This window comes from Agrobacterium sp. A3-95 (assembly GCF_053521785.1).
Genome location: NZ_JBNWDR010000013.1, coordinates 1 through 83,450, shown reverse-complemented (window position 1 = coordinate 83,450; position 83,450 = coordinate 1). Strand labels below are relative to the sequence as shown.

At 57.4% G+C, this 83,450-nt stretch carries 67 protein-coding genes, 12 pseudogenes and 1 other annotated feature; of the genes and pseudogenes, 50 read left to right on the top strand and 29 right to left on the bottom strand.

Annotation, left to right across the window (positions count from 1 at the left end; all coding sequences use genetic code 11):
• Window positions 1-1,690: 1,690 nt before the first annotated feature.
• The 3 genes and pseudogenes from ACQZ5Y_RS26180 to ACQZ5Y_RS26170 all read right to left on the bottom strand — a co-directional run.
• Window positions 1,691-1,819 (bottom strand): annotated as a pseudogene (locus tag ACQZ5Y_RS26180) (type IV secretory system conjugative DNA transfer family protein); the annotation flags it as partial.
• 54 nt (window positions 1,820-1,873) lie between these two features.
• Window positions 1,874-2,182: a mobilization protein gene (locus tag ACQZ5Y_RS26175; RefSeq protein ID WP_174051251.1), complete on the bottom strand. Its 309-nt coding sequence runs from the start codon at window positions 2,180-2,182 to the stop codon at window positions 1,874-1,876.
• Between the two features lie 183 nt (window positions 2,183-2,365).
• On the bottom strand, window positions 2,366-3,292 hold the full coding sequence (locus ACQZ5Y_RS26170; protein WP_174026750.1) for a nucleotidyltransferase and HEPN domain-containing protein: 927 nt from the start codon (window positions 3,290-3,292) through the stop codon (window positions 2,366-2,368).
• 714 nt (window positions 3,293-4,006) lie between these two features.
• Between ACQZ5Y_RS26170 and traA the strand changes: the two genes are divergently transcribed.
• The 4 genes from traA (at window position 4,007) to ACQZ5Y_RS26150 (ending at window position 12,079) form a co-directional block, all read left to right on the top strand.
• A complete protein-coding gene (gene traA / locus ACQZ5Y_RS26165; RefSeq protein ID WP_174051249.1) occupies window positions 4,007-7,762 on the top strand; it encodes a Ti-type conjugative transfer relaxase TraA in 3,756 nt (1,251 codons plus the stop codon).
• Window positions 7,763-8,058: 296 nt separating this feature from the next.
• A complete protein-coding gene (locus tag ACQZ5Y_RS26160; protein ID WP_333704746.1) occupies window positions 8,059-8,541 on the top strand; it encodes an MgtC/SapB family protein in 483 nt (160 codons plus the stop codon).
• A 313-nt stretch (window positions 8,542-8,854) separates the two neighbouring features.
• The gene (locus tag ACQZ5Y_RS26155) at window positions 8,855-9,952 is read left to right on the top strand and encodes a hypothetical protein (RefSeq protein WP_236763078.1); all 1,098 of its coding nucleotides are present in this window, start codon (window positions 8,855-8,857) and stop codon (window positions 9,950-9,952) included.
• 141 nt (window positions 9,953-10,093) lie between these two features.
• A complete protein-coding gene (locus tag ACQZ5Y_RS26150) occupies window positions 10,094-12,079 on the top strand; it encodes a DKNYY domain-containing protein (RefSeq protein WP_174051245.1) in 1,986 nt (661 codons plus the stop codon).
• Between the two features lie 40 nt (window positions 12,080-12,119).
• Here the strand turns inward: ACQZ5Y_RS26150 and ACQZ5Y_RS26145 are convergent, their stop codons facing one another.
• The 14 genes from ACQZ5Y_RS26145 to tssH all read right to left on the bottom strand — a co-directional run bounded on the left by ACQZ5Y_RS26145 (window position 12,120) and on the right by tssH (window position 24,992).
• Window positions 12,120-12,920 carry a hypothetical protein gene (locus tag ACQZ5Y_RS26145; protein WP_336509984.1) on the bottom strand — a complete coding sequence of 267 codons (801 nt, stop codon included), beginning with the start codon at window positions 12,918-12,920 and terminating at the stop codon, window positions 12,120-12,122.
• A 349-nt stretch (window positions 12,921-13,269) separates the two neighbouring features.
• A complete protein-coding gene (locus ACQZ5Y_RS26140; RefSeq protein ID WP_174051241.1) occupies window positions 13,270-13,656 on the bottom strand; it encodes a hypothetical protein in 387 nt (128 codons plus the stop codon).
• Window positions 13,657-14,026: 370 nt separating this feature from the next.
• Window positions 14,027-14,476: a hypothetical protein gene (locus ACQZ5Y_RS26135; protein ID WP_111796477.1), complete on the bottom strand. Its 450-nt coding sequence runs from the start codon at window positions 14,474-14,476 to the stop codon at window positions 14,027-14,029.
• A 2-nt stretch (window positions 14,477-14,478) separates the two neighbouring features.
• Window positions 14,479-15,027 carry a hypothetical protein gene (locus tag ACQZ5Y_RS26130; RefSeq protein ID WP_013760978.1) on the bottom strand — a complete coding sequence of 183 codons (549 nt, stop codon included), beginning with the start codon at window positions 15,025-15,027 and terminating at the stop codon, window positions 14,479-14,481.
• Complete coding sequence (locus tag ACQZ5Y_RS26125; protein ID WP_448782469.1) at window positions 15,024-16,361, bottom strand: hypothetical protein; 1,338 nt, start codon at window positions 16,359-16,361, stop codon at window positions 15,024-15,026. The genes ACQZ5Y_RS26130 and ACQZ5Y_RS26125 overlap by 4 nt, the downstream gene beginning before the upstream one ends.
• Window positions 16,243-16,509, bottom strand: a complete 267-nt coding sequence (locus ACQZ5Y_RS26120; protein ID WP_236763084.1) for a PAAR domain-containing protein — start codon at window positions 16,507-16,509, stop codon at window positions 16,243-16,245. The genes ACQZ5Y_RS26125 and ACQZ5Y_RS26120 overlap by 119 nt, the downstream gene beginning before the upstream one ends.
• A 127-nt stretch (window positions 16,510-16,636) precedes the next feature.
• Complete coding sequence (locus ACQZ5Y_RS26115; RefSeq protein WP_112154279.1) at window positions 16,637-17,170, bottom strand: hypothetical protein; 534 nt, start codon at window positions 17,168-17,170, stop codon at window positions 16,637-16,639.
• 6 nt (window positions 17,171-17,176) lie between these two features.
• Window positions 17,177-18,142: a hypothetical protein gene (locus tag ACQZ5Y_RS26110; protein WP_236763077.1), complete on the bottom strand. Its 966-nt coding sequence runs from the start codon at window positions 18,140-18,142 to the stop codon at window positions 17,177-17,179.
• Entirely contained in the window at window positions 18,139-18,603 is a 465-nt protein-coding gene (locus ACQZ5Y_RS26105) for a hypothetical protein (RefSeq protein WP_019566791.1), read from the bottom strand. Before ACQZ5Y_RS26105 ends, ACQZ5Y_RS26110 begins: the two co-directional genes overlap by 4 nt.
• A gap of 8 nt (window positions 18,604-18,611) precedes the next feature.
• A complete protein-coding gene (tssI, locus tag ACQZ5Y_RS26100) occupies window positions 18,612-20,765 on the bottom strand; it encodes a type VI secretion system tip protein TssI/VgrG (RefSeq protein ID WP_174051237.1) in 2,154 nt (717 codons plus the stop codon).
• Window positions 20,766-20,778: 13 nt separating this feature from the next.
• Complete coding sequence (locus ACQZ5Y_RS26095; RefSeq protein WP_013760985.1) at window positions 20,779-21,279, bottom strand: type VI secretion system amidase effector protein Tae4; 501 nt, start codon at window positions 21,277-21,279, stop codon at window positions 20,779-20,781.
• 11 nt (window positions 21,280-21,290) lie between these two features.
• A complete protein-coding gene (locus tag ACQZ5Y_RS26090; protein WP_013760986.1) occupies window positions 21,291-21,680 on the bottom strand; it encodes a Rap1a/Tai family immunity protein in 390 nt (129 codons plus the stop codon).
• 108 nt (window positions 21,681-21,788) lie between these two features.
• Window positions 21,789-22,265 (bottom strand): Hcp family type VI secretion system effector, encoded by a 477-nt coding sequence (locus ACQZ5Y_RS26085; RefSeq protein ID WP_004431488.1) that lies wholly within the window; start codon window positions 22,263-22,265, stop codon window positions 21,789-21,791.
• 57 nt (window positions 22,266-22,322) lie between these two features.
• The gene (gene tssH / locus ACQZ5Y_RS26080; RefSeq protein WP_174051235.1) at window positions 22,323-24,992 is read right to left on the bottom strand and encodes a type VI secretion system ATPase TssH; all 2,670 of its coding nucleotides are present in this window, start codon (window positions 24,990-24,992) and stop codon (window positions 22,323-22,325) included.
• A 220-nt stretch (window positions 24,993-25,212) separates the two neighbouring features.
• On the opposite strand from tssH, the gene tssA reads away from it, so the two are divergent.
• The 14 genes from tssA (at window position 25,213) to ACQZ5Y_RS26010 (ending at window position 43,877) form a co-directional block, all read left to right on the top strand.
• Window positions 25,213-26,268 carry a type VI secretion system protein TssA gene (gene tssA / locus ACQZ5Y_RS26075; protein WP_174026760.1) on the top strand — a complete coding sequence of 352 codons (1,056 nt, stop codon included), beginning with the start codon at window positions 25,213-25,215 and terminating at the stop codon, window positions 26,266-26,268.
• A 65-nt stretch (window positions 26,269-26,333) separates the two neighbouring features.
• Window positions 26,334-26,843 carry a type VI secretion system contractile sheath small subunit gene (tssB, locus tag ACQZ5Y_RS26070; protein WP_013760989.1) on the top strand — a complete coding sequence of 170 codons (510 nt, stop codon included), beginning with the start codon at window positions 26,334-26,336 and terminating at the stop codon, window positions 26,841-26,843.
• A 96-nt stretch (window positions 26,844-26,939) separates the two neighbouring features.
• Window positions 26,940-28,421, top strand: a complete 1,482-nt coding sequence (tssC, locus tag ACQZ5Y_RS26065; protein WP_174051233.1) for a type VI secretion system contractile sheath large subunit — start codon at window positions 26,940-26,942, stop codon at window positions 28,419-28,421.
• A gap of 55 nt (window positions 28,422-28,476) precedes the next feature.
• The gene (gene tssC / locus ACQZ5Y_RS26060; RefSeq protein WP_174051231.1) at window positions 28,477-29,871 is read left to right on the top strand and encodes a type VI secretion system contractile sheath large subunit; all 1,395 of its coding nucleotides are present in this window, start codon (window positions 28,477-28,479) and stop codon (window positions 29,869-29,871) included.
• On the top strand, window positions 29,868-30,689 hold the full coding sequence (locus ACQZ5Y_RS26055) for a type VI secretion system accessory protein TagJ (protein WP_111788431.1): 822 nt from the start codon (window positions 29,868-29,870) through the stop codon (window positions 30,687-30,689). The genes tssC (ACQZ5Y_RS26060) and ACQZ5Y_RS26055 overlap by 4 nt, the downstream gene beginning before the upstream one ends.
• The gene (gene tssE / locus ACQZ5Y_RS26050; RefSeq protein WP_127966611.1) at window positions 30,682-31,191 is read left to right on the top strand and encodes a type VI secretion system baseplate subunit TssE; all 510 of its coding nucleotides are present in this window, start codon (window positions 30,682-30,684) and stop codon (window positions 31,189-31,191) included. The genes ACQZ5Y_RS26055 and tssE overlap by 8 nt, the downstream gene beginning before the upstream one ends.
• Complete coding sequence (tssF, locus tag ACQZ5Y_RS26045; protein WP_174051229.1) at window positions 31,184-32,965, top strand: type VI secretion system baseplate subunit TssF; 1,782 nt, start codon at window positions 31,184-31,186, stop codon at window positions 32,963-32,965. Before tssE ends, tssF begins: the two co-directional genes overlap by 8 nt.
• 9 nt (window positions 32,966-32,974) lie before the next feature.
• Window positions 32,975-33,979 (top strand): type VI secretion system baseplate subunit TssG, encoded by a 1,005-nt coding sequence (gene tssG / locus ACQZ5Y_RS26040; protein ID WP_013760994.1) that lies wholly within the window; start codon window positions 32,975-32,977, stop codon window positions 33,977-33,979.
• Between the two features lie 6 nt (window positions 33,980-33,985).
• Entirely contained in the window at window positions 33,986-35,191 is a 1,206-nt protein-coding gene (locus tag ACQZ5Y_RS26035; RefSeq protein WP_162723633.1) for a type VI secretion system-associated FHA domain protein, read from the top strand.
• The gene (tssK, locus tag ACQZ5Y_RS26030) at window positions 35,181-36,521 is read left to right on the top strand and encodes a type VI secretion system baseplate subunit TssK (RefSeq protein WP_174051256.1); all 1,341 of its coding nucleotides are present in this window, start codon (window positions 35,181-35,183) and stop codon (window positions 36,519-36,521) included. Before ACQZ5Y_RS26035 ends, tssK begins: the two co-directional genes overlap by 11 nt.
• The gene (gene tssL / locus ACQZ5Y_RS26025; protein WP_111802162.1) at window positions 36,518-38,029 is read left to right on the top strand and encodes a type VI secretion system protein TssL, long form; all 1,512 of its coding nucleotides are present in this window, start codon (window positions 36,518-36,520) and stop codon (window positions 38,027-38,029) included. The genes tssK and tssL overlap by 4 nt, the downstream gene beginning before the upstream one ends.
• Complete coding sequence (tssM, locus tag ACQZ5Y_RS26020) at window positions 38,026-41,505, top strand: type VI secretion system membrane subunit TssM (protein WP_111802163.1); 3,480 nt, start codon at window positions 38,026-38,028, stop codon at window positions 41,503-41,505. Before tssL ends, tssM begins: the two co-directional genes overlap by 4 nt.
• 82 nt (window positions 41,506-41,587) lie before the next feature.
• Entirely contained in the window at window positions 41,588-43,000 is a 1,413-nt protein-coding gene (gene tagF, locus ACQZ5Y_RS26015; RefSeq protein ID WP_111802164.1) for a type VI secretion system-associated protein TagF, read from the top strand.
• Window positions 42,990-43,877 (top strand): protein kinase domain-containing protein, encoded by an 888-nt coding sequence (locus ACQZ5Y_RS26010; RefSeq protein WP_174051227.1) that lies wholly within the window; start codon window positions 42,990-42,992, stop codon window positions 43,875-43,877. The genes tagF and ACQZ5Y_RS26010 overlap by 11 nt, the downstream gene beginning before the upstream one ends.
• Before the next feature lie 11 nt (window positions 43,878-43,888).
• Here the strand turns inward: ACQZ5Y_RS26010 and ACQZ5Y_RS26005 are convergent, their stop codons facing one another.
• The 3 genes and pseudogenes from ACQZ5Y_RS26005 to ACQZ5Y_RS25995 all read right to left on the bottom strand — a co-directional run bounded on the left by ACQZ5Y_RS26005 (window position 43,889) and on the right by ACQZ5Y_RS25995 (window position 46,944).
• Window positions 43,889-45,025 carry a polysaccharide biosynthesis/export family protein gene (locus ACQZ5Y_RS26005; RefSeq protein WP_013761001.1) on the bottom strand — a complete coding sequence of 379 codons (1,137 nt, stop codon included), beginning with the start codon at window positions 45,023-45,025 and terminating at the stop codon, window positions 43,889-43,891.
• A gap of 572 nt (window positions 45,026-45,597) precedes the next feature.
• Window positions 45,598-46,171 (bottom strand): annotated as a pseudogene (locus ACQZ5Y_RS26000) (SRPBCC domain-containing protein); the annotation flags it as partial.
• Between the two features lie 305 nt (window positions 46,172-46,476).
• Window positions 46,477-46,944 (bottom strand): Lrp/AsnC family transcriptional regulator, encoded by a 468-nt coding sequence (locus ACQZ5Y_RS25995; protein ID WP_111802165.1) that lies wholly within the window; start codon window positions 46,942-46,944, stop codon window positions 46,477-46,479.
• A gap of 120 nt (window positions 46,945-47,064) precedes the next feature.
• Here ACQZ5Y_RS25995 and ACQZ5Y_RS25990 point away from each other — a divergent pair, with 120 nt between their 5' ends.
• The 14 genes from ACQZ5Y_RS25990 (at window position 47,065) to ACQZ5Y_RS25925 (ending at window position 60,742) form a co-directional block, all read left to right on the top strand.
• Complete coding sequence (locus ACQZ5Y_RS25990) at window positions 47,065-48,543, top strand: NAD-dependent succinate-semialdehyde dehydrogenase (protein ID WP_013761005.1); 1,479 nt, start codon at window positions 47,065-47,067, stop codon at window positions 48,541-48,543.
• A gap of 14 nt (window positions 48,544-48,557) precedes the next feature.
• Window positions 48,558-49,961 carry an aspartate aminotransferase family protein gene (locus ACQZ5Y_RS25985; RefSeq protein ID WP_174051225.1) on the top strand — a complete coding sequence of 468 codons (1,404 nt, stop codon included), beginning with the start codon at window positions 48,558-48,560 and terminating at the stop codon, window positions 49,959-49,961.
• Between the two features lie 159 nt (window positions 49,962-50,120).
• Window positions 50,121-51,569, top strand: a complete 1,449-nt coding sequence (ehuR, locus tag ACQZ5Y_RS25980; protein WP_111796491.1) for a MocR-like ectoine utilization transcription factor EhuR — start codon at window positions 50,121-50,123, stop codon at window positions 51,567-51,569.
• A 68-nt stretch (window positions 51,570-51,637) separates the two neighbouring features.
• Window positions 51,638-52,657 carry a hydroxyectoine utilization dehydratase EutB gene (eutB, locus tag ACQZ5Y_RS25975; RefSeq protein WP_162633796.1) on the top strand — a complete coding sequence of 340 codons (1,020 nt, stop codon included), beginning with the start codon at window positions 51,638-51,640 and terminating at the stop codon, window positions 52,655-52,657.
• Complete coding sequence (gene eutC, locus ACQZ5Y_RS25970; protein ID WP_111802167.1) at window positions 52,654-53,667, top strand: ectoine utilization protein EutC; 1,014 nt, start codon at window positions 52,654-52,656, stop codon at window positions 53,665-53,667. The genes eutB and eutC overlap by 4 nt, the downstream gene beginning before the upstream one ends.
• Window positions 53,664-54,842 carry an ectoine hydrolase DoeA gene (gene doeA / locus ACQZ5Y_RS25965; protein WP_174051220.1) on the top strand — a complete coding sequence of 393 codons (1,179 nt, stop codon included), beginning with the start codon at window positions 53,664-53,666 and terminating at the stop codon, window positions 54,840-54,842. Before eutC ends, doeA begins: the two co-directional genes overlap by 4 nt.
• 3 nt (window positions 54,843-54,845) lie before the next feature.
• Complete coding sequence (gene doeB / locus ACQZ5Y_RS25960) at window positions 54,846-55,859, top strand: N(2)-acetyl-L-2,4-diaminobutanoate deacetylase DoeB (protein ID WP_111802169.1); 1,014 nt, start codon at window positions 54,846-54,848, stop codon at window positions 55,857-55,859.
• A gap of 60 nt (window positions 55,860-55,919) precedes the next feature.
• Window positions 55,920-56,771, top strand: coding sequence for an ectoine/hydroxyectoine ABC transporter substrate-binding protein EhuB (ehuB, locus tag ACQZ5Y_RS25955; protein WP_004431450.1), 852 nt, complete (start codon window positions 55,920-55,922; stop codon window positions 56,769-56,771).
• A gap of 60 nt (window positions 56,772-56,831) precedes the next feature.
• The gene (gene ehuC / locus ACQZ5Y_RS25950) at window positions 56,832-57,497 is read left to right on the top strand and encodes an ectoine/hydroxyectoine ABC transporter permease subunit EhuC (protein ID WP_035200466.1); all 666 of its coding nucleotides are present in this window, start codon (window positions 56,832-56,834) and stop codon (window positions 57,495-57,497) included.
• Between the two features lie 12 nt (window positions 57,498-57,509).
• Window positions 57,510-58,202: an ectoine/hydroxyectoine ABC transporter permease subunit EhuD gene (ehuD, locus tag ACQZ5Y_RS25945; RefSeq protein WP_174051218.1), complete on the top strand. Its 693-nt coding sequence runs from the start codon at window positions 57,510-57,512 to the stop codon at window positions 58,200-58,202.
• Window positions 58,199-58,978, top strand: a complete 780-nt coding sequence (gene ehuA / locus ACQZ5Y_RS25940) for an ectoine/hydroxyectoine ABC transporter ATP-binding protein EhuA (RefSeq protein WP_013761013.1) — start codon at window positions 58,199-58,201, stop codon at window positions 58,976-58,978. The genes ehuD and ehuA overlap by 4 nt, the downstream gene beginning before the upstream one ends.
• A gap of 224 nt (window positions 58,979-59,202) precedes the next feature.
• On the top strand, window positions 59,203-59,499 hold the full coding sequence (locus ACQZ5Y_RS25935) for a toxin-antitoxin system TumE family protein (RefSeq protein ID WP_336509985.1): 297 nt from the start codon (window positions 59,203-59,205) through the stop codon (window positions 59,497-59,499).
• Window positions 59,496-59,867, top strand: a complete 372-nt coding sequence (locus tag ACQZ5Y_RS25930) for an HVO_A0114 family putative DNA-binding protein (protein ID WP_111802171.1) — start codon at window positions 59,496-59,498, stop codon at window positions 59,865-59,867. Before ACQZ5Y_RS25935 ends, ACQZ5Y_RS25930 begins: the two co-directional genes overlap by 4 nt.
• A 389-nt stretch (window positions 59,868-60,256) precedes the next feature.
• Window positions 60,257-60,742 carry a cupin gene (locus ACQZ5Y_RS25925; protein WP_111802173.1) on the top strand — a complete coding sequence of 162 codons (486 nt, stop codon included), beginning with the start codon at window positions 60,257-60,259 and terminating at the stop codon, window positions 60,740-60,742.
• Window positions 60,743-60,811: 69 nt separating this feature from the next.
• On the opposite strand, the gene ACQZ5Y_RS25920 is transcribed toward ACQZ5Y_RS25925, so the two are convergent.
• Window positions 60,812-61,408 carry a TetR/AcrR family transcriptional regulator gene (locus tag ACQZ5Y_RS25920; protein ID WP_174051214.1) on the bottom strand — a complete coding sequence of 199 codons (597 nt, stop codon included), beginning with the start codon at window positions 61,406-61,408 and terminating at the stop codon, window positions 60,812-60,814.
• An 81-nt stretch (window positions 61,409-61,489) separates the two neighbouring features.
• Here ACQZ5Y_RS25920 and bdcA point away from each other — a divergent pair, with 81 nt between their 5' ends.
• Window positions 61,490-62,197, top strand: a complete 708-nt coding sequence (bdcA, locus tag ACQZ5Y_RS25915; RefSeq protein ID WP_211380946.1) for an SDR family oxidoreductase — start codon at window positions 61,490-61,492, stop codon at window positions 62,195-62,197.
• A 127-nt stretch (window positions 62,198-62,324) separates the two neighbouring features.
• Here the strand turns inward: bdcA and ACQZ5Y_RS25910 are convergent, their stop codons facing one another.
• Both ACQZ5Y_RS25910 and ACQZ5Y_RS25905 read right to left on the bottom strand, forming a co-directional pair.
• Complete coding sequence (locus ACQZ5Y_RS25910) at window positions 62,325-63,029, bottom strand: anti-sigma factor (protein ID WP_111802176.1); 705 nt, start codon at window positions 63,027-63,029, stop codon at window positions 62,325-62,327.
• The gene (locus tag ACQZ5Y_RS25905; protein WP_174051254.1) at window positions 63,026-63,571 is read right to left on the bottom strand and encodes a sigma-70 family RNA polymerase sigma factor; all 546 of its coding nucleotides are present in this window, start codon (window positions 63,569-63,571) and stop codon (window positions 63,026-63,028) included. The genes ACQZ5Y_RS25910 and ACQZ5Y_RS25905 overlap by 4 nt, the downstream gene beginning before the upstream one ends.
• Window positions 63,572-63,775: 204 nt before the next feature.
• On the opposite strand from ACQZ5Y_RS25905, the gene ACQZ5Y_RS25900 reads away from it, so the two are divergent.
• Window positions 63,776-64,564 (top strand): DUF4394 domain-containing protein, encoded by a 789-nt coding sequence (locus ACQZ5Y_RS25900; protein WP_174051210.1) that lies wholly within the window; start codon window positions 63,776-63,778, stop codon window positions 64,562-64,564.
• 159 nt (window positions 64,565-64,723) lie between these two features.
• Here the strand turns inward: ACQZ5Y_RS25900 and ACQZ5Y_RS25895 are convergent, their stop codons facing one another.
• Entirely contained in the window at window positions 64,724-66,412 is a 1,689-nt protein-coding gene (locus tag ACQZ5Y_RS25895; protein ID WP_111802192.1) for a class I SAM-dependent methyltransferase, read from the bottom strand.
• A 201-nt stretch (window positions 66,413-66,613) separates the two neighbouring features.
• Between ACQZ5Y_RS25895 and ACQZ5Y_RS25890 the strand changes: the two are divergent.
• From ACQZ5Y_RS25890 to ACQZ5Y_RS25845, 10 genes and pseudogenes are all read left to right on the top strand, one after another.
• Window positions 66,614-66,847 (top strand): annotated as a pseudogene (locus ACQZ5Y_RS25890) (transposase); the annotation flags it as partial.
• Between the two features lie 565 nt (window positions 66,848-67,412).
• Entirely contained in the window at window positions 67,413-67,847 is a 435-nt protein-coding gene (locus ACQZ5Y_RS25885) for a hypothetical protein (RefSeq protein WP_162633792.1), read from the top strand.
• Window positions 67,844-68,257, top strand: a complete 414-nt coding sequence (locus tag ACQZ5Y_RS25880; protein ID WP_162633791.1) for a transposase — start codon at window positions 67,844-67,846, stop codon at window positions 68,255-68,257. The genes ACQZ5Y_RS25885 and ACQZ5Y_RS25880 overlap by 4 nt, the downstream gene beginning before the upstream one ends.
• Window positions 68,175-68,657, top strand: a pseudogene (locus tag ACQZ5Y_RS25875) (IS110 family transposase); the annotation flags it as partial. The gene ACQZ5Y_RS25880 and the pseudogene ACQZ5Y_RS25875, both read left to right, overlap by 83 nt.
• Before the next feature lie 99 nt (window positions 68,658-68,756).
• Window positions 68,757-69,038 (top strand): annotated as a pseudogene (locus ACQZ5Y_RS25870) (IS3 family transposase); the annotation flags it as partial.
• Window positions 69,039-69,550: 512 nt separating this feature from the next.
• Entirely contained in the window at window positions 69,551-71,395 is a 1,845-nt protein-coding gene (locus ACQZ5Y_RS25865) for a flagellin N-terminal helical domain-containing protein (protein ID WP_174051208.1), read from the top strand.
• Between the two features lie 244 nt (window positions 71,396-71,639).
• Window positions 71,640-72,026 carry an IS66-like element accessory protein TnpA gene (tnpA, locus tag ACQZ5Y_RS25860; protein WP_174027120.1) on the top strand — a complete coding sequence of 129 codons (387 nt, stop codon included), beginning with the start codon at window positions 71,640-71,642 and terminating at the stop codon, window positions 72,024-72,026.
• A complete protein-coding gene (gene tnpB / locus ACQZ5Y_RS25855; protein WP_174027119.1) occupies window positions 72,023-72,376 on the top strand; it encodes an IS66 family insertion sequence element accessory protein TnpB in 354 nt (117 codons plus the stop codon). The genes tnpA and tnpB overlap by 4 nt, the downstream gene beginning before the upstream one ends.
• A 68-nt stretch (window positions 72,377-72,444) precedes the next feature.
• Window positions 72,445-73,989, top strand: a complete 1,545-nt coding sequence (gene tnpC / locus ACQZ5Y_RS25850; protein WP_174027118.1) for an IS66 family transposase — start codon at window positions 72,445-72,447, stop codon at window positions 73,987-73,989.
• Between the two features lie 147 nt (window positions 73,990-74,136).
• Window positions 74,137-74,733, top strand: coding sequence for a nucleotidyltransferase domain-containing protein (locus tag ACQZ5Y_RS25845; RefSeq protein WP_174027117.1), 597 nt, complete (start codon window positions 74,137-74,139; stop codon window positions 74,731-74,733).
• Between the two features lie 163 nt (window positions 74,734-74,896).
• Here the strand turns inward: ACQZ5Y_RS25845 and ACQZ5Y_RS25840 are convergent.
• A pseudogene (locus ACQZ5Y_RS25840) lies at window positions 74,897-75,400 on the bottom strand (IS5 family transposase); the annotation flags it as partial.
• 52 nt (window positions 75,401-75,452) lie between these two features.
• On the opposite strand from ACQZ5Y_RS25840, the pseudogene ACQZ5Y_RS25835 reads away from it, so the two are divergent.
• Window positions 75,453-76,681: pseudogene (locus ACQZ5Y_RS25835) on the top strand (IS3 family transposase).
• Window positions 75,734-75,850, top strand: a sequence feature (AL1L pseudoknot). (Overlaps the previous pseudogene by 117 nt.)
• A gap of 40 nt (window positions 76,682-76,721) precedes the next feature.
• On the opposite strand, the pseudogene ACQZ5Y_RS25830 reads toward ACQZ5Y_RS25835, so the two are convergent.
• A pseudogene (locus ACQZ5Y_RS25830) lies at window positions 76,722-76,954 on the bottom strand (transposase); the annotation flags it as partial.
• A gap of 92 nt (window positions 76,955-77,046) precedes the next feature.
• A pseudogene (locus ACQZ5Y_RS25825) lies at window positions 77,047-77,229 on the bottom strand (CPCC family cysteine-rich protein); the annotation flags it as partial.
• Window positions 77,230-77,896: 667 nt separating this feature from the next.
• On the opposite strand from ACQZ5Y_RS25825, the gene ACQZ5Y_RS25820 reads away from it, so the two are divergent.
• The 3 genes and pseudogenes from ACQZ5Y_RS25820 to istA (ACQZ5Y_RS25810) all read left to right on the top strand — a co-directional run.
• Complete coding sequence (locus ACQZ5Y_RS25820) at window positions 77,897-78,550, top strand: class I SAM-dependent methyltransferase (protein WP_111802181.1); 654 nt, start codon at window positions 77,897-77,899, stop codon at window positions 78,548-78,550.
• A gap of 185 nt (window positions 78,551-78,735) precedes the next feature.
• A complete protein-coding gene (locus ACQZ5Y_RS25815; RefSeq protein ID WP_111802182.1) occupies window positions 78,736-79,077 on the top strand; it encodes a DUF982 domain-containing protein in 342 nt (113 codons plus the stop codon).
• Between the two features lie 122 nt (window positions 79,078-79,199).
• Window positions 79,200-79,736 (top strand): annotated as a pseudogene (istA, locus tag ACQZ5Y_RS25810) (IS21 family transposase); the annotation flags it as partial.
• A gap of 142 nt (window positions 79,737-79,878) precedes the next feature.
• Here the strand turns inward: istA (ACQZ5Y_RS25810) and istB are convergent.
• Together istB and istA (ACQZ5Y_RS25800) are read right to left on the bottom strand one after the other, a co-directional pair.
• On the bottom strand, window positions 79,879-80,613 hold the full coding sequence (gene istB / locus ACQZ5Y_RS25805) for an IS21-like element helper ATPase IstB (RefSeq protein WP_062610304.1): 735 nt from the start codon (window positions 80,611-80,613) through the stop codon (window positions 79,879-79,881).
• Window positions 80,546-82,112 (bottom strand): annotated as a pseudogene (gene istA, locus ACQZ5Y_RS25800) (IS21 family transposase). Before istA (ACQZ5Y_RS25800) ends, istB begins: the two are co-directional and overlap by 68 nt.
• A gap of 120 nt (window positions 82,113-82,232) precedes the next feature.
• On the opposite strand from istA (ACQZ5Y_RS25800), the pseudogene ACQZ5Y_RS25795 reads away from it, so the two are divergent.
• Window positions 82,233-83,213 (top strand): annotated as a pseudogene (locus tag ACQZ5Y_RS25795) (IS21/IS408/IS1162 family transposase); the annotation flags it as partial.
• Window positions 83,203-83,450 (top strand): ATP-binding protein (locus ACQZ5Y_RS25790; RefSeq protein WP_236763074.1); only part of this gene is annotated, 248 nt, incomplete at its 3' end. The pseudogene ACQZ5Y_RS25795 and the gene ACQZ5Y_RS25790, both read left to right, overlap by 11 nt.

The following is an 83,450-nucleotide window of genomic DNA, read 5'->3' as shown; positions in this document are numbered from 1 at the left end:
GGAAAACAACAAGCAGTCAGCTCATCAACATGATTTCTTTAGAACGAAAGACTTCGTCGCCAGCAGCGCCGCCGCCCTCGTTCAGTGAGCGGACTTATAGAGAGCAGCTTGCGCTTACGTCAATGGGCAAAAAAAGAAAATCCTTGAAAAAAAACGGGCGCCAAAATTCCGTAAAATAATCAACACTTTGGCGGCGTCGACGCCGTGTGGACAGATATTTCCAGAATTACGATGGCATTTTTAGTAGTCCGCTTTCACCATACAGAGTCTTACGCCTGCTCAAATTGTCGAATAGAGCTTACTACGGCGGTGGTTGGGTCGCGCCAAGAGTGCAAGCTTGATCGCCGAGACATTTCGAGTGAGTGCTATCCTTGAGGATAGCCAATTCCAAACAGCAGAATGGAAATGCTCGAAATGTCTGATGCTTCTTGGGTAGATTGGTTTCCTCTCGTCTTTCCCGGCCAAGATCATAGTGCTCGGCATAGGCATGTATCATGCGATCAAGTGGCATCACGATCGGGCGAAGAAAGATAGCGAGACCAAAGGGCACTGAGCGTGCCCCTGCTGTCCGTCGCTCAAGCCCGCATTGCGTTGCTGGCTGAAGGCGACGAGAGCGGCAAGCAGTTGCAGCGCCTCCCCGGCGAATTATCAGCCTCATAACTGTCGCGGAACAACGGGCGAACTATGTGAGAACATCCGCGCCAATTGATCTACATTAGGTTTTTCCCAATGAGAGCATTGGCTTACCTCTATCAAAAGCCGCTCCAGATAGCTGGAAGCGGCATGCTTGATGAAATAAATAGAATACGAGTAGCCAATATTCGGGAAAGTATTTGAGCTAGAAAAACGTTGCTCGTTCCCATGAAACGTGGAGATCAATCGAGACTTTCACTCAATTTGTCAATTAGCTCTCAAGGATATGCTTAATCTGTAAGCCTCCGCCCATGGCGTCAACGACAGTGCGCCAGCCGTTCGGTTCGCCTTTCCGATTGGGTCCCAGGTCGCTATCGCCTCGTAGAGCGGAGGTCGATCCAGATTTTAAGCGTCAAAACACCTGTTTGCAGGTATACCCAGATAGATTATCAGCCCAAAAAGTGTCATGCCCGGGGTGTCACAAGCGCCAGGAGGCCCACAGCTCATGTGGGAGCTTACGGCATAGTAAATGAGATACGCAATCGATCCAGAACCCGCTATGTCGTAACACACCGCTCCGGTTCCAAAGTCGCGTTATTCCGGATTTAAGATATCATAAGTAATTCTTTAAATTTGAACTAATTGATTATGGATCATATGCGATCCTAAAACTATCGGCTGTCTCGCCTAGAACGACAGAACCGTGAATAGAGCAGTCCGGAATAGCTCCGGCCTGTTTCGCCCATCCCGATCCGGGCCGCGCCAACGATTCAGCGGACGCATTCATGGTCGTTGTCGTTGAAAACACGCAGCACGCCTCCACTTTTATTCCTTCACAGCAAGACGCACGCCCGTCCTGCCGCTCACTTCGGCACTATGAGGAGCGCGTTCCCGTCAGGACAGGCTGGATCACCGCGTACCATATTGCGTTGCAGTGGACGCCCGTTCTCGGGGCTTGCCGAGCCATATCCACTTCCCACTACGGTCAAGATAGCACGAGGGCCGCGCGTACAATGGTGTGACGGGTTGCCCAACCGCCTTCTGGACACGCTTCCCGTCAGACTGGATCGAACATCTCCCTGAATTCCGGATCGGCAAAGTAGGCAAGCTTTTCAGCGAAAATTGGTCGTTGCCCGGCCAGGAACAGCAATTGTCCGTGCGCCGGCAGATTGCGCACCTCATCAGGGCGCGGCGGCTCGCATCATGTTCTTGAATGCGTCCCGAGAAAGTCGCAACCGGTTCATGGAGCGCCCTGCCCGCTGTCGCCATTCTCTGCTGTGCCCGTCAGTCCTTGTCCGATCAGATCGGCAAACAGCGCCTTGTCACTGTCGCGTGTCAGAAAACCCGGCAGTTCGCGGCGCAGCCAGTCATCGAGCTGCTGCTTAAACTCCTGATCATCCGAAGTTTCCAGGTGATGTAGAACGAGCGACCCGATCAGGACCTTGCGGCGCATATCGTTGTTGCGCTCGGTTTTCGAGAGACGGGCCTTGAGGGCCGAACGTTGCGCATCCAGTTCAGCCAGGCGCTGTTCGATGGTTTTCCTTGCCATGATTATTCCTTTCGATTGCGGTCGCACCGGAACTGCCGCTGTTGACCACGGCTTCGTTCCTGGAAGACAGACCAGTTTCTATGAGGAGATCGACTAGCGATTGAAGTGTAGGTTGGACCCTGTGGTTCATGACGCTGCGGTGGCTGCTACCTGAGCTCAGGATTGTTGTGTCACCGGTGAAGCTCAGTCGCTGGATTTTGCGGCTTGTCCCGCGGCCTGTTTGAGCTTTTCGATGTGCTCGCGGCAGAGAGTCTCGACCAGCTTATGAAGTTCCGCGGTGCGCTCCTGAAGCCAGGTGATCGCCTCTTCGGAAACCTCGAAACGCTTCGAATAGCGTGCCTTGACGTAGGCCTCATTCAGGATGTTGTACCACGTGGTAAATCGCTGACGATCGCGTGGCCAGATGTCGATCAAACGGTGATCACGACCCTCGGAAAGTCCACGTAGGAATTTGAGATTGTGCGACGCTGGGGAATAGTTTGTCAGTGTCAGAAGGTAGCAGTTGTAGGCGCTCTCCACTGCCTGATGGAGATTGAAGGCGGATAGGTGTAGGTTACCTTTCCCAACGAGATATTTTGCTACATCAGCGAAATCTCGCGCATCCGGGAAGTGCCGCAGAAAATGATCTTCTGCCACCCTGAGTGCATCGGCAGGGCTGAGCGGTTTCGCTTCAGCCAGCGGCCGATCGTCGAATTCGTAAAGAACAACACCTTCGCGGGCGAGGTCGACGAAGAAGTACTGGCCGTCATTTAGAAAATTGCTGATCTCGCGAGCGCCATGCACGATGAGACCGATAGGTGTCTCAATTTCCTTGTCCCACATCAGCCGGTCTGTTGTCTTGTCCCAGTATTTGGGCTCGGCAAGTTCCTTGTTGCTGACGATGACAAGAATATCGAAATCCGAGCGATAGCCTTTCGACGTATGCGGTTCATCCACCCAGGTGCCACGCGCGTAAGAACCGAACAGAATGATTTTGAAAATCCGCCCGTCTTTCTTGGCGTCAGACTTCGAGCGCTCCACCAGATCAGCAAACTCTTCCTGAATAATTCCGACGACACGCGCGAGCTCGCGTTGCTTACGTTCTGGCAAATGTTCAAGGCTGGTCTTCATGTCTGCTCCGCTTATCGACGGTGTCCTGTATGGGCCATTCCAGAGGCCTTTGAAACTCCGATTTTGGTAGCCACCAGGCGAATGTCTGTCTTCTCGGACGATGCACATTCGATCTTGCGGTAACCGGCTCTGATTTGTGCAAATGGTATTGGAATGCCGACGCTCCTCAATAGCGAACATTCAATGGTACTTTATCTCAGGTTGTATCTCTATTTCCGGTTTTTTCCAATCGCAGGTACTCCGGGTGCCATACCGTGGCCGAATGAGCGCAGTGTTGAGGTTCTGAAGGACCGCACTGCAGCAAGAGTCGCGCCAGCCCTGCCCTCACGTCGGCTCACTGCCGCAGTCCCTCACGATGACCGCATTGCCCGTTTCGCTCCAGCTGCTCCAGCACAAACCATTCGAGCAACATCTTGCCACGCGTTGACTGCGCCCGCTCCTGTTTATCGAGCCGCGCCTGCAATGTCTTCCTCCACTCCTCCCTTCTCCCCGATCAGTCGTGCGATCGACCTGCGCCTATCGCCCTCCCCGGAATGATGCGTTTGCATGCCTATTCAAACACGAGCAATTGCCACTTGGCGACTACTACTTTTAGTAGTCGAAATGCCCGTTCGATGTTGCTAGCGTCGCCACCGGTAAACAGACAAGGGCGCACTTACGACTTGCGGCGCGTTTGAGCGTTTGGTCTCCCCGTTTGCGTATCGGAGATTTCGTTTGGCGATTTATCATCTCAGCACCAAACCTGTCTCGCGGTCATCTGGCCGCAGCGCTGTCGCATCCGCCGCCTACCGTTGCGCGGTTCTTCTCGTCAATCAACGCGATGGCCTTGTGCATGACTTCACCCGCAAAGAGGGTGTCGAGCACAGTGAGATCGTGCTGCCGCAAGGCGTGTCTGCCGACTGGGCTTTGGATCGCTCGAAATTGTGGAATGCTGCCGAGTTTGCAGAAAAGCGCAAGGACGCCCGCGTGGCCCGCGAATTCGAAATCGCGCTTCCGCATGAGCTTTCGACAGAAGGGCGACTGAAGGCTGCACAAGCCTTTGCCCAGGATCTGGCAAACCGCTATGGCGCGGCCGTGGATTTTGCAATCCATTCGCCGAGTGAGCATGGTGATATCAGGAACTACCATGCGCATGTGCTGATGACGACGCGACAGGTTGGCAAAGCCGGCCTTGGCGAGAAGACCTGTCTTGAGCACAAGAACGCACGGCTGTTGGCAAACGGCATGGCGACAACCGACATGCAGCTTCGCGATATCCGGCAGTCATGGGAAGGCATCGCCAACCGTGAGCTCCAACGCGAAGGCCTGGATGTTCGCATCGATCATCGCTCGCATGAGGAGCGCGGTCTTGAGTTATCGCCGACCGAACATATGGGCGTGCATGCGTCGCAGATGCGCCAGCAAGGAATGGCCGTCGAGCGCGGGCGGCTGGATGACGAGGCAGCACGGCAAAATGCCGAACTGATCCGCCAAAAACCTGAACAGGTTCTGACGCTGATCAGCCATGAGAAGAGCGTGTTCGATCGACACGATATCGCCAAAACCTTGCATCGCTACATCAACGATGACGCACAGACATTCCAGAACGCCTTTGCGGCTGTCATGGCATCACCAGCGCTCGTGGCGCTTCAGCCTGAGCGCACCGATGCCGAGACAGGCGAAGTGTCCAATGCGCGCTATTCGACGCGGGAGATGATCGACCTGGAACTCGCAATCGCGCGATCGGCGGAACGGTTGCATCAGGCGCATTCCCATCTGGTCGACCCTCGCCATGTCGAGCGTGCGATGGAGAGGCAGGATAACGCTCTTCGGAGAAGCTCCGGCGGACCGTCGGCTGCGAGCGATCCGTCAGCGGGATTGTCGGACGAACAGCGTCAGGCGATCGCGCATATTACAGGTCCAGAACGCATCGCCGCTGTGGTCGGGTTTGCCGGTGCTGGAAAGTCCACCATGCTGGCAGCGGCTCGCGAGGCGTGGGAGGCGCAAGGCTATCAGGTCCATGGTGCGGCACTTGCCGGAAAGGCTGCCGAGGCTCTTGAGGAAAGTTCCGGCATAGAGAGCCGCACCCTGGCGTCATGGTCTTACAGCTGGGACCATGGCCGGGATCTGATCGGTCGCAGTGACGTGTTTGTCATTGACGAGGCCGGCATGGTCGGGAGCCGGCAGCTTGCCCGGTTCATCGGAGAAGCGGAAGAGCGCGGCGCAAAGATCGTTCTTGTCGGCGACCATGAGCAGCTGCAGGCAATCGGGGCCGGTGCACCCTTCAGGGCGATTGCCGAGCAGATCGGCCATGTCGAACTCTCCGACATCCGCCGCCAGCGCCATGATTGGCAGAGACAGGCGTCGGTTGCCTTTGCGACCCACAAGACGGCCGAGGGGCTCGCCGCCTACCGCGATCACGGCGACATCCACTTTGCAGAAAGCCGCGACAAGGCGATGGCGCAGATCGTGCGTGATTTTCTTGCAGATAGTGAGAAGGCTACCGACGGCACCCGGGTTGCCATGGCGCATCGCCGAGCCGACGTGCGAGCCCTTAATGCCGCCATCCGCTCCGAGCTTCAGAACAGACAAAAGCTGGAGCGTGGCCTGGGGCTGAGCGACGGTACGGACCATGGAGACCGTGGGAATGGTGAGTACCGTGTAGGTGGTGAGGATGTTGGAGAACGCGTGTTCCAGACCAACAACGGCAAGCGCGCCTTCGCCGCCGGTGACCGGATCATCTTCCTCGAAAACAACCGCGACCTCGGCGTCAAAAACGGCATGCTTGGCACGGTCGAGCATGTGGAGTCGGGCAAGATCATCGCCCGGCTCGATGGTCGAGGTGGCGACAGTGTCAGCATTCCGACAGACAGCTACCAGGCGATCGACCACGGTTACGCGACAACGATCCATAAAAATCAGGGGGCGACAGTCGATCGCGCCTTTGTGCTGGCGTCGAGTACCATGGATCGGCATCTGACCTATGTTGCCATGACCAGGCACCGCGACAGCGTGCAGCTCTATGCAAACAGCCAGGAGTTCGCCAGGGCGGGCCGGCTGGTTGATCACGGCGTTGCACCCTACGAGCATCATCGCCAGGCGCGAGAAAACTATTTTGTGACGCTGGAGAACGACAAGGGCGATCAGCGCACGGTGTGGGGCGTCGATCTCAAGCGGGCCATGCGAGATGCATCGGCAAAGATAGGGGACAGGATTGCCCTCCGGCATGAAGGCGCCACGCCTGTTACGCTTCCGGATGGCACCCAGGCCGAGCGCAATGCATGGCGTGTCGTCAAGGGTGACGCTTTGGCGCACCAGCAGCTGACAAGCCGTCTGTCGCGTTCCGGCGCGAAGGAAACCACGCTGGATTACATCAGCGACTTTGCCGAGCGGCGCGGGATCGTAAGCGATAGATGGATCGTAAACGGCCAAGGGATCGGGCAAGAGTTTGGTGTCAGAAGCGAGATCGAACTTGCGTCCGGACGGGATGAGCGTCAAGAGGTCTTGTCCCGTGCGGCCCATCTGCAACGGGAGCAGCAGGACCGGCCATCAGAGCGTCAGCAGGTTTACGAGGAACGTGCCGGCGATCTGGCCGGCCCTGTTCACCGCGAAGATCAGCACAGGGCTGAGGACAACAAAGGCTATCGCCGCATTCGGTGGTCCGACGTCATGTCGCAAGACGGCGCCATCCCTGCCCCAGAAGCTGCCGGCCAGCGATCGTCGCTGGAACCCGGTAAGCAAGCTCCGCTTGTGCCAGCCATCACCCGACACCAACGCAGCATCGAAGAGGTGGCCCGGGAAAAAGCGATGTCAGTCATCGATCACAGATTTGATACGGTGGAATCTCTCGCGCGGTACGTGTTCCGTGATCCGGTCGAGGTCGCGGCGAGACTGCGCACCGCGATGACCGAGAAGGAAGGCAACGGCAAGATCATGGCAAAGGCCATGGCCGGGCAACCCGAGCGGTTCGGGGAGCTGCGCGGCAAGTCGGGTCTGTTCGGAAACAACAAGGAGCGGAAAGAGGCACTACGATACGCCAGGTCTTTGTCTGCCCATATTGGCTACGTCTCCGAGGCATGGGAGCGCCGGCTTGGCGAAGAGCGTCAGAGCGAACAATGGCAGCGTCAGCAGCGTGACGTCATCGAGATCCCTGGCCTCACGCCGCGTAGCGCCGAGATGATTGCCAAGGTGGAGAAGACGCCGTTGGAGAAGCGGAGCCAGTTTATCTCAGAACTGCGATCGTCACCTGAGGGGCAAGCCGCGCTTGATGAGGCCAGGCTGGTGGCCGAAGCGCTCACGCGGCGGTTTGGTAGTTCTGATCCTCGCAGGTTCGCCGAAGAGCTAGCGGCACGCCCGGAACTCGCAAAGCAGGCCGAGCACATTCAGATGACCGCCCGTATCGTGAACCGAACGCGCATGGCCGAGCTTAGCCATGACCACGCACTCGGACGGCAGCTTAACCGGTCGCAGGGGCTTGGATTGAGCCGATAGTATGCGCCGACGACAACATTGGCGTCTTTTAATCGGTCACCCCTAAAAGTGAGCCGCCCTTCCAAATTTCCTAGGCGTCCCGATGCACCTATCCCCGTTAAGCGCTCGAGACGGCTTCCCTCAGCAGTTCATCAGGACTGAATCAAACAAGCCGAGCTGTCCGGCGAAACGGGGTACACTCCAGCCTGCCTACAGAGGGCCCCCGAAATTGGGTCACACGAAGCCCAAGTAGCCCAGCGGCCTGCGCCCTGCCCGCCATCCTCGAAGTTAACGAGGATATCCGCACGGGCGGCCAGGTGGTGACGGGGATAGGCTTCCTTGGCGCAGGACTAATTATGCGCGACGGCCTCAACATTCGCGGGTTGAGCACGTCGGCGACAATATGGGCTACGGGAGCGATCGGCGTCCTCGCGGGTTGTGGAGAAATTTTCGAGGCTGCTGAGGCAACGCTTCTGATCTTGCTGATCAACATAACCTCCCCCAGAGCTGTTCTGCTCATCAAGCGCTTTGTTCCACAACACCCAGTCGAGTCACAACGTCGTAGGGTTGAGGTCCGCACGACCACGGAAAGCGAAACCGAGGTCCGGTCGAGTTTGATGAGCCAAACGCGTGACGATCAACTAGCAGTCACATCACTCGCACGCCGCGTCAATTCACTGGATAGGAACATCACCATTGATGTCACTATTTCAGGTGATGACGTTAACGACGAAGTCATGAGCGTTCTTGTGCAACCTCTTAGCTTGCCGCCAAACATTCTTTACTGCACCTTCACGTAGTTTGGAGACGCCACGGCCGGTTCAACGACAACGCCATAGCCGCCATGTTCGCGCACACGAACATCACATTCCCTTGACATCTGTTCTCGGAGATTTTTGAGAGCTGTCACGATTTCGGCCGTCTGGCGCTTTTTCCAATGACGTTTCCATGAGAGTCTTCACCAGTCTAAACTCAGAGGTTGTGTCGCCGTACTTTTCATTGCACGGCTAGGCAGAATTATAATTTTTGATGTTGACCGGGGAGCGGATGGTACACGGAGAGAAATGCCGGTCTTTTGCATGTGTGCTTGTCGCAACTTCGGTCGCCGTTACGATGTTCGCCGGAACCGGTTTTGCACAGGATAACGATAGTGCCGTTCAAAATGCCGTACCGGTGATGAGAAAATTCGATTTCTCAGCGCCAGCCCTCAATCTTGAAGGGACGCTTTCCCCAAATGCTACGGCCGAAACCGTACCAATGAGTCCGACGGAGCCTGGCACAATCGGTAATGTGAAAGTCATCGGAAAAATAACTTCAGATTCGTCCAGTCCGAAAATCGAGACGACCTTTATCGGGTACAATCTGCAGGCGCCATCGGCAGCGTTCCGGATCTGCACTTACCAGGCAGACACTGCTGGATACACAACGCGCGTCTCAAAAGTTGCATCGGACCTGACAGAAGCTATGCTTCTGGGCACCAAGGATCAGAGCGGCGAACCACATAGCGCCCTTATCAGCTATTGCTTCTCTCGCGGGAAGCAGGCGCTGGGCATAAATTTCGTTGCAGATGTCAGCAACGCGGCGAATGCTGACGCGGCTTATGATCTGGTAGTTCGGGCTGACAAGTATGCCGTTGCGTTCATTGACAGCCTCTCATGGGAAAATGGAGAAGAATCAAGCTTTGGGGAGGATCTGCAATCGGTTCCTGTTCGGATAGGCAACGAGCGGATCGCACTCCGCATCCCGGACCAGTGGGAAATACCGATCAACGATTTTCATGGCGCTTTGCCGGCCGAGTTGCACATGATCCGGCGCAAGGGCGGAAGAGATGTTGGCCTGATATGGCTGCTCGTTCAGGACATGAAGGAAAAACCGGACCTGGAAATGGCCGGAGCCACGATCGTGAGGGATTACTTTGTCAGGCAGACACCTGATGCCCGGCCACCCGCACTGATATCGAGTGAGGAAGACAGTCTGCTTGCAAAACAGGGAATCCCCGCACGCACCTTCCGGTTTTCAGTAACAGACAAAAAAGGTCAGGACAGCGGCGATATAGATGCGACAGTCATATGGCGGAATGGGCGCCTGCATGTACTCACCCTTTGGTCAGCGTGGCCCTCCGCCGCCGATAACAGCAACTTCTTTTCCCGTCTTCCAGCTCTTACTGTCTACGATATCGTGCGACAAGCCATGGTAACAACGCAGCAATAAGGTACGGGGCAGATAAAAAACCAAAGCGAACAAAATGAATAAAAACATCAAACTAGGGTATTTTCTTAAAGTAAAAAAAGCCTGTTTCCTTCTGGTGTTTTGAGCCGCAAAAAATGGCGGAAGATAGACAGGTAAACTGGCTTGGAACCACGGCTGGCATTGACACCACAGATCGGAGCGGACTTGGGCGGAACTAAGCTGATTGAACTTTTCCCACTACCCTATGCCCATTGGTATGCGGCCACTCTTTTTGCCGAGGCCGGATATGCTGCGTCACAGATATTCGAGCGTCTCAACATAGATCCCGCGCGCTGGCAACGGTTCCGAGAGCGCTACAGCCAACTTCATTACGCCAATACAAGTTGGGTTACGGCCGCGTTCAGGCGGGACGGACTTCCCGAACCCGAACAGGATCGGGCGCTTTTCCAGCGTCTGACGGGGAATGACGGCATCGGCCTACCGGTAACAGAACCCTTCAGCATGCGCACAGAGCTTGCGGCATTGCGGCGGGCAGTCGAAGCTAATCCTCGTATCGGCCCCTTCGCCAATGTCGACTGGGTCGCGCATTACATCGGAGAAAGACGATTCCCGACCATCCGCTATATCCACAATGGCCATCAGGTCTATGTGGACGGCGCACCAATCCGCGACCGCAAGGGCGTCCCGTTGTCCGGGGTCGACCCCTTCACCTTTCGACAGCTTGGTGACCGCTGGTTTTGCGACGATAGACATGTCTACGGCCAGGGCGAGACACCAACGAAGCTTTTCTGGTTCTCAGCGCGCGGCGCCGATCCGGACAGCTTCACCGTTCTGAACCAACGTTATGGTGTCGACAAGGCCGCCGGTTATTACATTACCAACTTGCGCCTTCCCACCGAGGAGCCGGGTACATTCGGGATCGTCAGCTATTATTACGGCAGCGGCCAGAAACCGGGCATCCGTATCGAAGAGAGTCACTACGCAAAGGACAGTCGCAAAGTCTATGCTTACGGGGTCGCGATTGAAGGCGCGGATCCGGCCAGTTTCCATTCCATCGGCGACGAAGGCAGATATTTCGCTGACAGGAAGCATGTCTATTGGGAGAAGAGCCTGATTCCCGACGCGGACCGAGAGAGTTTTGTCTGCGCATCAGAAGCTGGTCAGTATCGCGCTTATGACAGCGAGCGGCCGTACTATGCAGGGCAACCTCAATCAGTTTCGGCAGAATTTGAGTCTTGGAGCGGCTATTTCGAGAACCATCCCGAGATTGCCGACAGTTGGTGGCACCGGGAAAAGGCACGCCGTGCGGTAAGCGCGTCTGTGGGGAATGAGCCAGTACCGATCGGCGGTCTCTATTACAGCGATGGACGCAGGATTCTGGTTAGGCCACAGCGTCCGCAGGAAGCCGAATGGGTCTCACTCGATCATTTCGACCACGACAGCTTCCGACACATCGTTGATGTGTTCGGAGAGGATCGGCACGGCCTGCGCTACTTCTTGCCCGGCCTCGAACATTACGGGATGGAGCCCATTAAGAAAGCCGATCCCGCGAGCTTCGGAAAGCTCGACGGCCCATGGTTCAAAGACAAGCAGCAGGCCTATTACATCGACAGTACAGCACCTTTACCAGAGCTTGCTGTCGTCAAAATCGACATGGCGAGCTTCGAGGTTTTGGGCGGCGCCTATGCTCGTGACGCAAAAGGGCTGATCGTGGAAGGTGTGCGCAAGCGCGGCATCGACAATCCCGCAGCGGTGGAATCGCTCGGCTATTCCTTTGCACGGATGGGCGATACCCTGCTTTATCGCGGGAAGCCCATCAACCGGCCCGGCAAGGTCAATCCCGCCACAGCGCGTGGTGTCAACGATCAGCTTCTGATTGATGCGAACGGCGAGATGCTGTTCGGAGGCAGTTATCGCAAAAAGATTCCTGGAATCGATCCAGCCATTCTGCATTTCCTCAACCGTGTATTCGCAGTTGACGCACGGCATGTTTATGCGATGACCGATACAGGACTGCTGCTCATTGAGGATATTGAACCGGGCGAAGTCGAGCTGGCCGGCCTCTACTCGATCCGGGTGGGTGACACACAGCTCCACGTTTCCGGTGGCATCGTAAGGCGGTTACGACCCGAAGATACAAGTGGATGAGTAATGCCTGAGATCAAAGCTCCCGGCGAGGCTGGGTGCGTCAGTAGTGACGAGCGGCGTGCGGAGGTGCCAGGGCGGTGAAACCTGCGCCGTTGAAGTCATGCAGGCGCGAGGAAAACTCAATAGGCATGACATCACCGGATCGGAAGTCGCTTTTTGCCAGCCTATAGAGGCACCCGCCGCGTGCAAACACCAGATCGCCGCCATCCCAGTCTGCCCAATCCGTTTCCGGAAGGTCGACAAGCAATGTTCCGTCCCGGTCATACACGCGGTAGTCCAGTCCGTACCACGCCTTTTGACTGCGACCGATCGAATGAAGAACCATCTGAAGGCGCCGGCCGTTTGCACCCGGTTTTTGCAGGACACGCGGCTTATTGAAGCTGTAAAAGGTCGAGGCGTTCAGGCCATTGGTTTGCCCCTCACCGGCGTCGATCACACGCCAACCGTCACGCGCAAGTATGTAGCCGCTGATGGGCTCGTCCTCTCCACGTCCCGACAATATACCGCACGGGTCCACTTGCATGCCTCGCTTCAATCGAAAACCTGGAGCGAGCGAGACGCGGTTATCGTCAAACGGATGGTTGAGAAGCAATTTGTTCTCGTCCTCGAAAACACCGCCTCCTCCCCACGCGTCTCCTTTTGGCCAAAGCGTCAGTGCGGTGAAGAATGGCGGCTTCGATATGGCCGTCCAGCTCGCGTAGGGCGGGCGATTTGTGGCCGCGAAGTAGACCAGAAGTTCTCCGGACGGAGAAAGATCGCAGCGTCTCTCGTAGACCCGTCCCTTCAACCATTGACCATGTTCAAAAGTGTCGGTGCGCAAGTCCCAGCGAATGAGCTGCACCAGCCGGCTCGGGCCGCGCCGAAATATCACTCCTGTTCTCGCTGACCGGGCCAGGATCGCATACAGCCTCGGTGCAAGTGCCTTCCGAGAAGGATCTACAGTCTGCTTGCCTTTCTCTACAGCCACCTGAGCAACTTTCTTCCGGCACTATCTGATGCCGTCATGTAGGACGTCACATGACAGTTTATCCCTGTGTCCGCATCGAGCTTGCGAAATTCCATCTCTCATCTCTCCGAAATACCGCGCCACATCATTGTCAGATACTGGACGAAAAAATCGAAATTGCGTAGTTTTAAACAACAATTGCGTCCATCAACGCGACTTGACACTTCGTCTCCCACGTTTTGATTCACACCCGGATACGTCGCCGTTTCAACCGATCGCACAGGAGAAACGCTTGCTGATACTTGAGATCGTCATTTTTTCTGCGGCTCTTATCGCGGTTGGCCTTCTGGCTGTGCAACAGATTATCGCGCAGGTTCGGGAGTATAATTTCTACAAGAAGAATGGTGGTGATTTTTCTGTCGACAGCAACATGGATCACGTCAAACTTGACAGATCCATGCACTACAACGACCTCCGCCTCACGAACTGGCAGCGATTTTATCTCTTCCGCCCAGCCTGCATCGCGATGCTCGTCTTTGTTTGGGCTATGATGGTAGTCTCTTTGCTTTAACTGAAACGCCAGGCTTAGGTTGCCCTTGGCATTGCTCGTCGACCAGACTGGTTTCGGCAAGCCCCCTGCAGCACCTCACCGGTGCCAAGACAATGCGATTTTGTTCGGCAAGCGGTCGGAGGCAATGGCGATCTTAGTCATTCGGTTTAGGCCGAGGTTTAAATTTGACGTGCCTGCGTATAGCGCTGCGATTGAGTGTGGACATGCGGGCTGTTCAAAGCCACCTCGACGTTAAGCGGATACAAATGCCTCTTCTGGCTGCGCAAATCCGCAAGATGCGCTTAAACGCTGAACTCGAGGTCCAAATCGTTGACCTTCGCGATCGCATTCGTTCCGCTCTTCGTGTAGACGACCTAGGTGCCGGCCAGCGAATACATTCCCAGACCCTTCCCGCACACCCGTGATCAGTCCTCAGTGGGGTCGTCCGCCATTACCCGATCGTATAGTTCGATGCTACGCCGCGAAGATGTGTGACCGTCGCTTGCGACAAAACACCACTGCCCAGATAATCAGCAAAGCTGAATGAGAATATGTCACTTCGTTCTATCGCCTTGACCAGATTGGTATCACCAAAGACAACGAGGTATTCGTGATCCTCCGGCGCCCAGATCCAGAGATCATGACCTGAAAAATGGATCAGAAGGCCATAAGGCGAATTTTCAAACAGTGCATCAAGCACCAACCCGACCGGTTGCGGTGCAAAATGGCGCGGAGGCTGACCGAACTCGTAAGCAGCGAAATCAATCTCGTTACTACCGATACGCGCGGCGACGAGAGCGATTTCCTCCTCGCTTGGAAATTCGGGGTAAATCCTCGCCGCGAAATTTCTGTTTCGAATGGCCTGATGATCCAGCGTGCAATCTTTTCCAATGAAGTCCATAATTAAACCCCAGGTCCGTCATTATAGCGTATCTCGGTCTGACGACCGTTTGGCCTACGTATTTGCAACGTCGGACGACCGTCAGAGCTTCCCGGACGGACGGTAACCTTGCTGCCGTCTTCCAGTTCCCCCGTGCGGCCCGGCCCGTATTGTGTTTCGATACCTTTCTCCTTGCCCGGTTTCAAGGAATCGAAGTCGCGTTCGGCTTCCGCCATACCGCCATCCTTTTCGCCGTGTTTTGTCTTGCCCTTTGTCTGTTGACTGACGCCCGCTTCATCCTCCAGTTCCTCTTGCCGCTTCTTCTGTTCTTCCGCCTTTGCCGAATCGCAGTTCCCAGTGCAGCTTCCCGCCTCGCCATCGGCGGGTTCGGAATGGCTCTCATTGTACATCTTGTAGAGTTCGTAACCTTCATAGGCCAGCATGGCGAGGCCGATTGCTGCACCAACTGGCCCAAGAAAACCGAGCGCGGCGCGGGCACCGAGCCTCGTTGCCACGCCCGCAGCCGCACGGCCAAGCAGAACCTCCCCGCCAGCAGCAGCCACGGCAGTCATGCATCCCCCCGTTCTTTCGCCGCATTCGCCATCAGCCGCATCATTTCATCCAGTCGAGCGTCAGGGTTGCGGCCTCTGAGGTTCTGGCGAATATCAGGTGCTTCGATGAAGCGCCCGTTGCTTGCGCTCATAAGGTAGGTCCACTGAAAGAATCCGCGCTCGGTTTTCAATCCGTAAATTCGTGCCTGTGTTTCATATCGTTCCATGAACATGAGCGCTTCGCGCTCGTCCATGCCTTGTAGCAAGTGCGGCGCGGACCTTTGAAAGGCCGTCACTCGGCGGCGACGCGCGGCGAGCATTCGCGATGCACTGATGACCTCGATATTCTCAGCAGTCAGGCGCAACATGCCGCCCTGCGCGACGACATCAACCGGTCGATGAGCGCGCTTGATGTTCCCACCCCATGCCTCGGCCGGAGCGAAGTAGATTTCTTCGGCCGGGCCCATAAGGCGCACCACCTGTTCCGGCGAAAGCGCCGGCAACACCTGCATCATGACATTCGGGTCGGCATGGCGGAAAACAACAATTTCGCTACGACCCCGCGCCTCTTCAAGATCAAGGGCAAACGATGCCCCTTCTTGCGCATCGCCGGCCGCCAAGGAGATATCACCGGCTTCTCCAGAAACCGAACCGCTCAATCCTGCGAGCGCGTCTCGCTCAAGCGGCAGAAAGATACGGTTAATACCACGAAGATGCCTGTAGATTGTTTCCTCAGAAAGGCCGCGATCACCGACCCAGAATACCACAGCCGGCCTGTCTGCGATAAGCTTGAGCAGGGCCTCTATTCTGCTCTTTACCCGCCCAGGCAAATCGATCTCGTCGGCTGGCATCAAGCCGCCGCCACTTTCATCACCATTGGCGACTGCTTTCGCCATGTCATTCGACAGTTTCGCTGCCTGCGCCTGCAGTTCCTCGTCGCTTGGCTCCGCCGTCTCGACCAAGCTATCCGGCGCACTTGAGGCCGGCGGCGAAAGACTAAGTGAAACGAGCCACGGCCCGCCGAGCACAATTGCCGAATTGGAACCCGCCGACCGATAGAGCGGCCTGTGGCACAAACCAGCCGCCGAAAGATCCGCTGTTAGGTTACCGAAGAGAGCTCCGTCCAGCACCGCATAGATTCGCCTGTCGCAACTGTCCGCAATCCGGGAGAGGCGTTTCAGATAAACCTGACCGACCGCTGGCACCTCCGCTCCGCCGTTAAGCTGGCTCTGCATCTTATCCTCGAACCGTTGGAACGGACCGCGCGGCCATGCTTGCCTGGCACGAGGTTGCATCACTGCCGCCCTTTGGCTCACGGTCGCCGATGTAGACGTCGGTCGAACCGGTTTGCGCATTGCCGCCACAGTCAATCGCATCGCCTACTCGACCGGCCCGCTTGCCGTTGATGAAGACGGTGGATGCTCCAGCCGCCAGAGCCCGCGGATGTAAGGGCTTCGGGCAGGACGGGCAGCCATGCGGCAAATAGGCATCCCCGACGCGCATCAGCGGCCGACCATTCACATAGACATTATTACTACCCCCGGTCGCCGGTGTGGGTGGAAAATGGCAGGAATGGGATGAACCTATATCGGCACGGCGATGAGCTTTGGGCATCGGCTATATCCCCTTTTCAGCGCGCCTGAAGCATGGCGCGTGTCAGTAACCCAAGCCGTGCTCCCTGCGGCGGGACAAACGATCCAGGGAGCCATTCGGGCTTCGAGGCCAAGGCAAGAGCAACAGCAAAATCGTCATCCTCGGTGCGCAGAAGCGCACTCAGATCTACAGGAACAATAGCGGGATTGAGCATAAGCGCAGCAAAATCGCTGCCGATTTCAGGGTCGATCTTCCAATGCAAACTTTTGCCGCGTCCTGCGACCTCGGAAAAGGTCACATCCCCCTGACACCAGGACAGAGCGGAGCAGCCCAGCGGTGTCCAGCCTTGGCCATCGCACAGCATTCTCCATCTGTCGGCCGAGAATTGTGATAGATTTGCCAACAGCTCATGTTGGGTTCTTATAGCTTTCAGCGCGATGTCACGGCTTGAGCCACCCGCATTGAGCATGCGTACATAGGTATTTTTCCACTGACGCTCGGTGGAATGGAGCTCTAGCCAAATTCCCGCCGGCGTAGATCCGTCGTCAAATTTCACTGGCTTTGATAACATCCGGCCTCACCTCCCCTCATAGAATATATGTTGCTTGTCCATAGGCACCCAAGGCATGAACGGGTTACTGTCAGGGGAACGCGCACCCGAATAGAATTTCTCGGTCATTTCTACCGACCTCTGCAGTGCATAGCCGGAATCAGGGAAACCGTATTTAGAGGGATTGACCTGCATGTCCCTAGTGATCGAGTTGATGATACGGTCCTGTTCCGCGATACGATCAAGCTGCTTTTGATAGGTATATTCTTCCGACTTCCATTCACGGAAATATGGATGAACGTTGTAGGCTTGGAATGGGTATTCCTCGCGTTTTGACCGGGACAACTCGTTCCAGAGCGAGTACCATTTTTTAACTCGCCAAAAGCCCATCATGGAACCCAGGGACGCGCCAACCAGGGTGGCTTCGGTCTTGACATTGAGGGCCGTCGCCCCTTTGAAAAGATTGCGGGCGTCGGCAAGATAATATGTCCCGACCCCTATTGCCGCATCAACAGAAGCCCCTGAGACCCACCCCATGGTGTAATCCAGATCGTTGATACAAAACGGTTTGAGAGCGCTCATTCCGTTCTGTTGCGCAGCAAGAAAACGGTAAATTTTTTCAGCGGAATCATACTGGTCTCCCGCTGTCGGGATGTCCGATATGTCCTTTGCGGTTTTCATATCCTCTATCGTCTTGAGTTGTTCGGAAGCCCCGCCGCCCTGACCGATCCTCATCGACTGCCCGCCGCCGCGTTCAACGCGCTTGGCGGCATTGGACATGCCGTAACCTGCTGACAGGCCGGCCCCGTAGAACGAGGCGACACAGGCGCACAAGTTCTCCCGGCCGAACAACAGAAAGGTGTGCGCACCAAGAATCAGAGATGCGCCACTGTCATAACCAATCAGCCATGACTGGGATTTGGTATGTGCCAATCCAGCCCAGGAGTCGGGAGTTTTCAGGTCGTTGCCATAGGGAAATGCGCTGTCGCTCATTGCTCCGCCTGACCGTATTTGAATGGCACATAGGGTACGAATGGTTTCGACGGATCGAAGTTCTGCTGTCCCGGATAAAGAAGGCAATAGAGCTTCTGTTTGTAAACGACCGCCAGTGGATAACACGCGTCCTTCTTGGCCATGCCGCCCGCGCCACATTGCTGGAGCCCCTCGAGAACCTCCATCGCTCGGCACTTTTCTTCCCTACAGTCGTAGTCCCTGATGTCCTCATAACCTTTAGAATAGAAAATGCGCGTTTTCGTATAGCTGTCTAACGGCCCAAGAACGGCCGCAAGCCCTGCATAGGCTCGGTCAACATCCTGCTTCTCTCCGATGTTGAAGGTGGATGGCGTATCCGATGTGAAGGCGAATTTGGCCGGATCGGTTTCGCATTCAATTGCGAAGGAAAAAGAGCTGGAGGCCATAAGGATCACACATGCCGGGGCCAGGATTCTCGTCATATTGCTTCTCAATTCAAATCTATCCTTCCGCCATTGACGACAACACGCTGTTCGCCATTGATCTCGATCTCTTCAAAGTCGAGAAAGAGCTTCGTACCGCTCAGCGTGACAGTTCCATCCTCATGCATCAAAACATTGGCCTTTCCGCAAGTCAGGTGCAATTCGCCCCCGCTATGTACGGTCGCGCTGTTTTGCGCAGACAGCGACATTGTGTCGTTGCTCATGAGATTGACACGCGTTCCTGCGTTGACGCTGTAGGACATACCGACATTGGTAGCCATTCCGGCCCCCACGTTGACGGCTTTGAACACACCCACGCTCTCAGTATTGTTCTTCTCGACGATGACGGACATATTGCCCTCGCCAGGATTGAGAAGCCCTGGAAAACCGAGGTTCTTTGCAACGTCGCCAATCCCGCTCACAAGCGAATTCAGCACCGAATTCACGACCCTTCCTATCCCGCTCGGCCCAACTGTAACCATCATATTGCCACCAACAACCTCGTGGTGGTTGTTGCGCACCTCTATCGATTTATTGTGGCCAACCGACTGGACCCAGTTATTATCAATCCGTTCGCTGTGATTGTTTCGGATTTTTTCATTGCGGTCTTTCTGGGCGTGAATGTAAATTTCCTCGCGGCCATTCTCGTCTTCGAAAGTCAGTTCGTTGAAGCCCGAACCTTTGTGCGTGTTAGTCCGGAACGTGCTCTTGGTTTTGTTGGCAGGCAGCTCATAAGGCACTGTCTGACGCGCATTCGGCACCACGCCGGTGACCAGGGGCCGGTCCGGATCGCCATCCACAAAAGCAACCATCACTTCCATGCCGATGCGCGGGATGATCTGGCCGCCCCAAGTGGAGCCCGCCCAGTTCTGCGCAACCCGCACCCAGCACGTATCCGTACCATCCTTCTTTGCCTTGCGATCCCAAGGGAACCACAGCTTGATGCGGCCATACTGATCCGGGTGGATTTCCTCACCCTCCGGGCCAGCGACGATCGCCACCTGGGTGCCTTCGATGCGCGGGCGTTTTGTTGACCGATGGGGCGTCAGCGGCACGCGGGCCGGAATTGCCTCGAAGTGATTGCGATATTCCGGTTCGTTGCTGTTTGTCTCATAGGAGAGATCAACGATGCTGTGGCTTGCCCTGATGATCACATGCTCTTCATAGGCATGTTCGGGATGGGCGACCTCGTAAGGCGTAAAGCGACGGCCGGGTTCGAGAATGCGTGAGGTGGACGATCCGAATACCCGGTCGTGATCGGCCTCGATCGCCTGGGTGCGCAGTTTCTGCGCCCGTTCCGCTTCTTCCACCGTCTTGATGCGGGCCGGATATTCGTAGAGCTCGCGCTTCGTCGCGTCCGGCATTTGCACCAGAGACGGCGTCATCGTGCCAGGCACAATGCCCGGCGTCTCGAAATTCCAGTCCGCGCCCGCCCGCTGGCCGGAGACATAGGAGAACCGCCGCGCCCAGTCATTGATGTGGTTGCGGTCCGACGAGCCCTGCGCCAGCCGCACCGTTCCCTCCCCCTGGGCAGCCGGAGACGGCCCGAGCCAGCCGCTGGCGCTATCGGCAACATGCAGCTTATGGGAACCGTCCTCGTGGCTGAACCAGTAGAACAGGCCATCCTCTTCGAAACGGCGGGTGAGATAATCCAGATCGGTCTCGTTAAACTGTACGCTGTAGTGCTGTGCAGGCGGCGGCGAAATGATGCCTGACGTATCGGGTGCAGGAATGCCGTGTTCTGAAAACAGCGTCTCGACTATATCCACTGCCGTCTTGTCCATCCAGATACGGCAGTCGGAACGCCGTGACAGCAACCACATCTGCGGCCGGATAGTCATGGCGTAAGAGCGCAAACCACGCGTGATTGGTGGGCCTTCGTGCAGCTCCGTTACCAGGCCGTTAAACGGACGGCGGACGCCGCCGCCCTCACCCTCGCCCTGGCTGATTTCGACCGAAACATCGACCAGCCGCCCGATCAATTCCTCGGGCTTTACCGCTTCCTTTTTGGCACGCACCGTCAGGTGAATGTCAAAGAGCTGCGACACGCCTTCCTCGACTGTCAAACGCTCCGGCAGAAGCTGATCCTCGCCAAGGGGCGACTTGACCTTGAGGACGCGGCTTGCCTGAACGAAATCAGAAAGTGACGACTGGTCGTCCATGGAACACTCCTAATCAGGACCCGCGGCTGGACTGGAGTGGCCAGAACCAGATCGTTTCCGAATTGTAGTAGCAGGCCGACGCGCATTGGGTGGCCTCTGAGCCACCCCGCACGAGATCGATATGGCCGCCTCCGGTGTAACCAGGGATATTGTTGAACGCCACAACACCGTTGCGGGCACCGATGCCATTACGCGCTGTCGCGGGGGTAAACGGTTCGGGCTCGCCTAGATAGCTCGTCCGTTTCACCAGATTTGCGAGGCGGCGCATGTTCACCTCAATGCCCTTGCCCGCATATGGACCTTTCTGGATGCGATGCGAGGCTGGCACGATGTTGATCCCCGATTTCACGAAAGCGATGCTGACGCGGATGGCACAGGTATTGTGGTAGTTCGGGTTACCGATAAAATCATCCCAGCCTATTTCCGTGAAAAGATCACGCTGGCTGACATAGTTCGGGTGCGACGGGTCGCTGCTCGGATAATTCTTATAAAGAGTGTCAAAGTTAACGCGCATGGTTCGTCCCACTAGTTACTTTTCTGCTCACAGGGAAAGGAGACCTTGAGCGCCTCCCGCACGAGAGTGGCTGCCTGTTCATCCAGTTTTTCCGCAGGAAGATCGCCGAGATAGGTGTAGATCCGGTCGTTGAGTTCATGGGGCGCCACGGCGCCTGCACCACACCAGTCCGATCCGCTCGTCAGATCGGCCACGCCAGCGATATAGGCGCTTGATTTTGCAACGGAAACCAGCCGCCGCATTTCCGGATCGGACACCTCCGGGGCAAGCTTACCCTCGATGGCCTGCTTGAGTTCGGCACCAGAGAATATCCATGTCCGCTCCGCCGCACCGACCGGCGAAAGACCGGAAGATGCCAGAACAACCGGCACGGAAACAAAAAACGCATATAGGGAGCGCATCAAAAAACCACCTAGACCAAACTCGACGTGAAACATCACGACGTGAGCTGCAAAACTGCATTGAAAACGTTCCGGTGCCGGCAACGCCGGCACCGGGTCGCGTCACGATCAGGCAGCCTTCGTCGTCGCCAGATCGTAGGAGGCGATCATCGGAGACTGCGGCGAGTTGTTGTCGTCGAACGGCGTGTACTTCACTTCCATCTTCGTGAAGTTGAGCTTGACGGTTTCCACCGGACGGTCACCGCTGGAATCCACCGAGTAGCTGGCGATAAGCGTGTTTGTCAGCAGATACTCGATATAGGTGTTGCCGGGATTACCCGTGGTCACCAGATGAATGGTTGCGAGCTTGCCGGTCCGGCCGGCGCAGGCTTCCTGGAAAAGCTTGGTGGAAGAAGAATCGCTAACCTTGGTCAGAATGACTTCCGAAATGGTCGGTTCGGATGCCTCGCGGTTTGCAGCAGAACCAGCAGAGGTGTTCATGTTGCGGGCCACGTTCCAGTGAATGGCTTCAATATCCATCCACTTGCGATGTTCTTCATGGGTGGCGTCGCCCTGGATACCGTCAATCTGCAGATAAATTGGCATGCTGTAAGCTCCTGTAGCTAAAATGACCTCTTGCTCCGAGGCCGAGTTACCCTTCGTTTAATGCCGCATGCGTCGGGTAGCCCCATCCGACGCGGCAACTTTATCCACCCCAACCTCTTCGGTTACGGCGAATTCATCTGCTTCCCCAGCCTCTTCGGCACGAATGCCGAACCCGTTTTCACCAAAATCGACAACAATGTTCCCGACACGCTCTCCCGCGATTACCTTTTCGAGGAAAAAGCTGGAAAGAGGCGGCAGGAGGTCCTTGCCGATCATGATTTCAATGGCGCGTGCGCCAATCTCACTTGCACCGGCGCGCGCCACCAGGGCATCTCGCGCCACATTGGACAGGGTCAGGCCGGTGCCATATGTTGCGAACACACGTTCCCTGATCTTGCCAATCTGCATATCCACGATCCTTGCAAGCGCCTCCGTACCAAGCGGCATGAAGGGAAGAATGATCGTGCGCCCGAGGAACGCGGGCTTGAACTGTTTGGTAAGCTCCGGCATCAGAAGCGCTTCCAGCGCTTCGCCTTCCGGCATCGTGTCGGGATCGGCCGACAGCGCCGAGAGCAACTCCGAGCCTGTATTGGCCGTCATGAAGATAGTGGTGTTCTTGAAATCCACGTCGCGGCCTTCGCCATCACGCAACACGCCCTTGTCAAACACCTGATAGAAAATGTCCTGGACGCCGGGGTGAGCCTTGTCGATCTCATCCAAGAGCAGAACGCCGAACGGCCGACGGCGCACCGCTTCAGTCAACACGCCGCCTTCGCCGAAACCGACATAGCCGGGCGGCGAACCGAGAAGCAGCGAAACCTTATGCTCTTCCTTGAACTCCGACATGTTGATCGTCGTCAGATGGCTGTTGCCGCCGTAGAGCATATCGGCGAGCGACAGCGCGGTTTCGGTCTTTCCTGTTCCGGACATGCCAACAAGGAAAAAAACGGCCGGCGGGCGGCGCGGATCGGATAATCCGGCCCGCGCAGTGCGCATGGCATCGGCAATCCGTGCAATTGCAGCATCCTGCCCCACCACCCGCTGCCGCATACGCGCATCGAGTGTCCGGGCACTTTCGATCTGGTCCGCCAGAAGTTTGCCAAGTGGAATTCCGGTCCATCGCGAAACGACGGCGGCGATCGCCTCACGATCAACGACCGTCGGGACAAGTCTCTCGGCATTTGCCGGTTTTGCCTCAACCGCAGGCCGCAGGGGAGAGACATTGGAAACATCGCCTTCAACCGGCTGCTCTTCGCTTAGCTCAGCCATCTCCGCGTCGTAACGGCTGCGCAGGTCATCGATCCCACTCTCAAGCTTTTCGACTTCGCCCCGTATCGACTGGATACGGCTGTCAATCTCGCCATCCTGCGGTTCACGCAGAAGCCAGTTCAACTCATCGGTGAGAAGGCGCCGCTCGCTTTCCATAGCGCGCAGCCGCTCCGGCTCGGTCTGCCGTGCCAGTGAGACGGCAGCCGCGGCCGTATCGAGAAGGCTGACGGCCTTGTCCGGCAACTGCCGCGCGGGCATGTAGCGTGCGGATAATTGCACCGCGGCCACGACCGCCTCGTCACGAACGACAACGTTGTGATGGCTGACGAAGCTGTCAGCGACACCGCGCAACATACGTATGGCGGTCGTCTCATCCGGCTCGCGCACATGTACAGGCTGGAAACGACGGGTCAGCGCCGCATCCTTTTCGAAATACTTCTTGTATTCGCTCCAGGTCGTCGCCGCGACGGTGCGCACTTCACCCCGCGCCAGAGCGGGCTTGAGAATATTGGCCGCATCGCCCTGCCCGGCCGCACCACCCGCACCAACGAGACCGTGGGCCTCATCGATAAACAGGATGACCGGTTCGGTAGAACGTTTGACCGCATCGATTACGCCATGAAGGCGGCGCTCAAACTCACCCTTAACGCCGGCACCGGCCTGAAGTAGCGAAATATCGAGGTTCAGCAGGCGGACATTGCGCAACTTTTCCGGAACGTTGCCAGACGTGATTTCCAGCGCCAGCGCCTCGGCAACCGCCGTTTTGCCAACCCCCGCCTCACCTACCAGGATGGGATTGTTCTGTCGGCGGCGCGTTAGAATATCAACGAGCTGGCGTAACTCATCATCGCGGCCGATAACAGGATCAACCTTGCCGTTGCGGGCATCTGCGGTCATGTCCTGGGTGTAAAGGCGCAAGAAATCATTCTGGCCTGCAGACTGTCCTGTCCCTGCCTGCCCTGAGCCTGCCAGCGCGGAAGGAACATCCACGCCTGCGCCATTTTCAGTCGAGTTGCGAAGACGCTCAAGCGCGGTGCGATCCATCGCCTTGAGAGAAGGAAATGCCGAGCGGACGAAAGAGCGAAGTGAGGTTTCCTCATCCATCGCCAACAGAAGATCGCAAAGCGTAACACGGTCGCGGCCAGCCTCCAGCGATGCGAGAATCCATGCCTCCCGGGCTGCCGTGAGGATGTTCTGGGAGAGCGACAATGCCTCTCCGTCGCCGATGATGGACTCCTCCAGACTGCGGCTGATTTCAGCCTGCAATACCGGAAGTGGAATTTTTAATTCCTCGAATGTTTTCGCATAGATGCCGGAGTCCACAACCGCAAGCAGCCAATGCGGGATATCCACGTATCTGTGCCCCATGCGCACCGCAACAGAAGCCGCAGCTTCAAGGGTAACACGCAGGTCTGGCTCAAGCGCTCCAACAAGGCGGTTGAGATCGATATGCGACATGCAATGAGCCTCCTGCCCGGGTTCATTCCACAACGTGACGTGGAGTAAATATGATGATGAAACCAACTTGTCCACCCCGAAGTTGATTTTTTGTCAGATGAGATTATCCACTAGACGCCACAATTTAGACACATTTAGAATAAGTCTGTCTTATGAATAGCCTTACGTAAGGGAAGTAACTACAAAAAATCCATTACTATTTCTCGGAGATAGACTGCCATTGAACGCGCCGAACGTTAAAACAGATGTAGAATTTCTGAATGACTGCGGAGAAAATATCCGGGTTAACGCAAGAACGCGTGAAATATACTATAGAATTAAGGATGAAAGAAACCAAGCTCGTACAGAAGAGCGCGCCGCTTCTCCGCAGGATAACCTGAAAATATCCAGTAGCTGGGATAATGTCAGCAATCTTGGATTGCAGATTATATATTCCGAAAGCAAGGATGTTGAAATATTGGCGTGGCTTGCGGAAGCATCGCTGCGCCTGCGCGGCTTTCATGGTTTGCGCGAAATCTACGACCTCGGCAAAGAGCTGTTTTACAACCACTGGGACTCGCTGCGGTCAATCAGCGACGATAATGACGAAGAAAAATTTGCACCTTTAGCGGGATTGAACGGTGTCGGCAGCGAAGGAACGCTTGTTCAGCCTTTGCGCCTCGCCTCATTGATCCCAGGCGGCAAATTTGGCGAACACAGCCTATGGGACTATCAACTCGCGCAGCGCCCAAATGAGAGCAAACGTCGCGAAGAGCTATATCGGCTTGCGTCTGAAACTGGCGTTGCCGCCATGTCATCCCAGTTGGCAGAGGTGACTGCGTGCCTCTCCTCGTTTGATGCCATCATGGCCATCCTTGCCGAGCGCTGCGGGCAATCCGCACCACCGAGTTCCCATATCCGCAACACGCTGGTCGAAGCAGCGTCTGCAATTCGCTCGCTCGGCGGGCGTGACCAGGAGCCGGCATCCGTCGAACAGGAACCTGTGGGCATCAGCGGTTCAGACGAGAGCGGGCCGGCGGCCGCGCGGCCCGCCGTGACCGCACCGGAAGGCATATTATCGCGCGACGAAGCATTTGAAACTCTTCTCTCGGTTGCGCGTTACTTCCGCCGTACCGAGCCGCATTCACCGATCTCCCTTGCCATAGAGACACTGGTGCGCAGGGGACGCATGGATTTTTCGGAACTGCTGGCCGAGCTTTTGCCGGAAGCCCAGGTTCGCAACGCAGTCTTAACCGCCGCCGGCATCAAGCCAAGCGGAGAGAGCAACGGAAAATAGAAAGCGCGGAGCGCGACGCCGCTCCGTAACAGTCGTCTGTGCCAAGGGGCACCAAGGAGGTTGAAATGGCAAGTGTACATGAGAAGCTGGAGCGTGTTCGCAAACCACGCGTTCACATCAAATACGAAGTCGAAACCGAAGGCGCGATGGTAGTCAAGGAACTGCCTTTCGTGGTCGGTGTGCTCGGTGATTTCTCCGGCAATCCCACCCAGCCGCTCAAGCCGTTCGGGGAGCGTAAATTCGTTCAGATCGACCGCGACAATTTCGACGAAGTCATGCGGCGCATGACGCCCGGCCTCAATATTTCCGTTGCCAATACGCTGCAAAAGGATGGCACGGACATGCAGGTCAACCTGAAGTTCGAAAGTATGGATGATTTCGAACCCGGCGCTGTCGTGCAGCAGGTTCCGGCGCTCAAGGCGCTTTTGGATGCCCGCAACGAACTGCGCGACCTTCTTTCCAAGGCCGACCGTTCGGAAGATCTGGAGCGGATGCTGGAGGATATTCTGCAAAACAAGACCGACCTCGCAACGCTGGTTTCCGAACTCAAGGAAAAGAACGGCGCGAACGAATAATCGCCTGTGTGGAGGAAAATCTCCTCGAACGGCCCCGCTTGGGGCTTCTAACTGTTCAAGCGGCATTTTCAAAGCCGCATGTGGAAGGACTGAAACATGAGCGCTGAGAGCCTGCTGAAAAATGAAGCACAGGCAACGACCGCCGAAGATCAGGGACTGCTGTCCAAGGTGGTTGCCGCTACCCGTCAAACCGAACCGGACCGCGCGCAGAACCTCCTGCGTACGCTGACCGATCAAGCACTGAAGGGGACGGTAAAATATGATCGCAACCTCACCGTCACCCTTAACCACGCGATCGCGGAGCTGGACCGCACGATTTCCGAACAGCTCGCCGCTATCATGCAGGCGCCCGAATTCACCAAGCTTGAGGGCACCTGGCGCGGGTTGAACTATCTCGTCAAGAACTCCGAAACGAGCGTCAACCTCAAGATCCGCGTCATGAATGCCGGCAAGCGTGAACTGGCCCGCGATCTCGAAAAAGCCGTCGAATTCGATCAGTCCCGCCTCTTCAAGGCGATCTATGAAGACGAATTCGGCACCCCCGGCGGCGAACCGCTCGGCGCCATTATCGGCGATTACGAATTCGACAATTCCTTCGATGACGTCCAGCTGCTGCAAGGCGTCTCATCGATCGCGGCGGCAGCCTTCGCGCCATTCATCTCTGCTGCCAGCCCGCACATGTTCGGTTTCGAGGACTATCGCGATCTCGCCCGTCCGCGCGATCTGGAAAAGATTTTCGACACGGTCGAATATGCCAAGTGGCGCAGCTTCCGCGAAAGTGACGATTCCCGTTTCGTCACGCTCGCTCTTCCGCGTGTGCTGGCGCGTATGCCCTACGGCCCGAAAACCAACCCGATCGATGACTTCGCCTATGACGAAACCAAGGGTGCGGTGAATGGTGACCTTGAGCATGACGAATATTGCTGGATGAACGCCGCATACGTGATGGGCACCAAGCTGACCGATGCCTTCGCAAAAAGCGGCTGGTGTACGGCTATCCGAGGGGCTGAAAACGGCGGCAAGGTGGAAAACCTGCCCATGCATGTCTTCTCCAGCGATGACGGCGACCTGGATCTGAAATGCCCGACCGAAGTCGGCATTACCGACCGCCGCGACGCCGAACTCGGCAAACTCGGCTTTTTGCCGCTGTGCCACTATAAGAACACGGACTATGCGGTGTTCTTCGGCGCCCAGACCGCGCACAAGCCGAAGCTGTACGACAAGCCGGAAGCAACGGCCAACGCCGCCGTTTCGGCACGTCTGCCCTACATCATGGCCACGTCGCGTTTCGCGCATTATCTCAAGGTCATGGGGCGCGACAAGATCGGCTCCTTCATGGAAGCGTCCGATTGCGAAGTCTGGCTCAATCGCTGGATCGCCAACTACGTCAACGCCAATGACGAGGCGGGTGAGGAAAGCCGCGCCAAATATCCGCTGCGCGATGCCAAGGTGACCGTGCAGGAAGTGCCCGGCAAACCCGGCGCCTACAATGCGGTCGCATGGATGCGGCCCTGGTTGCAGATGGAAGAACTGACGACCTCGCTGCGCATGGTCGCCCGTATTCCGTCGAAGAACTGAGCCTGGTGCGGGGTGCTCAGCCACCCCGGCCCCGTTCATCATCCGGAGCACACTCATGGCGCATCAGTCGTTCACGGACGCCCGTATTTTCGCCGACCAGCTCATCGCCCTCATCGACGATGCGCTGACCGGCCAGGTGAACGCTATTCTCCACCATCCCGATTTTCAGGCGATGGAGGCGAGATGGCGCGGGCTTGCCATGGTCGTGCGCGAGGCGGGCCGCAGCACGGACGTGAAGGTGAAACTGCTGAACGCCAGCTGGCGCGACCTTGCCCGCAACACCGAACGCGCCACCGACTTCGACCAGAGCCATCTTTTCGAGGTCGTCTATAACCGCGAATTTGGCATGCCGGGCGGCGAACCGGTCGGCCTTCTGATCGGTGACTACGCCTTTTCCCCTGATGATCTTGATGGTGCCGATTCCATCACAACGCTGTCACAGATCGGCATGGTGGCTGCGGCCGCCTTCTGCCCTTTCGTAGCGGCGGCTTCGCCCTCCACCGTTGGGCTGCAGGACTTTTCGGAGCTCAGCCGGGTCCATGACTTTTCCTGGCTGAAACAGGAGAAATCGCGGCTGCGGTGGAATGCGCTTCGCGCACGCGACGATTCACGCTTCGTAGGCCTTGTCGCACCGCGCGTTTTGCTACGTTCTCCCTACAGGCCCTATGCGCGCGGGCGGGATGACGGATTTCCATTCCGCGAGCATGTGGCGGAAAGCGGCGAGACCCTGCTGTGGGGCAACGCCGCCTTTGCCTTCGCAACGGTTGTGGTGCGCAATTTCGTCGATTCCGGCTGGTTTGCGGATCTGCGCGGTGTGACACAGGACGCCGTGGATGGCGGCATGCTCTCTGCCCGACAATTGCCACCGCTTGATCTCGGCATCGAGAGTAACGGCCTGTCCGCCCAGCCGCCCGTGGAAGTGCAACTGACGACTGGGCAGGAACAGCAAATTTCCGATCTGGGCATCGTACCCGTCTCCACAACCTATCTTTCCGGCATGGCGATCTTCAACGCCAACCAATCCCTGCATGCACCCGGCCATTACTCCACCGAAGCGGCGAGGCAGAACGCCCGCCTCGCTGCCATGCTGCAATATGTGCTGTGTGCCTCCCGGTTCTCGCATTACCTCAAGGTCATCATGCGCGATGACATCGGCCAGCTCAGCGATGCCACGACCATCGAGCGTAAACTGGAAAGCTGGCTTTCCTCCTATACGCTCGGCAACGACGATGCGGAGGCGGCGTTGCGCACGCGCTATCCGCTGCGCTCTGCAGGGATCAATGTCTTCGAGGTTCCCGGCAAGCCCGGAACATTCTCATGTACCGTCCGCCTTCAGCCGCATTTCCAGCTCGATGACGTCTCCACGAGCTTCCACCTCATTGCCGAAACCATGATGCCGGCCACCGCCGCATCCCGGCCTTCGGCCGAGCCGCAAAGGATATCCGCATGACGCTGCGCGACGAAATTTCCCGCCTCCTGGACGACAACCAGCTGCAAGACGCAATCGGGCTCGCGCGGGACCATGTGAAAACCAGGCCGACCGACAAGGATGGCCGCCATTTCTACATCGATCTGCTGGTCCTCGCCGGCGACTATGAAAAGGCCGATGCGCAATGCAATCTGGCCGCAACATTCTCACCGCAGGACAGCGTCGGTTTTTCCCTCTTCCGCCACCAGCTGCGCGCGATGGCCGCACGCAATGCGTGGTTTGAAAGCGGCGCCGTACCGGATTTCCCCGGCGGCCCCTCCGAACTTGACCAATTGGCCATCCGGGCGAACATTGCCGCGCGGAGCGGCGATGTCGAGGGCGCGAAAGACGCGTTGAATGAACTCGACGAAAAACGCGGCAATGTGCCAATCGGCCACGACGGCAAGAGCGCCGGCGACATCCGCGATCTGGACGATCGGGTTCCGCATGCGCTGGAAGTCCTGACCAATGGCGGCCGTTATCTCTGGATCGATTACGGACGCATCGAGAGCCTCAGCATCGACCCCATGAGCCGCCCGCGCGACCTCGCTTTTCGCGGCGCCGAACTGACGTTACGCGACGGGGCAGTCGCATCCGTGCTGCTTCCGGCGATCTATCACGGTTCGGGCGACGATGTCGGTCTCCTCCTCGGTCGGGAAACGCACTGGAGTGAGGGTGAACCACTGATAACGGGTCTTGGCCAACGCTGCCTGCTGATTGGCGACGATGTTGTGCCGTTCCACGAAATCGGCGCGCTTTCCGCCCTGTCCGACGAAGAAAGGCAGATCGCCCGTGGTTGATCCGCTGGAGCAATATCGCGCACGGCAAAGGACGCTGTCGCGCTCGGTTCTGGACCGGCTGCTCGATGACGCGCCAGATGCGGAAACGGATATGCTCGTCAGCCTGAAGGATCAGGCCCGCGAGATGCGCGAGGTGATCCGCCGCGACCTCGAGGCATTGCTCAATACTCGCCGCAACCCGGCCGGCCCGCCGGCTGCGTTTAAGGAACTGTCCGATGCCCTCGTAAGCTACGGCGTGGACGGCATTCTTTCAGCCAATCTGGTGACGGATGCCTCCAAGGCGCGACTCGCTCGCAGCATCGAGCGGCGGATTTCCCTGTTCGAAACACGCCTTGCCGACGTGCATGTGACGATCCTGAAAAACCGCACGGATGGTGACCGGGCGCTTCGCATGCGCATACAGGCAAGCTTCCGCCTACAGGAAGGCATGCCGCCGATCAGCTTTGAATCCCGAATCGATCCTTCCACGCAGCAATTCCTGGTGGAGGCGACGAATGGCTGAAGGCTTCCTCGAAAAGTACAATGACGAGCTTTTTGCGCTGCGAAAGCGCGCATCTCGTTTCGCGGCGGCGTTTCCGAAGATCGCGGGCAGGCTGCGGATGACGGGCGACGTTGCCGACGATCCGCATGTCGAGCGTCTGATCCAGAGTTTCGCCTATTCCGCCGCCCGGGTGCGCCAGAAGCTGGATGACGAATTCCCCGAACTGTCGGACAGTCTGCTGGAAACGCTCTATCCGCATTATCTTGCCCCGATCCCTTCGATGAGCGTCGTGCAATTCGCTCCGAGCCCGGCGCTGGCAACCGTGCAGACGCTTCCCCGCCACAGCGAAATTCTCGCCGAACCGGTTGGCGGCGAAAGCTGCCGTTTCCGCACCACGCAGGACGTCGAGATCGTTCCACTGGAGATCGCAGCCGCCACGCTCACCGGTCAGCCGATCGACGCCCCTTTTTCGGCGTCCTTTGCCGGCACGGCCGCCTGTTTGAGGCTTTCGCTGCGCAGCACGGCCCCGCGCGGCGGTACTTTCCCGGAAATGGGACTGACGAAACTCCAGATTTTCCTGTCCGCCGCGTGGCAGCAGGCGACAGCGCTTTACGAGCTTTTGACCAACCATTGCGTCGGCATGGCGCTTGCGCGTCACGCCGAGGACAAGGAAGCCGTTTTCCTGCCCGCCGGAAATCTTACGCCGTCCGGGTACTCTCGCGATCAAGCCATGCTGCCATATCCAGCCAACAGTTTTGATGGATACCGGCTTCTCACCGAATTCTTCGCGCTGCCGCAGAAATTTCTATTTCTCGACATTGACGGGCTGCAGAAATGGGGCGGCGGCGACTGCGAGCTATACATCTATCTGGATGCGGCGGACACGCGGCTTGAGCGCATGGTGTCGGTCAGAGATTTTGTGTTGAACGCCTCACCGGTGATCAACCTGTTCAAACAAAGTTGCGAACCGCTCAGTCTTGATGGTACGCGGACGGAATACAGGTTGCTGCCGGATGCACGGCGGCAGCGGACGCGCGAGATCTATGCTGTTGAAAACGTTCAACTGACCAGCCGTTCCGGACAGACCGAGAAGACGTCTCCGTTTTTTGGTCGCACACAGCGCAATAATGGCGCAAACGTTTATTGGCAGATACAGCGCCGGTTCGATGATGACGGCTCTTCCGATACGGACATCGCCTTCGTGGATCAGAAGCGCGGCCCGCTTGGGCCGCTCGACATGGTGGCAAGCATCGATACACTTTGCCTCAACCGCGAACTGCCAAGCCAGCTTCCCTTTGGCGGCGGGCACCCATTCCTGCAGCTTTCTACCGGCAACGAGGCGGTGAAATCCATCCATGCACTGATGCCTCCGACGGAGGCGATCCGCGTCAACGAGCGTTCGGCACGCGAGTGGCGGCTGATCTCACATCTTCTCCTCAACCATCTCTCGCTCAGCGACAACGGCGGTGCACCGCTGAAGGACATTCTGTCACTGTATTCCTTCAGGGACAGCCCGGAAACCCGACAGATCGTGGAGGCGATCAGCCATGTCGAGGCGCAGAATTCTCATGCCCGGATTGGCTCGGCCATGGTACCGGGAACAGATATCACGGTGGAGTTTGACCCGGCACTGATCGCGCGACCTGCCGCATTTGTTTTCGCCGGCGTCCTCAACCATTTCTTCGGGCTCTACACCTCGATCAACAGTTTCACGCGACTGACGGCGACGATGCGAGGCCACTCCAAACCGATTGCCCGCTGGCCAGCCCGCGCGGCCGACCGGCCGCTGCTTTAGGAGACGGGTATGGAACAGCAGACGCCAACCATCAAAGACAGACAGGCGGCGCTTCTCAGCAACGATCCCGGCCGTTTTGACCCTGCAACCGCGTTTCGCGTCGCCCAGTTCGTTTCGGCGGATGACGGGATCGTCATCGGCGCCCATGGTGGAATACAGCCGACACCGCTTGCAGTCAGCGGTTTCAGCCGCAAGCGCGGTCATGCCGAACTGAAATCAGCTTTCGCGCCCATCGTCGGCCCGCTTGGTTCGCTACCGCCGGCATACGGCGAACTGCTGCAACGGGAAGAACGCAATCGTTCGGGCGCGCTGGCCAGCTTCTTCAACCTTTTTGCGGCAAGGTTCAGCGAGCTGTTTGTATCCGCGACGGAAAAATACCGTCTTGCAAGGGGTTTGCGCTGGTCGGCCGATCAGAGGGACAACGGTTTCCGCAAAACACTGCTCGCCCTCATCGGGTTCCGCACTGCCGGTCTGGTCGAGAAAGCAGGCGTGAGCGAAGACGCGCTCCTGCGTTTCAGCGGTCTTCTGGCCGGCCGCAACCGCAATGTTTCGGCCCTGACATCAATGCTTTGCGAATTCACGGGACTTCCGGTCCATATCGAACAGTTTCGCCGGCGTTGGGTGGCTTTACCGCTTCACGAACAAAGCCAGCTGGGGCAGGCATCAGGACTGAGGCTAGGACAGAACTCGACAGCGGGAAGCGCTGTCGAAGATATGAGCGGCGGCTTCCGGGTCGTGATCGGCCCTGTCGCATATGCGGATTACCTTGCCCTCACGCCCGGTTCGAAACGGCTTGCGGAAATATTTTCTCTGACACGCCTGTTCGTCGGAAGCGCATTGCACTTCGATGTGCAGGTGATCCTGAAAAAGGAGGACATTCCCTTTTGCCGCCTCGGCCAGTCCGATGCTCCCGCCCGTCTCGGCTGGAACAGCTGGGCTCGCGTGGCACCCGCCCAACAAGACAGCGCTGACGCTGTGGTGACCGAGCGGGAAGGCTCGGCGATTTCCGCGTGAGGGGGCATGGATATGAAGCTTGCACTCAAGGACACACGCAATATCGGAGCAGCAAGAGCCAGTCAGTGGACCTTCGAGCGCGGCCGCCGCGTCATTGGCCGTTCGCGGGAATGCGACTGGCAGATCGACGACAATGAGCGGCGCGTTTCCAAGCTGCACTGTACACTCAACCGCGATGGCGAAGGCTTCACGATAATGGACCAGAGCGCGAATGGCACGCTGGTCGATGGCCGCCTGCTGCTCGAAGGCGAAAGCGCACGTCTCCGCGACGGTTCGCAAATCAACATTGGCGGGCAGGTTTTTCAGGTCGCCATCAGCGGCGATGCCGAACTGGATTTTTCCGACCCCGACGCATCCCTGCGAATGAGCGACGAGCCGCTGACCATTTCGGCGATCCTTGCGGACATCGCCCCGAACGGCCGTTCGGCCGGCGGCATGATGGGCAACACTGCCTCTGTCGACGACTGGTCCGAAACATGGCGCGAGGGCGCCAAACGGAAGGCGAAATCCATTTCGCGAAATGTCGAGATCGGCTGGAGCGAACCGCCCGCGGCGTATGGAATAAGTGCCATTCTTCCTGATAACTGGGATGAGGAGCCGGTTGCAAGCAGCGAGCACGAACATACCGACGCGCTAAACACGCCCGTAATGATCTCTCGTCCGGTTTCGGCCGCCGGTGGCGAAGATTTCGACAGTGTTTTCCCGGAGACGGAAGAAGACTTACGAGCGGAGAACGCACCGGCTGCAGGCGTTTCTACCGCGCAGGAGATTGGCGATCTTCTGACTACGCTGGAGCAGGAAAGCGCCGATTGTCTGGCCGTTCTCGAACTCGAGAGCGAGCGCGCTGGCCAAGGTTCGTCAGCCTCCTTGAGCGAGCGGATGGAAAGGCTCATCCGCCAGCAGCGGCAGCTTGCCTACGCGCTTGAAACCCTGATCCATGTTTGCACGCAAAGGCTCGAGCCGAGGCTTATCGAGGCGTCTGTCGACGCCGGCAGCGATTTCCGGGCAAAGATCGGCCGCCGGGACTGGCAGGGGCTAATCACCAAAACAGACTATTGGTCCGCCTACAAAAAGCAATTCGAAGAAAACGGCCGTCCATTGCCGGTCAGGCAGTTCCTGCAGCGCGCAGCGCGTGGTGAAGCCGCGCCGGGACGGCAGACTGACGCGGCCACAGCCGATGCCAAGGGGGTAAATGACCACGATGAGACATGAGAACCGTGTAGCCTGGAGCGAGGGCATGTTTCTTCGCGTCCAGCATTTTCAGCAGTCCGACCGTTGGACCGAACGCCTGGTGCGCAACACCACACGCAACCTTTCGCCCTATCCGTGGGGCGTCGCCGAGATCGGGGTCGATCGCGGCGCCTTGTCGATAGGGCAATTCGCTCTGTCGAACCTGCGCGGCATTCTTCCAGATGGAACGCCCTTCGAGGCGCCTGAAGATTCCGACCTGCCGCCACCGCTCGATCTCGATGAAAGCGTCAAGAATGCCATCATTTATCTTGCCCTGCCGGCTCGGCAACCGGGCAAGGCCGACATGTCCGCCAGCGGCCACAATGACACCAACAATGTGCGTTTCACCGCATCCACCTATGAAGTCTCCGATACCAATATAGAGACGGATTTCGTGGCCCCGATTGATGTCGGCCGCCTGAGCCTGAAGTTCCTCAAGACCGGTGACGATCTTTCAGGTTATGACCTCATCGGGCTGGCGCGGGTGATCGAAGTCCGCTCCGACCGTGCGGTCATTCTTGATCCTGATTTCATCCCGCCAAGCCTCAGCTGCGCGGCTGCGCCCCGTCTCAACGAATTGCTGACGGAGCTTCTGGGGATTGTGCGCCACCGCGCCCAGGCGATCGCCGAACGCATCGGTGACCCGACGATCCGTGGAACGGCGGAAGTGGGCGATTATTTCCTGCTGCAGATCCTGAACCGGGCCGATCCGCTACTGGCGCATCGCTGTGCCAACGCTACGCGTTTTCATCCCATCCGCTTTTACGAAGACTGCATCCAGCTTGCCGGCGAGCTCGCCACCTTCACCACGGATAGAAAGCGGGCGACAGATTTCCCGCCCTATCGACACGACGATCTGAAAGCCACCTTCGGCGCTGTGTTTGATGATCTGCGTACCTCGCTGTCTGCGGTTCTAGAACAGGCGGCCGTCGCAATCGAACTGGTGGAACGCCGTCATGGCGTCCGCGTCGGCACTATCCACGACCGCACGCTTTTGCGCGACGCCGGCTTCGTGCTTGCCGTGCGGGCGGATATGGCTGCCGAGGATATTCGCCGCCGCCTGCCGGCACAGATCAAGGTCGGTCCGGTGGAACGGATTTCCGAACTGGTTAATGTGGCACTGCCTGGTATTCCCGTGAGGTCCCTGCCGGTTCTGCCGCGGCAACTACCCTATCGATCCGGCACCGTTTATTTCGAGATCGACACGCAGTCGCCGCTCTGGAAACGGCTCGATACTTCAGGGGCGATTGCCCTGCATCTGGCGGGAGAATTTCCCGGGCTTGAAATGGAAATGTGGGCATTACGCGAATGAGCACGGAAAACCCCTCTTCCTGGCAAGACTTGCCAACGGTGGTCGAGATCACCGAGGAAAGTCGCCGGCGCAACCAGAACGCCCGCAACATGGCGGCAATCCTGGAGGACATCGTCGAGACCGACGAGCCGGCAGGGCCCAGCAGGGCAAAGGCGACTGCCATGCCGGTCGAACAGCTGCTGACCGGTTTCCACTTCGGCGGCGAGGAGGTTCCGACACTTGTGCAATCGGCAGCTCCCCTTCTCAACCTCGCACATCTGCTGCGCTTCAGCGATGCCGAGCCGGATCCCGACCAGCTTCGCCGCGCCTGCGTTGAAGCAATTACACGCTATGAACGCGACCTCGCCTCCGCCCGCATCAGCCCCGAGCGGGCAAGGGCTGCGCATTATGTCGTCTGCGCGACGGTCGATGACGTCGTTCTCAGCAAGCCTTGGGGTGTGCGGGCAGGCTGGGCGCGCTCCGGGCTCGTTTCCACGTTCCACAATGACGTCACTGGCGGCGACCGGGTTTTCGACATTCTCGACCATTTCCACCAGTCGCCTGGCGCCAACAAGGATCTGCTGCTTCTGATCTATCTGTGCTTGTCGCTGGCTTTCGAGGGACGAACCCGCGTTTCACCGAAAGGAGCGCTCGAGCTTTCACGCATCCGCGACAGCCTCTACAAAACGCTGATCGGCCAATATGGCGCCTTCGAACGGGAGCTTTCTCCGCATTGGAAAGGCGTCGATGCCCGACATACGCCATTGCGCGCGATGGCGGCGCTCTGGACCCTGCTGTCGCTGATGGCGCTCGCCTTCGCGCTCGGTTATCTCTTCTTCACGCTGTCGCTCAACAGCGCATCCGATGTCACCTTCGAAAGACTTGCTCATCTGCCGCCGAACGAAACACCGAGCGTGTTGATCGCAAGCCCTCCTGCACCAACGCCGCCGCCAATTGAAGTGGAAACTCCCCGCGTCGTTGATCCACCCAAAATCGTGGAGCCGAGACAACCCTCCCGGCTTGAAAAGCTGATGGCCTTCCTGCAGCCAGAAGTCGACAGGAAGCTCGTGACCCTTGCGGATGTGAACGGGCGGCTGCGGGTTCGCATCAACAATTCGGGCCTGTTCACGACAGGCAGCGCCGATGTCAGCCCGCAGTTCCGCGATCTCATCCAGCGTATCGGCGGCGCGCTTGCGGCTGAGAAATTTCGTGCGGTGGTCATCGGTTATACCGACACCGTGCCGATCAAGACGGTGGAGTTTCCATCGAACTGGCACCTTTCCGAGGCGCGCGCCAAGGCCGTTGGAGACATTCTTTCCCAATTCACCGGCCCTGAAGCAATCCTGACCGAAGGCCGGGCCGACAGCGACCCGATCGCCGACAACAAGACGGAAGAAGGCCGTCAGATAAACCGCAGAACAGAAATCATGGTCCTGACCAATCCCGATGAAAAACTGAGCGATGCCGGCATTCTCTCGCCGCCCATACAGAACAGCCCGGGACAGCAGCCGGGAGAGACCCAGCCATGAATCCATTGAGCTATTTTTATACGATCCGCTCCTATGTAGAGAGCTATGCGGCCCTCGTCGGACGACGTTTCCTGTCGCTTTTATGGGTGATAGCGCTCTGCGTCGTCATCTGGTTCTACGGCTATCTGATTGCGCTCGGCGATTTCAAGCCGCTTGGAACGGTGCAGGCCCGGCTCATCGCCATCGGCATCATCGTCGCCATCTGGCTGGTCTACATCGTCGTCACGATCTACCGCGGACGCAAGCAGGACAAGGAACTCGTCGACAGTATCGAGCGCGAGGCGCTGGCCAATCGGCAGGCGGAAATCGGCGAAATCCAGACACGCCTGAAGGAAGCGCTCGCTCTCTTGCGACGCGTCACGAAAAAGCGCTTCGGTTATATTTACGACCTGCCCTGGTATGTGATCTTCGGCGCCCCCGGTTCCGGCAAGACGACGGCACTCACCAATTCCGGCCTGCAATTTCCGCTTGGCGATGCGCTCGGCGAAAATGCGGTGAAGGGCATTGGCGGCACGCGCAACTGCAACTGGTGGTTCGCCGATGAGGCGATCCTGATAGACACCGCCGGCCGCTATACCACGCAGGACGATCTCGACGGATCCTCAAAGGCCGGCTGGGAAGGTTTTCTCAGCCTCCTGAGGCGATATCGCCGTTCGCAGCCGATCAACGGCGCATTGGTTACCCTCTCCATCCCCGATCTGCTCAACCGTGATCCCGAAGAACAGCGGCAGGAACTGCGCTCCATCCGTCAGCGGCTTTCGGAACTCGACGAATATCTGCGCGCTCGGGTCCCGGTCTATATCGTTCTGACGAAGGCCGACTTGCTGCATGGTTTCGTGGAGTTTTTCGACGGTTTCAACAAAACCGATCGCCAGCAGGTTTGGGGCGCAACCTTCAAGCTGGATGAGAGCTACTCCGCCGAGAACCTGCCGCAGCGCCTGGCGGAAGAATTCGAGCTGCTGCAGCAGCGGGTCGATGCCATGCTGATCGAACGCCTGCAGCAGGAACAGAATGCGGAGATACGCGGACGCATCTTCCGTTTTCCGGCCGAGCTGGCGCGGCTGAAAGACCGGCTGCACGAAGCCCTTGCCGAGCTTTGCGCAAGTTCGCCGCTCATTGAGGCGCCGCTTCTGCGCGGCGTTTATCTCGCGTCGGGAACGCAGCCGGAAACGGAAAGATCTCCCGCATCCCCCAGAACCCGCCGGAGCTACTTCCTCTCGCGGCTGTTCAAGGACGTCATCTTCCCCGAAGCTGCACTGGTGATGCGCGACAAACGCCTTTCCGGGCGGCAATTGCTGGTGCGGCGCATTGCCTATGGCGCATCCGCCGCCGCGGTCGCCATTGTCTTTACTGGCTGGATTTTCACCTATTTCGCCAATACACAGGCGCTCGCCGAAGCGGATCGCAAACTTGGCGCTTATGAGCAACTCGTTCAGGGAATTCCCGTACGAGACGTCGCAGATGCCGATTTCCTGCGCATCCTCCCCGCGCTCGACAATCTGCGCGATGCCAATTCCGGCTTTGCCCGCGAACGCATGTGGAATGTCAGCTTCGGTCTCGATCAGGAAGACAAGATTGCCGGGCGCCAGCGTGATGCCTATCAGCGCGCGCTCAACGCCCTGCTGCTGCCGCGCATGATCGTGCAGCTGCAAAAGCAGCTTAAGGACGAGAAGGATGTCACCCGCACATTCAATTCGCTGAAACTCTATGGAATGCTGGGCGGGATGGGTGCACTGGACCGCGATTTCCTGACCGTGCAGACGCATCAGATGTTCGCATCGCTTTACCCTGGTGATGGAAGGGCTGCGGTGCGAGAAGCGCTGGACCAGCACGCAAAGGCGCTGGCCAACGGCGTGCTTGCACCGATCGAGCTCGATGCGCGGCTCATCGCTACCGCCCGCGAAACGATCCGCGATCAAGCGATTAGCACACGCGCCTACGATATTCTCGCCGGTCTTCCGCAGGTGCGCGAATTGATGGAATGGACACCCGCGGCGGCTTTCGGTCCTCTTGGAGAGCGTGCTTTCGAGCGTCGCAGCAAAGCGCCTATGGCGGAGGGCATAGAGGGCCTCTTCACTGCGGACGGATATCACCGTGTCGTCATTCCGCAAGTCGCTCATGCCGCCCGCATCGCACTTTCCGAAGGCTGGGTGCGTGGTTCTGATGATGCCATCAAGGGCGCGACTGTGGAGCAGGTGGCGCAGGCCACGCTACAAATCTATTTCGACCGTTTTGAGAAAAAATGGGTTGATATGCTGGCCGACCTTCGGGTCAAACCGTCCCAGACCCTCGGCGACGCAGTGGAAACGACCCGCGCGCTTGCCAATGAGCGCAATATCGTGATGGAGGCTGCCAGATCGATCGCGAAGGCGACCGATCTCCGCCCCGGAGCAAACCCCGCCACCCTCGCCTCCGCTGCGGAAGGCGACGCAACCACAGCCGTTCTGGCGGCCTCGGTGAATGCGTCCGATCCCTATGCGAGACTGCGCGACATGCTGGCGACTAAAGACGCAGCCACAACGGGCGAGCAGGCCAATGGCGACAAGACCGGTGGTTCGCCATCGGAACAGTTGCTCGCGCATTTCAAGCTGCTGAACGAACAGCTTGCCCGCTCGGCAACAACCTCCGATGAAGTCGCCAAGGTGTTCGACGTGGACAGCCAGCTCACCAAGGCCAATCAGGACCTGCTGCAGCAGGCCCGCGAACTGCCGGCACCGCTCGACGTCTGGGTGGCAGGCGTGGCAGCGGATGTCGGCTCGCTCGCGGTGAAGTCCGCTCGCAGCCGCATTGCCGAACTCTGGGCATCAGATTCAGCCTCCCTGTGCTCTTCGATCGTCACCGGTCGTTATCCCTTCGACCGGACTTCCGCGCGCGATGTCGCCATTGCGGATTTCACGCGTCTCTTCGGGCCGGCAGGGGTTTTCCAGAGTTTCTTCAAACAGCGCATGGAACCGTTTGTCGACAAGACGACGACCCCATGGAGCTGGAAGGGTACCTTTGGCGCGGCCGGCCTTCCCAGCAGCGCCGTCGCCCAGTTCGAAAATGCCGACAAGATCTCGCGCGCCTTTTTCCCGAATGGTAGCGAAACGCCGGCGGTTTCGATCAATGTCAAACCCGTCTCCCTTACCAATGCATCCAGCGCGGTAATGCTGGAGATTGAGGGCGAGCGGGTCGTTTATTATCATGGTCCGGTCCAGGCGAAATCGATCACCTGGCCCTCGCGCGAAAACACGGCAAGCCTGTCGCGCATCGCCTTCCAGCCCGGCGGCTGGCAGCAGGCCAAAACCGAAAATGGCGACTGGTCGCCCTTCCGGCTGTTTGACGGTGCCGATATCGAGAACCAGTCGGATGATCTGCTGAGGGTGCGGTTTGAGAATGGCGGACAGGCTGCCGAATTCGATATTCAGTTCGGCTCGGTTCTCAATCCGTTCAAGCTGGATGCAATTGCCAGCTTCGCCTGCCCCGCGCAGTTCTAGTGACGGACCGGAATGCTGATGTTTCAAAGGAGGGGATTAGAATGAAGGCAGGCACGATAAAGACAGCGGGTCATCGCAACTGATGGCCGATCAGGCATCAAGGTCCACGCAAACAGCGACGGAAAGCGATCGCATCGGTTTCTTCGGCAAGGTCCCAAGTCATGGCGATTTCATCTCCGATGGGCTCGAGCGGGAATTGATCGGTACCTTTGACGGCTGGATGCGATCCGGCATGTACGCCGGTGCGGATATGTTTACGGGCCGATGGCCCGAAATATTCTCTTCGTCGCCACCCATACGCTTCATCATTGAGCGCGGCATATGGGGAAACTGCGCCTATGTCGGTGTACTGGTGCCGAGTGCGGACCGGGTGGGACGCAAATATCCGCTCGCCATCATCGCGCAGCTCAATGGCTTCCGCGAACATCCACGAAGCCTCTATCTCGACGACACCTGGTTCATGGCCGCGGAGGCGCTGGCGGAGACATCGATGACCCGCGAATTCGACATCTCCCGGTTTATTACTTCGATCAAAAAACTACGTCTGCCAAAATCGCGGGAAGAGGAGGATGTGCCGGAAATGGTGCGCGGCCGTATGCCGACGAGCCTCTGGTGGTATATCGACCCGGTCAGCCGTCGTGCCCGCGGCCTCAAATTTGACGGCAAACCCAAAGCCTCCGATTTCGTGCGCCTCTTTAGCGACATGCCGGGCAAAGGCGGCGAGGACCGTTCAACGCCAGCGCCAATTCCAGCAACGGCGCAGGAGAAAACAAAACAGCAAATGCCGCCCGTGGCGCCAGCGCCTGCGCCGGCAGCGGAACAGCCGTCATCTGTGACCTACAGCTATGCCACACACCCTGGAACGCGGCTTTCCCTGAATGCGGATGCTCTTTTCGTTTCCCAGACACCTTCCCTCTTCGCCATAGCGGATGGCCAAGGTGATTCGCACAGCGCTGCAGAGGCCGCCCGTCTCGCCACGAATATTCTTGCGGAAACGCCAGATGCCGAAAACCCGGAGATGATGGCGCAACAGATCAGGGGAAGGCTTGGCACCATCAACAGCCTGCTCCTCTCCCGCCAGACGACCGGTGCCGATGTCAGGCCGATGGCCAGCGTCGTCATAGCTTCGATCATCTCGCGCAGGCTGAGCGTCCTGTGGTCTGGTGATGCGCGCGCCTATCTCCTGAAAAACGGCACCATGCACCAGCTTTCGCGCGATCACGTCGTTGTCGGCATGAAAAAGCAACTCTCGCAATGTGTCGGGCTTTCCCAGCAGTTCCGGCCGGACATCGTTTTCGAGGAGTGGGGTTTGCAGGACAGGGTCCTGCTGTGCAGTTACCCGCTTGTGCAGATCCTCCGGGACCGCGCCATCGCCGAGATCGTCTTCAACACCCCGGTCAAGGATTGCGCCAATGCCCTGGTCCAGGAAGCGCTCATCGAAAACGCCCGCGAGAATATAAGCGCTATTGTGATTGGAAACCGGCGTGAACAATGAACTTGCCTATCCAGAGGTAGCCGCACGCTTTTCCGACCTTTGGCGAAGCATCCGCCATGAGGGCACGCGGGAAAGAAGCTATCAGGAGCAGCAAGACCTGATCGACCAGATCCGAAATGCGCTGGATCGAAAATTACCACATATTTCTGGCGAAAAACCGGACTGGATTGCGGACAGCTTTGCCGTGAATTTCACAGCTTACCAGAGCGAGACGACACTTTTGCTCCAATTGCGCCACCGCGATCTCGGCTCGCTGCACGCGCTTAAAACCGTGCCGCCTGCCCGCAGGGACGACACCGTTTTGCTGCATCGTTTATGGGACGAGGCCGAGATCGGGCTCGCGCTGCGCCATCCCTGCCTTGTGGAAACGTCCGCCCTTTTGCGGTTACCCGATGGTCGGCCGGGTCTGTTGCAGCCGTGGTTTGCGCACTCACTGGCATCAATCATATCTGCGCAACCGATTGCCGCCTCGGAGGCGATCGTGATCCTTCGCCGCGTGCTGCAAGCGCTGAGTGCAGTGCATGCATTTGGATATGTGCACTGCGACGTCACGCCAGCCAATATTCTGCTGTCGGATGGTAAGTTCGAAACGGCAAGACTGGGCGACTTCGGCATCGCCCTGCAGATTGGTCGTAAACACGCCGGACAGGGCCTGCGCTTTGCTGCCTCAACTGAATTTTCGCCGCCGGAACAGATGCAAGGCGCACCTGCAAAGCCGGATCAGGATATATATGCCGTGGGACGGCTCGCCAGGCGGCTAATCGAGACGGATAAGGCACAATCACCGCAATGCCTCGCAGATCTTGCGGACGCCTGTTGCCATTATGATCCCGCTTTGCGCCCACAATCGGCAATGGAAGCTTTACAGCTTCTGTAACGCCTCATTGGTCAGTTGCCGCCGCCGGGAAGCGGCGCCGCCGCAGTCGGCACACTCTTCTGGAACACGGTCAGCAGCTTGGCCGAATCCACCAGCGGCGCGTTGCTGGCATAGAGCACATCGCCCTTTTGCATCTGGAAGAGCTGCATGAGTGCGATGCTGGAAGCGTCGCGCATGTTGACGTGATATATCACAGGCCGCATGGTCGTGGCCGTAGCGACCGGGCCTTTCGCGCCCGGTATCCTTGCGGCTGGAACCTGAACAATCTCATTGCGGAAGACATAGACATTGCGCGCGTCTGCGCGGTCATCCAGCAAGCCACCGGCGCGGCCGACGGCCTGCGCAAGGGTCAGCTTTCCGGCTTCAAACTGGAATTCACCGGCACTCTTGAAGGCACCGAGTGCGGTGTAGCTCGCCGCGTCGCCATCGATCATGATCTGATCATCCGGTGACAGGCGGATGTTCTGACGGTCTTCCCGCATGACGCGGTCAAGAGGCACGCTGGCCCTTTGCGAGCCGCGAACGACAGTGACCGTGGCCGCGCCCGCAGCGACAGTAGGGCCACCTGCTTGATTGAGCGCATCGAGCACCCGCTCCTGCCGGGCGGTGAGCACGATCTTTCCGGGATTTTTCACCGCGCCGCTGAGCATGACGGCGCTCGTCGGCTTATCAACGACAGTAACGACGGCCTGCGGATTCACGGCCGACCCCTTGAGGCCGGCAACGACCTGCGATTGCAGCCCTTCCGGTGTGGAATCAACAACCCTCTGCTTGCCAACAAAGGGAATATTCACCGAGCCGCTCTGATCCACTGTAAAGCGGCCGAGATTAAGCGTCTTGCTCTGTGTCGGGGAGAAAAGTCCGTCTTCTCCCGTATCCAGCACGGTAATGTCGATAACGTCGCCGCGCCGCAATCTCTGGGAGTTGTAACCGGTGTTGCGAAGCGCGGTAAGGCCGGGCCCGGAGGCGTTCTGTGTGCTTGCGGCGGAAACCGTGGCTGCCGATGCGTTAGCCAGCTCGATGACGGGGATTTTCTCGTTGGTTCGCGGTAAAGTCGCAGACCGGATATTGCCTGCGGTCGGTCCGTCAGATGGCTTTGCACATGCGCTCAAAAGAGCCATCAGCAAAATCGCCCCCAACTTTTTCATCCCTCGTCCCCTCAATGATTCAACCTGACGCAGAGATAACATCCCGACACGTCATCGCAACAACTTTAGCGGTTGCAATTTATGGAAAACCTTCTGTCGAAAGAAAGGGTGTGACCATTCCGCAACCTTTTTGGATCCGGCCGAAGCAAACTCCTAGAATGCACCGATGAGAAATAAGCAGGACAACGACTCCGGTGGCGGCAATTGGCTTCTCCAAACCGGATGCAGGAGCCAAGGCTTTCAACAATCCCGCAGCGCCGAAATCAGCCCGCCCTCAAAACGATCCCGAGCACTTGTTTCCTGTTTACATCGTTCGAATGCCATCACCGACAGAAAAAGATTGTCTGCCGCAGCAAACTTGCTCCCATATACACAGTTGACAAAAACCCGTTGAGCCGATGGAAGCCGTTTCCTTATCAAGGAACTCGCCTCTAATTGCAGCCGCTTGTTTTGGCGTTCGTGTGGCTTTCCCACGATCTCCGCCACCCCGCACTGGTTCTGATGATTTTATCGAGCTTCCCTGGCGCGGCTCAAACGGGTCCAGTTGCCGTGTACAGCGCAGAGCAACTTTTTCAAGGCGATAGGATCGCTGCAGAGGAGTCAAAGCGCTCCAGCCTGGCCAGCGTTTGCTGACCCAGTTCCACGGCACCGAAACCCTTCGCTCGCTGGAACTCGGCTTCCGTGCTGAACACCATGCCCAGCACAACTTTCGTCGTGCCATCCTGATCTTCAGGCCCACGCATCGGCATGTTTTGGCCCGTTTTCGCCCCATAGCAGCGTATAGGCGATCCTCTTTTCGGACCGGACCTCGACATAACGATGATGGTTCGGAAAGACTGTTCCGCCAGGGCCGATCATGTCAAAGACCCATGCGCCGCCGGTCCGCCGGTCAATGCTCTTCATGCGGCGGGAAAAGCCGTCAGGACCCCGCCATTGTGGCAGCGCCTCTTTGTTCATCCAGGCTTTCCAGACGATGTTTCGCTGCACCTTCATCGTTCGCTCCAGCACCATGGTTCGCCCGGCCACGCTGGCCAGATTGTTGAGACCGGCACTGAAACCTTGTTGATAGCCATCGCGCATATCCTCCGCCAGCGAGGAAAGCCGCTCCGTTACGGTCAAGCGGCTACGCTCTTTAACAGCCTGAAATGTGTTTCAGCGTGGGATTTGACCCCTCCATGGCGCGAGAGGCTGACCCCCGCCACGCCGAAGAAACGGCAAATTGATCAGCGTGTTAACCTGCCCCAACCAGGGTCAATTTTTCCGCGAGGCGTACAGGAAACGATAGACGTCGCCGCGCCTGTGATACCAGGCATAGGCGTCGAAATCAGTAGGCTCAAAACGGCGAAGGGTTAACTGCGAGGTCTCGATGGGTAGAGAGGTCTCAGGAAACATTCATCAGCCTTTTCAACCACCCCGGACGTCTAGTGGCGAGATCTGTGAACCGCAAGTCGTCAAACCTCGATCGGAAAGGAAAATCCGGCCTTTACCCGGTCCATGACGACCATGGTCTTGAAGCCCTTGATATCGTGGTTTTCGTAAAAGAACCGCCGGGTAAAGGCCTCATAGTCCTCCATGTCCTTGGCGGTGATGACCAGAATGAAGTCGGCATCTCCCGTCACATAATATCCGATCATCACTTCCCGGGTCGCGCGGATGGCCGCCTTGAAGCGATCGACAATATCGGCGCGTTCGCGCTCCAGTGAAACGAGCACGATCATGGTAATGCCGCGCCCAACGGCCTTCGGCGACACGATGGCGACATCCGCTTCGATGACGCCATCTTCGCGCAGACGTTTGAGGCGCCGCTGGCATGCGGAAGGTGAAAGATTGACGAGTTGCGCCAGCTCTTCCGACGTAAGGCGATTGTTTTTTTGAACGGCCTCAAGCAACGCCTTGTCCGCTCTATCGAGAGTATTCATGCACAAATCCTGCGTACGGAACCTAAAATAAGCGAAATTCCGGCTTGAACGATATAATTAACGCAGTCAACCGCTCAATGCGCTTGATTAGTCTCCCTGTAAATCTACCGGGAGCTCCATATGAGAAGTATTGCAAGCACTGCATTAAAAAACCTGCGGCGGCCCGATTTGATCGAGCGACGCGCTTTTCTCCATGGCAGCTGGGCTGCTCGCGATGAAACGCTCAGTGTCATTGATCCGGCGACCGGAGAAGATCTCATCGGTGTGGCGGCATGTTCGCTTGAGGATGCGGATGATGCCGTCAGTACCGCGAAAAATGCCTTTCTAGAATGGCGCGACAAGCTTCCAACCGAACGGGGGCAGATCTTGCGTGAATGGGGCAAGTTGATGCGCAACAACGCGCATGATCTCGCCGTCATAATGACGGCCGAACAGGGCAAACCACTCTCGGAATCGCTTGGTGAAATTGCTTACGCTGCCAATTTCCTTGATTGGTTTGCCGGCGAAGGCGAGCGCGCCTACGGCGAGACGATACCGAGCCATTTGCCCGACAGCCGTGTCTCGGTCCAGATGCAGCCGCTAGGCGTCACCGTGGCCATCACGCCGTGGAACTTTCCCTCTGCTATGATCACCCGCAAAGCGGGCGCAGCGCTTGCCGCTGGCTGCACAATGATCGTCAAACCGGCGCCTGAAACACCCCTCTCGGCGCTCGCTTTGGCAAAGCTCGCTGAGGAAGCTGAAATGCCCGCCGGCGTATTCCAGGTCATCACTGGTCACGCCGCACCACTTGCGCATCGCCTGTTGCAACACACCGATGTGCGCGCATTTTCCTTTACCGGCTCGACTGAAATCGGTCGTATTTTGCTGGCGCAATCGGCGGCGACCATCAAGAAGGCCTCGCTGGAACTTGGAGGTCACGCGCCCTTCATCCTGTTCGACGACGCCGATGTCTCCAAAGCCGTAAAAGGTTGCATCGGGGCGAAATTCGCAACATCGGGGCAGGACTGCCTCGCTGCCAACCGGATTTACGTCCAGCGAGGTATTTATGACCGCTTCGTCAGTCAGTTCGGCAAGGCAAGTGCCGAACTCAAGGTCGGCCACGGTTTCGAGGCTGGCATCGATATAGGGCCGATGACACGCCCCTCCGTCGCTGAAAAGTGCCGCAAGCAAATCGCGCAGGCCCTCTCTGCCGGTGCACAGCTCATCTGCGGCGGGCAGGACAGTCCGCTCGGCGGCAATTTTGTCACCCCGACCGTGCTGGCCGATGTCACAGACGACATGCTGATCGCGCGGGAGGAGACCTTCGGTCCGGTGGCCGCGATCTTGCCATTCGATGACGAGCGGGAGGTCGTGCGACGCGCCAACTCGACGGAGATGGGGCTTGCGGCCTATCTCTACACCAACGATCTCGGCCGGGCGATGCGTCTGACGCATCAACTGGAATATGGCATGGTAGCCGTCAACACGCCGAAATTTACCGGCGCGCCCGTTCCCTTCGGCGGCTGGAAACAGTCCGGCCTTGGTCGTGAGGGCTCGCGTCATGGTCTCATGGAATATCTCGAACCCAAATATGTCTGCTTCGGCAACTTAGCTGCGTGAAAAGGAACTCGCCTATGACAATCGACGTCAAGAATATTGCGGAAATGGATCGAAGCGCCGTTTTGCACCCTTTCACGCAGCTCAAGGATTTTGCCAGCGGCAAACTCGGCGAGCCCACCATTGTCGAAACCGGCAAGGGCATCCGCATTCAGGACGCGCACGGCAAGCAGTTGATCGACGGTTTCGCCGGTCTTTATTGCGTTAATGTCGGTTATGGACGTACCGAGGTGGCTGAGGCGATTTCACGCCAGGCCTACCGCCTTGCCTATTATCATTCCTATGCCGCCCACACGACGGATGAGCTGGCCATCCTTTCCGATCGCCTCGTCAGAATGGCACCAGGCAAAATGAGCAAGGTCTTCTACGGCATGTCAGGGTCAGACGCCAACGAGACACAGGCCAAGCTCGTTTGGTATTACAACAATCTGCGCGGCAAGCCGCAAAAGAAGAAAATCATCTCCCGCGAACGGGGATATCACGGCTGCAGCGTGGTTTCCGGCTCAATGACCGGCATGAGTTTTTATCACGACCATATGGACCTTCCACGGGCCGGCATCCTGCATACAGGCGTTCCGCATCACTATTGGGGCGCAGAAGCCGGTGAGACGGAGCTGGAATTTTCGAGGCGGCGCGCGGAAGAGCTGGACGCGCTTATTCTGCGCGAAGGACCGGACACGATTGGTGCATTCATCGCCGAGCCGGTGCTCGGAACGGGCGGTATCACACCGCCGCCGGAAGGTTACTGGCCGGCCATTCAGGAGGTTCTCAAAAAATACGATATCCTGTTGATTGCCGATGAGGTTATTACCGGCTTCGGCCGCACGGGTTCGATGTTTGGTTCACAGCATTATGGCATTGAGCCGGATCTGATCACCGTCGCTAAAGGCCTGACCTCGGCCTATTTCCCGCTTTCCGGCGCTATCGTTGGGGAGAAAGTCTACAAGGTGATGGAAGAAGGCGCGGATCGCGTCGGCGCGTTCTCCCACGGCTACACCTATTCCGGCCATCCTATCGGAGCGGCGGCTGCAAACGCCGTGCTCGACATCGTCGAAAAGGAAGACCTGCCAGGCAATGCACGAGCCGTTGGCAGCTATTTCCAGGAACAACTGAAGGCGAAGTTCGCCCAGCTTCCGATCGTCGGCGAGGTGCGCGGCGTGGGACTGATGGGCGCTATCGAATTCGTGGCGGACCGGGAAAAAAAGACGCGTTTTGCCCCTCAACTCACGGTGGGTGCACGCGTTTCCAAGGCAGCGCGCAACGGCGGTCTCATAGCACGCGCCATGCCGCATGGCGATATTCTGGGCTTTGCACCGCCGCTCGTTACGACCCGGGAGGAAGTCGACGAGATCATCGCCATTGCTGAAGCCGCTGTCCGCAGTGTCATGGATGATCTGGTCCAGGCCGGCGAGAAAATCTGATCGGCAGCTTCAGTTTTCAACGTCGCAAATGCTGCTCATTTCGACGGCAACTGCGCCTCTTTGCAGCGCAGTTGCTGTCTGCGCTGCATAAGGCTTCATCTTTTCATAGAAACATGCATAATGTCATGAAATTACCTTCGTCGAAAACGAGACAATTTCATGCGTCGTCAAGCCAATTCACCCAGCCCAGATCCAGTTTCCCCAACGAGACCGGTGGCATGGCGACCGACGCTAGCCAAGCAGAAAGGCGAAACGAAACATTCCGCACTGACGGAACGCATCATTGCTGATATCGACGCCGGCGTTCTGAAGCCGATGGACCGCATGCCGACACACCGCGATCTGGCCCGCGAACTCGGCCTTTCTGTCCAGACGGTCAGCCTTTCCTACAAGGAGGCGGAGCGGCTTGGTTATCTCAGCGGCGAAATTGGCCGTGGAACCTTCGTGAAGACGCGGGTGACGGAGCGGGCAGGTCGCATGATGCTTGATCACAGCCCAACCGAGGTGCTCGATCTATCCATCATCCGCGGCGTTTATCTCGATGACCATGAAAATGCCTCGCGCGCCATTCTTCGCGAGATGGCCGATGGTGACAATTCTGGCTTCATGCGCCCCTGCCGGCCGGTCGCGGGGCTCGAGAGCCATCGCGAAACGGCCAGAACATGGCTTGGCATGATGGGCGTGACCGCCGGTCCGGAACGCATTCTTGTCACCAATGGCGCGGCGCACGGCATTTTTCTCGCTCTGAGCTGCATTATCCGCTCTAATGACGTGGTGCTCTGTGAAAACCTGACCGACCACGGCATTATCGGCCTGTCTAATATTCTCGGCTTCAGCCTAAAGGGCTTACCCACCGACGAAGAAGGCATTTTGCCCGAAGCGCTGGAGGCCGCCTGCGCAGCCGGAGGTGTCCGCGCTCTGGTGCTCATTCCCACGCTTAACAACCCGACCGGGCATGTGTCGGGCGCAGCGCGAAGGCAGGCCATCGCCGCAATTGCCGAGCGGTACGGCATTTTTGTCATCGAGGACGAGGTCTACCGTCCGATGATCGAGGATGATCTGCCATCCATCACCGAAATGCTGCCTGATCTGGGCTTCTTCGTCACCAGCTTCACCAAGACAGTGTTGACAGGGCTGCGCGTCGGTTATCTCGTCGTGCCACCCGCCTATTCCATCCGCGCCGCCTCCATTCTGCGAGTGTCGAGCTGGAGCGGGACATATCTCACGGCCGAGATCGCTACCCGTTGGGTCGAAAACGGAACGGCACGGCTGCTCTTGGATGTCCAGCGCACCGAGGCCCGTGCGCGGCAGAAAATCGCCATGGACATACTGGGCCACCATATAGGGTCGACCCACCCCCTCTCCCTCTGCGCCTGGCTGAAGGTTCCGCGGCGCTGGACGGAGGACGGACTGGTGCGCGCGCTCACGAACCAGAACGTCGCGGTAACCCCGTCAGAACCATTTATTGCCGGTCCTAGCCATGGCGGCGGCATTCGCATATGCCTCGGCGGCCGCCTCAATCATGCAAGCCTCGCCAGGGCTTTGACCATCGTGCGACAGACATTCGAGCAACTGCCGCCGGTCTACGATATCGGGTCAATCGGCTGAAGTTGCCAGCCGAAAATCATTGAATCATTACAATATAATAATTGACATGATTTTATTTCGCTCTCAACATGACAATCATGAAGAGCGAAAACCTGTCCATATCCGCCGCCGACAACTTGCTTCCAGTCTCACTGGCCGCGATAAAGCGAGCAGCGGCGCGGCTTGCGGGACAGGTGGAGCGCACACCGCTGGTTCGCTCGGACTTTCTCTCTGAGCGCTGTGGTCATCCCGTTCATCTCAAACTTGAAACCCTTCAGCCCATCGGCGCCTTCAAATTGCGCGGCGCGATGAACGCCATTCTCTCGCTAGACGATACGACGTGCCAGCGTGGCCTCGTCACCGCCTCGACGGGCAATCATGGCCGGGCCGTGGCCTATGCCGCAGACAAACTCGGCATCCCCGCCACAATCTGCATGTCGGCGCTGGTGCCGGCAAACAAGGTGGAGGCGATCCGCGCGCTCGGCGCGGAAATCCGGATTGTCGGCAGATCACAGGATGATGCGCAGGAGGAAGTGGAGCGCCTGACCAAAAGCAGAGGCTTGACCGCTATCCCGCCTTTCGATCACGCCGACGTCGTGGCTGGCCAGGGCACTATCGGCCTCGAGGTCGTCGAAGACATGCCTGAACTGGCGACAATTCTCGTTCCTCTATCGGGCGGTGGCCTTGCGGGCGGTATCGCCGTTGCGGTGAAGGCGCTGAAGCCGGAGGCACGTGTCATCGGCGTTTCCATGCAGCGGGGCGCGGCCATGCATGCGTCAGTCACTGCCGGGCGGCCCGTCACCATCCAGGAAGAAGAAACGCTGGCGGATTCGCTGGGAGGGGGGATTGGATTGAAAAACCGGATCACATTTGCGCTCTGCCAATCTCTTCTCGACGAGATCGTGCTGGTATCCGAGGAAGAGATCGCAGCCGGCATCCGCCATGCGACGCATGAAGAAGGTCTGACGGTCGAGGGTGCCGGCGCAGTCGGTTTCGCGGCGATCCTCTTCGGCAAGGTGGACATCACCGGCCCAACCGCGATCATCGTGTCGGGTGGAAATATCGATCCGGCGGTTCACAAGACGATCATCGAAGGGCCTGCTGTATGAGCCAAATCACCATCCTAACCGAAAAAGATCTGCGCGCTGTCGTGAAGCTCGACCTGTCGGCAGTCGAGTGCGTGGAGCAGGCCTTTGCAGCGCTCGCAACCGAAGCGGTCGCCATGCCGCCGATCTTGCGGCTCGATATACCAGAGTTTCGTGGCGAGGTGGATGTAAAGACGGCTTATGTGCCGGGTTTTGACGGTTTCGCCATCAAGGTCAGCCCCGGCTTTTTCGACAATCCCAAGCTCGGTCTGCCGAGCCTCAACGGGCTGATGATCCTCTTCAGCGCAAGGACCGGACTGGTGGAGGCCCTTCTTCTCGATAACGGCTACCTCACAGATGTGCGTACCGCCGCAGCCGGGGCGGTCGCAGCACGGCATCTCGCCCGTGAAGATGCTTCCGTCGCAGCAATTTTCGGAGCGGGCATGCAAGCCCGTCTGCAGTTCGATGCGCTGAAACTGGTGCGACCCATTCAATCCGCACGCATCTGGGCTCGTGACCATCAAAAGGCCGAGGTGCTCGCAGGCGATCTGGCCCGCGAACACGGAATAGAGGTCGTCGCCGCGGCCGATCCGCAGACCGCTGTCCGGGGCGCCGACATCGTCGTGACCACGACGCCAGCCGATAAGCCGATCCTGTTTGCCGGCTGGCTTGAAGAAGGCCAGCATCTGACGGCCATGGGATCGGATGCCGAACACAAGAACGAGATCGATCCGGCCGTATTTTCCAGGGCGCGCTATATCGCAGACCGGCTTTCGCAGACCCGAATTCTCGGTGAATTGCACCACGCTATCGCCGCGGGGCCTGTAACGCAGGATCAAGAATTCACCGAGCTCGGTGCTGTCATCGCTGGCAAGGCACGCGGTCGCGTATCGAGGGACGACATCACCTTTGCCGATCTGACCGGCACCGGAGTGCAGGACACCGCCATCGCCAATCTCGCCTTTACCCGCGCAAAAGACGCCGGCAGCGGCCAAATCATCGAAAACAGTGTGAAAATGGGAGACGCAGCGTGAGCGTAACGCTGAACTTTACGCGCGAGGAATATGCCGCGCGCCTGTCCAAAACCCGCGACGCCATGGAAAAGGCAGGCATCGACCTGCTTGTCGTCACCGACCCATCCAACATGCATTGGCTGACGGGCTATGACGGCTGGTCCTTCTATGTCCACCAATGCGTGCTGGTGCCGTCGCTAGGCGAGCCGATCTGGTATGGCCGCAAGCAGGATGCCAATGGCGCCAAGCGCACCGCCTACCTCGCCCAGGACAACATCATCGGTTATCCTGACCACTACGTTCAATCGACCGAACGGCATCCGATGGATCTGTTGTCGAAGATCGTCGATGACCGGGGCTGGTCAGGCCTGTCGATCGGCGTCGAGATGGACAATTATTATTTCTCGGCTGCTGCCTTTGCATCCTTGCGGAAACATCTGCCGAACGCCCGCTTCAAGGATGCCGCCGGTCTTGTAAACTGGCAGCGCGCAGTCAAAAGCCCGACCGAACTCGACTATATGCGCAAGGCCGGCAAGATCGTCGAGCTGATGCACAAACGTATCGTTGACGTAGTCGAGCCGGGCATGCGCAAATGCGATCTCGTCGCCGAGATCTACGATGCCGGCATTCGTGGCACCGCGGAATTCGGCGGGGATTATCCCGCGATCGTACCGTTGCTCCCTTCGGGTGCCGATGCTTCTGCGCCGCATCTGACATGGGACGACAAGCCGATGCGCTTGGGCGAAGGCACCTTCTTTGAAATCGCCGGCGCTTATCGCCGTTATCATTGCCCGCTGTCTCGCACTGTCTTTCTCGGCAAGCCGACGAAGGCGTTCCTTGATGCGGAGAAGGCCACGCTTGAGGGCATGGAGGCCGGTCTTGCGGCTGCCAAACCCGGCAATACCTGCGAAGATATCGCCAATGGGTTTTTTGCGGTGCTGAAAAAATACGGGATCATCAAGGACAACCGAACCGGTTATCCCATCGGCCTCTCTTATCCGCCGGACTGGGGCGAGCGCACCATGAGCCTGCGCCCCGGCGACCGCACAGAGCTGAAGCCCGGTATGACGTTCCATTTCATGACCGGTTTGTGGCTAGACGACATGGGGCTTGAAATCACCGAGAGTATCGCCATTACCGAAACGGGTGTCGAATGCCTCTCCAATGTGCCGCGGCAACTGTTCGTGAAAGGCTGAGAGATGTTAAGCACCGCGCTACGCCCCTCACCTATCACGTCGTCGGTCGATTTTGACAAGAAAGGCGTGCAGCACGGTCATCTGCGGCTACCATACAGCCGCGATGACAGTGCATGGGGGTCGGTAATGATCCCGATCTGCGTGATCGCCAACGGCAAGGGGCCGACAGCCCTTTTGACCGGCGCCAATCACGGCGACGAATATGAGGGGCCGGCCGCACTCTTCGAACTTGCCCACACACTCGATCCAGATGACGTCAGCGGGCGTATCATCATCGTGCCAGCACTCAACTATCCGGCTTTTCGCGCGGGAACACGCACCTCGCCGATCGACCGCGGGAACCTCAATCGCAGCTTTCCCGGTCGTCCGGACGGTTCCGTGACGGAGAAGATCGCCGATTACGTGACCCGCCATCTGTTACCGCTTGCGGATATCGTTCTTGATTTTCATTCAGGCGGCAGGACGCTTGATTTCCTGCCTTACGCTGCCGCTCACGAATTACCCGACAAGATACAGGAAGCCCGGTGCTTTGAGGCGGTGGCAGCTTTTGCTGCCCCCTATTCGATGAAGATGCTGGAGATTGACGCCGTTGGCATGCTGGACACGACGGCCGAGGAACTGGGAAGGGTCTTTGTCACCACCGAGCTTGGCGGCGCGGGCACGGCCAGTGCAAAATCGATCGACATCGCCCGCAAAGGTACCATCAACCTGCTGCGCCATGCAGGCATCCTGACCGGCGTCGCGGTGCCGACGCCGAGCCGCTGGCTGGATATGCCCTCCAACGATTGCTTCACCTTTGCCGAAGATGACGGGCTCGTCGTCTTCGTCCGCGATCTCGGCGACACGGTCACGGCAGGTGAAACCATCGCCAGGGTCTACCCTGTTGGAAAAACCGGTCTTGCGCCGGTCGAATACCGCGCCTCTATCAGTGGCGTGCTCGCAGCGCGCCACGTTCCCGGCCTCATCAAGGCCGGCGACTGCCTTTCCGTCATCGCCACGGTCACGGAGAATACCTAGTCCGAAGAATGAAGTGAGATCCGAAAACGGACCACGCAACCCAACCAGAGGAGTTAGAACATGAATATGACAAAACTCGCCGGGCTTTCCGCCCTTGCTCTTTCCATCAGCGTGACAGCGGTCAGCGCACTCACCCTCGAGGAGGTGAAGAAGCAAGGCTACATTCGCGCAGCGACTGCCAATGAAGTGCCCTATTCATACATGCAGCCCGACGGCACCTCTGCCGGCATCGGCCCCGATGTCGCGAATGCAGTTCTGAAATCGATGGGCATCGAGGAGGTCAACTGGACGGTGACCCCATTCGGCACGCTGATCCCCGGGCTGAAGGCGCGTCGCTTCGATTTCGCAGCCGCCGAACAGAACATTTCGCCCGAGCGCTGCAAGCAGGTGGCCTTCACCGAACCGAACTCGTCCTATGGCGAAGGCCTGCTGGTGAAGAAAGGAAATCCTAAAAAGCTGACCACCTATGCCGATATTGCCAAGGACCCTGCATTGAAGGTCGCCGTCGTATCTGGCGCCAACAATGTAGACTTCCTGCGCGCCGTCGGCGTCAAGGAAGATCAGATCGTCTTCATCCCGGCCAATGCAGATGCCATCCCCACTGTCCAGAGCCGCGCCGATGCCTATGCCGCCACGGAACTGACAGTGTCAGAACTGGCCAAGGGCCAGGCCAATGTCGAGCAGGTGAAGCCCTTCGTTGATCCTGTCGTGAAGGATGCGCCTGTGCGCAACTACGGCGGTTTCGCTTTCCGGCCGGAGGACAAAGAATTGCGTGACGCCTTCAACGCCGCGCTCGTCGAATTCCGCAAGACCGACGACTACAAGAAAATACTCGCAAAATACGGCCTCTCCGAACAGAGTATCGCGGCAGCGGCCGAAAAGAAGGTCGCCGATCTCTGCGCCGGAAAATGACGCCAGCCGGCGCCCGTGCGTTACCGGGCGCCGATTACCATGAACTCGGGAACACTCCAGATGGACATGACCGCCTACCTGCCGATGTTGTGGCAAGGCGCAGTCGTCACGATGACGATGACGCTCGCAGCCCTTGTTGTCGGCACGGTACTCGCCTTTTTCTTCGGCATTCTTCGCGTCGAGGGTGGACCAATCCTCTCGACTGTCGCGTTGTGCTACACGGAGGTGTTTCGCGGCACCTCGCTGCTGGTCCAGCTTTTCTGGTTCTATTACGCGCTGCCGCTCGTCGGTCTGAGTTTCGATCCCGTCACCACCGGCGTCATGGTGCTCGCCGCCCATGCGGGTGGTTATGGCGCCGAGATCGTTCGCGGCGCGTTATCTTCCGTTTCGGTGCAGCAGCTGGAAGCCGCACGAGCGCTGAACTTCACGCGGATGCAGACGCTGTTTCGCATTTCCTTGCCGCAGGCGATCGTCGAGATGATGCCGTCCTTCGGCAATCTAGCCATCGAAACGCTGAAGCTTTCCTCACTCGTATCGCTGATCTCGATTGCCGACCTCACCTTCGCGGCACAGTCGATCCGCAACCTGACGCTGGATAGCACCAGCATCTATTCGATCACACTCCTTTGTTATTTCGCGATGTCGCTGATCCTGATGGCCATCATCCGGGTGATCGAACATGTCGTGCGGCGCGGCAATGTCTTTCCGCGCACTCGCCATTCGTAAGGATATTCAGTCATGATGTATGGTTACGAATGGGACACGACCACCTGGATCACCTACACGATCTCGATCCTGCCCATCATTTTGATCGGCCTGACGGTAACGCTGAAAGCAGCCGCCGCCGGCTTTGCCACCGCGCTTATTCTGGGGCTGGTTTTTGCGCTGCTGCGCCGCAGTCGGGTGAAATTGATTTCCTGGCCGACCGCAGTTGTTGTCGAATTCCTTCGCGACACTCCGCTTCTGGTGCAGCTTTTCTTCCTCTATTACGTTCTTCCGGAATTCGGCATCGTTCTGCCGGCGTTTCTCACCGGCGCGCTGGCGCTGGGCCTTCAATATGCCGCCTATACGTCTGAGGTCTATCGCGGCGGCATGGAGGCGGTGCATCATGGCCAGTGGGAAGCCGCGACTGCGCTTAATCTGACGCGCATGCAGACGTATCGGGATATCATCATCCCGCAGGCGATCCCGCGCATAGTTCCGGCCATGGGCAACTATCTTGTCGCCATGATCAAGGAAACGCCGGTGCTTTCCGTAGTCACGGTTCTAGAGATGATGGGGCTGGCAAACATGATCGGCGAGCGCACTTTCGAATATCTGGTGCCGCTGACGCTTGTCGGCCTGATCTTCCTTCTTCTGACCATAATCTGCTCAGCAGGCCTCAGCCGCCTGCAAAGGGCGCTTCCAAAAGCAGGAATACCCTTGCGATGACAAACAATACCAATCAACCGCTGATCGAATTTTCCGATGTCACAAAGCGGTTCGGCATTTTGACGGTCCTCGACCAGTTCAATTTCAGCGTGGCAAAAGGTGAAAAAGTCACTCTTATCGGTCCTTCCGGCTCCGGTAAGTCGACGGTTCTGCGCATTCTCATGACGCTGGAACCGTTCCAGGAGGGAAAGCTGACGCTGGCGGACATTTCCTACCATCAGGCCGGCGGCAAAGGCCCCTTCCAAGCCTCGGAAAAACACCTGCGCCAGATCCGTAACCACGTCGGCATGGTTTTTCAAAGCTTCAACCTCTTCCCTCATATGACGGTGCTGCGCAACATCGTGGAGGCGCCGGTGCGTGTACTGGGCATTGCCCGGCCGGAGGCAGAAACACGGGCAATCGAACTCCTGAAGATGGTCGGCCTGGCCGACAAGAAGGATCACTATCCAGTGCAGCTTTCTGGCGGCCAGCAGCAGCGTGTCGCCATTGCCCGCTCTCTTGCCATGCGCCCGCGTGTCCTGCTTTTTGACGAACCAACCTCCGCCCTAGACCCCCAGCTGGTCGGCGAAGTGCTTTCCGTCATCCGTGGCCTGGCCCACGAGCACGATTTGACCATGTTACTTGTTACCCACGAGATGCGTTTCGCTCGGGAAGTGTCGGACCGGGTTTGCTTCTTCGACAAAGGGCGTATTTGTGAGCAAGGAACGCCAGAAGAAATCTTCGGCGCACCAAAGGAAGATCGGACCCGCGAGTTCCTGTCATCCGTTCTGCGGTAACCGCACTCTCACACGACCAGGAAACAGCCATGACCACAGCGACGACGAGGTGGCAGACGTGCTCGATGATGCTGAATACGGTGGTCACACCGGAGGCGACCTGAAGCAGTTCTCCGAGGCGGCTGAGCAAAATAGCCGTCGCCCGCCGCAACGTCTCGTCGCTGCGGCGGGATTTGCTCATTAATCAAGTGTTGGCGAGATTGACAACACCGTAAGATGTTGGCATTATAGACAACAAGAAGGCGCTCACGATCACAGAACACAAAAGTTTTGGTGCCGACGGCAGCATTATCCAGTTCGTTATTTGGAAAGTTCCAACGCCTGTTCCCCCAACCGAACATGGGTTCAAATATCGCATGGTCTATGCCCAGAACGGCATTAGGGTTGTGGGCTTCGACAATGAGCGGGGTAAAGGCGATCACATAGATCTGGACGGCCATGAGTTTCCTTACCGGTTCACAACAATCCACCAACTGATTGAGGACTTTTTATTTGAGGTCGAAAAACGGAGGCAGTCATGAGAACTTTGACCATCACGACAAACGCCGACTGGAAATCGGCATTACGCGTAGCAGGTAAGCGCGCTGCTATTGGCCTCGAAAGCGGTGAGTATCAGGGTGAAACGCTAAACTTTGAGACACCCGGCACATTCTTTTCGCGTCTCACCGAGCGCCGTTGGGAGCTACTGAACGTCCTTCTGGGAAGTGGAACGGTTGGCGTGCGAGAGCTTGCGCGCAGACTGAACCGGGACGTCAAGCGCGTCCATGAAGATGCTGCGGTGCTAGTCGAGCTGGGACTGATTGAGAAGGACGAGCGCGGTGCATTAAGTTGCCCGTTCGAGCATATTCATATCGATATGATGATGGTGTCAGCAAGAAAGGTGGCGTGATAGGAGAGAGGGCGCTGACGTTTAGCACGATTAGCGTCGATTATGGCGAGAGGAACCGCCTTCGGCCCTTCGCCTCCCGGTCCCCTCGATACGGACACGGCACTCTGTTGATCTGAACCCTTCATACTGGACCGTTTTTGGTTAGAGTGTTCCGGTGCATTTTCCTGGCTGGGAAAGGAACGGAAGACGATGAAAGCATCGCAGTTTTCGGACGCACAGAAGACGTTCATTCTGAAGCAGGGTGATGAAGGAGTGTCGGCGGCGGAAATCTGCCGGTGCCACTCCAGTTCCGCCGAAGTGCGGACGAAGATTGGCTGGTCGCCAGCACTGGCTGCGCCGCAAACCAGACACGGTTTGGCAGGCCCGACCAGATGGCCAGGAGCATTCACATGAAAGTTGAAAAAATCACTTTAAATCCGGGCGATCAGGTTCCCAACAACCAGACCTTCCCTGTCATCATCTATCGACACGTCGGCTCGCCATTCGATTCCGCTGCTTTCGAGGCACTGTTCGCACGAAACGGATGGCGCGGCATCTGGCGCAATGGTGTGTTTGCCTATCACCATTACCACAGCGGCGCGCATGAAGTTCTGGGCGTGGGGGGCGGTGAAGCGACGTTGCAGATTGGCGGGCCGGATGGGCAAACCTTGCACGTTACGCAAGGTGACTGTCTGGTCTTGCCAGCCGGTACGGGCCACATGAAGCTGAAATCCTCTGCGGATTTTCAGGTTGTCGGCGCTTATCCACCCGGCCAGGAGGCCGATATTCAGACGTCTGCACCAACCAGTGCGATGCTTGCACAGATAAAGTCTTTGCCAAAGCCGACAACCGACCCCGTGCACGGAGCATCAGGTGGCCTGATCGATCTCTGGTAAGAATGAGCCAGGTTTTCGAAACCTGCCAGCTTCCATCACTAGTAAGAAGTATTGAGACTGCTCCGAGATTCACGCCTCGGAAAGCTCCTGCTTCACCGCTCCCCCCGCAACGCGCGCAATACTCAGGAGCCGCTCCACGTCGCGGCCAATCCGCGCCATGGCGGAGAGACCGACCATGGTCGAACTCACGAAATCCGCCAGACGCTCAGCCTCTTCCGGATGGCGCGCGGCAATATAGGAGCGGATCACGCCCTCTGCCGCCGTGTGAAAAACGCTGGCTGCGGCACGCGCCTCTTCATCATCGCAGCGCGTACCTTCCAGAACGAGGCAGCCAAGGGCTGCGGAATGAGCGGCATAACGCCTTGCCGCATCTTCCAGCAACGCGGCAAGGCACTCGCCAACCGGACGATCCGGCCGCAGGATATCGGCAAGAGGAATTGCTTCCGTGCCGGCATAGAGATCAAGAACCCTCTTGAAGAGGCCCATCTTGCTACCGAAGGCGGCATAGAAGCTCGGCGGGTTGATGCCTAACACCGAGGTGATCTCCGCGACGCCGACAGCATCAAAGCCACGCGCGTGGAAAAGCTGCTTGGCCGTGGCCACAGCCTGATCAGGATCAAAACGGCGCGGACGGCCGCGAGAGCGAAGGTTTTTTGTATCAGTCATTACATAATATCTTGACGAGTGAGCTGCTTCGTATTTATGTATCGATCATTAAATTAATTTTCAAGGTCATGGAGAGTGCTCGTGTTTCAAGGAAAATCCGTTCTGGTTCTTGGCGGCAGCCGAGGCATAGGCGCAGCCATCGTGCGGCGGTTTGCAGACGAAGGTGCAAAGGTAACGTTCACCTATGGCGCATCCCAAGGTGCGGCGGAACACCTGGCGAAGGAGACGGGCAGCACTGCCATACGGGCGGACAGTGCTAACCGCGACGAAGTCATCCGCGTAGTGCGTGACAGTGGTCCTCTGGACATATTGATCGTGAACTCCGGGATTGCCATTTTTGGCGATGCTCTCGAGCAGGACCCTGATGCCATCGACCGTCTGTTTCAGATCAACATCCAGACGCCCTATCACGCCTCTGTGGAGGCGGCGCGGGAGATGCCTGACGGTGGCAGGATCATCGTTATCGGCTCGGTCAATGGAGACCGGATGCCGGTGCCGGGCATGGCCTCTTACGCCGTTTCCAAATCGGCCTTGCAGGGGCTGGCGCGCGGTTTGGCACGCGACTTCGGGCCGCGCGGCATCACCATCAACGTTGTGCAGCCCGGCCCGATCGACACCGACGCGAACCCGGAAAACGGGCCGATGAAAGACCTGATGCACAGCTTCATGGCACTCAAGCGCCACGGACGGCCAGAGGAAGTGGCCGGCATGGTGGCCTGGCTTTCCGGGCCTGAAGCCGGTTTTGTGACGGGCGCGATGCACACGATCGATGGCGCATTTGGCGCCTGATAAGCAGATTGCCTGATTGTTTGCGGCAGGTTTCGGGACATCACGATGCTGCTGCTCCCGAAACCGGCGAGTAGAATGCGGCGAAGGAAATTTCGCCGCGATCTTATCGGTTTTGCCTTTGGGCGATCTATCGCGGCATTCGGGCGAAGCCCTTTGCCAGAATCGGGCCGGTTGGCCTTCCTGTTGGTGATCCGCCTGCCTGTTCAAGCGTGATCTCGTAGAGCTGGTCGCTTCTGGGGGTCGGCAAAGCCGGTCCATCGAGACGCGCTGAACGGACGCCATCGATCAGGCCGAGCGAGACCGGGCCAACCTCCCTGGAGGGCAATGTCCATACCTGTATCGTCTTGTCTCCAGGCACTGCAAAATCGGCCAGCATCCGCACGGTTGCTCTTTCGTTGCCAAAATCCTCAACAACGGCCTGAACCTCACCCGTCTCGTTGACGAGGACTGCGATCACCAGCGGCTCCGTTGTCCGTGTCAGGCTAAACGTAAGGCCGGCGGCGAGCACAAAGGTTGCGGCAATGGCGGACACGGCAACGGCGCGCCAGCGGTTTGTGCTGTTGTCGTTTGCCGTGTGGGTGAGCTTGAGGGATGCGGATTTCGACTGGAGCGGCAGGCGGGATTCGATGTTGCTCCACAATTCGCCCTTGATGGCTGCCGGCTCGACGGCAGTATCGAGCGGCAGAAAACGCTCACGGCTGGCCGCGATTGCCGCACGCAATTCGCCATCTGATTCCATTGCTGCTTCAACAGCCTTGGCTTCGGAGGTCTCCAGCAAGCCCAATACATAGTCATCGGCGATGGCGGGAATATCTTTGCGCGCCATCATCATGCCATGCACTCCCGAAGCGCCGAAAGGCCGCGCCTGATCCAGGACTTCGTCGTTCCAAGCGGAATGCGCAACCGGCCAGCGATTTCGCCGTGGGAATATCCGGCCACGTAGGCCATCAGGATGCCCTGTCTCTTTGTCTCCTCAAGACCGCCGAGACATTCATAAAGTCGTGAATTCCGATCGAGCTTCTGCCATGCGGCCATTACTTCACCTGCCTGCGCGCCATCGCGGAGCGTTTCAACATCCTCCACGGGGAGTTCACGCCTGCTGTCGCGCAGAAGATTAAGCGCCCGGTTTCTGACGATCGCGTAAATCCAGCCGCGCGCCGACCCCTGGTCTGCCCGATACTGGTGCGCATGGGTCCAGATGCGCACGAAGCTCTCCTGTACCACCTCTTCCGCCAGTTCCCTGCGCTTGACGATGCGCTCTGCCACTGCAATCAGCCGGCCTGCCTCGCGATCGAAAATCGCACGCAATGCGTTTTTGTCCCCTTTTGCGCAGGCAGTAAGCGCCCTGTGGAGATCGTCCGGCACGGAGCCCATCTGCATTTGAAACCTTTCAACGTCTGATCGCCAGCATGGTCGGCTTAGGCATAATACCCATCGTGGCGGCATATGGATGCATCTCGCAAATATTTTTTCGCTGTCTGCATCCAAATGCACCCTGCCCGGTGTCTTGAACTGTGGAAGCGTCGAAAACCAACCGCTGGACGCCTTCCGAACGGTTCAACGCACGGGAGAAACACCATGAATATCATCCGCTCCACTCTGATCGCCTCCGCCGCTTTCGCTGCATCGGCAACCATCGCGGTTTCAGCACCGGTCCTCGGGCTAACCGGCGACAAGACGCTCGTCATGTTCGACACCACCAAGCCTGCCGTCACAAAGACAATGGATGTCACCGGCGTCGACAAGCTCATTGGCATCGATTTTCGCCCCGGGAACAAGACTGTCATCGGTGTAACGCCGGACCACCGCATCGTCTCCATCAACCTTGAGACAGGTGCTGCAACCGATGTGGCCAAGATGGACAAGATGCTGACCATGACCGAAGCGCCTGTTGTGGTCGATTTCAACCCAGCAGCGGATCGTCTTCGTTTCATGACCGGCACGACCAATCACCGCGTGCATCCCGATACCGGTGCGGTGACGGTTGATGGAACACTGGCTTTTGAAGATGGCGACATGCACAAGGGAGAAGCGCCAAACATCGTTGCCGCCGCCTATACCAACTCTATCGGCAAGCCGGAAAAGACGGCGATGTACAATATCGACGCGACCATCGGCGCCCTGGTTCAGCAGACGAAGCCGAATGATGGCACACTGAAGGCAATCGGCAAGCTCGGCCTCAAGGACATGCCGGCAACCTACGCATTCGATATCCACGGCGAGGAAGGCGGCAAGAACACCGCATACCTGGCCGCCGGCAACACGCTCTACACCGTCAACCTCGAAACCGGCGCTGCCACCGAAATCGGCAAGATCACAGGTGCAGACAACACCTTGCGCGACATCACCATTCTTCCTGCAGTGTGATTAACCATCACCTACTGCGTACGTGAGCTATCAAAAAGGCTGGTGCGGTTATGCGCCAGCCTTTTTAATTACATCCGTTATGTCAAGGGTCGCTAAAAAGCACTATCTGCGAACAATAATCGTTCCTAGAAAAATCGCCACCTCAGACCAAAAAGCTCCCTACACCTTCTTTATCGCTTTTTCTAAGTTTGCGATTAAGCCATTAGGGAAGCGCCCCTCGTCAGCACCATATTGGACATAGTGGCGAAGTGGATCAACGCCGGCCCTGTCAATATCCACATAGTAATTCCGATACCATTCCGGATCAAACAGCCCGGAACGCTTGAGCATGCTGACCTGACGCGACGAATACAGCCTGCGCGGAAGCACTCTCCAAAAATTAGGCAACTCGAGCATTTTCATTACAGCGCGTCCTAACAGGCGTCCGGCCTCTTCAAGAAGCAGAGACCGAACGGACGCTTGGCCTTCCGTTTCCATCAGCATTTTCGTCAAGGTTGTAACTTCAACCAATCGCTCCTGCGCCCGTAGGTCGCTCTCTGCCTTCGCATTCTCTAGGCTCGCATATTGTCGAATGTGCTCATCCCTTGCAGCTTTGGCTTCCGCCAACTCCGCCGCGGCTTTTGAGGCCGCATCATTCAACTCCTTAATAGATATCGACTGAGCGAGACAACGTTCCTTGTCTTCGGACTGAGCATCGCGAAGTTGCTCCACATCACGCACCAGTAGATTAATATGCTCCTTCAGCGCCTCTGTGACTTTATTACTTTGGATTTGGCTTTCAGAAGCGATTGCCAACTCGCGACGTAAGTCCGAAATTTCAAACGCATTTTGTTCGGCCTCCAGTTGGCGTTGCGAGAGCGCACTTGTAACATCAGCTAGGCGACTTCTTAAATCCGCAGCCTCAACACTCACCTGGACGGAACTTTGCTGGGCGACCTCAATATAATTCAAATTATTCGATAACTTTTCTTCTAAAACCCTAATATTTACTTCCCGCTCTGCCGCTAAAGCCGCCAGTTCTTGGACTTTATTCTTATGTTCGCCAAGCTCCTTTTCTAACTTCGTGACCTGCACAACCCTCTTACGTAGCTCCTTGTTATCATATGAATCGAGACATGCTTTTCCCAAGCTCGAAAACAAATGCTGAACGTCGCGTCGAAGGCCGTTTTGGTGCTCGGCATCAAGAAGTAACCGCAACCTTTCTGGAAGATGCCCGCCGACTCCTACAACTCCTAGTCCGTGACCATGGAAAAACTCGAATACTGGGTATTTTTCTCGCAATTCATCAAAAAGACGAAATACTCCAAAGTTGCGCTCTCTCACATTTGTATCGTGTAAAAGCACTACACCCCGGTTGGATATCTTTGGTAACCACTTGTCAAAATCATTCCTCACAGCTTCGTAGCTATGGAACCCATCAATGTGCAAAACATCTATACTACCATCCAGAAAGTATTCATTCGCCTCATCAAAGTTTTTCTTCATGAGGGTGGAAAAAATGCTGTAATTATCCTCATTGTAATCTTTAACATACTGGTACACTTCCCCACCATATGCCCCAGCGTGTTCGTCCCCGGTCCAACGGTCAACAGCGAAAGCTTGCGCACCTATGTCAAGTTTCTCGAGCGCTTGGCAGAACGCAAAGTACGAAGTGCCCCAATGGGTGCCCAACTCAACCATTAAAGATGGGCGCAGCGCCTCAGTTAACCAAAAAGCAAAAGGAATATGCTCAATCCACGCAGATTGCTTCAAGTACCTGGGTCGCAAATAAGCGTAGCTTCCGATGGGTAAAATCTGCGCCTCGGTTAGGGTTGACAAAATAGTACGTTGACTAAGTGCATCGTTCATACCTGACTGATCCATTTGGGTTCCCAAGCGAATAATTCCCGCGTTTGAGAAACGCGTAACACAGAAGAGACGTCAGGCAAATATCGCTTCAACCATCAGCCGCTTTGTGCGGATTATTTTCAATCAGCCGTTTATCAAATACTGAATAGCCCAGAGATTTGTAGACGCCTTCTTTCCTAATTTTGAGGCAGGAAGAGCATCATGAGCAAATCGAATTTCAGCGAAGATTTTAAGCGCGACGCCGTGCGTCAGATCACGGAGCGAGGCTATCCGGTGGCGGAGGTTTCTAAGCGCCTCGGCGTGAGCCAGCATTCCCTGTATGAATGGAAGAAGAAGTTTGCGGCGTCAAACGCCAAAGGCAACGACGAGGCCGAGGAGATCCGGCGGTTGGAGAAGGAACTGGCTCGCGTCACCGGGGAGCGAGACATCCTAAAAAACGATCACGGGTTTCGGTCAGCCTATGCGCGGTAGAAACAGGCCGAGCTACGCTGATCGTGGGAGGGGAGTTGCCGACTGCTTATTGGAGGCGATCGGCCCCGTTAAAAAACGTGGCACATGGGCTGTTGCGAACTTGGGAGTGGTGACGCTGTTTCGGCGGCGATCCCGGATAGGAAAATGACGAACTTTTGCGGCCCAGCCCCTCTCGATCCAGAGGAGGAGAAGCCGTGCCAAAGACAAGTTCATCCATGCCGCAGAACCTCACCCGCATAAATCCCGGTGCAGCGGCCGTCGACATCGGATCCACGATGCATATGGCAGCGGTCAATCCAGATTGTGCTGAGATGCCAATCCGTCATTCGGAATCTTTGCCCACGATTTGCATGATATTGCCGCTTGGTTCAAATCCTGCGGCGTCACCAGCCTGGCGATGGAGTCAACCGGGGTCTACTGGAATACCGGCCTACGAGATTCTAGAGTAGCGCGGCTTCGAGGTGATCCTGGTCAACGCACTTTATGGAAAGAACGTCCCTGGCAGGAAGACGGACGTTAGCGACGCGGCATGGCTTCGCCATCTGCAGATTTATGTCCTGCTGCGCGGGAGCTTTCGGCCGAACGCACAGAGGTCGCAACGCTGCGTGCTTACCTGCGCCAGCGAGAACGGCTGGTCGAGTATGCGGCAGTTCATATCCAGCATATGCAGAAAGCTCTGATTGAGATGAACCTACAGTTCCACCATGTTGTCTCCGACATCACCGGCGTGACCGGCATGAAGATTACTCGTGCGATCATCTCCAGTGAACGTGATCCCGACGTTCTGGCATCTTTGCGCGATGTTCGCTGCCACTCATCTGTCGAAACAATCAGAGCACCCTTGATCGGCAAAGATCGTGATGAACAAGTGTTTGCTCTTTCCAGTCACTCGAGCTTTACGACTTCTACCAGGAGAAGACGCTGGAGTGCGACCGCAGGCTTCAAGCGTAGATTGCTTCCATGACCGCCGAGCCTGAGCCGCCGCTGGCGCCACTGCCAAAGATCCGGAAGAAGACCAAGCAGACCAACGCACCGTCCTTCGATGTTCGCGCCGCACTATACGGCCTCACAGGGACAGATTTGACCCAGATTCACGGCCTCGGCTCCTCGCTTGCGCTCGAGCTTACCGGCGAGTGCGGAACGGATCTGAGGGCATGGCCCTCTGCCAAGCACTTCACATCGTGGCTCTGCCTCGCACCCCGCAACACCATCTCCGGCGGCAAAGTGCTTTCGTCCCGGACACGTCGATCCTCTAGCCGCGGCGCTGTTGCGGTTGGCTGCCACCACGATTGCCCAGGCTGCGGCACATCCCGCCTTTGCGGAACGGCGAACCGTCACACCTCGAAGCCGAGACCGCATGGTGGAAACTCTTAGAGTTTTAAAGGCTTGCCGAAAGACCGCAGTCAACGCTCGGCGCATAGCCTTACAATTTAATCCAGAATACGATCATCGACGCGCCCGACGTGTTGCGGGATCAGCTTCGTGGCATGACCCGCACGCAACTGATTCGATTGCTTGCCGCCTGGCGTCCGGACCTGATAGCCTACCGCGATGTGGAAGCCGCATATCGGATCACCTGAAGTCGCTTGGCCGCAGATATCTTTAACTGCATGATGAGATTGCCGATCTCGACATGATGATCGCTGCAATCGTCGAGGACCTGGGTCCGGACCTTATCGAACGTAATTCAATTGGTCACAACCGCGCCGTGCAGCTCTTGATCACCGCCGGCGACAATCCCGAGCGATTGAAGTCAGAAGCAAGTTTCGCGGCGTCAAACGTTAAATCGCTCGGGAAGTCTTCGGCATCATCATGCGTCGCCAGAAACAGATCAATCAAACCAGGATCGTCGCTTGACAAACAGAAGGGCGTCCAGGGCTCCCAGTTTGCCAGCATGAACCGGGCATTGTTCCTCAGCCATCACAATCTGGTTTATTCGATGAACCGACGCGGCAACTGCCATGACAATGCGCTGGCCGGAAGCTTCTTCAATCTTCTAAAGCGAGAACGGATATGTCGCAGGGTCTACCCTTCACGCGATGAAGTACGCCAGGACGTGTTCGACTGCATCGAAATGTTCTACAACCCAAAACGCAAACACGTCAGAAACGGAATGCTGTCGCCCGTCGATTTTGAGAAGCAGCAGAAAATCTAACCCGAGGGTGTCTACAAAACTCACGGCAATTCACAGATCGAGGCTTTGAAACAAGCAAAGCCTCAAGCCGTCAGAGTGAAGGAGATTCGAAACTCGGAAATTGTCGTTGCGAAGTGCAACTACTGCGGCCACGTTTCAAATATCCCGCACTGGCAACTGAACCGCGTGGCAAAGGTCGATACCACCGTCGACGAAATTGCCAAGCGACTGAAATGCAAACGCTGCAATGTCAAGGGTGTTGTGAAGATCACCATAGCCAAGATGCCGAGGTGAGCATGTGCAACCTATATCGCATTGTAATAAGGATTGATCCGGGATCGCAATCCGCGCTTTCATATCACCGAGGGGTCAGTTGTGGAACTGATTAGAAGCGCATCTCTCAGTGGAAGTGTCTAACGACTGCTACTTTCCGTAACCCGCAGTTAACACTTGATTAACCAACGAACTATTTATATCGATGCAATCACTGATTGCTCATGAAGAGCGCGAGATCATTTTTTTGCGAGCTCCTCATGACATCTATTCTGACCAACAGCACTGCCATTTCTGCACTGCAAACCCTCCGCTCCATTTCATCTGGATTGGAGAATTCTCAAAAGGCAGTATCTACAGGACTTCGCATTGCAACTGCGTCTGACAACGCAGCCTACTGGTCTATCTCTACGACCATGCGTTCTGACAATGGCGCTCTCTTAGCCGTCCAGGACGCACTCGGCCTCGGTGCAGCCAATGTTGATACGGCTTATGCCGGGATTGATTCGGTGGTCGCTGTTCTAATAGAGTTCAAATCGAAACTCGTAGCAGCGACAGAGCAAGGTGTTGATAAATCCAAAATTCAAGCCGAGTTGGACCAGCTTAAGAATCAAGTTGTAAGCGTTTCTGGCTCCGCCAGCTTCAGTGGTCAAAATTGGCTGAATACAAATATTGTCGATATTTACGACAGTGCCTTCAGTAGGGCTTCCATTGTTTCATCCTTTGTGCGGACGGGAACTTCTGTCTCCGTCAAGACGATAGGTGTCGATCTTTCCAGAATATCGCTATTCAACAGCACTGGCGGCGGTCTGCTTCAAGAGGACGCGCGAGATATCAAGACCATAGGCGGCATTAGGTCTCTGAATCCAACATCCGATCCGGCCACTATTGGCGGTGACTACACATCGTATGATGGGATCGACGGTTCAAAAGGATATATGACGCCCGTATGGAACACAGGAAGCCCTGGCAGGGTCTTCATCGATTTCCCCGCAAACGCGCCGCTCGATTTCAATCAGCCGGGCGCTGAAGTCAGCTTTACGATAATTCTCGATAAAGAGGCTTCAAATCCGGACAACTACACTGGAGCGGGCGGTAATCTTCATGAGCTACCAGGACCATATTACAACGGTTATTCCGCGACAGTGACCATTACTAAGGCCGATGTTGATGCTTACAATGCAACCCTCGGAGGTGTAATATCAACTAATACGCAGTATGCGGGGCTACTTACCTCAAAATTGAGTTCAATTGGAGCCTCTGCGTCCGCAAACTACCTTACGGGATATCCCCCCGTCCATGATCCAGAAAAGATTTCGATCACAACGCTCCAACAACACGGTGATGGATCGTACGTAGAGATCGCTACGGTTACGAGTGTCGGCGTAAGCGCAGGAGGACTAAAACCGGACTCCGATTTCGGTACGCGCGGTTCCGGCCTCGCCCTAAATTTTGAACCGTTTATAGTTTTTAGAGACGGTATCGATGATAAGGGAATAAGAGTTAGCTTCACCTTCTCGGTGAACGGGGCGTCACCAAAGGCCTACGCATTTGATCGGTCTTACGTGAATCAGGTGCTGTCACGCGACGACGGAAAAGTGTCGTCGCCCGAGGATATGGCGACCCTGATGAAGTCTCTCCTCGAAGACGATTGGCCAGATCTCATCATCGAAGCAAATGCGGGTCGCGTTGTTATTAAATCAGACCCGGCTGTGGATAGGCAGTGGGGCTCAGGAACCCTGATCGACTTCGACAACATCCGTGTCAGCAACGAGCCGCGCTCTACCCTGAATTTCCTAGAGATCAACATTGTTGCGAACCCTGATTTGGTCGACATGTACATCACTTATGTTGAGAACGTGACTACCAACGCGACTTCTGGTGCGGCGATGTTGGGCGCTATTCACACGCGGATAGACTTGCAGCTTGGCTTCGCGGACCGTCTTTCAGAATCGATCGCAAAAGGAATTGGACGGCTAGTCGATGCCGACATGAACGAGGCATCAACCCGTCTCAAAGCCCTCCAAACGCAGCAGCAGCTAGGCGTACAATCGCTGCAGATCGCCAACAGTCAGTCGGAGAGCATTATAGCTTTGTTTCGGTGACCGAGCGTTTCGGTTCGCAATCGCAATTGGTCATCCGTGAACAGCAACGCAATGCGAGATTGAGAGATTGGATAGCAGGGGCACGTTCAGTGCCCTTTGCTCTCCCTAACTCCCTATCCTTCTTCGTCTGATCGTGATGCCACTTGATCGCATAATGCATCGTAACCGGTGTTCCGCTCCCACGTTGTTCTCGCCGCTCTGATCTGTGATCGCCTATCCATGGACGAGCAACGGGAGTTTCTCCATGGAGACTACATTGGAGGTTCTCACACCCAGGAAATCTGGACGTGAGGCGCATCGGCATTGGCCAGACGAGATCAAGGCGCAGATCGTTTCGGAGAGCCTTCGGCCAGGTGCGTTGGTGAATGAAGTGGCAGAGCGACATGGCCTGAAGCCGAACCACTTGTCTACCTGGCGAACGATGGCACGGCAGGGCAAACTGATTCTGCCAGCACCCGAGGATGCGGTGGAGTTCGCGGCGGTTGTCGTCGATCCACCAATTGCGGAGCCGCCCATCAAGAAAGCCAGCCGTCCCGAGATCATCGTCGGCGCTGTCACGATCCGTCTGGAAGAAGGCGCGTCCGCCTCCCGGATCGCCGCTGTCGCGCGTGCCTGCGCGGTTCCGGCATGATCTTTCCCTCGAACCGGGTTCGGATCATGGTGGCGACCAAGCCTGTCGATTTCCGCAAGGGTCACGACGGCTTGGCCGCACTGGTCAAGAACGAGCTGCATAAGGACCCATTTACGGGGACGGTCTTCGTATTCCGATCACGCAAGGCGGACCGATTGAAGCTGATCTACTGGGATGGCAGCGGTCTGGTGATGGCCTACAAACGGCTGGAGGAGCACACGTTCACTTGGCCAGACATCCGGGACGGTCTGATGACTTTGGGCCATGCCCAGTTCGAGGCGCTATTTGCGGGGCTCGACTGGCGGCGGGTCCGCTCCGTTGAGACAAGAGCGCCGACAGCAACCGAGTAGGTGCGTCACGATGACTCGGGTGGCAAATTCGGGCAGCGAGACGCCGCCCAATTTGATAAACTTCCAGTATGTTGGATGCGGTTGATCTTCCAGACGATATTGCTGCCCTGAAGGCGATGCTGATCGCCTCCCAGCTTCGTGAAGTTCGCAAGGACGAGCGGATCGAACGGCTGGAGAAGCTGGTAGCGGCGTTCAAGCAGGCTGCCTTTGGTCGTAAATCCGAGAAGGCTGATCCCGAGCAATTCGACCTCGCACTCGAAGACCTGGAAACGGCCATGGCGGCCGTCCGTGCCGAGGACGAGGCCGACAGCACTCCGGGTAAGCAGCAGCCCAAGCCACGCGCAACCAATCGAGGCTCTCTTCCCGCCCATCTTCCTCGTGTCGAAGAGGTCATCGAGCCGGAAAGCTTGATCTGCACCTGTGGCGGCGGCTTGCATTGCATTGGCGAGGACGTGTCCGAGCGGCTGGATATCATTCCGGCACAATTTCGAGTCATTGTCACGCGTCGCCCCAAATATGCCTGCCGTGCCTGCACCGATGGGGTGTCGCAGGCTCCAGCGCCTGCACGATTGATCCACGCAGGATTGCCGACCGAGGCGACAATCGCGCATGTGTTGGTGTCCAAATATGCCGATCACCTGCCGCTCTATCGGCAGGCTCAGATCATGGGCCGACAGGGCATCGATCTTGATCGATCCACTCTTGCCGACTGGGTCGGCCGGGCAGCATTCGAACTCCGCCCGGTCTTCGACGCTCTCATCGCCGACCTGAAGCGGTCGACGAAGCTGTTCATGGACGAGACTCGTGCACCAGTCCTCGATCCTGGCTCCCGCAAGACCAAAACAGGATATTTCTGGGCGCTGGCCCGCGATGAGCGACCGTGGGGCGGAGGTGCGCCGCCGGGCGTCGCCTTCACCTATGCACCAGGTCGCGGCGGGCTCCATGCTGAACGGATATTGCAAGGATTTACGGGCATCCTTCAGGTGGATGGTTACGCCGGATATAATCGGCTGATCGCACCGGATCGTGTCGGTCCCGACATCCAGCTTGCTTACTGTTGGGCCCATGCCAGGCGCAAGCTGGTCGAGATCACGCGCAGCGGCTCAGCACCGATTGCCGAGGAGGGTGTGAGGCGGATTGGAGAACTCTACCGGATAGAGGTGGAACTGCGCGGTCTTCCCGCCGACGCTCGCCTCGCTGGGCGGAAGGAACGATCAGCGGCATTGATTACGGACATGCGGACCTGGCTGACGCATCATCGCGCCCGCGTGGCTGGTAAATCGCCGCTTGGCGAAGCTCTGGCTTATGTCGCCAAATACTGGGATGGGCTTTGTGTTTTCCTGACTGATGGTCGCATCGAGATCGACAACAATACCGTCGAGCGGACCATCAGGCCGATTGCGTTGAACCGGAAGAATGCACTCTTTGCAGGCCACGATGCTGGAGCCGAGAACTGGGCGACAATCGCCTCCCTGATCGAGACCTGCAAACTCAATGCCGTCGATCCACATACCTACCTGACCAATACCCTCACCGCCATCTTCAATGGCCATAGGCAGAGCCGTATCGAAGAGCTGATGCCGTGGAATTATTCGCGGCGGTCAAACGGCTAAAGTCTGCTGTCGGCCCGAAGAGGTCATTGGCGGTATGTGCTATCGAAAGGCCAGATGCATCGACGGTATCTTCCTCCGCAGGGCGAAGGGCTGATATCGCTCACTGAGGAACGCGAAGGTCGAATCAAGCGAATGCAGGTGGTGAGGATGCAACATATTCCAGATGATGCGTGGGATGCTTGGACACCGGAACTGCTTTCTGAGCGTTTCCGCTACCAGCACCCGTCCTGGTATATTGTCGGTGGCTGGGCACTAGACCTGTGGCACGGTTACCAGACCCGCGATCACGAGGACTTGGAGTTCTGCATACTTTCGGACGATGTCGATCTTTTTCGCGACGAGTTATCCGAGCTGGATTTCTTCGAGGTCCATAACGGCAATTTTGCCTATCTTGCTCCTGAAACGAGGCCTCGGCCAGAGACCACCCAATTATGGGGAGCCGACATGGCGAACCTTTGCTGGCGCGTGGACATGATGATCGAACATGGCACCCGAGAAAATTGGATTTACAAGCGCGATCCATCTTTCCGTCTGCCCAGATCGACTGCGGTTCGAGAAACACCGACCGGAATTCCTTATCTCGCTCCTGCTCTTGCCCTGTTGTTTAAGGCAAAACACGTTCGAGCGAAGGATGAGGAAGACCTGCATGCTGCCTTGCCGAAGCTTCACGATCAGGAAAAAGCCGATTTACGATGTTGGCTTGAGGCAATGTATCCGGGACATGAATGGATCACACGGCTTTGAAGAAAGGCAGGATGACTGCTTCTGGCGCTTTGTTGCCGTCAATGCTGCAACGGTAGCGTCGGAATAGCCCACCCCGCCTGGTCAACGTGCGAGGAAAACACCGCTTACAATGCATCCCTATGCCGAGTACTATGATTTTGAATGGGAAGAAGACGTAGGCGCTGTTGACAAGGTATGGCAGCCATATTTTGGCTGCGGCCGAGGCGAGGAATGCCGAAAATGATTTTTGGGTCTTATCGTATCGGGTGGCGACGCGGTGGAACTGCGCGAGCCTGTTGAACATTCTCTCAGTGCGGTTGCGCTCCCTAGATGCGTTGAAGTCACGGGGTGGAGGGCTTTTCCGGTTTGGTTTCGGGGGAATTACGGGCCTGATCCCGTAGATCAGCAGTTCCTCGCGCAGGAAATCGCCATCATAACCTTTGTCAGCGAGAAACAATTTCGGTTTCCAACCGGCATTGTCAGCAGGTCTGGAACGGCAACGTAATCCGACGCTTCGCCACCCGTCAGGATGAAGCCGAGAGGGCGTCCCTGACCGTCTGCGCGGGATTGGATTTTAGTTGTAAATCCGCCGCGTGATCAACCAAAAGCCTCGTTATTAGTCCCCCTTTTGCGCCCGCAGCGTGCTAATGCCCCGAACCGTGGTGCTGTCGATCATGTGCTGCCAGTTGAACCGCTCCGGGTTTACCGAAGGCTCCAACTTCTGAGAGAGTGGAGCCACTATGAGCAAGACAACTAACAAGTTTTCACCTGAAGTCCGTGAGCGTGCCATCCGCATGGTCTTGGACCATGAAGCAGAACATCCGTCACGGTGGGCTGCCGTTTCATCAATCGCGGCCAAGATCGGCTGCTCGCCAGCAACGCTGCATGAATGGGTCAAGAAGACCGAGGTTAACAGCGGCAAGCGAGCAGGTCTGCCGAGCGATGTGGCCGAGAAGATGAAGGCTATTGAGCGGGAGAACCGCGAGCTTCGTCAGGCCAACGAGATTTTGCGCAAGGCGTCTGCCTATTTCGCGATGGCGGAGCTCGACCGCCCCTTCAAACGATGATCTCGTTCATTGACGAACACCGTAGCGTGTTCGGGGTCGAGCCGATCTGCAGGCTGTTGCCGATTGCCCCATCAACCTACTACGAGAACGTCGCCAAGCGCTTGGATGTGGATCGCCTGTCGGTTCGCGCCCGCAGCGATATTGGCCTGAAGATCGAGATACGCCGGGTGTTCAATGAGAACTTCCAGGTCTACGGCGTGCGTAAAGTCTGGCGGCAGTTGCAACGAGAAGGCTACGACATCGCCCGCTGCACGGTCGCTCGGCTTATGAGGTCGATGAGCCTGCAGGGAATTATTCGAGGAAAGCCGGTCCGCACGACATTCTCGGACAAGGCAGCCCCGAGCCCGCTTGACCGAGTAAACCGCCAGTTCAAAGCCCCAGCACCAAATAGCTGTGGGTTTCGGACTTCACCTATGTCGCTACCTGGCAGGGCTTCGTCTACGTGGCCTTTGTGATCGACGTTTTTGCCCGGGCGCATCGTTGGCTTGCGGGCGAGCCGGACGGCACAGGCGAGCTTTGTCCTCGATGCCCTTGAGCAGGCACTTCATGATCGGCGGCCCGTTCATGGCGGCGGGCTCGTGCACCATTCGGACAGGGGCGTTCAATACGTCTCCATCCGGTACTCCGAGCGGCTAGCAGAAGCTGGCATAGAGCCTTCTGTCGGAAGTGTCAGCGACAGTTATGACAATGCCCTCGCCGAAACGATCAACGGTCTCTACAAGGCCGAGGTCATTCATCGGCGCGGACCATGGAGGAACTTCGAAGCGGTGGAATTCGCCACTCTGGAATGAGTCGACTGGTTCAACCACCGACGACTTCTGGAGCCCATCGGAAACATACCGCCTGCCGAAGCCGAAGAACGTTACTACGCCATGCTGGACAAAACAGCCATGGCCGCATAACTCAAACCAAATGGCCTCCGGCAAACCCGGAGCGGTTCAAGTCATCGGTCAGCCCCAGCTCAACAAGCGTCTCAAGGAGAGCGTCCCAAACGCTTTGTTCGGCCCAGCGGCGGAAGCGCACATAGACAGAATTCCACTTACCGTATCGCTATGCATGTCGCGGCATGGGCAGCCGACCCGCAGGACATGCAGCATGCCGCTAAGGAATTGCCAATTGTCGTAGGCTGGCCGCGACTTGCGTCCCCGTTCCGGCGGAAGAAGACCATCGTTCACGTACCATTCTTAATCGGCCAAATCGCCACGGACGACTACCGCTCCTCGCAAAGAGCAAGCTGTGAATCAGAGTCCAGTTCATTTGGTAATCGTTAGCGTTCAGCTTCGGTAGGCTTACATAAATTTTTGCGATAGCAAAAGTTGCAAGCGCCGGATTCTGCGAAATTCAGTCGCGCTTGAACCAGCGACAGCGGGCCGTTCGGACCACCGCGGACTAACTCAGCATCATAATCGTCTTGCCTATCATCTTCCCAAAAACAGACAGGGCAAATCTCGTAGCCGCCTCGCTCTTAAAGGGTCGCGAAATGGCAGCACGTGCACCGGTATGCTTGCCCCTCAACGTGAGGCTCAATGATGTTGCGAAACTGCATTGCGAGAGGTCCACCTCAGTCACAGACTTTGTCAACAGGACCTAAATCTCCAGAGCGATAACCTCAATATCACCTAGATGACGACGCAAAAAGGAGCGCCTCTCCTTTGCAATTCTCGCCACATGCAAGCCTCTACCCGCCGTTATAGTAACCATCTCTTCTTTCCAAGCGAGGCAATCGACTTACCAGCGCAACACAGACTTGAATTTTACCAGCCAGCGCCATCTACCGGATGGCTATCGGCTTTCTAGTCGCCGATTGTAACTGGGGGCGCTCAGTTCCCGCAACCTCGGCGCCTTCCTCGCGCGTTATCGCCTTTTATTTGTTCAGCGGCGACCTGTCCAATGGTTCGATGATTGGCGAGCGCTCTGTGACGCCATAACCGGTTGGGCCGCCGTCGATCGTTGCGTCAAAGTAGGCGTCCTCTTGACCAAACATATGGTCGGAAGCGACGGAAAGAGTTTCGCGAGCCGTGGTGTTCTCTTGGTCGTGACGGGTTATTTTTGTTGCCAAATCGCGATATACACGTGCCCGAAAATATTCCGATCGATTTCATATAGTGGAGGCGTAAATGAGCGACGGTTTCTTGCATCGCTATTTTTTAAACAATGGACATAAGCGCCTTCACAAATGGATGCACTATTTCGATGCGTACGAGCACCATTTCGACCGGTTTCGCGGCAAGAAGCCTACAGTACTTGAAATAGGTGTATTTGGCGGCGGGTCTCTCGCCATGTGGAAAGACTACTTCGGCGACGGCGCAACCATTATTGGCCTTGATATCAATGCAGAGTGCAAAGCTCACGAGGACGAGGGTATTAAGGTCTACATCGGAAGCCAGGATGACCCACAGATCATTCAGACTGTACTCGATGAAAACTCCCCGATCGACATCGTTATTGACGACGGCAGCCACCGCATGGACCATGTCGTAGCGTCGTTCAATTTACTCTACGAACGGATTTCGCCGAATGGCATTTATTTCGTTGAAGACACTCACACCTGCTATTGGCCTGAGTATCAAGGCGGCCTTGGCAATCCGCAGTCCTTCATGGAATTCACAAAGACCAAACTTGACGAGATCAACGCAGTGCACACAAGGGGTGCGGTTGAAACGACCACATTTACGAAATCAACCCGGTCCATAACAATCTACGACAGCATTTGCGTTTTCGAAAAAGCGCCCCAAGGAAAAAGACAAGCTCCCATCACCGAGCCGCTGTAGTGGATGATGATAAGTGATGGTTATCCATGAACAACCGACGAGGCATGGGCAGTAACGGAAATCTTCGCCCAACTAAACGCCGTTGTACCACGCCAACAGTCGCCAAGATGTTCTCCTGATGGTTCAAAACAAGCCACACGCAAGCGTGCCGATTTAATGCTCCCCATAAAAAGCGGAGAGCAGAAATGAAGTCAGGATCGTGGGATAATACTGTTACCATCGAGCTAGGTGGCAGAAGCAAGATCTATGCGCGCATCTCCACAACGCGCGGTGCTGCATCATACCTTATTGATCAGTGGCCTGGTTCCCGGGACAATGCCTATAGGCAAGCGATCCTCTCCTGTACGAAGGCGCTGAAAGGTGAATTAAATGATGAAGCCGCCTTCACCAGTTTCGTGCGAGCGGCGCTAGTGTCAGGCCTGAAACATACGAGCGCGCCGCGCCGCACTCCCAACGAGTTTGAGCGAGAAATAGTTAGAGCATTAACTCAGTCGCTGCTAGACGATCTGCGCCAGGCGACCAGATAGGCATCGCGGGTGTTGATTGTCACTGAGAACTGACCCGGCGTGGCCTGATATTTCCATTGAGAATTGACCCATGTTCCAACCTTCCCTCGCATGTTTTCAGCGGGGGCTATGGAGTGATCGACATGGCGTTATTGAGCGTGATCCGACGCTGGCATTTTCGAGACCATTTATCGATCCGGGAGATTTGCCGCAGGACCGGCCTATCCCGGAATACCATTCGCAAATACCTGCGCCTGGACGGTGTGGAGCCGAAGTTCAAGGTCCCGGAGCGGCCGAGCAAGCTCGATCCTTTTGCTGATCGGTTGTCTGCCTGGCTGAAGACAGAATCCAAGAAGAACCGCAAACAGAAGCGGACGATGAAGCAATTGCATGCTGACCTGATGAGCCTTGGCTACGAGGGCTCCTACAATCGGGTTGCGGCATTTGCCCGGGAATGGCGTGATGATCGCCAGAGAGAGTTGCAGACGACGGGCCGCGGGACATATGTGCCTCTGGCGTTCGATCCCGGCGAAGCCTTCCAGTTCGACTGGTCGGAGGACTGGGCGATCATCGGTAATGAACGCACCAAGCTACAGGTGGCGCACACGAAGCTGAGTTACAGCCGCGCCTTCATCGTTCGGGCCTATCTTCTACAGACGCACGAGATGCTGTTTGATGCCCACAATTGTCAATCGGCGCGGAATGTTGACCCCTTATCGGCGTCCAATATTCACCCCCTGTAGGCGATCAGCGCTTGGCCTGCCCGGCGCTGGCCGGGGTTGCAGAGGGTAGGCCAAGTGCGGGTGACGGGTGTCTTTGGCTTTAGCTTTGAGAGCGGTTTTTGAAGCGCCAGGACTCGTTGCCGGTTTCCACGATCTCGCAGTGATGGGTCAGGCGATCGAGGAGGGCCGTCGTCATCTTGGCATCACCAAACACCGACGGCCATTCGCCGAAGGCAAGGTTGGTCGTGACGATGACCGAGGTGCGCTCGTAGAGCCTGCTGATCAGGTGGAACAGGAGCTGACCCCCGGCCTGTGCGAACGGTAGATAGCCGAGTTCGTCGAGGATGATGAAGTCGAGGCGCGTGAGGTAATCGGCCATCCGACCTTGCTTGCCGTTGCGCGTTTCCGTTTCCAGGCGATTGACCAGATCGACGACGTTGAAGAAGCGTCCACGTGTGCCGTTGCGGATGAGCGCACGGGCAATCGCGATAGCCAGATGGCTCTTGCCTGTTCCTGTGCCGCCGACGAGAACGACATTGCGCTGGTCGGCGACGAAGGTGCCGGTGGCCAGTTCTCGCACCAGGGGTTCATTGACGGGCGTGTCGGCGAAGTCGAAGTCGTCGATGTCTTTTGCCAAAGGCAATTTGGCGATGCTGAGCTGGTAGCGGATAGACCTGGCCTGTTTCTCGGCGATCTCCGACTGCAGGAGATCACCGACGATGCGCGGCGGTTCGTGCTGCCGTTTGATGCCGTTTCCCATGACCTCGTCATAAGCGCTGCGCATTCCGTAGAGCTTCAGCGTGCCCATCAGTTCGAGAACCTGTGTGCGTTCCATCAACTTACCCTCCTGAGCCTGTCGTAACGGGCGCAGTCGGCGACCGGCTCATGGGCAAGCCGAAGCGCATCCGGGATTTGCAGGGTTGCAGCGGGAGCCGGATCGCGGCTTCGCGCCAGAATGTTGATGATCACCGAGGCAGAGCAGACGCCGTGATCGAGCGCTTCCTGGCAGGCAGCCTCAACGGCTGCGAGACCATCGGCGGGAACGCATCCGAGTATGGTGACCATCTGTCGATCACCGTCGTCAGCACTCTTCAACCGCTTGCGCACCTTCTCCATCGCGGCTGGCAAAACCCATTCGCGGAAGGGAGCACCGTTGCGCAAGGCACCGGGTTTGCGAGCAAGGACAGGGACATAGTGCCAGGGATCATAGACGGTATCGCCACGGCCGAAGCTACGCTGGTGTTCAGCGACCGTCACCCCATCCTGTTTGATGACGATCCGATCAGCATAGGCATGAACCTCGACTGGGCGGCCGACGGCAGTCGACAGGACCGAGTATTTGTTGTTGTCGAAGCGGACGGTGCAGGTCTTCGACACCGAGGCCGGAACGCTGTGGAAACCGTCGAACGGGCCGACGTAGCGCACGAGGCTGCTGCGTTCGGCCTCGAACATCTGCCAGATCGTCTGCGCCGTCTGTTCGGGATGGCTATGGGCCTTGGCATAGGCAACGCATTTGTCGAGCAGCCAGACATTGAGTTCCTCCAGGCTTTTGACCCTGAGACGCGGCGTGAAGAACCGCTCGCGCACAAGGCCGACCTGGTTCTCGACCTGTCCTTTCTCCCAGCCGGATGCTGGCGTGCAGGCCACCGGGTGGACGAGATAATGGCTGCACATCTGCAGGAAACGGCGATTGTAGAGCCGTTCCTTGCCGATAAAGACGGCCTCCACGGCCGTCTTCATGTTGTCGTAGATGCCGCGCGTGCAGGTGCCACGGAAGAAGTCGAAGGCCTTGTCGTGGGCGTCGAAGACCATCTCCTGGCTCTCACGCATATAGGCCCGCGCGAACATCATCCGGCTGTGGCAAAGCCGGACATGGGCAACCTTCACCGTTGTCGTCACGCCCTGGATCAGGACGATCTCATGGCTCCAGTCGAACTGATAAGCCTCGCCGGGCGCATAGTAGAGCGGCACGTAGGCTTCGGCCGTCACGGCCCCTCGATCCTTCGACCATCCCTTCGCATAGCGCCGGATTGCATCGTAGCTGCCGTCGTAACCCAACGCCCGAAGCTCTTCGTAAATCCGGATCAGCGTCAGTCGCTCGCGAGATGGCTTGCCTTCGTTCGCGGCCAGGAAGCGCTCAATCTCAGCCTTCCAGGCCCCGGTCTTCGGAAGCGGCTGCCGTTCGCGCTCGTAGGAAAAGTCGGTCTCATCGGATCGCAGTATCTTCCGCACCGTATTGCGGGAAACATGCAGCTCCCGGACGATCCTCTTCACCGACCAGCCCTGCACATGGAAGGCTCGACGAACACGCGCAATCGTATCCACTCGCTTCAACTCCCCCTCCATCCGCCAGCAAAAGACGGATGGTCAGACGAAACAGGTGGGGGGTCAAAATTGGACGCCGGTCACCCCGCCAGAGGGGTCAATATTCCACGCCGAAACACACACAATCATGCATTCCGCGTATTCGGTGGCATTCCAGGACGCGGCATCTACGACAATATGCGCACCGCGATCGACAAGGTCGGCCGTGGAAAAGAACGTGACATCAACGTGCGCTTCCAGGCGATGGCCAGCCACTTTCTGTTCGAACCCGAGTTTTGCAATCCGGCTTCAGGCTGGGAGAAGGGACAAGTCGAGAAGAACGTTCAGGATGCGCGTCATCGGTTCTTTCAGCCCGTTCCGCGCTTTCCATCGCTGGAAGCCCTGAATGACTGGCTCGAGCAACGCTGCAAGGAGTTCTGGGCACAGACCCCGCACGGTCAGATGCGTGGAACCATTGCCGACATCTGGGCGGAAGAAGCTCCCGCGCTCATGCCCATTACCCGGCCGTTCGATGGGTTTGTCGAATACACCAAGCGTGTCTCTCCGACCTGCCTCGTGCATCTGGAGCGCAATCGCTACAGCGTCCCGGCGTCTTTCGCCAATCGGCCGGTGAGCCTAAGGGTTTATCCAGACCGTGTTGTGGTCGCCGCAGAAGGACAGATCATTTGCGAGCATCGTCGCGTCATTGATCGCTCCCACGACAGGCCAGGACAGACGATCTACGACTGGCGGCACTACTTGGCCGTAGTGCAGCGCAAGCCAGGTGCGCTTCGCAACGGTGCACCATTCGTCGAACTTCCCGATGCATTCCGGGCCTTGCAGCAATACCTGCTCAAGAAGCCGGGCGGCGACCGGGAGATGGTCGATATCCTGGCGCTCGTCCTTCAACACGATGAACAGGCCGTCCTGTCGGCAGTCGACATGGCGCTGAAGTCCGGTGTTCCGACCAAGACGCATGTGCTGAACCTGCTGCATCGCCTTGTCGATGGCAAATCCTTCACGCCGCCGACCATCGATGCGCCGCAAGCCCTGACGCTCGTCAACGAGCCCAAGGCCAATGTTGAACGATACGATGCCCTGAGAAAGACGGAGGCCCGCCATGCGTCATAATCCAGCAAGCGGTGCGATCGTCATCATGCTGCGGCAACTGAAGATGCACGGAATGGCACAAGCCGTCGGCGAACTCACCGAGCAGGGATCGCCAGCGTTCGAGGCCGCCATCCCGATCCTGTCGCAGCTCCTCAAGGCCGAGACGGCGGAACGTGAAGTGCGATCGACGGCCTACCAGCTCAAGACGGCACGCTTCCCGGCCTACCGTGATCTTAACGGCTTCGACTTCGCCAGCAG

Coding starts and splice junctions, on each gene's coding strand:
- ACQZ5Y_RS26175 (WP_174051251.1), bottom strand. CDS start 2,182: ATGGCAAGGAAAACCATCGAACAGCGCCTGGCTGAACTGGATGCGCAA.
- ACQZ5Y_RS26170 (WP_174026750.1), bottom strand. CDS start 3,292: ATGAAGACCAGCCTTGAACATTTGCCAGAACGTAAGCAACGCGAGCTC.
- ACQZ5Y_RS26155 (WP_236763078.1), top strand. CDS start 8,855: ATGTTCGCCGGAACCGGTTTTGCACAGGATAACGATAGTGCCGTTCAA.
- ACQZ5Y_RS26135 (WP_111796477.1), bottom strand. CDS start 14,476: ATGGACTTCATTGGAAAAGATTGCACGCTGGATCATCAGGCCATTCGA.
- ACQZ5Y_RS26130 (WP_013760978.1), bottom strand. CDS start 15,027: ATGACTGCCGTGGCTGCTGCTGGCGGGGAGGTTCTGCTTGGCCGTGCG.
- ACQZ5Y_RS26125 (WP_448782469.1), bottom strand. CDS start 16,361: ATGCGCAAACCGGTTCGACCGACGTCTACATCGGCGACCGTGAGCCAA.
- ACQZ5Y_RS26120 (WP_236763084.1), bottom strand. CDS start 16,509: ATGCGCGTCGGGGATGCCTATTTGCCGCATGGCTGCCCGTCCTGCCCG.
- ACQZ5Y_RS26115 (WP_112154279.1), bottom strand. CDS start 17,170: ATGTTATCAAAGCCAGTGAAATTTGACGACGGATCTACGCCGGCGGGA.
- ACQZ5Y_RS26110 (WP_236763077.1), bottom strand. CDS start 18,142: ATGAGCGACAGCGCATTTCCCTATGGCAACGACCTGAAAACTCCCGAC.
- ACQZ5Y_RS26105 (WP_019566791.1), bottom strand. CDS start 18,603: ATGACGAGAATCCTGGCCCCGGCATGTGTGATCCTTATGGCCTCCAGC.
- tssI (WP_174051237.1), bottom strand. CDS start 20,765: ATGGACGACCAGTCGTCACTTTCTGATTTCGTTCAGGCAAGCCGCGTC.
- ACQZ5Y_RS26095 (WP_013760985.1), bottom strand. CDS start 21,279: ATGCGCGTTAACTTTGACACTCTTTATAAGAATTATCCGAGCAGCGAC.
- ACQZ5Y_RS26090 (WP_013760986.1), bottom strand. CDS start 21,680: ATGCGCTCCCTATATGCGTTTTTTGTTTCCGTGCCGGTTGTTCTGGCA.
- ACQZ5Y_RS26085 (WP_004431488.1), bottom strand. CDS start 22,265: ATGCCAATTTATCTGCAGATTGACGGTATCCAGGGCGACGCCACCCAT.
- tssH (WP_174051235.1), bottom strand. CDS start 24,992: ATGTCGCATATCGATCTCAACCGCCTTGTTGGAGCGCTTGAGCCAGAC.
- tssB (WP_013760989.1), top strand. CDS start 26,334: ATGGCAAGTGTACATGAGAAGCTGGAGCGTGTTCGCAAACCACGCGTT.
- tssC (WP_174051233.1), top strand. CDS start 26,940: ATGAGCGCTGAGAGCCTGCTGAAAAATGAAGCACAGGCAACGACCGCC.
- tssC (WP_174051231.1), top strand. CDS start 28,477: ATGGCGCATCAGTCGTTCACGGACGCCCGTATTTTCGCCGACCAGCTC.
- ACQZ5Y_RS26055 (WP_111788431.1), top strand. CDS start 29,868: ATGACGCTGCGCGACGAAATTTCCCGCCTCCTGGACGACAACCAGCTG.
- tssF (WP_174051229.1), top strand. CDS start 31,184: ATGGCTGAAGGCTTCCTCGAAAAGTACAATGACGAGCTTTTTGCGCTG.
- tssG (WP_013760994.1), top strand. CDS start 32,975: ATGGAACAGCAGACGCCAACCATCAAAGACAGACAGGCGGCGCTTCTC.
- ACQZ5Y_RS26035 (WP_162723633.1), top strand. CDS start 33,986: ATGGATATGAAGCTTGCACTCAAGGACACACGCAATATCGGAGCAGCA.
- tssK (WP_174051256.1), top strand. CDS start 35,181: ATGAGACATGAGAACCGTGTAGCCTGGAGCGAGGGCATGTTTCTTCGC.
- tssL (WP_111802162.1), top strand. CDS start 36,518: ATGAGCACGGAAAACCCCTCTTCCTGGCAAGACTTGCCAACGGTGGTC.
- tssM (WP_111802163.1), top strand. CDS start 38,026: ATGAATCCATTGAGCTATTTTTATACGATCCGCTCCTATGTAGAGAGC.
- tagF (WP_111802164.1), top strand. CDS start 41,588: ATGGCCGATCAGGCATCAAGGTCCACGCAAACAGCGACGGAAAGCGAT.
- ACQZ5Y_RS26005 (WP_013761001.1), bottom strand. CDS start 45,025: ATGAAAAAGTTGGGGGCGATTTTGCTGATGGCTCTTTTGAGCGCATGT.
- ACQZ5Y_RS25995 (WP_111802165.1), bottom strand. CDS start 46,944: ATGAATACTCTCGATAGAGCGGACAAGGCGTTGCTTGAGGCCGTTCAA.
- ACQZ5Y_RS25990 (WP_013761005.1), top strand. CDS start 47,065: ATGAGAAGTATTGCAAGCACTGCATTAAAAAACCTGCGGCGGCCCGAT.
- ACQZ5Y_RS25985 (WP_174051225.1), top strand. CDS start 48,558: ATGACAATCGACGTCAAGAATATTGCGGAAATGGATCGAAGCGCCGTT.
- ehuR (WP_111796491.1), top strand. CDS start 50,121: ATGCGTCGTCAAGCCAATTCACCCAGCCCAGATCCAGTTTCCCCAACG.
- eutB (WP_162633796.1), top strand. CDS start 51,638: ATGACAATCATGAAGAGCGAAAACCTGTCCATATCCGCCGCCGACAAC.
- eutC (WP_111802167.1), top strand. CDS start 52,654: ATGAGCCAAATCACCATCCTAACCGAAAAAGATCTGCGCGCTGTCGTG.
- doeB (WP_111802169.1), top strand. CDS start 54,846: ATGTTAAGCACCGCGCTACGCCCCTCACCTATCACGTCGTCGGTCGAT.
- ehuB (WP_004431450.1), top strand. CDS start 55,920: ATGAATATGACAAAACTCGCCGGGCTTTCCGCCCTTGCTCTTTCCATC.
- ehuC (WP_035200466.1), top strand. CDS start 56,832: ATGGACATGACCGCCTACCTGCCGATGTTGTGGCAAGGCGCAGTCGTC.
- ehuD (WP_174051218.1), top strand. CDS start 57,510: ATGATGTATGGTTACGAATGGGACACGACCACCTGGATCACCTACACG.
- ehuA (WP_013761013.1), top strand. CDS start 58,199: ATGACAAACAATACCAATCAACCGCTGATCGAATTTTCCGATGTCACA.
- ACQZ5Y_RS25930 (WP_111802171.1), top strand. CDS start 59,496: ATGAGAACTTTGACCATCACGACAAACGCCGACTGGAAATCGGCATTA.
- ACQZ5Y_RS25925 (WP_111802173.1), top strand. CDS start 60,257: ATGAAAGTTGAAAAAATCACTTTAAATCCGGGCGATCAGGTTCCCAAC.
- ACQZ5Y_RS25920 (WP_174051214.1), bottom strand. CDS start 61,408: ATGACTGATACAAAAAACCTTCGCTCTCGCGGCCGTCCGCGCCGTTTT.
- ACQZ5Y_RS25910 (WP_111802176.1), bottom strand. CDS start 63,029: ATGATGATGGCGCGCAAAGATATTCCCGCCATCGCCGATGACTATGTA.
- ACQZ5Y_RS25905 (WP_174051254.1), bottom strand. CDS start 63,571: ATGGGCTCCGTGCCGGACGATCTCCACAGGGCGCTTACTGCCTGCGCA.
- ACQZ5Y_RS25900 (WP_174051210.1), top strand. CDS start 63,776: ATGAATATCATCCGCTCCACTCTGATCGCCTCCGCCGCTTTCGCTGCA.
- ACQZ5Y_RS25895 (WP_111802192.1), bottom strand. CDS start 66,412: ATGAACGATGCACTTAGTCAACGTACTATTTTGTCAACCCTAACCGAG.
- ACQZ5Y_RS25885 (WP_162633792.1), top strand. CDS start 67,413: ATGGCTTCGCCATCTGCAGATTTATGTCCTGCTGCGCGGGAGCTTTCG.
- ACQZ5Y_RS25880 (WP_162633791.1), top strand. CDS start 67,844: ATGACCGCCGAGCCTGAGCCGCCGCTGGCGCCACTGCCAAAGATCCGG.
- ACQZ5Y_RS25865 (WP_174051208.1), top strand. CDS start 69,551: ATGACATCTATTCTGACCAACAGCACTGCCATTTCTGCACTGCAAACC.
- tnpA (WP_174027120.1), top strand. CDS start 71,640: ATGGAGACTACATTGGAGGTTCTCACACCCAGGAAATCTGGACGTGAG.
- tnpB (WP_174027119.1), top strand. CDS start 72,023: ATGATCTTTCCCTCGAACCGGGTTCGGATCATGGTGGCGACCAAGCCT.
- tnpC (WP_174027118.1), top strand. CDS start 72,445: ATGTTGGATGCGGTTGATCTTCCAGACGATATTGCTGCCCTGAAGGCG.
- ACQZ5Y_RS25845 (WP_174027117.1), top strand. CDS start 74,137: ATGCAACATATTCCAGATGATGCGTGGGATGCTTGGACACCGGAACTG.
- ACQZ5Y_RS25820 (WP_111802181.1), top strand. CDS start 77,897: ATGAGCGACGGTTTCTTGCATCGCTATTTTTTAAACAATGGACATAAG.
- ACQZ5Y_RS25815 (WP_111802182.1), top strand. CDS start 78,736: ATGAAGTCAGGATCGTGGGATAATACTGTTACCATCGAGCTAGGTGGC.
- istB (WP_062610304.1), bottom strand. CDS start 80,613: ATGGAACGCACACAGGTTCTCGAACTGATGGGCACGCTGAAGCTCTAC.